This window comes from Bacillus cereus group sp. Bce019, assembly GCF_051781745.1.
In the GTDB taxonomy this organism is placed as follows: domain Bacteria; phylum Bacillota; class Bacilli; order Bacillales; family Bacillaceae_G; genus Bacillus_A; species Bacillus_A cereus.
On the sequence record NZ_JBPWJX010000002.1, the window covers coordinates 115,344 to 230,686 of the forward strand.

Consider the following 115,343-nt stretch of genomic DNA (forward strand, 5'->3'; position numbering starts at 1 on the left):
AAAGATGTAGCAACGTTATTTAATGCAATGATAGGTTATGACGAAAAAGATGTTATGACAGAAAAAATGAAAGATAAAGAAAGAATTGATTATACAAAGGATTTATCAATAGATGGATTAAAAGGGAAAAAGATAGGGCTTCTTTTTTCTGTAGACCAACAAGATGAAAATAGAAAAGTAGTAGTAGAAAAAATTAGAAAAGACCTTCAAGATGCAGGTGCGATATTAACTGATAATATCCAGTTAAGTGCTGAGGGTGTAGATAATTTGCAAACATTAGAATATGAGTTCAAGCATAATGTAAACGACTATCTTTCACAGCAAAAGAATGTACCGGTAAAATCGTTAGAAGAGATTATAGCGTTTAATAAAAAGGATAGTAAAAGACGAATAAAATACGGACAAACATTAATTGAAGGGTCTGAAAAATCTCCTATAACGAAAGAAGAGTTTGAAAACGTAGTGCAAACGAGTCAAGAAAATGCAAGAAAAGAGCTAGATAGGTATTTAGTAGAAAAAGGTTTGGATGCTCTAGTTATGATTAATAACGATGAAGTCCTTCTATCAGCTGTAGCTGGTTATCCGGAATTAGCGGTTCCTGCTGGATATGATAAAAATGGAGAACCAATCGGTGTAGTGTTTGTAGGGAAACAGTTTGGTGAAAAAGAGCTTTTCAATATTGGATATGCGTATGAACAGCAGTCTAAAAATAGAAAATCACCTAGTTTATAAAAGATTATATGAAAAATAACTGCCACCGAAATTATGTTGGTGGATTCCAGTTAAACGAATCTAACAATATGAAAAGAAAAAAAGGATTCTTCTCAATTAGTAAGAAAGATTGTCTATAGGAGTTCATAAAATGTAATATATTCAATTTCCATCCATTGAAGGGGGAGGTTAATTCTTAATGAATGAAGTAAAGAGTTTTTTTCGAAGTAGAGGGTTTCAACGGTTTCTCGTTTTAATAATAGTAGCGCTTGTATTATACGCATTAAAAAGTATGATTAATTTAATATTAATTACGTTTATACTGACGTTTTTAATGGATCGATTTCAACGTTTTATTTCAAGAAAATTGAAAGTAAACCGGAAAATTGTTATTGCATGTTTATATATAATACTAGTTTCCTTTATAGGCACAACATTATATAAATATTTACCTGTGCTGACGATACAAATTTCACAATTAATTTATCAATTTAAACTGTTTTTTCAAAATCCACCTGATAATGAAATCGTTAAATATGCACTTTCGACAATTAATGGGATGGAAGTATCAAAATATATAGAACAAGGTGTAGACGTCATATATCAATCAATAGCAAATATAGGGAAGGTAAGTTTACAAATATTATTATCTCTAATTTTAAGCTTATTTTTCTTATTAGAAAAAGAGCGTATTATTACATTTACATCAAAGTTTAAAGATAGTAAGTTAAAAATCTTTTATGAAGAAATTGCATATTTTGGTGAAAGATTTGCAAGATCGTTCGGCAAAGTAATTGAGGCTCAGTTTTTAATTGCCGTTGTAAATTGTATTCTTACTGTCATTGCATTAATCGTTTTAGGATTTCCACAGCTACTTGTATTAGCTGTTATGATTTTCTTACTAGGGTTGATTCCTGTTGCAGGTGTGATTATTTCTTTGTTTCCACTTTGTATCATTGCTTACAACGTAGGCGGAGTTATGTACGTAGTATACATACTCGTATTCATAACAGTAATCCATGCTCTTGAAAGTTATTTTTTAAATCCGAAGTTTATGTCTGCAAAAACAAATTTACCAATATTCTACACATTTATGATTCTTATCTTCTCAGAGCATTTCCTTGGAATATGGGGGCTTATTATCGGGATACCAATCTTTATCTTTTTATTAGATGTACTTGATATAAATAATGAGGATGCGACTAAAAAATAAGAAATGATAGAAAATCACTAAAAAGTCATAGGAGATAATGAAAATAAAAAGCAATCCAAAATAAATTGGATTGCTTTTTATCTTAATTAAAGAACCGGAGCCATTGTTTCTTTCAATACTTGAACAGAGTGGTCGAATTTTAATTCTTCATCTTCACTTAATTCAACCTCTAAAATTTCACGAACACCGCCGCGATTTAAAACAGCAGGAACCCCGATATAAACATCTTTTTGACCGTATTGACCTTCTAAGTAAGCTGATACAGTTAATACACTATTTTCGTCGTTTAAAATTGCTTTTGTAACACGTAGAAGTGACATACCGATACCATAATAAGTTGCGCCTTTACGCTCAATAATATGGTAAGCTGCATCACGGACGTTTATGAAAATTTTGTCTAAATCTTCTTGATTATACGTGTTGTCTTTTTCAAGCAGTGTTTGTAGTTTTTGGATACCAACGGAAACATGGCTCCAAACTGGAAGTTCAGTATCGCCGTGTTCTCCGATAATATAAGCGTGAATGTTGTGTGGACCAATATCGAAGTACTCACCTAACATATAGCGGAAACGAGCAGAATCAAGCGTTGTACCAGAACCGATTACACGTTCTTTCGGTAAACCAGATTCTTTCCAAGTTACGTAAGTTAAAATATCTACAGGGTTTGTTGCGATTAAGAAGATGCCATCAAATCCGCTATCCATAATACTGCGAACGATTTGTTTGAAGATTTTAGCGTTTTTCTCAACTAAATCTAAACGTGTTTCGCCTGGTTTTTGTGGTAATCCAGCTGTAATAACTACAAGGTCAGCATCTTTACAATCTTCGTAGCTGCCTTTCCATACTCTAGTTGGAGCTGGTGCGAATGGAACAGCATGACTTAAGTCCATTGCTTCCCCTTCAGCTTTTGCCTCATTTACATCGACTAAAACAAATTCTTCAGCTACAGCCTGGTTAATCATGCAGTAAGCATAACTACATCCAACTGCTCCTGTTCCTACTAATACAACACGGTTAATACCTTTTTTCATTCCAAAATTCCTCGCAATTTCATTGATTTTATTATGTAAGATAATACGTCTTACTTCTATAGAGTCATATCTAGTTTATTACATTTTATAAAAGATATTCAAGTATTTGAAAATGTATCCGTGCAAATCCGCGAACAAAACATAGGAATTCAGTGAACCGAATATAATTCAGTAAAATCCTTTGTAAAAGGGGAAATGGCATGGGGAATCCATTAGCAATGGAAGAAATGCTTCATATTATTCATGCAGGGCTTGTTAAAAAGAATAACCCAAAACGGATTACGATTGCAGGTGCAGGGATTTCTGGATTAGTTGCAGGTTCTTTATTAAAAGAGGCTGGGCACGAAGTAACGATTATAGAAGCAAATAACAGAATAGGTGGCAGAGTGTATACGATTAGGGAACCATTTAGTGTGGGTTTATATTTTAATGCGGGACCGATGAGAATCCCTGACACCCATAAGTTAACCTTAGCGTATATTCATAAATTTAAACTACCTTTAAACCTTTTTATAAATAAAACTTTTGCAGATATCATTTATACGAATAACATTCAAACGAGATTGAATGTGTTTGAAAATGATCCAAGTGTACTTGAATATCCGGTTTTGGATAAAGAAAGAGGAAAAACGGCAGAAGAGCTAATGATTGAAGTATTAGAACCAATACTAAATTACATTAAGAAGGATCCTGATAAAAACTGGCTTATCGTTGAAAAAAAGTATAAAACGTATTCGCTTGGTTCATTTTTAATGGAGTATTATTCAGATGGTGCGATAGATATGATTGGGGTACTTCTTGATATGGAAGCTTATATGGGAATGTCCTTAATTGAAGTATTACGTGAAATGATTTTCTTTACTTCAACAACGAAATATTATGAAATAACTGGTGGAATGGATAAGTTATCGAATGCATTCTTACCACAATTAAGGGAACATATTTTAATGCCGTATAAGGTTGATAAAATTATACAAGAAGATAATAAAGTAATGTTACAAGGAAATCATGAACAAACGTTAGAGCAATTTACAATAACAAGTGATTTTGCTATTATTACAATTCCATTTTCAGCGTTAAGATTTGTAGAAGTTCAGCCATACTATTTATTCTCTTATTTTAAAAAAAGAGCAATTCGTGAATTAAATTATATTGCTGCAACTAAAATTGCAATAGAGTTTAAAAGTAGATTTTGGGAGAAAGCGGGACAGTGTGGCGGTAAATCTATTACTGATTTACCGATACGGTTTACATACTATCCGAGTTATGGCATTCATACTCCAGGACCAGCTATCGTTATAGCAAGTTATACGTGGGCAGATGAGGCGTTAACATGGGATAGTCTCCCGCAAAGAGATCGTATTCGGTACGCATTAAAAAATTTAGCGGAAATATACGGTGGCATCGTCTATAGTGAGTTTGTCACTGGAACATCTTTTAGCTGGAGTAAAAATCCGTATTCTTGCGGTGCATTTACAGCTTTCGAACCAGGCCAAGAGCTCGAGTTATTTCCGTATATTACACCACCATCTGGAAAAGTACATTTTGCAGGAGAGCATACGACATTAACACATGGATGGATGCAAGGGGCAATTGAGTCTGGAGTTAGAGTTGCATATGAAGTAAATGAACAGTGAATCTCTTATATTTACAAATGGTCATTCTTTTAATAAAATGATAAATATAAATCGTAATTATTACGCTTTGAATACATTTGAAGTAAAGAAATGGATGGTCGGTTGAATGAATAAAGTGGAGATTCATATATTAGGTGGTTTTTTAGGTAGTGGAAAATCAACATTATTACAAAATTTATTGTTAGCAGAGAAAAAGAAGAATAGAAAAGTTGCAGTATTAATGAATGAAATTGGTGAATACTCAGTAGATACAGATATTATTGGAAAAGAGAATGTTTTAAGAGAACTTCTTAAAGGATGTATTTGTTGTACGTTAAAAGAAGAGCTTGAAATACAATTACATTCGTTATACCAACAAGAAAGACCAGATGTAATTTATATAGAAACGACAGGTGTTGCGCATCCAATTGAAGTGTTAGACGCGTGTGTCTCGCCAATTTTAGCTCCTTTTCTGGAAGTGAAATCAATTGTAGTCGTTTTAGATGCAGTAAGGTGGTTAAATCGAAGTATATTAAGTGCAAATGTACAACAGCTATTGCATGAGCAACTGAAATTTGGTAGTCACATTCTTGTTAATAAAGCAGATTTACTAACAGATGAAGATAAGAATACAGTATTTGAAGAAGTAAAGGCAATAAATGATCATGCGAAAATGTATGAGACAAAGTATTGTAATATATCTTTAAAAGATATAGAAGAAGCAGAATTTCCAAATGATGAGGAACACGAGACACTACATGTCAAACAGCATTTACATATACAAACAATGACATATCAATTTACGAAACCGATTGATCAAGACAAATTATATGAATGGCTTTCGAATTTACCAGATAGTATTTATCGAGTGAAAGGTTTTGTGAAATTCCATGGAGATAAATACCCTCACCTATTCCAATATTCGTTCGGAGTACCAACTTTATTAGAACAAGACTTCGGTTTCCCGACAAACTTAGTAGTAATAGGAGAAGGACTAGATAAGAAACAATTGGCTGAAGGGTTAGAGAAAGTAGAACTTAACTCTAATTAAGGGGAAAAGACTAACTTAAAAATAAGTTAGTCTTTTTGTATGGTCATTACTGAAATGAAACAGTATTTTCAATTGGATTGCAGAATATATATTGATTGTATGTCCGTTTCCATTACATAGGAAGGTGATTATATATTTGTGCCGAATGTAGAGGGTACTACAAGAGTTTTCCATTATCTATCGAATTAGTTATTCATGATTACGGACAGGGGATTTTGGCGTGTTTGATTCTATCAGAAAGTAAAGTATGGGGAGGATCACAATGTCGATGAAAAAACGTAAGTGGCTAAAAACAATGTTTACTGGTTGTGTTTTAGGTTCGTTATTAATAACGGCAGCTTGTTCAGGAAAGAAAACAAGTACAGAGGATGAAAAAACGATTAAGGTAGGAGTCCTTGCTTCTTTAACAGGACCGCTAGAATCGTATGGAAAACAAACAGTGAACGGATTTGAATTAGGGTTAGATTATGCAACTGGTGGAACTGGGAAAGTAGATGGGAAAAAGATTAAGTTTGTTGTAGAAGATACAGAAACGAAAGCGGATGTAGCAGTTAAAAAAGCTACGAAGTTATTAGAAGAAGAGAAAGTTGATTTTTTAGTTGGATCGTCTAGTTCAAGTGATACGTTAGCGGTTTTACCACTGGCTGAAGAATATGAAAAGATTATGGTTGTAGAACCGGCAGTTGCGGATAGTATTACCGGGAAGAACTGGAATAAATATATTTTTAGAACTGGAAGAAGTTCCTCACAAGATGCGATTGCAGGAGCAGCAGCAATTGCGAAAAAAGATGTAAAGATTGCAACATTTGCCCCAGATAACGCTTTTGGTCGTGAAGGGATTGCTGCATTTAAAGCGGGTGCGAAAAAATTAGGTGCGAACATTGTGAATGAGCAATACGCGGATACAAATTCAACAGATTTTACAGCGAATATTCAAAATATCATTAGTTCAAAACCAGATTATTTATTTATCGTTTGGGCAGGGGCAAATTCACCTTGGAAACAGTTGAAAGATATGAATGTGGAAGCGCAAGGTATTAAAATTTCTACAGGTGCGCCAGATATACCAGCATTAAAAACAATGGATGCATTAGTAGGTATGCAAGGTTTTTCTGTATATTATCACACACTTCCAAAAAATAAAGTGAATGATTGGCTAGTTGAAGAGCATAAAAAACGTTTTAATGGTGCAGTGCCAGATTTGTTTACAGCAGGAGGAATGTCAGCAGCAATTTCTATTGTAGAAGCCTTAAAGAAAACAAAAGGTGATACAGATGTAGATACCTTGATTAAGAAAATGGAAGGAATGGAATTTGATACACCGAAAGGAAAGATGAAGTTTAGAGAGAAGGACCACCAAGCGATGCAGACACTGTATTCTATCACATTGAAAAAGCAAGACGGTGTTGATTATCCGGTGCCAGTGTTAGAGCGAGAATTAACGATGAAAGAAACAGAACCACCAGTTCAAAATAAATAGACTGAATTTTCTGTTGTTTTTGTATAAAGAGGGGGGACCCTCTTTATACATATTTCTTTCATACTCACGGCTTTAAAGGGAGGGATTTCGTGACACATTTGCTAGAGACGAAAAATCTTAGTGTATCTTTTGGTGAACATCAAGTTATTAAAGATGTAAATTTAACTGTCCAAAAAGGAAAGCTCATTTCTATTATTGGGCCAAATGGTGCGGGGAAGACAACGTTATTTAATTTACTAAGTGGACAGATTTCACCCACAACAGGTGAAGTGTATTTTAAAGGGCAAGATATTACAAAACTATCGATTTCAGATCGAACACGCTTAGGAATCGGTCGCTCTTTTCAGCTTACAAACATATTCCCAGAATTAACGGTACTTGAAAATGTCCGTTTAAGTGTTCAATCATTCGTACAAGATTACTATAGTTTTTTCCCGAGTTCAGCAAAATTAAAGCAACAAGTTGGAGAGGCGAGACGTTTCTTAAAAACAGTATTACTTCATGAAAAAGAGAACGTATTAGCGAAAGATTTGGCACATGGAGAGAAAAGGAAGCTAGAACTTGCGATGTTATTAGCTTTAAAAACGGATGTGTTATTACTTGATGAGCCGACGGCAGGTATTTCGGTTGAGGAAGTCCCTGCTATATTACAAGTGATTGAAAATATTAAGAAACATCCAGAGAGCACAATTGTACTTATCGAACACAAAATGGATATGATACTAGGTTTGTCAGATCATCTTATCGTTTTATTTCATGGAGAGTTATTGGCTGAAGGATTGCCAGAAGAAATTATGAAAGATGAGCGTGTACAAAGTGCTTATTTAGGGGGATTATATAGTGGCACTATTACAAGTGAATAATATAGAAACGTATTTAGATCAGTTTCATATTTTGCAAGGAGTATCTCTTGCTGTTGAGAAAGGGACGATTACTGTACTGTTTGGTAGAAATGGGGCAGGGAAAACAACGACATTACGTTCAGTGATGGGGTTTCACCGCATTGCAGATGGTGAAATTTATTATGATAGTGCAAAAGTGAGTGGATTACCTACACATTTAATTTCAAGGAAAGGAATAGGGTATGTACCAGAAAATCAAGGTATTTTTCATGATTTGACAGTAGAAGAAACTTTCGCTCTTGCTAGGGGAAAAGGTGAGGAAGTAGAAGGGAAAATAGAGTGGATGCTGGAACTATTTCCGGATTTAAAGCAGTTTTGGAATAAGAAAAGTGGGCTCTTGAGCGGAGGGCAAAAGCAAATGTTGGCTATTTCAAGAGCGTTTATTAATAGTGATGGATTATTACTTATTGATGAACCGAGCAAAGGGCTATCCCCGATAATGGTGGAGAAATTAATGGTAGCTATTTTGAAGATGAAAGAGAAAACAACAGTTTTACTTGTTGAGCAAAATTTTATGATGGCCAGTCAAATTGGCGATTATTTTTACATTATGGATAACGGACGAATTGTTCATAACGGTTTTATGAATGAATTAAAAAAGGATAAGGAAATGTGTCATAAATATTTAGGAATCTCTTAACATGAATCCGAGGTGAAAAGGATGGATGTGTTAATCAATTTATTTGTAAATGGGATTTCAACAGGGATGCTCATTTTTTTGTTAGCATCAGGTCTTTCACTTATTTTCGGTTTAATGAGCGTTTTAAACTTTGCACACGGTGGTTTATTTGCATGGGGAGCATTTACAGGTGTTTGGTTATTTAATGTGACAGGAAGTTATATATTAGCTTTAGTTGGAGCAGTAGCCATGGGAATGTTCCTAGGATTTATTTTAGAAAGGTTTCTTATTAGGCCGGTATATGGAAATCATGTTCGACAGCTGCTCGTTACGCTTGGAGGAATGCTCGTTCTTAGTGAGTGTATTAAAATATTTTGGGGGCCAAACCCTATTAGTGCAAAATTACCGTTATGGTTACAAGGAAGTTTTACATTCGGAGGTATTATATTAATTAAATATCGTCTATTTGTTATTTTGATTGGGATAATTATTTACATTGCACTACTACTATTACTCAAAAAGACGAAGATAGGTCTTATGATCCGTGCAGGTGTAATGGATAAAGAAATGGTTCAAGCGCTTGGTATTAATGTAAAAGCGATATTTTCTTTCGTCTTTTTATTAGGGGCAGGGATGGCAGCTTTGGGAGGATTCTTATTAGCACCGTATTCGGGCGTTATTTTCGCCGAGATGGGCATGCAGTATGCAATTTTAGCTTTTATAGTAGTAATTATCGGTGGATTAGGAAGCGTTCAAGGTTCAGCTATTGCTTCTTTAATTGTCGGATTAGCTGGTGCTTTTACAGCGTATTTTATACCAGATTTATCACTTGCAATTAATATGTTAATGTTACTATTTTTCTTAATAGTGAAGCCAACTGGACTTGTTGGTGAAAAGGGGTGAAATGGTGAACAACACATCGGACCGAATTAAAGTATACTTCGGAGTATGTATGCTCATTTGTTTAAGTGTATTTCCGTTCGTAAATGATTCACGGAGCCTGTTAATTTTGTTCACTCAAATCTTCATCTTTGCTATTTTTGCAATGAGTTTTGATGTATTACTTGGGTATACAGGAATTGTATCGTTCGGTCATTGTATGTTCTTTGGGATAGGAGCATATGGGGTAGCGCTTTTATTTGATCGACAAGGCGTATCAATAACGAACTTTTTAATTGGAATAGTAGCTGCAATTATCGTTTCAGCAATCGTTAGTTATATAATTGGTTTGCTTTCTTTACGATTGAAAAGTCATTTTTATGCAATGTTAACACTTGCTATTTCACAGTTATTTTTTGTACTTGCTGAAAAATGGCGTGGGCTTACTCACGGAGGAGATGGTTTTACATTTGGTGTACCAGACGTATTCCGTGATCGTTTTACGTTTTATTATGTAACACTTATATGTTTACTTATCATTTTTGTTCTGTTACGTCTTTTCACCAAATCTTCTATTGGAAAAGTATTAAAGGCAATTTCCCAAAATGAGCAACGTGTTGAAGCACTAGGATATAAAGTGCTTCATTATAAAATTATTGCTAGCATTGTTGCAGGAGTAGTAGCTGCGATTAGCGGTGGTTTATTTGTTATCACATTGCGTTTTGTTAATACGACTGTATTTTCAATTGAAATGACATTAAATGCATTATTGATGACGATGATTGGTGGGGTTGGAACGTTAATTGGAGCAATTGCAGGAGCTGGAATTATTGAATCTCTAAAATATTATTTATCAGAACTAGCTACAGAGTATCCGATCTTTGAACGATGGACGATTATTCTTGGTTTATTGTACATTATCGTATTGCTAGTTTTCCCGAAAGGATTAGTTGGCACGGTTAAGGGACTGAAGAATATGAAGCGGAATAAGAAGGAGAAAAGTGCAGAAGTGGAGCAAAATGTGTGAAAAATCAATTGTATAGAATATGAAAATCCCTCTTTTAGATTCATAAAGGAGGGATTTTTTATTAACCGAATAGTTCATCAGGGATTTGTTTGAAAGAGTTTTGATTTGTAAAAAAATGAACAGCTAATTTCTCAACTGGAACATCTTCAATTGGTACCAATTTATCATTTTTAATCGGCAAAAAGGCTATCCCTTTTCCGTCCTGAATAAACTCTTCCATAAGCGAATAAGAATCTAATTGTTGAAGTTGACGCTGAGATAAATTATTTTCTTTTAGAAATTGTATCGTCTTATTTCTAAAAGGGCACTTTTTGTCATTGCTAACGAAGAAGAGTTCCTTTGAATAGTCAATGATACATTTTTCTTGATCTTTTAGTAAGCCTATAGAAATTGAAGTAGTAAATACTTTTTTAAAACCTGCACCAGAATCATCCTCATAAGTGATGACCATATCAACTTTTTGTTGCTGCAGTAATTTTGGCAAATGACTACTATTTTCTACATATATTTGATAATTCATGAAATTTTCTTTAATACGCTTACTTAAATAATTAGTCAAAATCGATTGTGACGTCGCGATTATATAAGAAGACCCACTTGTTTGAATTTTATCTTTCGCTTCTTCTAATAGAGTTAATATTTGATTCGTGTAATCTAATAAAATGTCACCAGAAGGTAATAAGGAAACGCCTTTGTTATCTCTATGTAGTAAGGGTGTTTCTAATTCTTGTTCTAATTTTTTGATTCTTTCAGTTACGTTCGGTTGAACATAACCTAACTCTTTAGCAGCTTTACTAATAGAACCCTCACTGGCTACAGTTTTGAATATAATAAGATCATTTATTTCCATATATCTCAGCCCCTTATGCACTATCATTATAAATGATACCAAACATAATTTATACCTATTTTACGTTAGCTACTTATCGATTTATCATAATGTATATAAGATTGAAAGCGAGTGATAAACATGATTGGAATGCAATATAAGGTCATTTTGCCAAAGGATTATGACATGGAAATTATTAAGAAAAGGGTAAAGGATAATGGTTATAAAACTGATGGTTTCCAAGCACTAAATTTTAAAGCTTATTTAATTACGGAAACGGAGAAAGACGGGAATTTTTATAACTGCTATGCACCTTTATATATTTGGAATGGGCATGAAGGGATGAATAAATTTATCTTTGAAGGGTATTACGATAATATTTTACAATCGTTTGGTTGGCAACAAATACATATAGGTGCTCCATTAGTTGTTAATCTAAGTGATGATTTTAAGAAATGTAAGTATGTTGTTGAATACGTGGGGAGTATTTCTCAAAAGAATTCATTGATTGAAACTCAATTTAACTTTTTTAATAAGAATGTCCAGAATACAGAAAATTGTAAAGGGAATGTAATAGTGTATAACCCAGATAAGTGGGGATATAGTCAGTTTGAATTTTATGAAGTAAAGCCTGAAATTGAAGAGATAGAGGATATTACATTATATGAGGTTTTACACATTTCACAGTAGATGCGGAATTGAAATAGAAATAAATTATTTATAAAAAATCCATTTTGATTCAAGTAATAATGTTCAAAATGGACTTTTCTTAATTATCTTATGTATATTCAAAACAAATTACTGCTTTTCTTAATTCTTTATTAAAGAATAAGTAAATACGATCGGCACCATAAGCTTGAAAATAATATCCTGTAACAAATCCAACATATGTAAAGGGATGTCCATATTCATCTTTTGGTACATATAGAAGATTCGTAAAGTCAAAAATTTCGTCTTCGTTATCGCAGTCTTCTAATAATTCTTCACCTTCTTCTGTCATAAAACGAACATCATCTAGGATACCATTTACCACAGGATAATTTAATCCCCAGCCATTTGTTTGTTTTTCAACAAACTCTTGTTCTAATACTTCTACAGATGTTATTTCTTTTCCTAAGCTAGAATAAGGATAAATTTTTTGATTACGTTGAAAATACTCTTTACGGATTTGATAATCTCTTTTATTACTCTCATAGGCTTGTTCTATTATGTCAGAATTATTTTGTTCGATTTCGAAATAATTCCAATCCGCTTCAAATTTATATTTTCCATTAATGACATCGAATCCTAATGTATCTGCTTTCGTAAAATTTGTGTGAAATGGTTTGGTGAAATCACCCACGCAACCATCATGGATTTCTTTTGCTGACACAATATGTACCCATTCGTCCAATTCCGGTTCAATACATTGTAAGTTTATAGAACAAATGGGTAAAAAGTGCTTTTTATGTTGTTCCAAATCATCATAAAATATGTCTTCATATTCAGGGAATGGTTTTATAAATTGTTTAGAAATATGCATGTTCTGCCCACCTTTACATTAGTGATTTGTTTAATTTTATCATTTTATTTTAATTTTTTCTTATTTAAAAATTTATGATACACATAGTTATGGGAATAAAGAGTTCGTAAGTAAGGTGGATGTCTTATTGTTAAAATTTTATCATATGTCGAACAGTTGAGAGATGAAGAAAAGTAAGACTTCATATTTATACATAGCCTTATTACATTCGACACATAACGACAATATGCTGTTCATTTATCTGTTAGTATAATATATAGTTTTTGGGGATTTTTATCATTTTTACATTGGGGGAAGGGAATTTATGTTTAAAAAAATCGCAACAGTCACTTTAGCAGGGACGTTAGCTTTCAGTTTATCGGCATGTGATGAGAAGAAAGAAGTAGCTAAAACTGTATCAAATAATAAGAAGGAAGAGCAAAGTAGTGCCAAAAAAGAAAATACGAAGAATGAAGATACAAGAGAATATAATGTTGAAAAAACTACTCAAATTAGAAATCAAAAATTAACAGTCCATAAAGTACAAATAGCACAAGTGGCAGAATATGATAAGCTGGAAAAAGGTAATGAGTTTGTTATTGTTCATGTTACAGTAGAGAATATTGGTAATCAAAAAGTTAGAATTAATCCATTAGATTTTTACCTTGAAAGAGGAGATGGAAGTATCGTGGACCATACATTTTCAACTAGTAATAAAAACGTTTTTAAAATTAAAGATGTAGATCCAAACGGTAAGATAACAGGAGCCATAACGTTTGAAGCGAAAAAAGGTGATTCTAATCTTGAATTAATTTATAGACCTGATGTTATGTCTAAAGAGGAAGTAAAGGTAGAACTTAAATGATATATCCTGTAAAAGCCCAATTGGTGTAAACAAGGGTTTTTTATGCAAACTTATACAGGTTTTACATGAAGACGGTATGCTTAAATGAATTTACGCTACGATAAAAGAAAATAATAGATTAGATGGTGTGAATTTCAAACATACTGTTTTGAAAACAAAAAATAAATGCATGATAAGGATTGGCGTTGGAGCTTAATCCTTTTTTTATGAAGATGTAGAGAATGGCAAGTAGACCTAATACTACACGAGTGATGCCTTTAGTTAAGTAAAAGTAAGTTGAGTTATATAAAAAATGTGATTTTCTCTTGCATTACTATCACTTGAGTGGTAAAGTGATAGTAAGATTCACGATAGGAAGTGATCAAACATGCGTGATAATACGATAGGATCATTAATATGGTTACGTTTAATACGATTTACGAACCAAAGTAATCAATTGTCAAATGAGTTTTTAAAACGTTTTGATTTAACGACAGCTCAATTTGATGTGCTTTTGCAAATACGTACGTATCAACCACTAACACAAATGGAGTTAGCTGAAAAGGTAACTGTTACACAAGGTGGCATTTCTCGAATGTTAACTCGTCTTGAAAAAGAAGGATATATTGTACGAAAACAAGATTGGAAAACGAAAACAATTAGTCTTACAGAGCAAGGAGAAGCGGCTTTAGAGAGAGCATTGCCAGAGCAACTTGCATTTCAATCTTCGTTTTTTGATGATGTATTAAATGAAGAAGAGCAGAAAATATTATATGAGCTGATGACGAAAGTTCATAAGCATAGTGAAAAAAAAGAATTACCGCAAGAGTAATTTTTTTTACACCATCAATTGACTAATCAAGTGATGGTGTAGGTAATACGGAGATAAACTTGACTTACCAACGTTTTTAGAAAAAAACTAATACTACTTTATTAAAGGGGAGAGTAACTATGGAAAAATACCGTATAGATACAAGAAAAGGAATTGAGTTTGGATTATATTCAATTGGTGATCATGTTTTAAATCCACATAATGGGGACAAAATTACGCCAGAGAAAAGAATTCACGAACTAATTGAAACAGCTAAGTTAGCAGATGAGGCAGGACTTGATGTGTTTGCTGTCGGTGAAAGTCATCAAACACATTTTACAACACAAGCTCATACAGTTATTTTAGGAGCTATTGCACAAGCTACGAAAAATATAAAAATTGCAAGTTCAGCAACGATAATAAGTACATCTGATCCGGTACGAGTATATGAGGATTTTGCTACAATTGACTTGATTTCTAATGGACGTGCAGAAATTGTGGCTGGTCGTGGATCTCGTATTGGAGGATATAGTTTACTTGGTTATGACGTGAATGATTATGAAGAATTATTCGAAGAGAAGATGGATCTTTTATTAAAAATTAATAACGAGGAACATGTAACATGGAATGGACAGTTTAGAGCACCACTCGCACATGCATCGGTGATTCCAAGAGCAAAAAATAATAACTTACCAATTTGGCGTGCAGTTGGAGGTCCACCAGCTAGTGCAATTAAAGCAGGACGTGCAGGTGTGCCAATGATGATAACAACACTTGGTGGTCCAGCAATTAACTTTAAAGTGTCAGTAGATGCTTACCGCGAGGCTGCTCAGCAAAGCGGATTTGATCCAGCTAGTTTACCAGTTGCGACAACGAGTTTATTTTATACGGCAAAAAATTCACAAGATGCACTTAGTGAATATTACCCTCACATTAATGCTGGTATGCTTACACTGCGCGGTGATGGGTATCCGAAACAGCAATTTACAAATGCAATAGATTACCGTGATGCTTTAATGGTTGGTAGCCCACAACAAATCATTGAGAAAATGCTTTACCAATATGAATTGTTTGGCCAACAACGCTTTATGGCACAAATTGATTTTGGCGGTGTACCATTTGATAAAATTGTGAAAAATATTGAATTAATTGCTACTGAAATTTTACCAGCCGTTAGAAAACATACAGCAAAATAAATAAAAAAACTGAGAGTTTAATCGACTCTCAGTTTTTTTATTTGTTCTGGAAAAATGACAAAAAAATGAACTTTTAGTCGAGGAAGAGGGAAGTTGTTTTCTATTTTTGAATAACATTATTTCGAGTTTGAATTTTGAAAATACATTTTTCTCTTGACAAAAAATAAGCATTTATCGTGGGTGCTTTCGAGGACATTTTTCCGAGTAAAAGTCAAGCGTATGAAGAAAAAACGATTGTTTTATAGATATAAAAGTAAGAAGTATATTGAAAAAACACATTTTGCTAATGAGAAAAATCTGATTCAAAAAAATGACAAAAGACATATTTCAGACAAAATGATGTCAATAATACGTCAAAAATAACCTGAATTTACTATGCAGGTATATTATACAATTCGATTAACGAATAAAACACTACAGAAATAGTGAAAAGGTAAAAAATAGCATTACAATAGTTTGAAAAACTGAAACTTCATATTTTTCGACAATACATACAAAATGTTTTTGTCTTTTCGTATTTCTTAATAATTGAGTTTGATAAGATTGCTCAATTAACTTTTATTATAAAAACTATGAAGGAAGTGATTTTAGTATGGAAACGCTCGAATTGGCACGAATACAGTTCGCATCAACAACGATTTTCCATTACTTTTTTGTTCCGCTGTCAATTGGTTTAGCTTTTATTATTGCAATCATGCAAACGTTGTATGTGGTAAAAGGGCAAGAGCTATATAAGAAGATGGCAAAGTTTTGGACGCAATTATTCCTTATTAACTTTGCAGTAGGTGTAGTAACAGGTATTTTACAAGAATTTCAGTTTGGTATGAACTGGTCAACGTATTCACGTTTTGTAGGTGATGTATTTGGTCCCTCGCTTGCAATTGAAGGATTACTGGCATTTTTCATTGAGTCTACATTCCTAGGTTTATGGGTATTCGGTGAGGACAAATTACCGAAGCGAATTCACTTAATGTGTATTTGGCTCCTTTCAATTGGAACGATGTTATCAGCATTCTGGATTTTAACTGCAAGTGCATTTATGCAGTCACCTGTCGGGTATGAAATGGCAGCTGATGGTCGTGCGCAAATGAATGATTTCTTAGCCATTATTCAAAACCCACAACTATGGGTACAATTCCCGCATACAATTACAGCGGCAATTGCAACAGGTGCATTCTTTATTGCTGGTGTAAGTGCATGGAAAATTACAAAAGGACAAGAAACTGTAGTATTTAAAAAATCTTTCCGAATTTCTATCATTGTTGGAACAATTACAACGGCGCTTGTATTATTCTTTGGTCATGCACAAGCGCAACAATTAATTAAGACACATCCAATGAAGATGGCGGCAGCTGAAGCGCTATGGAATACAAGTGAGGATCCAGCACCATTTACAGTATTTTCGAAAATTGATACAGAGAAGAAAGAAAATTCGTTTGAAATTCAAATCCCTTATATGCTAAGTCTATTATCGTATGATAAGTTTAGCGGTCAAGTTGAAGGGATGAATCAAATTCAAAAACAATATGAGGAAAAATATGGACCTGGAGATTATATTCCTCCAGTGCATACAATGTTTTGGAGTTTTAGAGCGATGGTAATGAGTGGAACATTCATGCTTCTTCTAGGAGCTTACGGATGGTTCTTATCAAGAAAAGATCGTTTAGCTGAAAAAACGTGGTATTTAAAATTAATGGTGTATGCAATTTCTCTTCCGTTCATCGGTAATACAGTAGGGTGGATTATGACTGAAATGGGTCGTCAACCTTGGGTAGTATTTGGTGTAATGAAAACAGAAGATGCTGTATCACCAAATGTAACATTCGGTGAAGTATTATTCTCACTTATTTCATTCACATCAATGTATTTAATTATGGGTGGAATTTGTGTGTACTTATTCGTTCGTACCATTAAGGGCCACACGAATAAGAAAACGAAAAAGGATTATCAAAGCCATGATCCATTTGATAAGGAGGAAGAGTATGTTATCTCTTAATGAGTTGTGGTTTTTAGTTATTGCAATCTTGTTTGTTGGATTCTTTGTACTGGAAGGTTTCGATTTTGGTGTAGGAATGGTTTCGAGGTTTTTAGGAAAGAATGATTTTGAAAAACGAGTTTACTTAAATACAATAGGACCGTTCTGGCACGCGAATGAAGTATGGCTTGTTTGTGCTGGTGGAGCCATGTTTGCGGCATTTCCGCACTGGTATGCAACTTTATTTAGTGGTTTTTATATTCCATTTGTATTTATGCTTCTTGCTTTAATTTTAAGAGGTGTTTCCTTTAAATTTCGTGCGAAAATAGATAATCATAAATGGAAGAGTGCATGGGATTGGGGGATGTTTATTGGAAGTATGTTACCTCCTATCCTTTGGGGAGTTGCGATTGCAAACTTTATGGTAGGTGTACCTATTGATGAGAGTAAAAATGTTGTAGGTGGATTCTTGCAATTACTTCATCCATTTGCGTTACTTGGAGGAGTAATGTTTCTCCTACTATGTATTGTTCACGGATTACAATTTCTTACGATACGTACAACTGGTAAATTGAGAGAACGTGCACGAATTGCTGCAATAAAAATTGCACCATTTTCATTAATTACACTTCTTGTTTTTGCTGGTGTGGGGTTATGGAAAACCGACATTTTCACTGCTCATGGAACAGAATGGATTATGGTACCAATCGGAGCTTTTGTAGCACTATTAGTGTCCACTTTATTAAATAAAAGAAGAAGAGATGGTTGGGCTTTCTTTATGACGAGTTTAACGATCATTTTACTAAGTGCGAGTGTATTTATCGGTATGTTCCCACGTGTTATGATTAGCTCTTTAGGAGCAATGAATGATTTGACAATTTACAACGCAGCATCAGGAGCTTATGCATTAAAACTTATGACTTACTTTGCGATTGCTATTTTGCCTTTCGTTATCGGAAGTCAAATATGGAGTTATTATGTATTTAGACAACCTGTTAAGTCAGACAACGATTTGGAGTACTAATGAAAAGAAAAAGAGGACTTCCGTCTTATCCCGGTAGCCGTATTTTATATGTAGCGTTAACGATTATTAGTATTTTAGAAGCTTTTAGTATTATTGCGCAAACAATCTTTTTAGCACGAGCTATTACGTTTTTATTTCATGGAGAGACAGTACAAACAATATTAAGTGAAGTTGTTTATTTTGGTATCGCGTTTGCAGCGCGTAACATAGTAGTTCGAACATCACAAATATTAGTGGAACGTTTTGCTGAAAAAACAGGGTCGTTACTAAGAAAACAATTGATAGAGGCATATTTCACATTAGGTCCAAGGTATGTTCAAACTGTTGGAACTGGTCATCTGGTTACCTTATCAATTGAGGGGATTGAGAAATTTAAAACATATATTGAATTAACGATTCCTAAAATGATTAGAAGTAGTATCGTTCCAGGTCTAATTGTACTATATGTTTTTACGCTAGATATTGAGTCTGGAATCATTTTAGTTGTAACGATTCCTATCGTGATCATATTTATGATTCTTCTCGGATTAGCAGCGCAAAAAATGGCAGATAGTCAGTATGAGATATATCGTGTACTTTCGAATCATTTTGTAGATACGTTAAAAGGTTTAGAAACATTAAAGTATTTAGGGAAAAGTGAACAGCACGAAGGAAAGATTGAAAAAGTAAGTAAAAGATATAGAAAAGCAACGATGCGTACTTTGCGAGTTGCTTTTCTTTCTTCTTTTGCATTAGATTTCTTTACGAGTTTATCAATTGCGTTTGTGGCAGTTGGATTAGGGATACGTTTAATAGATGGAACGATTATACTATTACCAGCCCTTACAATTTTGATTTTAGCTCCGGAATATTTTCTGCCGATTAAACAAGTGGGAGCAAATTATCATGCGACATTAGATGGACAAATTGCGATGGAGCAAATAGAAGAGATTTTGCAACAACAAAAAGGAATACAAAAGAAAGATTTAAATGAAGATATAGTATGGAATGCCTCTAGTAGCTTGAAATTACAAGATATCAAAGTTAATAATACTGAATCTGAAAAGGCTATATTAGAAGGAATTAATTTTACTTGGGAAGGTAACGGTGCTATTGGTGTTATTGGTGAAAGTGGTGCAGGGAAATCGACGTTAATCGACGTATTAGCAGGTTTTTTATCTCCTTCGAGTGGAAAGATGTTAGTAAATGGTGTAGAAGTTGATGGATCTACTCGTGAAGATTGGCAAAAAAATATTGCTTATATTCCGCAGCAACCTTATATTTTTCCGCTTTCATTAAAGGATAACATTCGTTTTTATGAAACAAATGCAACAGATGAAGAAGTTGAAAGAGTTATTAATGAAGTCGGCCTTCGTTCACTCGTTACATCACTTCCAAATGGGATACACGAAAGAATTGGAGAAGGTGGACGTATGCTAAGTGGCGGACAAGAACAGCGTGTTGCTATGGCGCGTGCGCTTTTAAGTAAAAAACCAATCATTTTATTAGATGAGCCTACGGCACATCTTGATATTGAAACCGAATTTGAAATAAAGCAAGCGATGTTACGTCTATTTAATGGAAAGTTAGTATTTTTAGCAACTCACCGTCTACATTGGATGAAACAAATGGACCATATTCTTATTCTAAATAAAGGGGAAATGAAAGAAAGTGGGACGTATGAAGAACTTTTAGAGAATGAGACATTACATTTTCATAGGGAAGAGAGGGGAGAGAAATGAGTAACTGGGTTAAACCTTATATAAAACAAAATAAAGGTAGAATGACTTTAACTATTTTCCTTGGTCTTCTTGGAGTTAGTTCAGGAGCGATGTTACTTTTTATTTCAGGTTATTTGATCTCAAAATCTGCTCTTAGACCAGAAAATGTAATGGCTGTATATGTTCCTATTGTTGCAACAAGAGCGTTTAGTATAGGGCAAGCTGTATTTCATTATATAGAGCGCCTAGTCGGACATGATGTCGTACTACGTATATTAGAAAAAATGAGAACGAGGCTATATAGAATAGTAGAACCACAGGCGTTATTTTTCCGTTCTCGATTTCAAACGGGTGATATGTTAGGAGTGTTATCCGAAGATATAGAGCATTTGCAAAACCTATATTTACGTACAATATTTCCTAGCATATTAGCGCTAGTTGTTTATAGTATCTTCGTACTTGTTATCGGTGCATTTGATTTTGTTTTTGCACTTATTGTAGGTTGTATGTTAGCTATTATCGTTTTTCTTCTTCCGTTTGTATCATTACTTTTGATGAAGAAACATCATGTTACTTTAAAGCAAGGAAGAAACCGTTTGTATCAACAACTGACAGATGCTGTTTTTGGATTATCTGATTGGCAAGCAAGTGGTCGTAAAGATGAATTTATTAATGAGTATGTAAAACAAAATGATCAGTTGTTAAAAATCGAAAAGAGAGTGAAACGCTGGTATCATATTCGGGACAGTATCATTCAATTAGTAGTAGGTATTGTAGTTATTTCGATGATCATATGGACTGGGAATGAAGCGGCAAGTGAACAAATTGCTCCTACAGTTATCGCAGCTTTCGTATTAATGACTTTATCTGTAACAAACGCGCTTATTCCTATTGCAGATGCCATCGATCGAATACCGTCGTACGTAGAATCTACCCATCGTCTTAATGGCGTAGAAAGTGATAGTGTTTTACATGATGAAACGGATTTGCATGGAGAGAAAGATTATATTGAACCAAAACATGTAGATATTGAACTGAATCACGTATCGTATAGTTATCCAGATAGTAATGAGATTGTATTAAAAGATGTATCATTACAAATAAAAGCAGGGAAGAAAATTGCTATTTTAGGGAGAAGTGGGACAGGGAAATCTACTTTACTAAAATTGTTAACAGGGGCGTTAAGCCCAGTAAATGGCCAAGTTGTATTGAATGGTGAACGAGCTCATACGAATCTTTTATCTAAATATATTTCTGTATTAAATCAAAAGCCGCATTTGTTTGATACGACAATTGGAAATAATGTACGAATTGGCAAACCGGAGGCGACGGATGAAGAGATATGGAAAGCTTTAGAGAAAGCACAATTAGCTTCACATGTTACTTCTCTTCCAGACGGATTACAAACAAAAATGCATGAAATGGGAAAGCGGTTTTCTGGTGGGGAAAGACAAAGGGTTGCTTTTGCTAGAACTCTTATGCAAGAAACACCAATTATTGTACTTGATGAACCGACTATCGGTTTAGATCCAAAAACAGAATTGTCTTTAATCGAAACAATGTTTTCTGCAACGGAAGAAAAGACGGTTATTTGGATTACGCACCATCTTGTAGGAATAGAACATGTAGACGAAGTTATATTCCTTGATCGTGGCCAAATTGTCATGCAAGGTAGTCATAAACAACTTCTGAAAGAAAATGAAAAGTATCGTAAACTTTATGAGTTAGATAAAGGAATATGATTTGAATAAGCAATAATTGTAAAAATAGCTACGCCTAATGGTGGAGCTATTTTTTTTGTTAGATTGCAGGTGTATATGATTGTTACGAATTAAAAATGAATTTCATATTATACATATAATGGAGGGGATGTACATGAAGGAGCAATATAAAATCATTGTTTTAAGTGATGAGTTATCAGGGGAGAGGATTCGAAATACGTTAGACAAAAATAAATGTAAAACAATAGTTCATGTTGTAGACGTTTCAGATGTTGTTCGTATAGAAAGTTCTTTTCAATATATAGTCATTTGGAGAGGGGACGCAGAAAAACTTACAAATGACTTGATAAATAGGGGCGTGCAAAGTTCAAAAATTATTAATTTAACAAAATACATGTATGAATGGAAGGATAAATTAATTTCTATCTATCAAATAAATCCAGATCTTATGTCTTTATACATTTCTATGAAAAAAACAAAGAGTGATCCGACGTATGAATTGTTTGCTACCGGTTTGTCTTATCCACATTGTGGCATAAGTACGGAGCTTCTCTCAAAAAAGTCAATAAAATTAACACTTCCATCGCAAGATCTATACTATGATTATTTAATAGCGTCACAACTTTTATCAAACAATCATTCATTTCAATATTGTTTAATAGGAATAGCCTATTTCTCGTTTTACTTTGATATGTCGTTATCATCTGAATCATATAGAATTCACAAAGTATATTATCCATTGTTTCAAGATGGTCATCATACTGTAGTTCATTCTCCTCTACCCACTGATGGATTCTCACATCTAAATACTCCGAAACCACTTCTTTCTATTTTTAATTTGCATTTTGAATATATTTTATTAGACGAACTAAAAGATGAATCATTGACGCTGCCTTGGATAAATGCTGAATGGAATACTACTTCTCTTCATATTCCTTTTGAAGAACACGGGAAAATAAGAGCAGCTTCACATGCTAAATTGGCGTATCCTCATACTTTAGTTGAAAATAAAATGATTTTTAAGAAATATTTAGAATTACTGTTAAAAAACGATATAAAGCCATTAATTGTTGTGTTCCCTGTTACTTCACATTATTTCAATTGTAGTAGTAAGAAATTAAAAGAAGATTTTTATAAAGTTATAAATGATTTTCAAACTCAATATTCTTTTCAAATTATAGATCTATTTGATTCGCCGTTATTTTGTGACGATGATTTTTATGATAGTGATCATATGAATAAAAAAGGTGCAAATAAAATGTCCGCATTATTAAATATGTTTATTCAGGAACGAAAAGTATGATATTTTGTTTCCTGTTTGCATAAAAGTATATAGGCTCCATACAGTTAAAGTAATGTGATTTTTGTGTCGCGTATATAAATAATATGCGAAGAGGTGAGAGAGTTAAAATGAGAACTCGTATTGAAAGAACTGAAGAAATGGTAGAGCAACTTCCGTTGGTAAGTGTATTAATTCCTACGTATAATCGTCCTAGTTACTTTGAAAAGGCGTTATGTAGTGTGTTAGAACAAACGTACCCTAATATAGAAATTATAGTTGGAGATGACAGCACGAATGATGAAACAGAAAAATTGTTACAAAAATACTTATGTGATCATTCAAATATTATTTATATAAAAAATAGGTCAACTCTCGGACAATTTGAAAATGCGTTAATGTTATTTAATGAAGCGAACGGTGAGTATATAAATTTTTTAATGGATGATGATGTATTTCATGTGAATAAAATTGAAAAAATGATGAAGTATTTTTTCAATGATTTAGATAATGAAATTAAGCTTGTAACATCTCATCGTCAAGTCATTGATGATAAAGGGAAAGAACTGCGACATATTTATTCGACTGTCCGTTTATTTGAAGAGGATACCATTATAGAGGGAACAGAATTAGGAAATAAGGTAATTGTGGATCAAAAAAATTATATTGGAGAACCGACAACAGTTTTATTTCGTAAAAATGATTTACAAGAACCATATGGGATTTTTGATAAGAGGCGGTATTTATGTAACGTAGATATAGCTTCATGGTTATTTTTATTAAGTAAAGGAAAAGCAGTATATATAGCAGAGACACTTAGTTACTTTCGATTACATCCAGATCAACAGTTAAATGAATCTAATAAAATGATGGATGGATTAGAAGATTTTTCACATAGTATTCTAGCAGGAGAACAATATGGTTTCTTATCCACCGAAAAAGAGTTAGACAAAGCGATAACTAATTTTCTAGATTACGCAAGAAGGATAGTTCCATCATCGATATTATATACATTAGACTATTATCAAAAAATTAAAGAAAAGAAAATAAACATAGAAAAGAAAAAACAACATATAAATAATAATTCTCCTTTACCGAAAGTAAGCATACTTATTCCTGCGTACAATAGACCTTATTACTTGGAATTGGCACTCAACAGCGCTCTAAATCAAACATATGAAAATATTGAAATTGTTATTTCTGACGACAGTACAAATAATGAAGTCAATGCTATGATTCAACCGTATTTACGTGAATATGAGTGTATTACATATGTTAAAAATGAAACGCCGTTAGTTGCCGAAAACTTTAATAAGTGTGTAGAACTTGCGAATGGGGACTATATAAACTTTTTATTAGATGATGATTTATTTCATCATGAAAAGATCGAGAGAATGATGAAATACTTTTTGACGTTAGAAAATATTTCATTTGTGACGTCATATCGTGAACTGATTGATGAGAATGGAGAGATATTACCACCTTCAATATTAAATATGAAAATCGCGAAAGAAACTACGCTTTTTGAAGGAAAAGAATTAGGGAATTATATGTTGAAAAATTTGAAAAATGTAGTTGGTGAGCCGACAACTGTTTTGTTTAATCGGGAATTGTTTGACGGGAAGTTTGGGTATTTTAAAGGAAAGGCGTATTCTGCTATTAACGATATTGCAACTTGGCTAGATATGATGAGGAAAGGAAAAGTAGTTTATATACATGAACCTCTTAGTTATTTTAGACAACATAGTGGACAAAATCAAAAACAAATGCATTTTATTTTAATGACAATTGAAGAGTGGATTGAATTAATTATAGATGCATATAATAGTGGATTTTTAAGCTCCGAAAGTGAGTATAAAGAGAGTTTATCTTATTGTTTAGAAAATGCGGGATTTATAGTTAAGGATGCAGTAAGAAATGGCGAACTAGATCAAATTTATAATGAAAAGATAAAAAAAGGGTTAAACAAGTTAGTTGCTCATATGTTTGAGAAAGAATCTTGTTATTGTCAATATTGCAATCAACAATTTGAAAAATTTTCACCTTGGCCAGCGCATTATGATTTTCCGAAATATAAATTTGAGATGTGGAATAAAGATACAGGGATATGTCCAGTTTGCAATTCGATGGATCGTGAAAGATTGTATCGTGCGTACATTGAAACGGAAACGGACTTGTTAAATAGAAACTATACAATGCTTCATATTGCACCTGAAGCGAAGTTAAGAGATTGGTTTAACGAGTATAAAAATATTACGTATGTATGTGGTGACTTAGAACCAAAGGATCCATTAATGAAGGAAATTGATGTTACAAGGATTACATATGATAGTAATACTTTTGATGTAATATTATGTAGCCATGTGTTAGAACACGTTCCTGATGATGACAAAGCAATGCGAGAGTTATATAGAGTGTTAAAGCCAAATGGATGGGGAATTATTCAAGTACCGATCGTAATGAATGTAGATTTTATTATAGAGAATGAATTAATTGTAACACCACAATTGAGGAAATTAGCTTTTGGTCAAGAAGATCATGTGAGAATTTACAATCAATCGGGATTTATTCAACGATTAATGAATGCAGGATTTAAGGTAGAATTATATAACATAGCGGAAAAACAAGGAATGAAAAGTGCTAGGAAATTTGGATTATCTGAAACAGATATGCTCTATATTGTCCGAAAATGATAGGAAGGAATAGATAGATATGGAGAATATTCCTTTTTTACGTGCTTCAACTGTACCTGTAAGTGAGTATTTGGACGAATTGAAGGAAATTGATACATCTCACATATATACGAATTATGGACCTATAAATCAACGTTTTGAGGAAACAATTATGTCGTCATTTTTTCAAAACAGGGGAGCTGTTACAACAGTAGCAAACGCAACGTTAGGGTTAATGGCGGCTATTCAACTAAAGAAAAGAAGAAAGGGAAAGTATGCTCTCATGCCTAGTTTTACATTCCCTGCGACTGCCTTAGCCGCTATTTGGTGTGGACTGGAACCTTACTTTATTGATATTTCAATAGATGATTGGTATATGGATAAAACCGTACTTTTGGATAAGATAGAAGAATTAAAAGAAGAGGTTGCGATTGTTGTCCCGTACGCCACTTTTGGATCATGGATGAACTTAGAAAAATATGAAGAATTAGAGAAGAAGGGGATTCCGGTTGTCGTAGATGCGGCGCCGGGATTTGGTTTAATGAATGGAGGGATGCATTACGGTCAAGATTTTAGTGGAATGATCGTATATAGCTTTCATGCAACAAAGCCGTTCGGAATTGGTGAAGGAGGGCTCATATATAGTAAAAACGAAGAAGATATACAACGTATTAAAAGAATGGGGAATTTCGGATTTGATAAAAATCGTGAATGTACGATGATGGGGTTTAATTGTAAAATGTCTGAATACGCAGCAGCTATTGGGATAGCGACTATAAAAAAGTGGGATCAAAAATTAAAAGAACGCAGCCGTATTTCTGAATGGTATAAACAGTTGTTACAAAATACTGGGTTAATGAAAAAAGGGTGGAAAGTCCAAAAGACAGAAGCGGTTATTCACCAATTTATGCCTATCATTTGTCCAGAAGAAGTTCGCAACATACAAGTAATAGAAGAACTGAAAAAACAGAAAATAGAAGCTAGATTATATTTTTCACCATCTTGCCACCAACAAGTTCTTTTTAAAAACTATAAGTCTACAGATTTAACAAAGACGAATAAAATAGCAAGACGAATCGTAAGTTTACCTTTATGGGAAGGAATGACGAAAGAACTAGTAGAGCAAATTGTAATTTGTTTAGAGCAGAAGGTGGTGTCGGTAGATGAATAGTTTTTATAGTCAAGAAGAACTAAAGAAAGTTGGATTTTTATCTGTTGGGAAAAATGTATTGGTTAGTAAAAAAGCAAGTATATATAATCCAAGTGCTATATCAGTTGGCAATCATGTAAGAATTGATGATTTTTGCATTTTAAGTGGTAAAATCACAATTGGAAGTTATTCGCACATATCAGCGTATACAGCGTTATATGGAGGGGAAGTTGGGATTGAAATGCATGATTTTGCAAACATCTCAGCTAAAACAATCGTATATGCAGTACTTGATGATTTCAGTGGAAATACATTAATGGGGCCAACCGTCCCGAATCAATATAGGAATGTGAAAGCAGAAAAAGTTATTTTAAAAAAACATGTGATTATTGGTGCCAATTCTATTATTTTTCCAAATGTAATTGTAGGAGAAGGTACGGCAGTCGGCGCGATGAGTATGGTAAAAGAGAGTTTAGATGATTGGTATATTTACGCTGGAATTCCCGTAAGGAAAGTAAAACCTCGTCAAAAAAAGATGCTAGAGTTAGAAATTGATTTTTTAAAAAGCATTCATTCTTAACAAAAAAGAATGAATGTTTTTTATTTTTATCTCGCTATTTGCCGGGCAGTAAGACCCTACCTCAAAATTCAGCGGAAGTAAAGAAGTTAGGTGGGAATCGGGCTGATAGCCAGTGGGGGATGAACAAAATCCTCACTGATTAAACTTTCACTTTATCCCGCTATTTGCCGATAAAGATTCGACTGGTGAGGGCTAATTAAAGTTTCACTTTATGATAGAGCAGAGAGTATCTTAACTTATTGTGTTTTAAATTTTGCTGACCAAGGCAATACTGAGCCATAGTGAATGTAAAGTTGGAGGGCGAGCGTATATGTTTGATGAGGATGGGATTGTTTTAATAATGGAACCAGCTGATGAAAGAAACTTGAGGAGATTTATTTTTTCAGTGCCAAAGTCAGTGTATGAAAAGAAGGGGCTTACATTACACTATGGAACAGCTATAGGACAAGGATATATGGATATAATTGAAGATATTATAAGCGTACATATAGAAATAGATGTTGTAACGATAATAGGGCATGTAAGAGGATAAATAGCTATTTGAAAAAGGTTATAAACAATTTAGCTAGAAGTTATGTATAGAGAAAATTACAGACAATGATAAAGACGAAGGGAGTCTAAAATGAAAATAAAATCAATTTTATTAGTATTTATAGTTTCAATTGGTTTAATGGGATGTTCAATAGTGGAGGAAGGAAAGAACTCCATAGATTATGCTCAAAAGGCGACAGATTATGTAAATGAAATAAGTGCATTTGCAAATGATGCACCAGCATTAGCAGAAAAGGCCGTTAATGATAGCGAGGCTCGAAAAGAATTAGAAACGAAGCTTAGTGAAATTAAACAAGATATACCCGCATTCAATGAATTAACGCCACCTGATGTAGCAAAGGATATTCATCAACAAATCGTCGGATATAACGAAAAGTTAAATACGTTAATTGATACGGCGATGACAAAGATAGAAGAAGGAAAAGTGGATGTAGAGCAATTTAAAAACTCTGAGCTTATGCAGACGGTAGATCAAGTTCGAGATTTGAAAGATAAAGTGCAAAATTTAGGTCAATAGTAAAAAGCTCCGTTTGTGATAAACGGAGCTTTTTACTATTGGATACAATAAACGATTACACCAACGATAATAATAATGTTGCCGATGAGTTTACGTTTCGTTATTTTTTCTCCTAGGAAATACCAACCGAAAATTAATATGATGATATAACTTAAGGATTCTAATGCTGATGCTTGTTTTAATGCCATACCCTTCATGGCGATAACATTTAATCCGGCGTTAATTACAAATAAAGAGTAGCCGATAATAACATAAGGATTCACATATTCTTTTATTCTAGAATCGTATTGTTGCAAAGTAGCTTTTTTTAATAATATTTGTGAGTAATTAGCTAAAATTATCCCGAAAATAAATAATAACATATAACTATTCATCTTTTGTCACCACCACAATTCCGACAATAATAATAGCTGCACCAAGTAAATGATTCCACTGAATCGTATCTCCAAATAGAAATACTGACCAAAGCATTGACCACAGTATAATAATCCCGCGATGTGAATATGCTTTTGAAATTTCGAAATGTTTAATTACTTGTTGCCATAAAATTGCATATCCGAATAAAAGTATAACTAATCCGAAATAAGCAACAAAAAATGAGATGGAAGCAATGGGGAATTTAGCTGCCCATTTCATGTAAACCATAATGATAGAATATATCAAAAAAGCTACATGTAAAAATACGTAATTTTTAATAGTTGGTTTCATTTATTCACTCTCTTTTGCATATAAATATATATTTATACCTAATTTTTCTAGTGTTAGATATTGGAACATATTTTGTTTAATCTTTCACATTCCAAATTATATAGTATCATGGCTTTTATTGTAAAACAATAGAAGCTATGCATTCATTTATTCCAAGGTTCTACAATATGTATCGTTTTATTTGTTGCATCCAACTCTACTTGAACACCGATAGGCATGGTAATCATTGGATGTGTATGACAACAATCGAAGTCAGCTAGAAAAGGAATTCTTTGATTTTGAAGTACTTCTAATAGTATTTCAAAAGGTTTTCGATTTGTACCACAATCATCAAATTGCTCATGTTTTCCAAGAATGATACCTGAAATTTTATCGAATACACCGTTAATTTTAAGTAATGAAAAGCTTCTTTCAATAGTAGCTGCATCTTTTGAACTGTCCTCAATGAAGAGAATGTCGCCTTCTTGAATATGTGGCATATAGGGGCTACCCCAAATTCCTTGTATCGTGTTTAAATTCCCGCCAATAATACGCCCAGTAGCTTTTCCATCAATTACTGAAATCCAATCGTTTGGTCGAAGTTCTTTCTCCTTCGTCTTTTCTTCCCAATTAATAAATTCATCTGACCAAAATAATGGTTGTTTTATATGATAAGGAAGAGAATGATCATGTAGTAAAGTTTCAGCAAAATATTTGTATGTGCAATCAACAAAAGGTTCAAATTCGCCAAAGGAAGGGACGAGAGCTGGTCCAAAAAATGTAGGGATTCCTGTTTTGGCGTAAATTGCTAGTAATAAAGCAGTTGCATCTGAATACCCAATCATTATTTTAGGGTTCTTTAGAAAAGCATCATAATCAATATAAGGTAATATTGAATTTGAATTCATCCCACCAATTGTTGACATAATACAAGAAATATTAGGATTTCTTATTAAGACATTTAGCTCCTCAGCACGCTCTTGTATACTACCAGAACGATAAAAATCATATCGACCTGTTAATGAACCTTCTAATATATGAAACCCTTTCTGTTGTAAGTAAGATTTTGCTCGTTCAAATCTTTTTGGAGAAGTGTAGGTTACTGGTGAAGAAGGGGAGTAGATCCCAACTGTGTCTCCGTATTTTAATGTTTTTGGAAGTAGCATTTGTATGAATCCCTTCTATTAAATAGTTTATCTCGCTATTTGACGGGTAGCCCGATTGGGAGGGCTGATTAAAGTTTCGCTTTATTTACGAGATTTTATTATTAAATATTCTTACGTTTTAATATTGTAAGTTTAACATAAATAAATTAAAATAATCATTGCTGTATATGAATAAATATACCTTTTACCTTGACTATATAAAGGAATTGTTGTTAAGGTTAAATGTGAGTGTATAAAAGGTTTGCTAAAGGAGTTTTGAAATGAATCGGTTAAAATGGGGAAGGATGACAGTCCTATTAGTTATTATTTTAGGGATATGTTGGTTCTTATTCCAAGGAAATCAAAAGAGCATAGCGAATGTAGAGGGACAACCTTTGCAAGTGGCAGAACTACCTAAAGCAGGATTTACTGAAAAAGTAGTCCCGCCAAAGTACATCCCACCAGAAATTAACGCAAAAGCAGCTATGATTATCGATGCGAGTGATGGAGATATTATTTATCAATATAATGAAAATGAAGCTTTTGCACCGGCTAGTATGTCTAAGATGATGACAGCGTATCTCTTACTAGAGAGTATACATAACGGGAAAGTTCGCTGGGAAGATCCAGTAAAAATGAGTGCGAAGGCGGCACAAACAGAAGGAGCGAGAATCCCAGTACAAGTTAATGACACATTAACTGTTAAAGATTTATATCATGCATTAATGATTGAGTCAGCTAATAATTCGGCTGTGGCTTTAGCAGAACATATGGCAAAATCGGAGAAAGATTTCGTTCAGCTTATGGATGCAAAAGCGAAACAGTTAAAAATGTCGGAACATGCTAAATTTGCAAATGCGTCTGGATTACAAGAGCCAGATGGAAGTGAAACAAAAATGACGGCTGGTGATGTAGCACAATTGGCGTATCATCTTATAAAAGATTATCCGGAAATATTAGAAGTGACTCACTTACGTCAAAGTCAGCTAGCATTTAATAATATTAATGTTATAAGCACAAACGACATGTTAAATAAAAATAATAAAAGTTTATATATAGAAGGAATGGACGGACTAAAGACTGGATTTACAGATAGTGCAGGATACTGTTTTACGGGGACTGCAAAGCAAGGTGATAATCGAATTATTACAGTGGTCATGGGGACATCAAGTAAAACAAAACGTTTTACAGAGACGAATAAGTTAATGTCGTATGCATTTGGATTAGTTAATTAAGTAAGTAAAATACGAATCTAGATCGCTACATAAGTAAGACTGTTCGTTGTTACTAATTTTAGATAACAACGAGCAGTCTTTTTATTTTCATTTTAAAAAGGAAAAAGAGTCTAAATACAAGTGTTAACATTTGAGTTTATTTGTTGCTGTGATATTATAAAGTTATAAGCTTATTAATAATAAGTTTGAGGGGCGTAATATGATATATACATATGAAATAGCCTCAATTGAAAATTGGAGGGAATTATGATGGCAAAAGATTTTTACTCAGCAATTGAAGACAGAAGATCTATTTATGCAATTAGTAAAGAGCAAGTAGTTTCTGATGAGAAAATTCAAGAAGTGATTTATCATGCTGTAAAACATACACCTTCAGCTTTTAATTCTCAAAGTGCTCGCGTTGTTGTTTTATTAGGAGAACAACATGATAAATTATGGGATATTACGAAAGAAACGTTACGAAAAATTGTACCTGAAAATAACTTTGCACCTACTGAAGAAAAAATGAATGCATTTAAAAGTGGTTATGGAACGGTTTTATATTTTGAAGACAGTGAAGTAGTGGAAAGCCTTCAAGCTAACTTTGCATTATATAAAGATAATTTCCCAACTTGGTCTCAGCAATCATCAGGAATGTTACAATTTGCAATTTGGACAGCTTTAGAAATTGAAGGGTTTGGTGCTACGTTACAGCATTACAATCCGCTAATTGATGAAGAAGTGAGAAAAGAGTGGGATGTTCCAGAGAATTGGAAACTTATTGCGCAAATGCCATTTGGTAAACCGGTAGTACATGCTGGTGAAAAAGAATTCCAACCGCTAGAGGACCGTGTGAAAATTTATAAATAATTTAAAAAGGTGAACAGGAATATAACCTGTTCACCTTTTTTTATACGTAATAAGGGTTTTTTTGTCCGGCATTTTTCATCTGATTTTTTAATTCGTTTTTACGTGTTTCAATAGCTGATACTTTTTGTAATGTTATCATTGAAACGAATTGAATAAAAGCATAGTATAGCTCTATGTTTTTTTGTATTGGATCATCTATTATATTTCTCACAAATATGCCTCCTCTTTTTATTCCAATAAAACTCCGCATTAATGGGCAGCCCGAGTGGTGAGGGTTAATAATTAGCGGAGGATGTATAAAACCCTTCCTGATTAAAGTTTCATTTTATAAGGGAATGAAACTTTAATCAATTCGCTAAAATTCTTGTTTATTAAGATATGTATATAATACTATAAATATCCTATAAATTCCATTATAAGAAAAAGAGAACAGTTGATATAGTGTGTGTTTTCTTTAAAGGAGAAATGGCTTTTGTGAAATAAATCTTACAATTCGTCAAATTATTTCAAAATTGTAGATAGTATAGAAATTTAGTTTTCTAAAAATATTATACTATTGATAAATAGAGTGATTTTTGTCATGATGAAAGTATACTTTATGTAAGGAGCTTTATAAGGAAATACATACTTGAGTTTGTATTAGGTTAATAGAATTTTTTATAATAGATAGAAAAGGGATATTTTATATTAAAATATTAAATGGAATGTCGAATTTTTATGCGATATATAAGAAATTTGAAAAAACCATTGCAAAAACACTGTGTTTAATGATAAAGTTCACATGAAGTTCACACGGATTTCACTTTGTTCATTTAAAATGAACTACGTGTGAAAAATAAAACTCTTGCTAAAAAATGGAACTGGATGAATATTTTACTTTGATAATATTGTAAAGTATTAAAGTTTTAGTTTTTTTTAAGAGGATAGTAGGGAAAGGAAGTAAAGACAACTTATGAAAAAAGTAATTGCAGGTTTAGCAGCAGCTTCTGTAGCTGGCGTTGCAGTTCCAGGAATGGATTCTGCTCATGCACAAGTTTCAAATGAAGCGCTAAAAGAAATTAATGGACAAACTCAAACTCAAACTCAAACGACTGTAACTGAAACAAAAACTGTAGAAACAACTTCTGAATTAAAATACACAGTAACTGCTGATGTATTAAATGTTCGTTCAGGTGCTGGTACAGGACATAACGTTATTTCTAAAGTAAAATCAGGCCAAGTGCTACAAGTAGTTGGACAAGAAAATGGTTGGTTCAAAGTAAACGTAAATGGTCAAACAGGTTATGTAAGTGGTGACTTCGTAACAACTGGTGGCAAAACAGGAACGACTGTTCAACAAGGAACAGGTACTTACACAGTAAACGTTTCTTCACTTAACGTACGTACAGGCCCAAGTACATCTCATACAGTATTAGGTTCTGTAAACAAAGGTAAAACAGTACAAGTTGTAGGTGAAGTACAAGATTGGTTTAAAATCAACTTCAATGGTGGAACTGGATACGTAAGCAAAGACTTCGTAACAAAAGGTGGTTCTGCTGTATCTAACGAAACACAACAACCAACTACAAACAACAATACTACAACAGTTCAAACTGGTGGTTCTTATGTTGTTAACACTGGTGCTTTAAAAGTACGTACAGGCCCAGCTACATACAACGCTGTAATCGGTGGAGTAACAAATGGTAAAGTATTAAACGTTACTGGTGCTGAAAATGGTTGGTACAAAATTAACCATAACGGCCGCACAGGTTACGTAAGTGCAGACTTCGTTAAGTTTGTAAAAGGCGGAGTAAACAACGTTACAAATAACAATAATGTTACAAATAACGTTCAACAACCAGGTAAAGACGTACAAAAACCAACAACAGGTGGAGATACATCTTCAATCGCTGGATTCGCTAGATCTTTAAATGGTTCACCATACAGAACTGCTGGTACAACACCTGCTGGTTTTGACTGCAGTGGATTCATTCACTACGTATTAAATCAAACTGGTCATAAAGGAGCTCGTCAAACAGTTGCTGGATACTGGAGCTCTAAAACAAAAACTAGCAATCCACAACCAGGTGATTTAGTATACTTCCAAAATACTTATAAATCAGGTCCTTCTCACATGGGTGTTTACTTAGGAAACGGTCAGTTCATTAGTGCAGAAACAGATGCAACTGGTGTACGTATTAGTTCTGTAAGTAACTCTTACTGGAGCAAGCACCTATTAGGTTACACAAAAGCATACTAAGAAAAAGTAGTTTTATATACTTTTCGTATAGAGAAAAGGCTTTCCAAGGAAACTTGGGAAGCCTTTTTATAGTTAAATAAATTGGAAGTTTAATAGTTTTTATTTTAACTTTCCATTTAAAAATCGATCATATAAGTCATGGAAATAGTTAGGGCGAAATAAGTTCGCTGCATGTCCCGCTAACGGTATTTCCTTATATAGAACGTTAGGCAAAATAGATTTCAAATCAAATAGACAAGATTTATAGAGATGATCATGCTCTCCCATTACCCATAGTATAGGGTGAGGAAGTGATTTTAATTTAGATTTTAAATCGAATTCTAACCTATGTCGTAATGACTGGGCAATTATGGATGAATGTAATTGTAATCCGAAACGGTAGTAAATATTTCTTGAAATGACTGCGAACGGATTTGCTTTTAGTATACCGCTTGGAAAAATAGTATTTGCGTATTGAGAGAGCCATTTAGAGTATTCATCTCCTCGCTTCTCCCAAAAATTTTGAAATACATTATATAAACGAGAAGGGTTATTGTAATGTCCTCCAATATGACAAATACTTAATACTTTTTCTGGATGCATTTGTGCAAAAATTGTAGAGATGTAACAGCCGTAACTTAGCGCACAAATATGTGCTTTTTTAATATCTTCTTGCTCATATAAGTTTAATAATTGATCTACGAGGCGCTGTAATGAAAAGTCGATTGCTTTTCCTTTATCATCACCGTGACCTAATAAGTCATAAGTTATAATGTTGTAGGAGGAAGAAAAACGTTTTTGCTCCTTTTTGAAGGCGCGACGATTGCCAACTAATCCATGAATAAAAATAATTGTTTCCTTTTCAGAATGTATATTTGTTTGCAAAAAGGATACTCCTTTCACTAACTGGAGATTTATATCGTGTTGTAAATTATTTATCTATAATTTACATAGAATAATATTAAGTACCAGGTAATAATATCAGATATTTATATCTGTTGTAAAGATGAGTTTTTATGTATATTTTGTAAAAATAGAAAAAGTGTGTTTACATTCAGTTTACATTTGTATCGTATTCTAATTTTAGAAAGAACAGTTTGGTTTACCACGAGGAGATGAACAGGAATGGAAGTTAGAAATGAAATGAAGAAAAAAGGGAGTTGGAGGCAGTTTTTACGCCTTATTCAAGATACAAATCCTCCGAAAGGAATTTTAGTTTTTGCGTTATTAATGAGTTTGCTTTCTACGGGAGCGAGTTTATTTATTCCTATGCTTACAAAAGGATTAGTAGATAATTTTTCGCTTTCTTCAATTAGTGCAGGACAAATTGTTGGATTAGTTGCTTTCTTTGTAATGCAAACTATTGCGGCAGGGTTGTCTATATATTTACTAAATTATATTGGGCAGAAGATTGTAGCGGGACTAAGAGAACGTTTGTGGAAAAAGGTACTTATCTTGCCGGTATCTTATTACGATCAAAATAGAACAGGTGATACAATTAGCCGTATGACGAATGATACAGGTGTAGTGAAAACGTTAATTTCTGAGCATTTGTCAAACTTATTAACAGGCGGTATTTCAATTGTTGGATCGTTAATTGTATTATTTGTTTTAGATTGGAAAATGACTGCGTTACTTTTAACGGTTATTCCGTTGTCTGTGTTAATTTTAGTTCCACTTGGACGAAAAATGTATAAGATTTCAAAAGCGCTTCAAGATGAAACGGCATCTTTTACAAGTGTGTTAACGCAAGTGTTATCAGAAATTCGTTTAGTGAAATCTTCAAATACAGAAAAAAGAGAATATGAAACGGGTAATACAGGTATACAAAAGTTATTACAATTTGGTTTGAAAGAAGGAAAAGTGCAAGCATTAATTTCGCCAGTTATGTCGTTTGTTTTAATGGCACTACTTGTTATTATCGTAGGATATGGCGGGATGCGAGTTTCTAGCGGTGCATTAACAACTGGTGAACTTGTAGCGTTTATTTTGTATTTAGTTCAAATTGTAATGCCGATGAGTCAATTATCTATGTTCTTTACACAATTCCAAAAGGCAATTGGTGCGACGGAAAGAATTAGTACGATTTTAGAATATGAAGTAGAAGATCATGAAACTGGTGTGAAAGTGACAAATGCTAAGCAACCGATTGTTCTTGAAAATGTACATTTTGAGTATAACGAAGAAGAGCAAGTTTTGAAAAATATTGATTTCACAATTGAATCTGGAAAAGTGACAGCAATTGTAGGACCAAGTGGTAGTGGGAAAACAACGTTATTCTCATTATTGGAACGTTTTTATGAGCCAACTAGTGGCGCCATTAAATTAGGGGAAGAATCAATTACGAGTTATTCATTAGAGTCATGGCGACGTCAAATCGGTTACGTATCACAAGATAGTCCGTTAATTGATGGAACGATTCGTGATAATATTTGTTATGGTGTCGAGGGCGAAGTAACGGATGAAGAAATTGAAAAAGTAGCTGCAATGGCATATGTTGATGCGTTTATTCATGACTTACCAAACGGTTATGCAACAGAAGTTGGAGAACGCGGTGTGAAGCTTTCTGGGGGACAAAGACAGCGAATTGCTATTGCCCGAGCGTTACTTCGAAATCCGCAAATTCTTATGCTCGATGAGGCAACTTCAAGCTTAGATAGTAAATCTGAGTCTGTCGTTCAAAAAGCATTAAATAACTTAATGAAAGGCAGAACAACATTAGTGATTGCACATAGACTTTCTACTGTTGTAGATGCAGATAAAATTATCTTTATTGAAAAAGGGAATCTTACAGGTAGTGGTACGCATGATGAATTATTACAGACGCATGATATGTATCGTGAGTTTGCAACGCAGCAATTGAAAATTAAAGAGGGTGCATTATAAAATGAATCATCAGTGGGATTTTACTCCACTGATGATTCATTTTTAAAAAATATATTAGATGCTAAGTAGAAAGGAAATGGTTCCTTTGATACCTAAAATTTTAATAGTAGACGACGATCCACACATTAGAGAACTCGTTTCTGTATTTTTAGAACGAGAAGGTTTTCAAACATATGAGGCAATTGATGGAGTAGATGCACTTCAGAAAATGGATGACGTAAAAGTCGATATGGTTATTCTTGATATCATGATGCCAAATATGGATGGATTTGATGTATGTTTTGAATTAAGAAAATACTATGATATCCCGGTTCTGATGCTAACTGCCAAAGGGGAAACATCACAAAAAGTAAAAGGATTTCACCTTGGGACAGATGATTATCTTGTAAAACCATTTGATCCTATAGAACTAGTAGTGAGAGTAAAGGCATTATTGAAACGTTACCAAATTACTGTTTCGCAATCGATTCAAGTTGGAGATGTATTATTAAATCGTAAAACATTCGAAGTTACATCTGGAGAACAAACGGTTACGTTACCGTTAAAAGAATTTGAGCTGCTCTTTACTTTAGGGTCTAAATCGGGAAGAACTTGTTCGAGAGAGCAATTAATTGAAGAAATATGGGGATATGATTTTGAAGGAAATGAACGTACACTAGACGTTCATATTAATCGGTTACGTGAGAAGTTTCAAGAAGAGCAGTCGAAATTTAGTATTAAAACAATAAGAGGATTAGGGTATCGCTTAGAGGTAAGTAAATGAGAAAAAGAAAACGAATGAGTAAGTTGAAGATGCTGAAAGTATTTGGGGCGGTATTAGCGCTCTTTTCTTTTCTTACTATCATTTGGTCTATCGCATTTTATGTAGCAACTAGTATATTGAATGCTTTTGACGTAAACGTATCGCCGTTTGTTGCCTTTCTAATTAGTGATATGGTCGGTTTTGTCTTTATTATTCTTATTTGGACATTGATTGGAATATTAATGAGACCAAAACGAGAGGCGATGATTTGGACTATTATTGAACCGATACAAAAAATTGCAAAAGGAGACTTCTCCGTAAAAATACGAAATGAAGAAAAGTATGATGGTGAAATTGGCGTGCTCGTAAAAAGTATAAATGATATGACAGATGAACTGAATACGATGGAGAAAATGAGACAAGAGTTTGTATCGAATGTTTCTCATGAAATACAGTCACCGTTAACTTCTATAAAAGGATTTGCTAGAGCACTACAAGACGATAATCTTTCTAAGGAAAAAAGAAAGCATTATCTTACCATTATTGAAACTGAAACAACGAGATTATCTAAACTAAGTCAAAATTTACTAAAGCTAACTCTTTTAGAATCAGAAGAGTATACACCAGAAAGAGTGAGCTATCGATTAGATCAACAATTAAAGCAAATTGTGTTAAATAGTGAACCACTCTGGGCTGAAAAAGAAATTGAGTTAGAACTAGATTTAGAAAAAGTATATGTTATTGCTGACCAAGAAAGTATGAGTCAAGTGTGGATTAATTTAATTCATAATAGTATTAAATTTACTCCAAGCGGTGGTACGATTACTATTCAGTTAAAGGAACATGAGACAGTAGTGGAAGTGCGTATCCGTGATTCAGGAATTGGTATATCAGAAGAACAGAAACAACATATTTTTGAGCGTTTTTATAAAGCGGATTCTTCACGAAATCGTGCCTATGGGGGAAGTGGCTTAGGTTTAGCTATTGTAAAGAAAGTACTCGACCTTCATCATGGGGAAATAAAAGTTGAGAGTGAAGAAGGGAATGGAACAGAATTTATTGTGCGTATTCCTAATTATGAAGAAAAATAGTGTAGTGATAAAGAACCATTTTTTATTTCATACGCAGATACTCTCTTATGAGGAGGGGGTCTTTATTTTGCATGAATAATGATAAATACGTGTAATGAATGCATAGTAATTTTCTATAGTTACCTACAAGTAACCTACGCACATGAAAGTGCATCATTGCCTTTTTACATAAACATAGATACAATTTTAATATAATACATAACTGAGATGATTAAGGAGTGTTATACTTGGCAGAATTATTACAAGGTAAAAATGCTTTAATTACAGGAGCAGGTAGAGGGATTGGTCGCGCTGTAGCAATCGCATTAGCGAAAGAAGGCGTAAATGTAGGCTTATTAGCTCGTTCAGAAGAAAACTTAAAAGCTGTAGCGAAAGAAGTAGAAGCAGAAGGTGTAAAAGCTGTTATTGCAACTGCTGATGTTTCTTCATACGAAGAAGTAACAACTGCGATTGAAACGTTAAAAAATGGTTTAGGATCTATCGATATTTTAATTAATAACGCTGGTATTTCTAAATTCGGTAAGTTTTTAGAACTAGACGTTGCTGATTGGGAAAAAATCATTCAAGTAAACTTAATGGGTGTATACTATGCAACTCGTGCAGCTTTACCGAGCATGATTGAACAACAATCTGGTGATATCATTAACATTTCATCTACAGCAGGACAAAAAGGCGCACCTGTAACAAGTGCATATAGTGCTTCTAAATTTGGTGTCCTTGGCTTAACAGAATCGTTAGCGATGGAAGTTCGCAAACATAACATTCGTGTAACAGCTTTAACTCCAAGTACAGTAGCAACTGATATGGCTGTAGATTTAGGATTAACTGATGGAAACCCTGATAAAGTAATGCAAGCAGAAGATATTGCAGAATTCATCGTAGCGCAGCTGAAATTAAATAAACGTACATTTATTAAATCTGCTGGGCTTTGGTCTACTAATCCATAGGAATTAAATTTAACTTTAAAAGAAGGGATATCTATTCTATAAGGGGTAGATGTCCCTTCTTTATTTTTTGTATTCAAGACAGAATTTTCGGTATAATTAAAAGTGAATGGTAGAAAGCATTGGTAAATTGAAAGGAATGGCAGTTGTAAAAGAGTGATGTAAGGAGGGAAAAGGAATGAAAAAGAAGTTTCAAAAATTATAACGTGTATCGTGTATAACGAGACTAGCTCGTGGACCTCCAATATACATAACACTATATTGTATATTAAAAAATTGGAGGCTATAAGTAGATGAGAACTGAAAAAGAAATGTTAGATTTAATTATAAATACAGCAATAGAGGATGAAAGAATTCGAGCTGTCATCATGAATGGATCGCGTGTAAATCCAAATGTGAAAAGAGATTGTTTTCAAGACTATGATATTAAGTATGTTGTAAATGATATACAATCTTTTACGTCTAATCATAATTGGATTCATAGATTTGGAGAAATAATGATTGTACAAATGCCAGAAGAAATGTCGTTAGTTCCACCAGATGAAGACGGGAAGTTTCCATATTTAATGCAGTTCATGGATGGGAATCGGATTGATTTAACGCTAGTTCCAGTTGAGTTAATAAAAAAGTTCGTTGGACAAGATAGTTTAAGTAAACTGCTTCTTGATAAAGATAATTGTCTGGAAGAATTCCCGCCAGCAAGCGATAAGGATTACTTAATAAAAAAGCCTACAGAAAAAGAGTTTTTGGATTGTTGTAATGAATTTTGGTGGTGTAGTACGAATATCGCAAAAGGGTTATGGCGAGAGGAACTTTCTTATGCAAAAGGAATGCTTGAAGGACCAGTGCGAGATATGTTCATCGTAATGCTAGAATGGCATATTGGTATGAAAACAGACTTTACAGTTAATACAGGGAAGTTTGGAAAGCATTTCGAGCAATATATTGAAAAAGATATGTGGGTGCAATTTAAAAGAACATTTTCTAATGCAGAATATGAAAACATATGGGAGTCATTCTTTGTTATGGGTAATTTATTTAGGGAAGTGGCGAACGAAATCGCTAACAAATATGAATATCAATATCCGCAAGATGATGATGATAAAGTGACGAACTATTTAAAACATGTGAAAGCTTTGCCAAAAGATAGTACATCGATTTATTAATAATAGTAAGCAGTAAGACTGTCCTAATTAAGGACAGTCTTATTTTTGTTTATGAATAACAATTTCTCTAACAAAGTGCAGATGAATCACATATGAAAATTTAGGGAGGTTTTTTATCATGTATTATTTTTATTCGCCAGAAATGTTTGCTCCATATCAATGGGGACTAGAACGAGCTGTTTCGTATGCTTATATGCCATATAACTCATTTTATTATGGAGATTATATAAGCGCATTGCCATACGCATATATCCCTCAAAGCTATGAAGTACAAATGAAAGCAGATGATCGTGGATCGTGGACACCATTTACATGGGTTGAAAAATATGCGTACGCATTTTCAGGACCGTATAATAAAGCGGAAGTAGCTCTTACATTTGATGATGGACCAGATTCAGAATTCACGCCAAAAATATTAGATAAGTTAAAACAACATAATGTAAAAGCTACTTTTTTCTTACTTGGTGAAAACGCAGAAAAATTTCCGAATGTAGTAAAGCGTATTGCAAATGAAGGGCATGTAATTGGTAATCATACGTACAGTCATCCGAATTTAGCGAAAGTAAATGACGCTGAGTACCGTAATCAAATTATAAAAACGGAAGAAATATTAAAACGTTTAGCCGGCTATGCGCCTAAATTTATACGTCCACCGTATGGTGAAATACTTGAAAATCAATTGAATTGGGCAACTGAGCAAAATTTTATGATTGTACAGTGGAGTGTTGATACAGTTGATTGGAAAGGTGTAAGTGCCGATACGATTACAAATAATGTGTTAGGGAATTCATTTCCAGGTAGTGTCATACTGCAGCATTCTACTCCAGGTGGGCATTTACAAGGATCTGTTGATGCACTAGACAAAATCATTCCGCAGTTAAAAACGAAAGGGGCACGTTTTGTAACACTTCCAAGTATGTTCCAGACATCAAAAGAAAGAAAGTGAATGTGTTATAAATTAGGAAAATAAGGGTTATGTCGTATAATGAAAGTGTAAGTTAGGGGGGATATAATTGATTGATGCACTAGTAAACATAGGAATAAGCATATTGATTGGTATTATTTTTATACTTGCGGCAATTATTCTTCAAAAAAATCCACCGACCGATATTAATGCGGCATATGGTTATCGTACGAAACGATCTATGAAAAATAAGGAATTATGGGATGCGGGTAACAGGTATAGTGCAGAAGTGATGAAGCAAAACGGATTTATCATGATGTTAATTGGAAGTGTTATTAGTATACTGTTTAGATATCCACATACAATAATAGCGATTATAGTGGTTATGCTGTTATTAATCATTCGTTTATTTATACAAGTAGAGAGTAGATTAAAAATCCTTGAACAATAATAAAAAATAGGACTCTACGCAATATTATGCTAGGAGTCCTATTTTATTTATAAACTATTATTTTTTAATAATTCTTTTCCTTGCTCTATAACAAATTCATAGTATGCAAGATCATACGGATAAATATCTTCAAATGTTATCGTAATCGGTGTATTGTTTAAGACTGAAATAGTCGTTAAAGATGAAATCTCTCCTTTTAATAGTTGTAGAAAAGAAGTTGCATGTACTTTCATCACATCGTCTACTTCTTCACCTGGTGCGAATGGAAGTGGATTGATGACGTTGTGAAAATACATATGACAAAACTCGCGATCAGTAAGATTTGAAATTTCATAATCTATTTTAAAGATTCCCTTGTATGTTAAATCATTAGTTTGAAAGGAAAGCCCTAATTCTTCCTCAATTTCACGAAGACCACCAATTTGTACATCTTCATCATGCATAATATGTCCAGCTGAAGTAATATCCCATATACATGGAGCTTCTTTTTTATTTTTAGAGCGTAATTGGAAATATAAAAACATATCTTCAGTATCTTTTTCTACAAACCAGCAATGAAATGTTTCGTGCCAATCGCCGTCACGATGCACTTCATCACGTAATTTCTTCCCAAGTGTATTTCTTTCAGGATCAAATATTGTTAACCACTCTGTCATTTTAATTCCCCTTTCCTCAAATTTTATTATACAATATTTGTATTGAATTTTGGAAAAATAAAGAAAAAGGAGTGGTTATAAGTGGGGATAGAGCGTACGGAAATAAAATCAATTATTTCAACAGAGGAAGAGTTACGGAAAATATTGGGGCAACCAAGTGAGCGAGCGTTGAAAAAAGTCATTTCATCATTAGACCACCATTGCATAGATTTTCTTTCTAAATCTCCTTTTCTAGTATTATCCACTGGAAATCAGTTGGGGGAGTGTGACGCCTCGCCGCGAGGAGATGCACCTGGATTTGTATACGTACTCAATAATAATATTATTATCATTCCAGAAAGACCAGGAAATCGTCGTATAGACTCCATTTTGAATATTATTTCAAATCCACGTGTAGGACTAATCTTTTTTATTCCAGGTCTTGGGGAGACACTCAGAATAAATGGCCGAGCGTATATTACAAACGACGAAGAAATTTTGAAAGAAATGCAGGCGAATGGACGCAATCCGTTGCTTGGAATTGTTGTTGAAATAGAAGAGTGTTATATTCATTGTGCAAAAGCGTTTATTCGTTCTAAGATGTGGGATCCAGAATCTTGGTTAAATAAAAAAGAGTTACCATCAGCAGCAAAAATGTTGCTGGAGCATGCGAAAGTGAATACTTCAGAAGAAGATGTTGCACGTTCTTTAGAAGAAAGTTATACAAAAAGATTGTATTAAAAATTTTATTGATATAGCTTTGTAGAGCGGATGTGTACGGGTTTTAGAATGGGGGATTTATCCCGCATTAACGGGCGGTAAGACCCCTACCTCAAAATTCAGCGAAAACAAAGAAGTCAGGTGGGGATCAACTGCCCGTAAAAGCCCGATTGGTGAAGGCTAATAATCAGTGGGGATGAACAAAATCCCCACTGATTAAAGTTTCACTTTATATATGAACCGTTGATTTATAAACTGGAGAAATGACAAAATAGGTAAATTGAGTGGCAGTTGCATAATGCTATTGTGAAATATAATAAAAAAAATTCTTGAAAATAGTTAGTAAAAATAGGCTTGCTTTTTAAAAAGTTGATAACTATAATAAGTTAACAAATAGACATGAACGAAAAAGTAATGATAAGGACACGAAATCATTTTTACGGTTTACAGAGAGGGAAGTCAAGGGTGTGAGCTTCCTAACACGAGAAATGATTTTACCACCTTTGAACTTCAATAGTGAACGAGTAATCTAGTAATTATTGACGGTATCAGCCGTTATCTGAACTTGAGCAATCTAGGGAGAAATACGTCTAGATTGGAACAAGGGTGGAACCACGAAAACACATTCGTCCCTTTCCTAGGGATGAGTGTGTTTTTTTACGGATTTAGAGATTGAAAATTTAAAATAATTAAAAAATAGTATTGATTTTGTTTTTTATGCGAGTATAATGAGTTAACAAATAAACATGAACGAAAAAGTAATGATAAGGACACGAAATCATTTTTACGGTTTACAGAGAGGGAAGTCAAGGGTGTGAGCTTCCTAACACGAGAAATGATTTTACCACCTTTGAACTTCAATAGTGAACGAGTAATCTAGTAATTATTGACGGTATCAGCCGTTATCTGAACTTGAGCAATCTAGGGAGAAATACGTCTAGATTGGAACAAGGGTGGAACCACGAAAACACATTCGTCCCTTTCCTAGGGATGGGTGTGTTTTTTTACTTTGAAAGGAGGTGCAGTAACATGGAACGATTTGTACGTACGGAAATAACCACCACCTGCATGATTAAAAAGCAGAGCAAGGTGATTGATAGAGATAAATAATAAAATTGTAGGAGGAGATTAGAAGATGAATAACGTTATAAATGTTGGGGTATTAGGTTTAGGTACGGTCGGAAGTGGTGTTGTTCATATTTTGAAAGAACATTATAAAAAAATCGCTCTTGATACAGGATACGAAGTGAAAGTGAAAACAGTCGTTGTACGTGATTTGGAAAAAGAACGCGATGTTTGTATTGACGGGATTGCAGTAACAAGTCATGCAGATGAAGTTCTAAATGATTCGAATATTGATATTGTAGTAGAGGTAATGGGCGGAATTGAAGAAGCGAAGCAGCATATTGTTAAGGCTTTACGAAATAAGAAACATGTCGTGACAGCAAATAAAGATTTAATGGCTGTATACGGTGCAGAGCTTCTTCAACTGGCGAACAATAATGATTGTGATTTATGTTATGAAGCGAGCGTAGCAGGCGGTATTCCAGTGTTAAGAGGACTAACTGACGGGCTAGCATCAGATCAAATTGAAAAAATAATGGGAATTGTAAATGGTACAACAAATTATATGTTAACAAAAATGAGTCAAAATGGATGGTCTTATGAAGAGGCTTTACAGGAAGCGCAAAAATTAGGTTTTGCAGAATCGGATCCGACAGCAGATGTAGATGGACTAGATGCGGCGAGAAAGGTAGCAATTCTTGCAAACTTAGGTTTTTCGATGAATGTTTCATTAGATGATGTGCAAGTAAGAGGGATTCGAAATGTCGAAAAAGAAGATTTACAAATGGCTGAAAAGTTAGGATTTACTATGAAGTTAATTGGGAAAGCAGAAAAACAAGGATCAGCCATTCATTTAAGTGTAGAACCGACGCTTTTACCGAGCCAGCATCCATTATCAAATGTGAATAATGAATTTAATGCAGTATATGTTCACGGTCAAGCGGTAGGAGAAGTAATGTTTTACGGACCTGGAGCTGGAAAGTTGCCAACTGGTTCTGCTGTAGTAAGTGATATTATTTCCATCGTTAAAAATATGAATCAAGTGCCGAAAAATAAAAGTGCGTTAAAAGAACCAGTTCCTTATGAATTACAAGGTGATGAAGAAGTAGTTTCGAAATATTTCTTGCGTATTTCATTACGAGATGAGCCTGGGATGTTGCAAAAAATAACAGAATGTTTCGTTAATTACTCTGTAAGTTTAAAAGAAGTTATTCAATTACCTTTAAACCGTGAACTGGCAGAAGTTGTTGTTGTGACACATCGAACTTCCAAGTATCAATTCGAACGAGTTTTAGGAGCGATAGAAGCTGTCGCAAGTGAAATAAACAGTTACTACATTATTGAGGAGGAAAAACAATATGTATAAAGGACTATTGAAACAATATGCTTCTTATTTACCGGTGAATGAAAACACACCTGATGTCAGTTTAATGGAAGGAAATACACCTCTTATTCCGTTATTAAATATATCAAAGCAATTAGGGATTCAGCTATATGGTAAGTACGAAGGAGCGAATCCGACAGGTTCTTTTAAAGATCGTGGTATGGTGATGGCAGTTGCTAAGGCGAAAGAAGAAGGTTCAGAAGCAATCATTTGTGCATCAACAGGTAATACATCAGCATCAGCTGCAGCATATGCGGCACGTCTTGGGATGAAATGTATAATCGTAATCCCTGAAGGAAAGATTGCGCATGGAAAATTAGCGCAAGCGGTCGCTTATGGAGCTGAAATTATTTCAATAGAAGGGAATTTCGATGATGCACTTAAGGCTGTAAGAAATATTGCTGCAGAAGAGCCGATTACATTAGTAAATTCAGTGAATCCTTATCGAATTGAAGGACAAAAAACGGCAGCATTTGAAATTTGTGACCAATTGCAAAATGCACCAGATGTTCTAGCTATCCCTGTTGGGAACGCAGGGAATATTACAGCATATTGGAAAGGCTTCTGTGAATATGAGAAAGAAAAAGGTTATAAGAAGCCAAGAATTCATGGCTTTGAAGCAGAAGGAGCAGCGGCAATTGTAAAAGGGCATGTAATTGAAGAGCCTGAAACAATTGCAACAGCAATTCGCATTGGTAACCCAGCAAGTTGGTCGTATGCAGTAGAGGCTGCCGAGCAGTCTTGTGGTGAAATAGATATGGTATCAGATGAAGAAATTTTACATGCGTATAGGTTATTGGCAAAAACTGAAGGAGTTTTCGCTGAACCGGGATCAAATGCTTCATTAGCTGGCGTAATTAAACATGTTAAATCTGGAAAAATCAAAAAGGGAGAAACAGTTGTTGCAGTATTAACTGGAAATGGTTTGAAGGATCCTGATATCGCTATTTCTTCAAATCAACTAGACATCGCAAGTTTGTCAAATGATATAGAACAGATTAAAGATCATATTAAAGGGGTGATTATGTCGTGATACCATTAAGTGTTCGTGTCCCTGCTAGTACGGCAAATGTTGGTCCTGGATTTGATTCAGTTGGAATAGCTTTGTCATTGTATTTAGATGTGGTGGTTAAAGAAAAAGCTGATAAATGGCAAGTAATCCATTCCTTTGAAGAATCAATTCCGACAGACGATAAAAATTTAATCGTTAGCACGGCATGTAAAGTCTGTCCTTCTATATCACCCCATATAATAGAAGTTACTAGTAATATCCCATTAACAAGAGGGCTAGGAAGTAGTGCATCAGCGATTGTAGCTGGGATAGAACTTGCGAATCAACTAGGCAATTTGAACTTAACTGCTGATCAAAAAGTTCAAATTGCTACAAATTTTGAAGGACATCCTGATAATGTTGCTGCTTCTATATTAGGTGGAACTGTAATCGGAGCACTTGATGGAAAGGATATTTCCGTCGTAAGAATTGAGAGCAAGGAGTTAGGGGTAATTTCTCTTATTCCGAATGAAGAATTAAATACAGATGAAAGTCGATCTGTATTACCAAAGATGTTTCCGTTTCATGAGGCAGTTAAAGCTAGTGCGATAAGTAACGTATTAGTAGCTGCATTATGTCAAAAGCGGTGGGAAGTTGTAGGTGAAATGATGGAGAGAGACCATTTTCACGAGCCATATCGTTTAGAACTCGTACCGTTATTACCATCTATTCGTAAATGCGCAAAAGAATTTGGTGCGTACGGTACAGCACTTAGCGGTGCGGGACCATCTATTTTTATATTAACGCCATATGAGAAACGTCAAGAAATCGCTGAGCAATTAGCGAGAGTATTTACAGATATGAAAGTATGTGAGCTTGAAATCGACCATAAAGGTATTATTGTAAATAAGGAAGAGCATATTGGATCGTAAAGAAAGCTGGCATGGCTAGCTTTCTTTACGTTGCAAACCTATTTTAAATTAGGTTTTTTCGGAAAAAAATATAAAACAAATGTTGATTTTGAATAATGTAAGTAAAGAGTGCATTCATTTTGGAGGTGATTAAATGAATAAAGAGTCACCAGAAGAAAAAAGAGAGCGTATGAGACAAAGTGAATTAAAAAGTAATCCTATGGGTTCTTTACGTGACGGACTCAATAGAGCGGAAACGGGTAGTCCAGTTGATATAACAGGCGGTATGAATTGGAAAGGTACAGGAATAATCATTTTAGTACTACTTTTAGGATACATTGTATACACTTATTTTTTCAGTTGAAGAATGCTTGTTAAAATTTTAATTTGTTTAGTTTCATAATTGTTGAGAAAAAATGCAGTTACTGTATTACATATCTTCTAAGCGAATTATAGTTGTTCATATCAACTTTTAATACTCTAAATAGAGCTAGCAAAATGCTAGCTCTATTATTTTTTGCCACATTCCTGTAACAAACCACCTGTATATTCATTGGTGGAGGTGCAGAGGATGAAAAAAATGATAGCGATATGTCTTCTAACAACTATGCCATTTTCGACTTTAGTCGGTTGTGACGTAAAAGGTAGTAATGCTGTACAAGAGTCTAAAATAAAGAAATCGACGTATAAAGATTTTACTTATGATGTAAATCCAGAAACATTCACATTAACTGTAGAACATGAGGGGGTAAAGGAACAGGCATCACAACCCCTACCGAAAATGAAGGTATCGAATGTAAAAAAAGAAAAGGATCGTACATCGTGGGAATATCCAGATCAAAAAGTGAAAATAAAAGTAGAAAAGAAAAAAGACCACTTAAACATTGAAGTGGAATCGACTGGTGCAGAAAGCTTTACATGGCCGAAAGTAGAAGCTGAAAATTATACACTTCCGTTATGGGAGGGTAAGCAAATTCCGAGCAATGATGAGAATTGGAAGAAGTTTTTAAAGGATGATGCATATTCATTTGCTGAATCATTTTCTATGAAGTTTTTCGCATTAAATGGTTCGAAATATTCAATTGTATATATTGCAAACAATATGTTTAATAATGAATTGAAGTTTCATTCGGATCCGAAAATAGGATTTGATTTTACACATGAATTTCCGAGCATAAATAAAAATAAAACATATGGATTTCAATTATATGTGACAAATAATGATGCGGTAAGCATTGCTAAACTGTATAAGGATGATATTGTTCGAAAAGGTGAATTTAAAACATTACAAGAAAAGGCTAGAAAAAATAAAGAAATCGAAAAGTTATATGGAGCGGCGCATTTTTATTTTTGGAATCAAAATGGTCTATCAGAAAATAATATAAATTGGCCAAAACTAAGGGAGCAAATAAATAGCCCGCTGTTTAGTCATATAAAAGAACTTATTCAAAAGAATAGTTCAGAGCCTGGGGAACTGAATGTATTAGATCAAGTAAGTAAACAAGATTTCATTGATAAGTATCAAAAAAATGTTATTTTACGTTATATAAACGAAGTATTATCCATGAAGGAATTTTATAAAGAGGATATTTTTCAAAACGTTGATCAGGAAGCTAGTGTGCTATTAAAGAAAGGTGTAGGTCACTTAACGAACACAGAATTGTATAGCTTAAATAAGCATTTATTAAAGTCGCTACTTGGTGATGCGGTTGAAGAGGTAAGTAAATGGGGTAATGCAGATGGAACGGACATACTAAAGGAAATGAAAGAGGTAGGAATAGAAAAAGCGTGGATTGGTCTGCCGAACTGGGAACAAGGATTTATGCAACCTAATTTCGTGACAAAAGCGAAGGAAATGGGGTATTTAGTTGGTCCGTATGATTCATATCATTCCATTCACGAAAAAAGTGATAAAAATTGGAACACAGCATCCTTTAATGACCCATCATTATATGAAGAGGCTACTGTAACGAAGAAAAACGGAGAAAAGGTGCAAGGCTTTTTAGGCAGAGGTCGCAAGTTAAACCCGACTTTATCGCTGCCTAGTGTAAAGGAACGCATGAATGATATATTACAAAATGGTCCTAAATATAATTCATGGTTTATTGATTGTGATGCGACAGGTGAAATTTACGATGACTATTCAGCGAAACATATAACGACACAAGAGCAAGATTTAAAAGCACGTTTAAAACGAATGGACTACATTGCGCAAGAAAAGGGTATGGTCGTTGGTTCTGAAGGTGGAAATGATTTTGCTAGTAGTACGATTGCATTTGCACACGGAATTGAAACACCTGTTATTAAATGGGACGATGAAGATATGCGGAAAAATAAAACAAGTCCGTATTATGTCGGTGGATATTGGTCACCAAATCAAAATGTTCCCGAAAAATATGCAAAACAAGTACCATTGAAAGAAGAATATAAACAAGTGTATTTAAACCCAGTATATTCGATACCATTATATAAATTAGTATACAATGATTCCGTTATTACAACGCACCATTGGGAATGGGGAAGTTTAAAGGTAAAAGATGAAGTTGGAAATCGAATGCTGTCTGAATTATTGTATAATGTTCCTCCGTTGTACCATTTAGATGAAGTAGAGTGGAATAAGCATAAAAAAGAAATTACAGAGCATCTAAAAGTTTGGAATGAAGTTCATGAAAAAGCAGTAAAAGAAGAGATGACGAATTTTGCGTATTTGTCAGAAGATAAGCTAGTACAATCTGTTTCTTATGGAAAAAATATTAAAATCATTGTGAACTTCTCAAATGAAGACATGGAAGTAGAAAAAACGAAAATAAAAGCAAAGTCGGCTTTTATTGATAATCAGGGGAAGAAAAGCATGTATACGCCGTTTGAGAAATAATAACGTGAAATATACTGTATTCATAGAGGTTTTATCATTAGCTGGACTCTTTATTCATATCGTTTATCTGGAAAAAGATATCCTAATTTAAAATGAAAGAGTTAATGAATTTATAAATTTGCATGTTGCGAAGTGCTAAATTTTTGAAATTGGTAAATAGTGACTTGCCAAAAATAAGTACGAGAGTATAATGTGAAATGGAATACATATTGGGTTTTAGTAGTAACCTTACAAAATTGTAAGGTTAATGAAAGGAAATTCAATATGAAGATAAATAGACTTACATTATACTTGGTAAAGAGAAAGAGAGGCGAATGGGTATGAGCTCTGAATTAGAACAAAATACGAGAAGTAATAAAAAGCGTTCTAAAAGAAAGTCAATAAAATGGTTCATATTAATTCCATTTTTCCTACTTATTTTTGGAGGAGTAGGATATGGTTCGTTTATATATAATAAAGCAAAAGCTGTTGTAAATGATGCGTATGCGAAAATTGAAAAGTCATCAAAGCGTGATAAAGAAGTTGAACCTTTAAAGGATAATATTTCAATATTAATCATGGGTGTAGATGGAAGTGAAATGAGAAAAAGCCAATATGGCGAAGCAGTTCGAACAGATGCACTTTTATTAGCAACAATTAATAAAGATGATAAGTCTGTTAAGCTAGTAAGTATTCCACGTGATTCACGTGTTTATATTCCAACTAGAAAAAAATTAGATAAAATTACTCATGCTCACGTATTTGGTGGCGTAGAAAGCACACGCGATACGGTGGAAAGATTCTTAAATGTCCCTGTTGATTATTATGTGAAGTTTAACTTTGAATCATTCGTACAAATTGTCGATTCAATTGGTGGTATTGATATTGATGTACCAGTTACTTTCACTGAACAAGATAGTAAAGACCAAGCTGGTATGATCCATTTAGAAAAAGGTTACCAACATTTAAATGGAGAACAAGCACTTGCACTTGCAAGAACGCGTAAAATTGATAGTGACGCAATGCGTGGACAGAGACAGCAACTTGTAATAGAAGCAATTGCCAAAAAAGCGATGTCTGTTCAATCAATTAGCAAAATGGGCTCTTTACTAGATGCGGTTGATAAAAATATGAAAACGAACTTAACATTTGACGATATGCTTGCCATTACAAAAAATATGGCAGGATCTAATTTGGAAATGGAAAAATTGCAAATAGAAGGCACAGATAAACGTATCGGTGGTATTTATTATTACATTCCAAATGAAAAAAATGTAAAAGATATTTCAAAAAAATTAAATGATCATTTAGGTGTAACGCCAAAATCAGTCCGAAATGAATAATAAAAAAAGATTGGCTTTTGCCAATCTTTTTTTTTGGAATGTATTTGTAACTTTTCTGTAACGATTTTTTAGTTTAGAAAAATTATACTCATATGTATGAGTATAATGGATAGGTAAAAAAGTAAAAGGACATATTCAAAATTTGTGGTAAGGAAAGATATCATATGCAGAAATGGTTAAGCATGATGGGAATTATCTTTATATTGACTGGATGTAAAATGTCTGAAGCTCCAACAAGTCTAATGGAAGCTCCTACAAATGAAAAATGGATTAATGAATTAAAGGAACAAATTGATAAAGATTTACCTGTTAATTATCGCTTACTTACTCCAATGTCTAATAGAGATAAACAGACGACATGGTCAATGAATTTCGAGCGAGATAATAAAAAAGAAGCTGTCATCGTATATAAAATACCTAATGAAGATTATCATATATATTTAGCCGTATATGAGAAGAAAAATAATGGATGGAATATGAAGTCAACCTATACATTTGATGGGGAAGAAGTAGATATTGTTGAGGTAGGAGATTTCACAGGGAGTGGGGAAAGGGAACTATTGATAGGAATAACTACCAATCGTGATTTATTAGAAAACACAATGTATGTTTTTTCCGATGAGAGTGACGATATAAAGGAATTTTATAGACAGAAGTATACAAAGTTATTTATAGATGATTTAAACAAAAATGGTTTTAAAGACATAAGCCTTGTTTCGCATATGAAAGATGAACAGTTGAAGGTTCAGTTCATGGAAAAGTTTAAGGTATTGTCAGAGGTTACATTTGATCCGTATATAAATAGTATTCAAAGAATACAAATGGGTCGTATTTCTAAATCATTAAAGGCAGTTGTAATCGATGCGGGAACAGGGGCTCATTCAGGTATAACTTATGTAGCAAAATTTGATCAGGATCATTATGAAGTATTACCTATAGATGGGAAAGAAGATTTATTTAATGAATATGTTGTAGAAAGTAAAGATGTTAATGAAGACGGCATTATTGAATTTGTTCGTACTGTACGCCCAAAAGGTTGGGAAGATAAATCACATGGTGATAGTCCGCTTTTCGAACGTTACATACAGTGGAGTGAATCTGGAATTAAACCAATTGAAGAACGATATATAGATATAGAAAAAGGGTATTATGTGAAAATCCCTAAAGAGTTAATAGGGAAAATTACAATACCAGATCAGCAAAAAGAATCAAATTCTCAAAAGTTTTTGGATACAAGAACAAATGAAATATGGCTTGAAGTTCATATTTTTAAGCGGAAAGAATGGTTCAATATAAAAGGCTACAGCGCAGCAATTAAAACGGCTTCTCACGTATATGCAGTACCGAAGCAATCAAAATTTGAAAAAGTGAAAGCATATATAAAACCGCTAGCGGATTATCAACAAGAGTAGGAGGTGAGAATTATGTCAAAAATTTTAGTTTTAGAAGATGAATTAACAATCCGTAGCTTTATTGTTTTGAATTTAAAACGTGCTGGATTTTATGTAATAGAAGCTACTACTGGAGAAGAAGCGTTACAAATTTTGAGTGAACAAACTGTTGATATAGCACTGCTGGATGTAATGTTACCGGGGATTAATGGTTTAGAAGTTTGTAAGGCTATCAGGAAAGAAAATAAAAAAATGGGTATTATTATGTTAACCGCACGTGTACAAGATGAAGATAAGGTGCAAGGACTAGGAATAGGTGCAGATGATTATATTGCAAAACCGTTTAGTCCAGTAGTATTAACTGCACGTATACAGTCTTTATTAAGAAGAATAGAAGTACATGAAGAAAAAACGAATATTGTTACGTCAGGTCCATTTTCGTTAAATATTATAGAAGAAAGATTGTATAAAGATGGACAATTAGTCGATTTAACACCTACAGAGTATATGATATTACAGTATTTAATGAATCAGGCTTCAAAGCCAGTTTCGCGTGATGAAATTTTAAATATGATTTGGGGAACCAATTATGTAGGTGAGACGAAAGTGGTAGATGTAAATATGAGACGGTTACGTCAAAAGATAGAATGTAATCCATCAGAACCTGAATTTATTCTTACGGTGTGGGGAAAAGGATATGTGTGGAAGGAAAGTATAAGATGAAACGGAAAGTGACTTTATATTTTATGACGGTCATTACACTTATGCTTGTATTATTTGAAGTTGTATTTTCAGTCTCAATTTATCGATACTATTATAATGGTATTGTGCAATATATAGAGTCTCATGCGAAAACGAGTACACGTTTTTTTTCAGAATACAATTCACTATACTTTATTCGGTTACAAGAATATAGTGGTGACATAATTAGTAGCTTTCAATTAGAAGGAACAGAATTACAGTTAATTGATCGTCACGGCTCGGTTATACAATCTTCAAGTGGTGAAAAGATAGAAGGTAAAGTCAATATTCCACAATCATTATTAGAAGGTGAAATGTATAATCAAGTTACTAAGAAAGGTAATAAAAAACAACTAGAGGTGCTAAGCCCACTTATACATCAAGGACAAACTATTGGTGTTTTAAAATATACGACTGTTTTAACAAATGTAAATAAAAAGATTATTGAAATTATTACGTTTACTATTTCTGTAGGTATTGTTATTTCGGGAGTCGTCTTCTTAATTAGTAGACGTTTGGCAAATTCATTTGTTGAGCCAATTGAATCCATTATTCAAGCCTCTTCACAAATTGCAGAAGGCACATTAAAGCAAAAAATTAAAGAAGATTATCCTGGAGAATTAGGTGACTTGGCACATAGTTTAAATTATATGGCCTATAAAATAGATAAGGCTGAGCAGATGAAAAATGAATTCATTGCTTCTATTTCGCACGAAATACGAACGCCTTTAACAGGAATTAAAGGTTGGAGTGAGACGTTAAAAACAGTAGATCATTTAACAGAAGAAGAAATAAAGCAAGGTATGGGCATTATTTCAGGTGAGACAGATAGGTTGATTCATTTAGTAGAAGAATTGTTAGATTTTTCAAGATTACAATCAAATCATTTTAATTTATATAAACAAAAGGTGCAATTGTACGATATACTAGAGGAGACGATTTGGCAATTAACTCCTAAATCGGAAGAGAAGGAAATTCAATTTATTACTACTATAGACCGAATTGAATTGATGGGAGATCGAAATAGGCTAAAGCAAGTTTTCTTGAATATTGTTCAAAATGCAATTAAGTATTCACATAAAAAAAGTACAATACACATTGAAGCGACTAAAATAGAAGAACAAGCAGTGATTAAGGTAAGAGACGAAGGGATTGGAATTGCTAAAGAACATTTACCATATATTGAGCAATCATTTTACCAAATTAATAATCATGCTGCAGGTGCAGGTATTGGTTTAGCTATCGTTAAAAAAATGGTGGAGCTTCATGGCGGTGCGCTTAGTGTTACAAGCAAAGAAGGAATAGGAACAACAATTTTGATAAAACTCCCATTATAATACAAATAAAATCTATTTATATGGTGAAATAAAAATAAATAGATGTATAATTATATTGGGCGATTTATATATAAGATTAATAGGGAGAGGAATTCGATAGAATGGAAAAAGCTTTAAAAATTAAACAAATAGTAGTCGTTTTAATAGCGATTGCCGCAGTAGCTATTGGGTATTACATGTTTCAATCAATTACTTCACCAGCAAAAGCTGTTGCGAAACAAGAAAATGTAGTGCAGCTTGCAAGTGAACAGCCGAAAGTTGAAATGAATAAAACGGCACCAAGTCGTTTTAATGGAAAAGAAAGAAAAGTTGCTTATCTTACATTTGACGATGGACCAGGGAAATATACGGCTGAATTATTAAATACGCTAAAACAACATGATGCGAAGGCGACGTTCTTTTTAATTGGAGCGAATGTAAAAGAATTTCCTGATTTAGTGAAACGTGAAAATGCTGAGGGTCATTATGTAGGCATGCATAGTATGACACATAATTTCGCAAAGTTATATAAAAATGGCGAGTATGTAAATGAGATGAAAGAAGATCAAGGTTTAATCGCTAATATTATTGGGAAATCACCTAAATTAACACGTCCTCCATATGGTTCGATGCCTGGATTGAATGAAGGTCTTCGAAATAAAGTGGTAGAAGGCGGATTTAAAGTATGGGATTGGACAATTGATTCATTAGATTGGAGATACAATAAAATGCCAGTTGATGCAGCTGCAGCACAAATTGCTCAAAACGTATTAACAAACGCAACAAAACCACAAGAAGTAATTTTAATGCATGATATTCACCCGCAATCAGTTGCTGCTGTGCCAGCAATTTTAAAGGGACTAAAAGAAAAAGGTTATGAGTTTGAAGCTTATCATGAAGAGAGTCACTTCCCAGTGAACTTCTGGCATGATAACCGTATGTAATGGAGGAATGAACGTTGAAGTATGGAAAAGTAGCAGTAGTTGGAGCATTATCAGTAGGACTTTTAACAGGTTGTTTCGGTGAAAAGCCAGAAGAAAATCTATATACAGCTTTTGAAACAGCAGCAACACAAGAAAAATCTTTAGTGGATGAAGCAAAAAAATTAGAGCAATTAGAGAAACAAGGGCAAGAATTATATGCTCAAATTTTGCAAGAAGGTAAAGAACATAATGAAGCAGTTGTGAAGAAAATAGAGCAAGCTACTGCAAATGTAGACGATCGTGAAAAAGTATTGAAAAGTGAGAAAGAAATGCTAGAAAAAGCACAGAAGGAAACGAAGTCTGTTCAAAGTAATATAGAGAAGATTGAAGATAAGAAGTTACAAAAACAAGCAAAAGCAGTAGAAGAGTCGTATAAGAATCGTTATGATGCATTCCAAAAGATGAATGAAAATTACACGAAAGTGTTAGCGACTGAAAAAGAACTGTATGAAAAATTAAAAGTAAAAGAAACGAAATTAAAAGAAATCGGTGAAAAAGTTAAAACTGTTAATGAATTAAATGTGGAAGCACAAAAGTCGAAAGAGCAGTTTAACAAATTTACAAAAGAGTATAATGACAGTAAATTAGCATTCTACAAAGATGCAGAAATTAAGATTAAAGATCAGAAATAAAGAGGAATCTAAAGTGTAATAAAAAGCCGGAGAAACATCGTTATAAATGTTTTTTCGGTTTTTTACGTTAAATGAATAGAAAAGACTGGAATTGATATCATAAAAGAGTTATAGTGAGTTATTCTAAGGGAAACATTGTAAAGTAAGGAGAATGGGAATATGTCATATGAATTTTTACTCAAATTAGGTTTAGCACTCTTTTTAGGATTATTCATCGGGATAGATAGGCAGCTAAAGAATAAACCACTTGGTGTGAAAACAAGTATGGTTATTTCTGTAGCAAGTTGTTTAATTACGATGGTTTCAATTGAATCTGTACATGTATATTCTGTTCCAGGACATACAAATATGGATCCGATGCGACTGGCCGCTCAAATTGTTAGTGGAATTGGTTTTCTTGGCGCGGGTGTCATTTTACGAAGAAGTAATGACGTTATTTCTGGATTAACAACAGCTTCTATGGTGTGGGCTGCTTCAGCTTTAGGGATCGCAATTGGTGCGGGATTTTATTTACAAGCGACAGTTGCGATGGTTTTAATTATTTTAGCGATTAATGTACTTCCGCAACTTGTGAAAATTGCAGGACCGTATTCATTAAGACAAAAGGATTTATCTATAAAAATTACTGTTAAAGAGCATCATGAGTTAGATGGTATATTTAAGCAAATTAAAAATTTAGGCATGCATGTGAAACGCGTGAAAATTAAAGATATAGATAGTGGAGCATTTCAGCAACTAGAGATGGTTATTTTAGCTCCAGAAGATTTATATACAACAGAGTTATATAGTTCCCTGAAAGAGATAGATCGAGTAGTTTCAGTTGAAGTGGAAAGTAGATAATTGTGATAAAAAAGAGTGAATGAATTCACTCTTTTTTATTTGGATTCTTAAGGAATGAAATTGATATAATGATGAGTAACAAGGAGGGAGAAATGATGGGAATACATATTAGAAGAGCAATAAAGGATGATATACAAGGTATAGCAAAGGTGCATGTTGATAGTTGGAAAACAACGTATAAAGGGATATTTGCTGACGAAATTCTAGATAATATAGCATATGAGAAACGAGAAAAACAATGGGAAGATATTTTTCAAAAAGAAGGTAATCATCAATTTAGATTTGTAGCAGAGAATTTAAATGGAGAAATAGTTGGATTCATCGATGGGGGGATAGAAAGAACTGATACATATAATTGTGATGGAGAATTATATGCAATCTACCTTTTACAAGAGTATCAAGGAATGAAAATAGGACAAAAGTTATTTCAAGCGTTACTATCAGAATGTGTAAAGAATGATATGCAATCACTTTTAGTTTGGGTTGTTACGAATAATCCTTCTAAAAAGTTTTATGAAAAATTTAACCCAGAAAAAATTGATACAAAATTTTTAGAGAGAGTAAGGGTAGAAGAAACAGCGTATTGTTGGAGAGATTTGAATTTGTTATACAAACAGTTATATAGATTTGCTTAAATAATATTATTATGTAAACTTTATGTTTGAAAGAGGTATACCAATTAAGGTATACCTCTTTTGTTTAACCATTTTGGATAGATTACTAATGAAAAATAGTAAGTATGTAGTTTGAAAATGAGTATTTTTTTCGTGTATTTTTAACTAGATTAAAGAAAAGAGAGAAAACAAGAAAAATTAAATCAGATAAAAAAATTCTGAAATATACTCTTGAATTGAATATCATTATCAATTAGAATCATAATTGATAACGACATTCAATTATCGTTTATTATATAAAATTTCGATAGCTTTAATATAAAGAGGAGGACCAGTATGCAGCATGCGAAACAAATCGCAGAACATGCAACATTACAAAGCTTTTTAAACTGTTATTTAAGAGAAACAGGGAGTGGAGAATGGATTACAGAGGATGAAAGAATGAAGAGTATCTTCAGTAATACGTTGAATAGAGATACAGTCCCCACATATTTATGTTGTCGGCTATCGGCACAGAACGTTACTTTGTATGGAGAAGTTATATATAAATCATCAACAGATCGCCATTTGTTTGGAGAACAATTTTATTATCAAATTGGAGATAGTAATTCTGTTATTACAGCAGATTATGTTACAGTTATTACATTTTTAATAAAAGAGATGTCTATCAACTACGGAGAAGGAACGAATCCTGCGGAACTTATGCTTCGAGTCATTCGTAGTTGTCAAAATATTGAGGAATTTACAAAGGAGAGAATAGAAGATACATCCGCATTATACGGTTTCCATACAACTTTTATAGAAGCGGAGCAGTCTTTATTATTTGGGCATTTAACTCATCCTACACCAAAGAGTAGACAGGGGATATTGGATTGGAAAAGTGCAATGTATTCTCCAGAATTAAAAGGAGAATGTCAGCTTCATTATTTTCGGGCACATAAAAGTATAGTAAATGAAAAATCATTATTATCAGATTCTACAACAATGATTATAAAAGAAGAATTAAGTAATGATGAGATGGTTAGTAAAGAATTTATAACGAAGTACTGTAAGGAAGATCAATATGCATTAATTCCAATTCATCCGCTTCAGGCAGAATGGCTCTTGCATCAAGCTTACGTACAAGATTGGATAGTTCAAGAATTGCTTGAGTATATTGGTCCTGTAGGTAAGTATTATATGGCAACATCATCACTAAGGACGCTATATCATCCCAATTCGAAGTATATGCTTAAGTTTTCATTTCCGGTGAAAGTAACGAATTCAATGCGTATTAATAAACTGAAAGAACTTGAGAGTGGTCTTGAAGGGAAGGAAATGTTAAATACGGCTATTGGTGAAGTACGAGAAAGATTTCCAGGATTTGATTTTATTTGTGATCCAGCCTTTATTACATTAAATTATGGAACACAAGAATCTGGATTTGAAGTGATTATTCGTGAGAATCCTTTTTATAGTGAACATGCAAACGACGCAACATTAATTGCTGGGCTAGTTCAAGACGCTATACCTGGGGAGCATACGCGGTTATCGAATATTATTCATCGCCTAGCAGATTTAGAAAGTAAAAGCTGTGAAGAAGTAAGCTTAGAGTGGTTTAGACGATATATGAATATTTCTTTAAAGCCAATGGTATGGATGTATTTACAGTATGGTGTTGCATTAGAAGCTCATCAGCAAAATAGCGTTGTTCAGCTAAAAGATGGTTATCCGGTCAAATATTATTTCCGTGATAATCAAGGATTTTATTTCTGTAATTCAATGAAAGAAAAGCTTAATAATGAATTAGCTGGTATTGGAGAACGTACTGGAAATTTATATGACGACTATATTGTGGATGAGAGATTTCGTTACTACTTAATTTTCAATCATATGTTTGGCCTCATTAATGGTTTTGGCACAGCAGGATTAATTAAGGAGGAAATTCTTCTCTCGGAATTAAGGTCTGTACTTGAATCATTCCTTCCGTATAACCGGGAACCTTCAACATTTTTAAGAGAATTATTGGACGAAGATAAGTTAGCGTGTAAAGCAAATTTACTAACGAGATTTTTCGATGTCGATGAGTTAAGTAATCCATTAGAGCAAGCAATTTATGTGCAAGTACATAATCCGCTCGTTAGAGAAGTGGCTGTTCGTTCATAAATAGCGTTAAAATTTCACGTAATACAAATAATGGTATTTTGTCATAAGGTGGAGGGTTTTATGAGAGTGGACATGTATCATACGAAAGTATTGAAGGCGCTCGAATCAGAAGATTACATTTCAGTACGAAGAAGAGTGCTACGTCAATTAGTAGAATCGTTAATTTATGAGGGGATTATTACACCGGTTCGCATAGAAAAAGAAGAACAAATTCTTTTTATAATACAAGGACTTGATGAAGAAGACAAAAGTGTCACGTACAAATGCTATGGCAGGGAACGGATGACATTTGGACGTATTTCATTAGACTCATTAATAGTAAGAGTCCAAGATGAACAGCAAGAAATACAGTCTGTCTCGCAATTTCTAGAAGAAGTTTTTCGGGTTACTAGTGTAGAACAAGCTAAATTAGATTCTTTTATGCACGAATTAGAACAAACAATATTTAAAGACACGATTGCACAATATGAAAGAAATAATAAGAGAGAATATACTCAAAAATCTTACGATGAGTTTGAAAGCCAATTAATAGATGGCCATCCATATCATCCTAGTTATAAAGCACGTGTTGGATTTCAATATCGTGACAATTTTCAATATGGTTATGAATTTATGCAGCCAATAAAACTCATATGGATTGCAGCACATAAGAATTATGCGACTGTAGGTTATGAGAATGAAGTGATGTATAACAACATTTTAAAAGAGGAGATTGGCGATCGTAAATTAGAAGAGTTTATGGAACGAATTCGTAATAAGGGATGTAATCCAAAACAGTACGTGTTTATACCTGTTCACCCATGGCAGTGGGAGAATTTCATCATTTCAAATTATGCGGATCATATACAGGGTAAATTTATTATTTATTTAGGAACATCAGAGGACGATTATTGCGCGCAACAGTCAATGAGAACGTTAAGAAATATTACGAGTCCAAAGAAACCGTACGTTAAATTATCGATGAATTTACTCAACACTTCAACACTTCGTACGCTGAAACCATACTCTGTTGTAAGTGCACCAGTAATATCAAATTGGTTAAATGATGTTGTAAGTAATGACGCCTATTTAATCGATGAAGCACGTTTAATCTTGTTAAGTGAGTTTTCAAGTGTAACGTATGACACGAATAAGAAAGCTATATATGGTTCATTAGGATGTATTTGGCGCGAAAGCGTTCACAAGTATTTAGATGCACAAGAGGATGCAATTCCTTTTAATGGTTTATACGCTAAAGAGAAAGATGGTACACCAATTATTGATGCGTGGTTGAATAAATATGGAATGAAGGATTGGCTACAATTACTTATTCAAAAAGCGATAATACCAGTTATACATCTTGTTGTAGAGCATGGCATCGCACTGGAATCACATGGACAAAATATGATTCTAGTCCATAAAGAAGGGGTGCCTGTTCGTATTGCGTTAAAGGATTTTCATGAAGGGCTTGAGTTTTATCGTCCATATTTGAAAGAAGTTGACAAATGTCCCGACTTTACTAAAATGCATAAAACATATGCGAATGGAAAAATGAATGATTTCTTTGAAATGGATCGCATTGAATGTTTGCAAGAGATGGTGTTAGATGCACTATTTCTGTTTAATTTAGGAGAATTAGCATTCGTACTTGCGGATGAGTATGGATTGAAAGAAGAACATTTTTGGATGATGGTTGTTGAAGAAATTGAAAATCATTTAAGAATATATCCACATTTGAAAGGTAGATTTGAAAATATTCAATTATATGCACCTACATTCTATGCTGAACAATTAACGAAACGTCGATTATATATGGATGTGGAATCGCTTGTTCATGAAGTTCCAAATCCATTGTATAGAGTAAGACAACTTATGAAACAAAAATCAGCTGTTACAGGGGGAAATTATGCTAATCGTTAATAAACAAGAGTATAGCAAAAGTGATTTTGAATTGAGATTACAAGTTTATGAGGAAATGGAACAATTTCAAAAAGCAGAAGGAAATAGATTTGCACTTTGTCTGAAAGATCCATTCGATATTATTACGCTTGTGTTTTTCTTAAAAGAAAAGAAATCATCAGTATTACTTATACATGAAGATACGCCAAAAGAAACGGCTATTGAAATGGCAAAGCGTGCCAATTGTGTAGGGATTTTATATGGAGAATATGGCGATTTTACAAAATTAGAAGTAGGGAACTTTTTACTAGAAGAGCCTTCTTTATTGCAATATAGTTCGGGAACTACGGGAGAACCGAAACTGATTCGTAGAGCATGGACGGAAGTTGATACAGAAATTACTGCCTATAATGAAGCTTTAAACTGTGAAGTAGATGAAGTGCCAATCGTTATGGCTCCTGTTTCACATTCATACGGACTAATATGTGGTACGTTATCAGCAATTACGAGGGGGAGCAAGCCTGTAATCATTACGAACAAAAATCCTAAATTCGCATTAAATATAGTTCGCAATACAGAAAAACATATTATATATGCAGTACCACTTATGTTACACATTATGGGGAGTTTTCCATTAGGAACGTTCCAGTTTCATAAAATTATGACATCAGGATCGCCTTTGCCAGAAGCACTATTTTATAAACTAAAAAAAATGACAACATATATGATGCAGCAATACGGTTGTTCTGAAGCAGGTTGTATTAGTATATGTCATGATATGAAAAGCCATTTAGATTTAGGAAACCCTCTACCTCATGCAAGTATAAGCATAGGTTCAGATGAAAATGCACCGGAAGAAATCGTCGTGAAAATGAATGATAAGGAAATTTTCACGAAGGATTTAGGGTATAAATCTGAGCGTGGCATTCATTTTATGGGGCGTATGGACGATGTAATTAATGTCTCAGGATTAAAAGTCTTTCCTATAGAGGTAGAAGAAACGATGCTTCGATTGGAAGGTGTGCAAGAGGCAATTGTATATCGGGGGAAACATCCTGTGATGGGCGAAATAGTTAAAGCGAAAGTGATCTCTCATGTTGATCCAGTGAAAATAAGAGAATGGTGTATTCAGCACTTACCTTCTTATAAAGTTCCGCATGAAATTGAAAGTGTAAATGAAATTCCTAAAAATAAAACTGGAAAAGTAAGTAGAAAGTTACTAGAGATGGGAGAGGTTACAACATGAGACGGGAAGCGTTAAAGACTGCCGTGTTAAAAATTATGATAGAAAAAATGGAACTGAAAAATGTAACGCATTTAGAAGAAACGATGCGCTTAAATCAAGATTTATATATAGATTCGGTCATGATGTTACAGCTTATTGTATACATAGAAATGGATGTAAAGCTATGCGTTCCAGAGGATGAGGTAGACCCAAAGGCATTTCTTACTGTAGGATCTTTGCTTGATTTTATGGAAGAGTTAGAGCCGTTACAGGAAGTAAATGTGAATAACTAACCTTTAGGAAAGTGGATGAGAGTATGACTTCAATTAAAGTGCACTGTTTAGTGAGTTGTTTTTGTGAAATTATAAAAAGGCGTAGCGACATTGATTTTCGTCCATTTTATTTTGGACTATGGGATGGAGATTTTGATATAACACAAGGAGGAATTATTTCATATCACTCTGAAAACATTAACCATGATCATTATTTACTTTGGTTTGAAAAATTGTACGGTATTAAAGTAAACGAATGGTATGATCATGCAAAAGATAAAGATAGCAATGTAGAAACGTTTTTAGAATTAGTAGAAAACAAGCCGGAAAATCGTTATGTCATTGTAATGGTTGATATGTCTCTATTACCAGAGAGGGAAAATAAATTTCATCAAAAACCGTTTCCACATTATTTAATGATATCAAAAACAGAGAAAGAAGAAGAGTGGTTCATGCTAGATCCTGATTTTCGTTGGGAAGGAAATATGGAAAGAGAAAAAGTACTTCACTCTATTCAAGATAACCCATTTGGTGGAGGTTATTTCATTGATATAGAAGGAATTGGGGAGCCAACGCAAGAAACAGTAGCTAGTTATTTCACAGAAACATTCAAAAAGAACGACAATGAACTGACTATGGAACTGAAAAATTTAATTGTAAAAATGGCAAATGAGGAAGAAGGATATGCGCTTTCTGGACTTGTAGCAGCAGTAAAACAAATACCAGTACTTGCAATTCGTAAATATAGTTATGAGCATGCCTTTGCATACTTCCGTGAAACGTTGCAATATTCGGAGCAAGAATTTGATTATTGGTGTGATCGGGTAGAGGATATTGTACAAGGATTTACAAATGTACAGTATCGTGCAATTAAAATGGCAATGACGAATAATAAAGGTATGCTAGTATCGATTATTGAAAAACTGGATGAAATGAATGCGATTGAACTGCAAATTAAGAAGGAATTAGAGAGACAGTTTCTATCATGGAAAGGTATGAAAACAAATCAATCTGTCGCAACTCTTTAATAAGCTAACTGAATTTAAGATAGGGGAGTTTAATACTATGAAATATTCGCTATGTACCATTTCATTTCGTCATCAATTAATTTCATTTACTGATATTGTTCAATTTGCATATGAAAACGGTTTTGAAGGAATTGAATTATGGGGGACGCATGCACAAAATTTGTACATGCAAGAACGTGAAACGACAGAACGAGAATTGAATTTTCTAAAGGATAAAAACTTAGAAATTACGATGATAAGTGATTACTTAGATATATCATTATCAGCAGATTTTGAAAAAACGATAGAGAAAAGTGAACAACTTGTAGTACTAGCTAATTGGTTTAATACGAATAAAATTCGCACGTTTGCTGGGCAAAAAGGGAGCAAGGACTTCTCGGAACAAGAGAGAAAAGAGTATGTGAAGCGAATACGTAAGATTTGTGATGTGTTTGCTCAGAACAATATGTATGTGCTGTTAGAAACACATCCCAATACACTAACGGACACATTGCCTTCTACTATAGAGTTATTAGAAGAAGTAAACCATCCGAATTTAAAAATAAATCTTGATTTTCTTCATATATGGGAGTCTGGCGCAGATCCAATAGACAGTTTCCATCGATTAAAGCCGTGGACACTACATTACCATTTTAAGAATATATCTTCAGCGGATTATTTGCATGTGTTTGAACCTAATAATGTATATGCTGCAGCAGGAAGTCGTATAGGTATGGTTCCGTTATTTGAAGGTATTGTAAATTATGATGAGATTATTCAGGAAGTGAGAAATACGGATCTTTTTGCTTCCTTAGAATGGTTTGGACATAATTCAAAAGAGATATTAAAAGAAGAAATGAAAGTATTAATAAATAGAAAATTAGAAGTAGTAACTTCGTAATGTGAAATGATGTGAGAGTCTCGTTTAGAGGCTCTTTTTTTATGGTAAAAAATAACCAAAAATTTCCATGTATTTTAATTTGAATTTAACACAATTTATATATAAATAAGGAGGTGATTGGTAATGGCTAGAAATCGTAATTCTAATCAATTAGCATCACATGGAGCACAAGCAGCTTTAGATCAAATGAAGTATGAAATTGCACAAGAGTTCGGTGTACAACTTGGAGCTGATACTTCTTCACGTGCAAACGGTTCTGTAGGCGGTGAAATCACAAAACGCCTAGTAGCGATGGCAGAACAACAGCTTGGTGGCGGATATACTCGCTAAATGCATAAGGTTATAGGAGAAAGGAAGGATTCTTCCTTTCTTTTTTTTTCAATTAATTGGTATGGATATATAGTGAACAGAATTCAAAGAATAGAAGTAATACTATATTTTACCCAATTTCTTTTGTTGTGAATGGGAAGTATTAAAGATGTAATAGCCCTGGTGGAATGAAAATTATGTTCCAGCAGGGCTATTATATGGTAAGAAATATATGATGAAAGGTTCCGAAATCAACATGTTAAAAAAAGAAAACTGTTGTTTAATTGCGCTTGCATCAGTTCCACTTGTCATGACATTAGGGAATTCAATGCTCATTCCAATCTTGCCGACAATTGAAAAGAAATTACATATTTCATCGTTTCAAGTATCCATGATTATTACAATTTACTCTATCGTAGCCATTTTACTTATACCGATTGCTGGTTATTTATCAGATAGATGGGGACGAAAGATGGTAATGGTTCCGAGTTTGCTGATTGCGGCTATAGGAGGAGCGATAACTGGTTGGGTATCATGGAAAGTTGATAATCCCTACATTTGGATACTAATCGGTAGAGCGATTCAAGGTATTGGTGCTGCTGGTGCAATGCCGGTTGTTATACCGTGTGTTGGTGATTTATACAAAGATGAAAAACAAGTTAGTACAGGTTTGGGAATCATTGAGACATCCAATACATTTGGAAAAGTGCTGAGCCCTATTTTAGGATCTGCTCTTGCTGCCATTGTATGGTTCTTACCATTTTGGGCGATTCCAGTTTTATGTGTCGTATCAATTGTTTTGTTACTTGTTCTAGTAAAGGCAAAGAAACAAGAAGGAGAAGTACCACCACTTAAAGAGTTTATAAAATCTATTCTGTCTACGTTTCGAGAAAAAGGAAGATGGTTAATTGCCATTTTTGTATTAGGTGCAATTATTATGCTTATTTTATTCGGAATTCTCTTTTATTTGTCGACTATACTGGAATCAAAGTATGACATTCATGGTATATGGAAAGGGTGTGTGCTTGCTATCCCGTTACTTGTACTGTCACTTAGTTCCTATATGGCCGGTAAAAAAATTGGAGATAATCAAAATGTTATGAAGAAGTGTATTTATATTGGTTTTTTAATGGCAGCTGCATCAGTCATCATTCCTTTATTTATAAAAGGGATTTATTTACTACTTCTTTGTCTCGTTATTATGGGGATAGGGATTGGTATGGCACTCCCATGTTTAGATGCCCTCATTACACAAGGAATTGAAAAGGAGCAAAGGGGAACGGTTACGTCATTTTATAGTTCAATGCGATTTATCGGTGTAGCAGCTGGACCACCTTTATATTCTTTTTTTATGAAAGGGGCGGACCATGAAGTGTTTTATTTGACAAGTATTTTCGCTGCCATTGGTGCTGTCATAGCAATCATTTGGATTAAACCACCAAAGGATGCAAAGACGGTAAAACAGAAACCAGAGCCTACTTCATAATTTGTAAGAGAATTGCATGATGTTTTGAGTAACATGCAATTCTCTTTCGTTCATTAAGAATAAATAACTTGTTTTAACATATAAAGCGCGACACCCCATATGATGAGACCAGAAAATTTATTTAATAATAAAATTGTCTTTCCGGTTGAGTCTAGTCTTTTTAGAAATTTCCCCGCTAACGCTAAGCTTATAAACCAAATCCAAGAAACGATAATAGTTGCAAGTGTGAAAGCCCATTTTTCACTTCCTATGTATTGAATAGAATTTGTTCCAATTACACCGATTGTGTCTAAAATAGCATGTGGATTTAATAACGAAACGGATGCTGCGAAAAGGATTTGCTTTTTTAAGGGCATACTTTTTTCTTGTTTTACATCGTTGGAAGGGTTACTTCTCCAAATAACAAAGCCCATGTATAGGAGAAAGAAAAATCCAACTATATATAACGAGTTAGTTAGCCAAGAAAAAGTAAGGAGTACAAGGGAGACACCTTGCACTGCAATCAATATGAGTAACGTATCACATATAGAGGCAGTTAATATTACGGGGGCTGCCCTCCAAATGTTTGGTTGGCTCGCACCTTGGTTAAAGACAAAAACATTTTGTACACCTAATGGAATGATAAGTCCAAATGCAAGAATGATACCATGAATAATTGCTTCACTCATCATATTACCTCCTATTTTAATTCATTATGATAGTGTATATTGTATAGAAGAAATGAAAATTTGTATCCATCCATATGGTTGGGGAGGTTACCAACCAAAAAGAATATAAGGTGATATAATGGAAAGATTCGTTTGGAAACCGAATATGTCTCTAGCGACTCCTCTGTATAAACAAATAGAAACGTATATAAAAGAAAGGATCGTTAATGGAGAATGGACCGTTGGAACGAAATTACCTTCACAAAGAGATTTGGCCCATACATTTGGTGTGAATCGAAGCACAATTGTAATGGCTTTCGATGAACTAGTTGCAAAGGGATACATTGAAGGGAATGGCAGGAAAGGAACAATTGTTGTAAATAATAATGAGAATGCTTCAACTTACGCACCCCCGCCTAATTGGCAGTCTTATGTAGAAACAGGACTTCATTATCCGAATCTCCCAGCTATTCAGGAGATTAATCAAGCTGAATTTTATCCACATGTAATTCGATTAGGAACAGGTGAGCTCGCGCTGAGTCTCTTACCTGAGAAAAAGATGAAAGAAATTATGAATAAGCTTTTAAAGTCAAATGTGAAGCTTGGGTATGAAGAGCCGAAAGGAAATTTTTATTTAAGGGAAAAGATTTCCGAATACTTAAAGGGGCATGGTATATGTGTATCTCCTGACTCTATATTAATTGTTTCAGGAGCAATTCAAGCGCTGCAACTTATCTCTATGGGGCTTCTTCCAAAAGGGGCATCCATCTTATTAGAGAAACCATCCTATTTATACTCGCTTAATGTTTTTCAATCCGCAGGAATGCGTTTCATTGGAATACCAATGGATGAGAACGGTTTAAATACATCATATATTACAAAATATAAGAAGCAATTTAATGCATCTATTTTATATACAATCCCGTCTTTTCATAATCCAACGAACTTTAGTATGAATGCGAAGAAACGAATAGAAGTGATGGAAATATGTAATGAAATTGGATTACCTATTATAGAGGACGCAGTGTATCAAGACTTATGGTTTGATGCACCTTGTTCGAAACCTTTAAAAGCCTATGATAAAAATGGAATCGTACTACATATTGGAAGCATGTCCAAAGCAATTAGTCCAGGGTTAAGAATTGGATGGATTGTTGGACCTGAGCCAGTAATTCAAAGATTGTCAGACATAAAAATGCAAACAGATTATGGTTCAAGCACTATATCCCAGCAAATTGCAGCAGAGTGGTTTACAAATGGTCTATATGATGAGCATTTGCGCTTTGTAAGAAGTGAATTGAAAAAACGAAGAGATTTTATGTTACTAATGTTAGATAAATATCTTCGTGAAATAGCAACTTGGCATGAACCAACAGGGGGATTTTATATATGGGTACATATAAAAGTACCCATTTCAGATCGCAGTTTATTTGATAAAGCTCTGCAAGAAAAGGTTTTATTAAACCCAGGTACTTTATATGATAGAAGTGCAAATCAATTTTTGCGCCTATCGTATTCATACGCAACGTTAGAAGAAATTGAAATAGGTATAAAAAAACTTGCACAACTAATGAAAAAGTAAGAGGAGAAAGTAATGAAACAATATGTAATTTGCCAAATGATCAATGGAGAAAAATATTTAGCTGCTTATGCAGAGACGAAGCAAGAAGCGATTGAAAAAGCAGAACTGTTAGGATTAAGAACGGGAAATCGTTACATAGTTATTACTGCAGAGGAAGCCGAAGGGTTAACGTATCCTTAAACAATGTACGAGATTATATAATAATAAATAAGTCTAGTAATATAAGAAATTACTAGGCTTATTTATTATTAAGTTGTTAAACGTTCTCGTATTTATACGCAAAGTAATAATATTATGAGTCAAGTTGACGAAAAAATCGATTTGTCTTTCGGGCTTGATTTCCTTTTCTATATTCATCGATATATTGCCTAAAGTTCCAAGCTTGTAAAAATTTATTAGCAGAGTTATAACCAGAATTGTAAAGCCATTCTTTTTCTTCCTTTGTCAGTTCAAAATTAGTACTTGTAATCGTTCCTGTTGGAATTGTAATCGTTCTTGCTTTTGATTCCTTATCTAAATGACGTAAATCATGAGCTTGCATCATTGTTTTAAATAGTCCTTTGAACATGGAAATAGGCTCGTTATAGTGAGCAGGATCAGCTTGAATCTCATCTTTTATAAAATGAAATCCGAAAGTCGGCCAGCGAGGAGCGGTAGGTGAATCGAAGATCCAAATTGGATAATTACTTAGAATTCCTCCATCAACCATATAACAAGGCTGCTTCCATTTTGGAGTTCTCCATTTTACCGGTTCAAAGAAGAAGGGGATTGTACTACTCATTCTTACCGCTTTAGCGATAGAGAAGCGATAATTTAAAAATCCGTAGTTTGGTAAGTCGTCAGGAAAGACAACCATTTTACCATTACTAATATCAGAGGCGATGATTTTGAGTTTGTTTAGATCCGGTAAATCAGTAAATAAATGAACACCTTTTTTTCGAAGTAATTCTTCAATCCATTCTTCTATAAATACATTAGAGTATATACCTAGAGTAGTCCATGCACTGAGTCCCTTGCCGATAAAAGGAATTCTATCAATAAAAGTTCTTTTCGTAAATTTATTATAATCAATATCAGTTATAATCGTTTTTAACTCTGAACAAGAATATCCTGCCGCTAGGAGCGCTGCAATAATCGAACCAGCCGATGTACCAGCTACACGTTCCCATTCATAACCTTTTTCGGCTAACGCGCAAATTGCCCCGACATGCGCAATACCGCGCACACCGCCTCCTTCAAAAACACCATCAATCTTCATTAAACATACTTCCTTTCGAATGAAAGATTTAGAAATGGCAAAAAAGCACGTATTGTACGTGCTTTTTTACAATAGTTTTTAGTTTACTAGCAGCCTACAAAGCCGCCCCAACAGCTAGCTCCGATGATGATTAGAAGGATAAATAAAACGATTAATAAAGCGAAACCTCCGTAACCACAACCGCCGCCACCGTATCCGTAACCACAGCAACTATATCCGTAACCCATGTGGAATGCCTCCTTATATTTAAAAATGAACGAGGGGAAAATGTACTGGAAGAACTAAAGAATTATCGTGTTTGTAGGAACAATGTATAGTATGCTTTTTTAAACTTGTTCGCGTACGAAGGATAAGCCCGTTTTTGGGAGGCTTGTTGATTTTGTAAAGAATGAAGTATAATCTTTGTACTATGATATAAATAAGTATGTAAATGTAAGGAGAATTTATGAATAAAAAAATTGAAGTATTAATTGATAAATATGAACTAACACACTTGAAAGAAGAACTTATTAATACTGTATTTCCTTGTATAAAAGTTGTGCCAAAGCAGCAGGGAACTGTTGCGATAGGTAGTTCGAAAATGGGAGGAGTTCCTGATCTACCAGCTTTATTTGAATATCCAAAGCATAAAGGAAATCCACTACAATTTATCGCGCAATTTAACTTAAGTGATTTACAAAACGTTGGTATGGATCACAATCTTCCTAAGACGGGCATGCTGTATTTCTTTTGCATTGAAAATTATTTTGAAGAAAATGTGAATCTAACAGAAGCTGGGCGTGTACTTTATTATGATGTTCCTGTAGAGCAATTACGAAGAGAAAATGAAATACAAGCGAAATATAACCAGTGTGCAATTACTTTTGAACTGACATACAAATTACCAGAACTTTTCATTGAAGATGAGGCTGATTCAGATCGTTTCTTGCAATTACTTGAAGAGCTAATTCCAGATAACTACGATAACCATCAAATGTTTGGTGAGCCATTCTCTGTACAAGAAGAAGTGTTATATGAGACAGGAGAATATATGGGAGTAGACCCGCAGCAAATGACTCTTTTATTCCAAATTGATTCAGATCATAAAAATTGTAATATGGTTTGGGGAGAATTAGGGATGCTATATTTCTGTATTAGTAATGAAGATTTGAAAAATCAACGTTTTGAAAATACATGCTGTGTATTACAAACATGCTAATGAAAAAAGGTTGTTCTTTTAAAAAGAACAACCTTTTTATGTGAATTAGTTAATATGCATAATCTCATATGACCTATACGAAAAAGTATTGTATACTCTGAAACTATACGATACCTTTTCGTATAGTTATAGAATATAAGGAGTGACAAGATGGGAAAGACAAGTAAGTATGTGACAGCTGCCGCACTTTGTTCAACTATAGTAATGGGAGGCTTACAAGCATCATCTGTATCTTATGCAGCTACAAATCCGACTACAGTGACAGCGCAATCAGATGTAAAGTTATTAGATGATTTCAGAAAAGAATTAAAAAAACAGATTGATAATCGAGAAGAAAATATTACAATCACATATAAAACAAAAGATAGAAATGCTAGAAATATTATGGATCAATTGTATGGTGAGTTTAATAAAATTGTAGATGCTGATGAGTATGTAAAATATAATGTAGCGTCTACTAGATATTCTATTAAAGGAATGCCAGGGGACTATACGTTTACACTGCAAGTAAAATACCGTGAATCAAAAGAACAAACTCAATATGTAAAAGCTCAGGCGAAATCAATTGTTGGATCAATTGTAAAACCAGGGATGGATGAGCATGAGAAAGTAAAAGCTATTCACGATTACGTTGTTAAGCATGTGTCTTATGATACGTCTTATCAAGCGTATACAGCATATGAAGCATTAGCGAATCGTTCTGCCGTTTGCCAAGGATATACATTATTAACGTATGAGTTGTTAAAAGAGGCAGGTATTCAAAATCATATTGTAACAGGCACAGGAAATGGACAAGCTCACGCGTGGAATTTAGTGAACATTGAAAACAAATGGTATCACCTAGATACTACATTTGATGATCCAGTACCAGATAAAGCAGGGCGTGTAACTTACTCATATTTTAATATGTCTGACGAACAGTTAAGTAAAGATCATGAATGGGATCGTAGCAAATATCCAGCGGCAACTACAAGTTATTTTGGTGAATTAACAAATAAAATAAAAGCTGGTAGCTCAAAGACTGTCGTATATGAGCAGATGTTAAAAGAAACAAATTTACAATACTTATCTGCAGAATACGGAGCAGAAAATTATAATGAATTTAAGCAAAAGTTGCAGCAACAGTTTGCAGCCAAACCAGAAAAAGTAGAAGTACGATATAAGCAGTCCATGGATGGGACGATGCAAGATATAAAGAAAGTATTAAATGAAATAAATTGGCCAAAAGGTGCAAAGCGTGTGTCTTATCAAGTAGCGCCTTATAGTGCATTGGCTGGTTATTCATTGGCGACAATTACATTTACGTATTAAGCAATGAGAAAGAGCATCTGTAAAAGATGCTCTTTTTATATTTGTTGATCACTTTAAAATATTGGGAATTATGTGATAAAATAAAAAGGAGAGGATGTGAATGCTGAATGAACTTGTTCGAAAGTAATATTTTCACATTGATATATACTTGTTTAGTAATCGGACTTATCGTTTTGTTTTTCATATCATTTACTTTGTTTATTAGAAGAGTATTACAAAGCAGCGTTGCAAAGAAACACCACGTGATTAATATGAACCAGAAGCTAGATCGAATCATTGAATTGCTTGAAAAAGATAAAAAATAGCGATAGAAGAAGTATGAAAAGGGGAAAGAGAATGGCGAATTATATAAAAGAATTACGTGAAAAAGTAGGACATGATTATGTTTTCTTAAACTTTGCCGGTGGTTGTGTATTTAATAAAGATGGAGAAGTATTACTGCAAAAAAGAGGAGACTTTAACGCTTGGGGATTTCCAGGTGGTGCAATGGAGATAGGAGAATCAGCTGCGGAAACTGCAATCCGGGAAATAAAAGAAGAAACCGGGTATGATGTAGAAATAAATGAGCTTATTGGAGTGTATACAAAATATTTTCAATCATATCCAAATGGAGACAAGGCCCAGTCAATTGTGATGTTCTTTTCATTCTCAATAGTTGGAGGTGACAAAAAAGTAGATGGTGATGAAACGTTGGATTTGAAGTTTTTCCCGTTAGACGACATGCCACCGTTATTTTGTAAACAACATGAAGATTGCTTGCAAGATTTATTGGAGAAAAGAGTAGGGGTATATCGTTAACATATAAAAAAGAAGCTAAATGAAGATTAGCTTCTTTTTTATGTTTTATTTATTTCCACCAATCATCAAACATTGACGCTGGTACTTGTCTTTTATGCTCACTCACTGTGTAACGTTTTTCAATTTTCTCTGCAACGTCAGCTGGAACTGCTTTACCTTCTAAATAATCATCTAATTGATCATAAGTAATACCTAACTCTGTTTCGTCAGCTTGACCTGGTTTTTCATCTAATAAATCAGCTGTTGGCATTTTTAAGTAAAGTCGCTCGTCTGCACCTAACTCTTGTAATAATGCACGTCCTTGGCGCTTCGTTAATCCCGTTAATGGTAATAAATCTGCACCACCATCTCCGAATTTTGTAAAGAACCCTGTTACAGCTTCTGCAGCGTGATCTGTTCCGATAACAAGTAACCCTTTTTGTCCACCAATTGCATATTGAGTAACCATACGGATACGTGCTTTCACGTTACCTTTATTGAAATCTGTTAATGACTCACCCAATAAGTTTTCATATTGATTTGAAAAAGCATCAACAGTTGAAGCAATATCAAATGCAACAGATTGATCTGCTTGAATGAATTGTAATGCTAATTGTGCATCATCTTCATCTTTTTGTACTTTATAAGGAAGACGCACGGCGATAAACGTTACTTTACCACCTTCGTTACGAATTTCTTCAACTGCAAGTTGTGCTAAGCGTCCTGCTAATGTAGAGTCTTGGCCGCCGCTAATACCAAGTACAAATCCTTTTGCGCCTGTTTTCTTTACATAATCCTTTAAGAAATCAACTCGTTTACGAATTTCAACTTTTGGATCAATTACAGGCTGAACATGTAATGCTTTCATAATCTGTTCTTGTAATGTCATTATGTTTTCCTCCTATTCATATTAAAGCGGTAAATAAGTTTATATGTATAATGGTACATACTTCTATCCTTTATTATTTCGCAAAACTAACGAATATACAATAGGATGTGTGTATGAATATGAATGTAGTCATTATAAATAAAGTACTACGTATAAGCAATTTTTTTAAACCTTTCAAAACTGTAAGGTTTTTGTCATTTGAATCGATGGAAGGTATTTCCGTACTTTACTAATATAAAAACATAGTTAGTAGAAAGAAGGGCGGAGAAGTAATATGAACATTAGAGAACTCGCATATCGGAATGTAACGCGAAATAGACGGACATACTCAGCCTATTTTTTGAGTAGTGCATTTGCTATTATGGCCTTTTTTGTGTATTCATTTTTTGCGTTTCATCCGGCATTAAGTGCAGGAGAATTGGGTCAGTACGTATTCGTAAGTATGTCTTTTGCACAGTCTATTATTTACTTATTTACATTCTTCTTTATTTTATATTCGATGGGAATGTTTTTAAAAACGAGAAAGCGTGAACTAGGAATTTTAATGATGCTAGGTATGACGAAATATCAATTAAAGCGTCTTATCTTTTTTGAAAATATTATGATTGGAATAGGGGCAATTATTTTTGGTATTCTTTCAGGTATGTTATTTTCAGGGGTATTACTATTTGTCGCTCCGATGATATTGAAACTAGATATCTCCTTATCCTATTACATACCGATGAAAGCAATTGTTGTAACGGGTATTATGTTTTTTATTTTATTTATGATCATATCATTGTTTAGTGCAGGAATGATTCGTAAAAATAAGATTATGAAGTTGTTTAGAGGATCAGCAGAGGCGAAACCGGAACCGAAAGCATCAATCATTTCTTCAATATTAGCAGTAGTATTGCTTAGTGCTGGCTATGTAGGAGCTCTTCTATCGCATGGCGCAATGGTATTTATTATGATGATTCCTGTTACAACGGTAGTTATTATTGGGACGTATTTGTTGTACAAGCAGCTGAGTGTCTTTATTATTCGATTATGTAAAAAAAGTAAACGTTTCTATTGGACACAGACTAATATTATTACGTTATCAGATTTAGCGTATCGCATGAGAGATAACGCAAGAATGTTCTTTATTGTAACCATTATTTCTACTGTAGCATTTTCCGCAATAGGGACATTAGTCGGCTTCGCATCCATGACGAAAGGGATAATGGAGAGACCAATTGCGTTTCATTACCATTCTAAGCAAGGGGATAGTAACGAATCACAACATATACAAATGATTGACAAAGGATTAAAGAAACATAATATAGCAGCTTCAAAAACTAATATTTCGACAAAGAAAACGGAGGAACAGTCGTTAAGAAGCGCCACTTTTATAAAAGAATCAGATTATAAGGAATATGCAAAGTTAACAGGAGAACCATTTAATACTGTAGCAAATAAAGAGGTTGTATTTTTGTCAGCTGATATACCAGGGCCAGCGATGAAAGAAAGAAAAGAAATTACTTTACCCAATATGAATGAAAGTTTAAAGGTGAAAAAAGTTACTTCATCTTCATTGGGGAAAATATTAAGAGGAAATGTTTATGTAATCTCTAATAATCAATATGATTCATTACAAGATGGATTTATAGAGACAAAAGATTATATGTATAAAACTGAAAGAACGAAAGATGAGATTGAAATTGGTAAAGAGCTTACTCATCAAATTAAACCGTATCAAGAACAGTCAACGTTTAGTGCGGAAGAGTACGAACGAAACCAAAGTTTACAAATTGCAGGACCGATTTTATTTGTAGGTTTCTTTATTGGTATAGTATTTTTCGTTTGCGCAGGAAGTTTCCTTTACTTCCGTTTATTCTCCGATTTGGAGGATGATGTTCGCTTGTTCGAAATGATTCGAAAAGTTGGATTGACGAGTAGGGAATTATCGAAGGTAGTTACAATTCGATTGGCGCTTTTATTCTTCGTTCCAATTGGTGTTGCAACATTACATGGGGCAGTAGCCTTAACGGCGTTAGGGCAAATGTTTGAGTACTCATTGTTTAAAGAAAATACAGTTGTATTAAGTATTTTCATAGGTATTCAAGTTGTATACTTCTTACTTATAAGATCCCGTTATGTAAAACAATTGAAAGAGAGATTACGTATGCATTAAATGTGTTTTTTTAACTCGAGTACAAAATTTTCTAAAAAGAGGCAAGTATTGCCAAAAAGTGATAAAATGGAAAAAGCGAGGTGAAAAAAATTAATAGAGAGAAAGGGGGGAGAAATATGAAAGCAACAGGAGTTATTCGAAAAGTAGACGAATTAGGACGAATTGTTATCCCTAAAGAATTACGCGATGTATTGGGAATACAAATCAAATCACCGCTTGAAATTTTTGTAGAAGCAGATAAAATCATTTTACAAAAATATCAACCTTACAATGCTTGCCAAATCACAGGTGATGTTTCAGAGCAGAACATATCATTAGCAAATGGAAATATTACTGTTGGGATAGAGGGAGCGGAATATTTAGTAAAAGAAATAGAAAAGTTTTTAAACAAGAGTGAGGTTTAGTCTTAATTTATATTATTTTTCAAATTACATATCATTCTTTTAAAAGACTGTAAGAGGACCATTAATTGGTCCTTTTATTTTGGTTATTAGTTGAATGACCCAGGCTGTTATTTCCTATAAATCATAGGGGAAATACAAAAGTAGTATAGAGTTAGTAAATGATGTTGAGAAATATTTGAAAAGAAGGAAAACAAAAAGAATAAAACGAATGTTACATTTACACGTATTCAAAAGTGGTCTGAAATGAAAATAATACATTTTCAGGAGGGATTACGATGAGTAGTACAGTGAATAAACAAAAAGGTATACAATTGATTCCATTTACCGTAAATAAGGTTGTAGAACAAGTAAATGAAATTCCACCAGGTGTACAACTGATTCACGCTCCGCAAGTATGGGGAAAGAGTGTGAAGGGGCAAGATGTAGTCGTTGCCGTATTAGATACAGGGTGTGATACTAATCATATAGATTTAAAAGATCGTATTATCGGCGGAAGAAATTTCACAAAAGATTATGAAGCTGATCCAAATGTGTATCTTGATAATAACGGACATGGTACTCATGTCGCGGGGACGATTGCAGCAACTGAAAATGGTGTCGGTGTATTAGGAGTTGCACCACTTGCTAAAATGTTAGTATTAAAAGTTTTAGCGGGAGATGGTTCTGGAAGTTACGAGCAAATTATTGAGGCAATTCATTATGCTGTAAATTGGAGAGGGCCGAATCAAGAGAAAGTGAGAATTATTTCAATGTCACTTGGTGGTCCGCAAGATGTTCCAGAATTACATGAAGCAATTCAAAATGCGGTAAAGCAGGATGTTCTCGTCGTATGTGCTGCTGGGAATAATGGAGATTGTAATGATAATACAGAGGAACTAGATTACCCAGGTGCTTACTCGGAAGTAATTGAAGTCGGCGCTGTCAATTTAGAATGGAAAATCACATGTTTTAGTAATTCAAATCAAGAAATTGATTTAGTAGCGCCAGGTGATGAAATATTATCTACGTATCCAGATGGGAAATATGCAGTGTTAAGTGGAACTTCCATGGCGACGCCGCATGTTGCTGGAGCGCTTGCCTTGCTCATTAAACAGTGTGAGAAAGAATACGGTCGAAAGTTATCAGAGCCGGAAATATATGCACAACTTATTAAAAGAACTGTACCTTTAGGGTATGAACGTACATCCGAAGGGAATGGATTATTAGATTTATTAAAAGAATAGCCATATTAAAAAAACATCTCATATGAATATGAGATGTTTTTTTAATATGGCTCTGTCGCATGTAATACAACTTGTAATAAACCTGGGAATCTAGCATTTAAATCTTCTTCACGAATTGAAATGAAACGTTGTGTTCCTTCAAGGCGCGTGTACATAACACCTGACTCACGTAAAACTTTGAAATGGTGAGATAAAGTTGATTTCGCAATAGGGATGTTTAAAGCACCACAAGATTGTTCACTTTTCTCTAGTAACATATTTACAATTTGTAAACGAATTTGATCGCTAAGTGCATATAAGACAGAAGAAAATTGAATTTCTTCTCGATTTGGATGATAGAGTGTACGCATATTTCACCTACTTGTATAAGTTAAGATATTTGCACTATAACATATAAAGTGGTATATTTCTATTGTTCGAATATATTCGAACAATAGAAATATAGGGGGAGAAAAAATGAAGTATACAAAATTGCAAAAGGCAGGATTAAATATTTCAAAGTTGGGTTTAGGTACAAATGCAGTAGGGGGACATAATTTATATGCTGATGTGAATGAAGAAGAAGGAAAGCGATTAGTAGAAGAAGCTATTCAGCAAGGGATTACATTTTTTGATACAGCAGATTCATATGGTTTCGGTAGATCAGAGGAATTAGTAGGAGAAGTATTAAAGGGAAAACGTCATGAGTTTATACTTGCTACAAAAGGTGGAATTCAACCGTTGTTAAATGGAGAAACTTATATTAACAATGAACCAAGTTATTTAAGGAATGCTGTGGAAAATAGCTTAAGAAGATTACAGACTGAATATATTGATTTATATTATTTACACTTTACAAATCCTGAAACAAGTTACATAGATTCAATCGGAGAGCTTACTCATTTAAAAGAAGAAGGGAAAATTCGTTCAATTGGAATATCGAACGTAAACATAGAACAATTAAAAGAGGCGAATCAACATGGTCATATAGATGTTGTACAATCTCCATACAATATGTTAGAACGTACAGCTGAGGAAGAACTGTTGCCGTATTGTATAGAAGCGGGTATTTCATTTATTCCATATGGGCCTCTTGCTTTTGGAATATTAGGTGGAAAATATACAGAAGATTTCAAATTAAATGAAGTCGATTGGCGTCAAAATGTAAATCTATTTGAAGAAAATACATATAAGAGTAATTTTAAGAAAGTGAATAAGTTAAAAGGGCTAGCTAAAGAAAATGATATTGAAGTGTCTCATTTAGCGTTAGCATGGTTATTAAATAAAGAAGGAATTGATACTGTTATACCTGGTGGAAAGCGGGCAGAGCAGGTAAGAGAAAGTGTGAAAGCGGTAGACGTTGCATTGAATGAAAGAGTCATGAAAGAAATCCAATCTATTTTAGAAGATTAGTTAAACAGAGGGAGAGTACCCTCTGTTTATATAAGGAGAAGGTCTAAATGAACAGAGTACTAGCTGTATTTTTTATGATAATGTTTATGATCGGTACAGATACTTTCTTAATTTCACCACTGTTGCCGACATTGCAACAGGTGTATCATGTTTCAACTGAGTTGTCAGGATGGATGGTGAGTTCGTATGCTTTAGGGTATGCTGGATTTGCGCTTATTGCTGGTCCTATATCAGATGGATTAAACAGAAAAAAAGTGATGGTACTAGGTATGAGTTTTTTTGCAGTAAGTACGTTTTTGTGTGGAATTGCACCGAGTTTTTTATAGATGCTAAGATTTAGATTTTTAGCAGGTGTAAGTGCAGCTTTTGTATCTCCACAAGTGTGGGCATCTATTCCGCTCCTTATAGAGAAGAAGCAAATTGTGAAAGCAATTGGGGTTGCAACAGCAGGGTTATCAATCTCTCAAATTTTAGGGCTGCCACTGGGAGCTTATTTAGCAACGATACATTATACAATCCCATTCTATTTCATTGGTATATTATCAGCACTACTTGTCATTCTTATTTATGTTGTATTACCAGAAATCCAGTCGGTTCATATAGGTGGAAATAAAAAAGCGATTTTACAGCGTTATAAACAATTACTTACAGATTCAAAGGTTTCACTTTCTTATTTTGCATACTTTGTTTTTCAAACCGGAAATTTTGCTGCATTTTCATTTTTTGGTGTATGGCTTTCCATTCAATTTGGCTTACAAGTTCATGAAGTAGGTACAGCTATGCTCGTATTAGGGTTAGGAAATTTAACTGGTAATATTTTTGGTCCTAGAATCGTAAATAAAATTGGTTATAACCTTTCTTTCTATGGTGGAATTATATTTACAGCAGTGCTATATGTATTACTTCCACATGTAAAGAACATTGTATTGGTGGAGTTATCGTTCTTTGCTTTGTTTTTTTGGACAGGAATTTTGTTTGTATTAATGATGAGGCACTTACAAAACATATCTAGTGCAGCAAGAGGAACAGGAGCCGCGCTTGCAAATGCTTCTATGTATATTGGTCAAATGATTGGTGCGGCAATAGCAGGAATGTTATTTGCAGTATCTCACAATTTTATACTTATAGGTAGTTTTACTGCTTTACTATATATAGGAGCTTTATTTTTGTTTAGAAAAAGTGAAAAACTTACTGAAAGTAGTGAAACAGGAATTGCATCATAAAGCTTGTATAAATATTTCGCAAATCAGAATTAATAAGAGTGTGAATACATGAATGTGCTTTTAATTAAAGTAGTTACTAAAAGTATAGAAATAGTAGAAGAAATGGATTGTAACAAAGTTATGAGGAATCAAAAAATAAAAATCCCTATAAAGATAGGGATTTATATATCGGCATATAGTTCCTTGGAAAAGGATATACTTAGTTTAGCATATCGGACTACTTATATTTGTGAAATAGATGTGAAAGTAATGTGAAAAATGCCGAAGGAAAAAACTATTTAAATAGAGGGCAATTTAGATGGGGATATGGATTTTACATAAATGTTGTGTTATATTTCTACTTATCTGTTAATAATTACATATTTTAATTTTATTGGGGATAAAAGGGAGAGGTTTAAATGCAATGGTATTTGAAAGCTCTAAAGAATTATGGGAATTTTAGTGGTAGAGCTACGCGAAAAGAGTACTGGATTTTTAGTTTATCCAATATCGTAATTTTTTGGCTACTGTTATTTGTATCATCATTTTCAGAGGTGTTAGTTGCTATTATTGCGTTGCTATTTATGTTAGTAATGATTATACCAAGTTTTTCGGTTGGTGCACGACGATTACATGATATTGGGAAAACGGGATGGTGGCAACTATTAAATTTTGTACCGTTTGGTAGCGTTGTTTTACTTGTATTTTTTATCATTGAAAGTGAAGAAAATGACAATCAATACGGACCAAATCCGCATTCAGATTTAAAAGAAGCGATTTAATAAACTTATTTAGTTTGTAGCATTACTAGTTCAATTATTTTATCTATTATTAAAATGGTTTGCGTGGGCTAATATTATTAGGTTGATCTTTAGGTCTAGATGACTTTTGAAACTGTAAAAATGGAAAGATAAAGGCAGAGAGAATATAGCATGGAAAGAAAAAAATTCTAAATAAAAAGCACTGTTTTAGCTAATGTAGCTAAAACAGTGCTTTTCTCTTTGATTGAACAGTTGCAGCATTTTCATCATGTATACCTGCATCTTTAATAATTCGTTGTTTTGCTTTATTTAATAGATGGTTTACTGCTTCACCAAAATAGTTAGCTTCGCTTTTTGTGCGGGCTTCTCGTAAACATTTATAGTTTTCTAGCAGTTCCTCTTTTTCGGAGTTTGTTAAGAAATCTTCTATTTTCTTTTTTGTCATACGAAACACCCTTTCTCCTGACAAACGACGCAATAGAAAATATTTATTTCTCATTATAACAATAATTTTAAAAGAAAGTATACACTAACGTCGCAATAATTTGTCAATTTCTTGAATCTTCTCATCAGCTTTCCCAATTTGCGTATTTTTAGCCTGTTCGCCACCAAGAGCTTGATGTAGTAAGAAAGTTTGACCGGAAATAGCAGTTACAATGGATACTTTTATAATTTCTTTTATTGCGGTGACATCGAATAAAACGAGCCCAAGAAGTGCGGCTAGGCTACCAGTAAAAATGTCAGTTAAAAATCCAAAATGAAAAAATGTTTTCAAACGGCGTGGAAGCAATAACTTACCTTGGTTATTGATTAGATGGGAAACGAAGCCGGTAATGCCACCAACGAGTATAGCAGTTAGCCATTGATACATTTCCATCGAATCCACTCCTTTTAGTGAATAAGATTCGATTATTTTATATTGATTCCTTTTAATATTTCATATAAGCATATTGAGAAAGTTTGTTTGGGTATATTTTGTATTCAATTTAATTATAACAGAAAATTTCGAAAGGTTTCAGTCTATTATATGAATCATTTTTACAATAATATGAATGCAGAAAGGGGTGCGTGATATGAAGATAGATTATCGAATAAGAAGTGTAGATGGTTATACAAAAAATATAGGGGAATTAGTAAGCATGCTTGAGCATACGAGAGCTGTAACATTAGGCGAAGTAAAAAATTTATCAGTTGAGCAATTAGACTTAATTATGCAGAGCAGCGGAAATTCAATTGGTGCCTTATTAAAGCATATAGCAGCTATTGAAAAAGTTCATCAGCTTATTTCATTTCAAAATCGTGACTTTACAAAAGAAGAATTAGAAATATGGGAAGATGCACTGTATTTAGGGGAAGCGGGTAGAGCGATCCGTGGTCATGAAGTACAGTATTATGTACAACTTCTACAAAGTGTTCGAGAAGAATCTCTGAAGTATTTAAGTGAACAAAGTGATGAGTGGCTCATGTCAGAAAGAAAGTGGCCTAACGGTGTAATATATAACCAGCACTATCTTTGGTATCATGTGCTAGAAGATGAAATTAGTCACCGAGGACAAATTAGAATGTTCAAAAGAAAGTTGTTTGAAAATTATGTTAAATAATGTAGCTTTTTATAGGAGAATTCCATATAATGAGAGTAATTAAAAGAAGAACGGGGTGATGTATTATGGCGAAAATAACTTATATGAATAATAAACCAAATACAAAGGTGGATGGAAAGGGCGAGACTATATAAGTGAGCGCACGATCCTTCCGCTTAGCTTACACTAGGGAGGATATCAATTTGAATCAAAATATTTTAGAATCGTTCGGCTGGGATTCTTTTTTTGAGGAACAAGCTGTTGAGAACTTTGAAGTAGGACGAATTTTACTCGAGCATAAGCATATATATCGAATTATTTGTAATGATGGTGAGTATATGGCAGAACTGTCTGGGAAGTTTCGGCATGAAGCAGTTACGAAAGGCGATTATCCAGCAGTTGGTGATTGGGTGTATATAAAGAAAATAGAAGATGAAAAGAAAGCGATTATTCATCGTATTTTCCAGCGAAGAAGCTCTTTCTCAAGACAAGAGGCTGGAACAAGAACAGAAGAACAGATTATAGCAGCAAATGTAGATTATTTATTTTTAGTGAATGCACTTAATCATGATTTTAATGTTAGAAGGATGGAACGTTATTTATTATTAGCGTATGAAAGTGGCGCTATGCCAGTTATTGTTTTAACAAAGAGTAGTATATGTAATGATGTGGAAGAGAAAATTGTAGAAACGGAAGCTATAGCAATTGGTGTTCCTATTTTCGTTGTTGATAGTTTAGAGCATACAGGTATAGATTCGTTGAAACAATTCGTTTCTTCAGGGAAAACAATTGCTTTAGTTGGATCATCAGGGGTAGGAAAGTCAACTTTGTTAAATGCTCTAATAGGAATTGATGTAGCAAAAACGGGAGATATACGTGAAGAGGATAGTAGGGGGAGGCATACGACAACGCATCGAGAATTATTCCAATTGCCTAGTGGCGCTCTCGTGATTGATACGCCTGGCATGAGGGAATTGCAACTTTGGGAAGGAAGCGAAGCGATTCAAACAGCATTCTCTGATATTGAAGAACTTACGACAACATGTCGTTTCCGTGATTGTAAGCATGAGAATGAACCAGGATGCGCGGTGTATAGTGCAATTGAAAACGGACTTATTACGATAGATCGTTTGAAAAGCTATAAAAAATTACAAAGAGAACTGGCGTATTTTATGAGGAAACAAGATGCAATCCTTGCCAGAGCAGAGCGTGATAAATGGAAGAAAATTTCTAAACAACATAAAAAAATGTAAAAACCAAAGGGGCCCCTTTGGTTTTTTCTATTTGTAAATTTTATAATAATATTATTCGTATATATAGACAAAGAGAAATTAATTGTTTAAACTTTACAAAGTATTCACCATAATAGGTTATGAAAATAATAATTAAGGAATGGGAAATATTCATAATTAACTCAATTTAACTTTTGAATTTTAAAATTAGGAGGTTCATAATGGGTAAACTATTAAATTTGTTTCGTGATATGAAAGTAGCAAAAAAGCTATTAATTTCATTCTTTGTAATTTTAATTGCAGCCGTTTCTATAATCGGGGGCATGTCTTATCAAACTGCTAAAAAGAATTTTGAATCACAAATTACGAGTAGTGCTAACGATAATATAAAAATATTAGATAATTTAATCAATCAAATGATTGAAGCAAAATTTAACGATGTGAATAACTTTGCACGAGTAATTCAAGCGAATATGTATCAAGGGGATAATCAGGATGAGCTAAGAAAGACATTATCTCAGTATATCAATTTGAATATAGATGTTGAACAAGTGTATGTTGCCGGTAATGATAAGAAATTTGTACAGGAACCAAATATACAAATGGCAGCAGATTATGATCCAACAACACGACCTTGGTATAAAGATGCAGTGGCAAAACAAGGTGGTATTGTTGTTAGCGAGCCATATAAGGCAAAAGGAAATGGACATATTGTCGTAACGATTGCGAAACAAACAGAAGATAAAAATGGGGTTGTTGCGCTAGATTTAAGTTTAGACAATTTATTAAAAACAACAAAGTTAATCAATATTGGTAAAAAAGGATATGCCTTCATTTTAGATGGAAAGCAAAAAATCATTGCTCATCCACAAGAAAAATCAGGGGATAAAGCAGCTGATTCTTGGGCAAAGAAAATTTATGAAGATAATCATGGTGCTTTTACATATTCTTATGGTGGTAGTGAAAAGAATATGGTATTTGCTACAAACGTAAAAACAGGTTGGAAAATTGGTGGGACGATGTACGCAACTGAAGTAATTGAAGCTGCTCAACCTGTATTTTATAATATGTTAATTGTTATGCTTATCTCATTAGTAGTAGGCGGGGCACTTATTTATTTTGTGACACTTTCAATTACGAAGCCTTTAAAGAGATTAGTTGTTACCTCTAAAGAAATAAGCGAAGGGGATTTAACGCAAACAATTGAAATTCATTCTAATGATGAAATCGGCCAACTTGCTAAAGGCTTTAATGAGATGACGAATTCGTTACGGACGTTAATTGGAAGAATTAACGATTCAGTTGGGCATGTTGCAGCGGCATCAGAAGAGCTAACTGCAAGTGTAAGGCAAGCAAGTGAAGCGACTGAGCAAATCACAATCGCAATGGATGAAATATCAAGTGGGGCAACGATGCAAACAACAAGCGTAGAAAATGGCGCTATGTTACTGTTTGATGTAACGGAAGGAATTCAACATGTAGCAAATAGTTCATCATCTATTAATACGGCTTCTGCACATACTCGTGAAAAAGCAGAAGATGGTGGGAAACTAGTAGGAAGAACAGTAAACCAGATGCAGTCTATTGCAGAATCGGTTTCACAATCAGATGCAGTTATACAATTACTAAATAATAAATCAAAACAAATTGGTGATATTTTAGAAGTAATTCAAAATATTGCAGATCAAACAAACCTTCTAGCTCTAAATGCGGCGATTGAAGCCGCAAGAGCCGGTGAGCATGGAAGAGGTTTCGCAATTGTTGCAGATGAAGTGCGTAAATTGGCAGAGCAGTCTAGCGTATCTTCTAGTGAAATTAGTAAATTAATATGTGAAATACAAGATGATATGGGTAAGACAGTCAAATCTATGAATCATGTAAATGAGGAAGTTCAATCTGGACTTGTTATCGCAAATGAAACGAAGCAAAACTTTGCTGAAATCTTACAATCTACAAATGAAATAGCTAATCAAATTAAGACGATGGTTGAAACGGCTAATGGAATGTCAAAAGGGGCAAATGAAGTATCTATTTCGGTAGGACAAATTGCAATGACAGCACAAAATAATGCGACAAGCACACAAAATGTTGCGGCTTCAGCTGAAGAACAGCTAGCTTCGATGGAGGAAATTGGATCTGCAGCAGGCACGTTATCTCAAATGGCTGAAGAGTTGCAAGGACTAATTGACAGATTTAAAGTCTAATAGAGAACAGACTACCTCTAGTAGCATTATGCCAATAGAGGGGAGTCTGTTTTATTATGTAAAATCAAATGGAGATGTAAACTTCCTTTATGACGTTTAAAATGGTATTTCGTATAATATTTGTCGAAAAATAGAGGTATTTGTTAGCTTTGTGTATAATTATTAACGTATAGAATACAAATAAAAGGAGTGTATTATGGGAGTATACTGGGGGACAAAAAGACATTCTTGGCTTAGTTACGTCTCATTTTGGCTAAGTATTTCATTTTTTATTGTTTTTCTAATTGAAGTGTTTATATTAAAAACACTTTCGAATAGCTCGGTGCAAATTGTTAAATATTTTTATTTTATACTTGTACCAGTAAATATTTTTCTTAGTTTAAAGTTACTATTTAAGAAGAATGAAAAGAAAGCGTTACCTATTTTTAGTTTCATTGTCTCATTATTATTTGCAATTTTAATAATCGTATTAGTTTTAGCAGCTATAGGGAAGTTCTTTTAAGGGGAGTGGTATAAGTCACTCTCCTTTTTTATTTGTGGTAGTCTTACTATATATAAAAGTGTGAATGCTGTGAGCTAATAAAAGCAGAGAGTAGACAATATTTGCATGGATTAAAGTCTGACGTTATTTGAACTTGTAAGAGTGTATGGAGTAATGAGGTAATATACATAATAATGGAGATAGAATTAGTTATTTTATAAGTATGTATAAAGCAAATGAATACGGTAAGAACGGTGATATATGGTACAATAGCTATGGATAGTGATAGAGATAAAGGGTATATAAAATACTCATCGTTTTTTAGTAAGAGAGGGGTTATCTTATGCTATACGAGGATTTGGAGACATTATTTCAAACAGCTCCGAAAGAAGATAGAGGCGGATGGAAATATATAATCCAAGAACAAAATAATACATTTAAAATTGTTGATGAAATACTGAAAAATCAAATGAGTGTCGAATTATATTTTAATGAATACGATGAGGTGAAAATCACTTTATATAAAGATGGAATTCCCATTACGACTATGCAAAGAATTGCGATTTCAAAAGTTGAATTAGACGAAGATGAAGAAGGTATTCAATTTGTTTTAGAGCGCATGCCTAGTCGAATGATTCGGTTGCAGTTAAAGCCATATTTAGCATTAGAAATGGGGCCGTACTGGGAAGTATGTGATGATTGTGAATGAACATAAAAAAGCATCCAATAACATGGATGCTTTTTTATGTTTTTTGAAGTTGTTTAAACGCAATGATTGGAAGTATAACAATACTTACCCATCCAATGATAGGATATAGAATGTGAAGTAAGTCACTGTAACCGATGTAACTAAAGCAATAACTAATTAGTAAAATGAAGAAAATAATATTGTGATTTTTCCACCCAGTAATAGATTGCATCTGTTTTGTCATACCGAACACATTACCAACTAAAGTTGTGAAAACTTCACCGAAAATAATGAGAACAAAGAAGAAGTGAAAAGTTGCATTAAATCTTCTTATGACTTCAGCCATTGGGATGTTATATTGATAAAATTGATCGACTGATAAGATTGCTAAATGGCTGCATAATAAAATTAAAGAAAGTCCAGCACCACCTAAAATCCCACCCCAAAAAATGGCTTTTCGATCCTTTACTTCACTGGCTAATGGGACGAGAACACTTTGGGCGAGAGAAAGATTTAAGGCGACATATGTAATAGGGCTAGTAATCCATTGCATATTCCAGCTCTCTGCAGGAATAGTGTTATTAATGGAAGGTGTACCGTGAAAAAAGGTTGTAATAGCAAGTCCGATAATAAAAATCATCATAATAGGTACGACAAGTGTATTTACTTCAAAAACACCTTGTAATCCGCGGCTACTTATAATGAGACAAGCGATAACTGTAATAAGAATACCGAGTTGTCTTGGTAAGCGAAGTTGCTCTTCAAATACTGCACCAGCCCCTGATAACATAACGCTCGTTACGCCGAATAAAACGAGTAATAATAATGTGTTTACAACATTCCCAAATACATCCCCAAATAAATATTTGTTAAATTCTTGCGCTGAAAATGCCCCGATTTGTGATGAAAGTAACATCATCTTTGTGCCAAGCCAAATAAAAAAAAATCCACTTACACATATGCCAATTGTCCCGTATAATCCATTCACTGTGAAAAATTCAACAATTTCTCGTCCAGTAGCAAATCCAGCTCCAACGACAGTTCCGATATAAGTAGCGGCTACTTTCTTTGCTACTTGCCATTGTTGATTGTCCATGTTATCCCTCTTTCTACTATGATGAGCTTGATGTACTATTATGCATATGTATGAGCTTGGACAATTAGACGTATGAAGTGTTTGAAAAAATACATGAATTTAATGATATTAGGGAAGCATTAAAGGTGTTAAAACTTTGTTACATATAAGCCAATTGTTCGAAAGGAAAGGGAATGTATGGTAAAATGTAATTAGGTTATTAAAAGATAAACATTACAAAATGATAAGAGGAGTGATTGTATGAGTACGAAAACAAATGTTGTTGAAGTATTAAACAAGCAGGTAGCAAACTGGAATGTGTTATATGTTAAACTACATAATTATCACTGGTATGTGACAGGGCCACACTTCTTTACATTACATGAGAAATTTGAAGAGTTTTATAATGAGGCTGGAACGTATATTGATGAGTTAGCAGAACGTATTTTAGCTTTAGAAGGTAAACCATTAGCGACAATGAAAGAATATCTCGCAACATCTAGTGTCAGCGAAGGGACAAGCAAAGAATCTGCAGAAGAAATGGTGCAAACATTAGTGAATGATTATTCTGCACTTATTCAAGAATTAAAAGAAGGTATGGAAGTTGCAGGTGAAGCTGGTGATGAAACATCAGCTGACATGCTGTTAGCAATTCATACAACATTAGAACAGCATGTATGGATGCTAAGTGCATTCTTAAAATAACGATAAATATAATAGAAACCCATTGAAAAATTATTTCAATGGGTTTTTTTATGATTTTTCAGTTTTCTTTTATGCTATAATATAGTAAAAAGGAGGCGATGCGATGTTTCGCTTTTTCAGAACTGGAAAAGAAGAGCGGGAAATTACGAAAGATGAATTAGAACAAGCGATGGCTCAGTTTTTAGAAACGAATGCTAATATCGTTTATACAGTATTAGTAAATGAAGATTATACAGTAAATTATGATTTGTTAAAACCGTATTTACCTGCATTTCCAACAAATGATTTTCTCATAACGAAGGAAACGCTTGAGGTATTTGAACATACAGCAGAAAATTTAAGCCTAGTGAAAGAAATTGATGTCGTACAAAAAGCAGTAGATCAATACGTAACAGAAAAAGAAATGTTCCCAATTGTTGAAGGTAGCGAAGATCGCCTCATATGCGGAATGAAGCTAGGACCTTACTTAAATCGTAGCTTAAAAAGAGACTTATATATTTCAGAAAAACATTATTTAGTTTCAAGTAAACCAGATAGAAAAAAACAAAAGAGCGGGTAGATGTAATGAAAACAACAATACATATATTGTTGTCTTTTTTTGTTTTTTAAAATATTGATTTTTCAGTCTATTATTATTTATACTAAATGTATTGGACAGGGAAGAGTAACTATTAAGCATCTTTTTGAGAATAAGGTATTGTTAGCGTGGGTTATACAAAGTGGTATAAAGATTCGCAAAAAATATTATAAAAGGTTTCGGGGGAATTGGTACATGAAAAATAGCATGACTTACATTCAATTATTAAATGAAACGTTACGTTGTTATGCAAATAAAGGAAGTTTTGAAGCGTACAATTATATAATGGAAAACGCTACAGGTGTAATAGGGAATGAGGCGCAAATATATAATTTTAAGTATGCACTCGCAAGTGCATCGGGACTTGAAAAAGAAGCATTACATTTAATGAGAGAGGCCATTATAGAAAAGGGATTCTGGTATGGAAATGAGTATTTAATTTCCGACGAAGATTTAAAATCACTACATAAATTTGAAGAATTTCATACAATGGTGCAATTATGTAAAGAAAGAGAAGAATTAGCACATAAAAAGGAAAGACCAGATGTGAAATATATATACAGCAAGAAAGAAGGAAATCTACTACTTACATTGCACGGTGACCAAGAAAATATTCAAATAGTAGAGCCATATTGGAAATCAGTTTTGACACAAGATTACACGTTAGCTTTACCACAGTCTTCACAAATTCAGTTTTTAGATGGATTTGTTTGGGATGATATAGAGAGAGGGAAAGAAGAATTAAAAGGGCATTACAATAAGTTTATAGAAAACCATACAGTAGAAAATGTAATCATTGGTGGTTTTTCTGCAGGGGCAAGAGTAGCTTTATATACGATTTTGCAAAAAGATATAGAGGTTGATGGTTTTGTTTTTATGGCACCATGGCTTCCCGAGATTGAAGAATGGGATGAGTTGCTAAGAGTGCTGCAGGATAAACATATAAAAGGATATATAGTATGCGGGGATCAAGATGAAGATTGTTTCGAATCCACGCAGCAATTTGTACAACTATTAAGAGAGAAGAATATAGAACATAAGTATAAAGTTGTGCCTGACTTAGATCATGATTATCCTATTAACTTTGAAGAGCTATTAAAAGAAGCTATTGAATATATAGGAAATGAAAACAATAAGTAGTAAGAAAAAGAGATGCATCATATGTGATGCATCTCTTTTTAGAATTATAAATTAAAAGCATTTGCTAATAAGCGATAAGACTTTAATTTATGTTCAAATTGATGAGTAATCGTGACAATCATAAATTCGTCAGTATTGTATGCTTTGCTTAAGTTTATTATTTTTTCTTTTACAGAAGACGGATCACCAACAATCATACGTTGACGATTTTCTTTTATACGGAATAAATCATAAGCGCTGTATGAATAATTTTGAGCAGTTTCAATAGAAGGTGTACCAGTAGTTCGTTTTCCTTGCTCTAATAATAAGATTGATAAATCTAAACTAGAAGCAATTTTTTCCGCTTCTTCATTTGTTTCTCCGCATATAACAAAAATGGCAACGATTGAATTAGGCTTATCTCCTAAAAATGAAGGCTGATATTGTTCTTGGTAAGCCCTCATAACTTCAGGGCCTCCGAAGCCATTAATAAATTGCGCAAATGCGAAAGAAGCTCCGTTGTTTGCAGCAATTTTAGCGCTCTCTCCGCTAGAACCGAGCATCCACATTTCAGGAGACGTTGGGATAACTGGAGTGGCTTTTAAGTTTGCATAGTGATGGTTTTCTGGTACTTGATCATGTAAGTACATTGCAACATCTGCAATTTGTTCTGGATATTGATCAAGTGAGACCATTTTCCCTTCTTGAAGTGCGCGAGTTGCTATTGGCATACCACCAGGAGCTCTACCAACACCGAGATCGATGCGGTTCGGATACAGTGCTTCTAGAACACGGAAATTCTCAGCGACTTTATATGGGCTATAATGCGGTAACATAACACCACCTGAACCGACTCTAATACGGTCCGTTTTCGCGGCAATATGAGAAATAAGTATTTCTGGACTTGAACCAGCTAAGCTTACGGAATTATGATGTTCGGATACCCAAAAACGTGTGAATCCGAGTTTTTCAACTTCTTGTGCAAGCGTAACTGTATGTGAAAAAGCTTGGGCTGCTGTGCTACCATCTGAAATAGGTGATTGGTCTAATACACTTAACTTGATCATAGAATATACCTCTCAATCTTAATGTACATCCTATTATATATTTACTTATGAAAAATGCGTAGTGAAATGCTCAAAATGAAAAGCGGATAATCTTATTTCCGCTTTTAACGAGAAAATCCGCGTTCATAATGATTCATTTCGACTAGATTTAAAATATATTCATAGTTGTCAATTTCACGTTTTAGTTGTTCACGTTCTTTTTCAGATAGTGTCATATTGTTAAGTTTTTTACATAAGTTTTGTTTCTTTAATTCTAAATGTTTTTTTGTAGCATGGTAGTCATAAGTATGTTTCATTTTTAACCACTCCTTCTTTGCAGTTGCTATATTATACGAAGTATAAAGAAATGTGAGATCTGTCTCTTATGTACTTTTAGTGAATATTCAAATTGCAATGATGTTATGTTTATGGGGATGTATGAATAAAATGCATTAAACCACTAACGTCCATTTGATGAAGTAAGGGGTGGAATTGTGCAGAAAGATATAATGTATAACACTGAAATGGATGAAGCGTTAAAAGTTATAGATAAAGGATTGAAGAAGACGATAAGCCCAAAACAAATTATTGTAGTGGGAGCTGGTATGGCTGGGTTAGTTTCAGCTTCTTTATTAAAGGCTGCAGGACATGATGTGAAAATTTTTGAAGCAAATAACCGGGTAGGTGGCCGTATAGAAACGGTTAGAATGGAAGATACCGGATTATATTTAGATGTTGGAGCAATGAGGATTCCATATTCGCATACATTAACGATGACATATATAAGAAAATTTGGGCTACAGGTGAGACCTTTTATTAATAGGAATGAGACGGATATTATATACGTAAATGGACGGAAAACGACGTTAAAACAATATGAAAAAGATCCAAGTATTCTAAGATATCCTGTGGAAATGAATGAAGTTGGAAAAACGTCAGAGGAATTATTATTGTTAGCGGTACAGCCCATTATAAATTTTATAAAAAAGAACCCAGAAAAAAATTGGGACGTTGTAGTAAAGGATTTTGGGAGATATTCCACAGGACAATTTTTGAAGTATCATCCTTATCAGTATAATACTTACTTTTCGCCAGTAACAATTGAGATGATCGGTGTTCTATTAGATCTAGAAGGTTTTTTAGAACGGTCGTTTGTAGAGACTTTACGCTTTCTATACATTATGCAAGAGGAGAGCGGATTTTGTGAAATTGTGGGCGGGAATGATAGATTACCAAAGTCATTTTTACCGCAATTAGAAGAAAATATTATATATAATCAAAAATTAATGAAGTTACATCAACACGATAATGGTGTGACAGCTTTCTATCGGAACGAGGAAACTTTTGAATATAGCAGTATTACAGGAGATTTAGTTATTGTTACCATTCCGTTTTCGACAATGCGTTTTGTAGAAGTAGATCCGTTTGATTCTATATCTCATGAAAAATGGAAAGCAATTCGTGAATTACATTATATGCCTGCGACGAAAATAGGAATTCAATTTAAAAGCCGATTTTGGGAAGAACAAGGACAATTAGGTGGCAGAATTATAACAGATTTGCCAATTCGTTATGCCTATTATCCAAGTTATGGAATTGGTGAGAAAGGACCGGCTATGATGTTAGGTAGCTATACATGGTCTTATGACGCATTGTTATGGGATGGTTTATCGAAAGGTGATCGTATTTATTACGCATTACACAACTTAGCAACAATATTAGGTGGTCAAGTGTATGATGAGTTTATATCTGGAATATCAAAAAGCTGGACATTGGATCCGTATGCGCTTGGAGGATTTGCACTTTTTCAAGCAGGTCAAGAATCTGAGCTGCAACCAGCGATTGTCAAACCAGAGGGGAGAATATTCTTCGCTGGAGATCATACAACGCTATATCACGGATGGATTCAAGGTGCGATTGAATCTGGAATTCGTGTAGCGGCGGAAGTGAATGAGTAAAAGGTTTTTAATTCAGAAAATTCTTTACTATATAACTTGAGATGGATATTATTATATATAAAAGAATTATGGGGAGTGTTTACAGTGAATCCGTTATTATTCGATTTTCCTTCTGAATTTTATACTGACAGGCTTTTTATTCGAATGCCGAAACCAGGAGATGGTAAAGTTGTATATGATGCAATTCAGGCTTCAATACAAGAACTGAAACCTTGGATGGTGTTTGCACAAAAAGAGCAAACAGAGCAAGAAATAGAAGAAAGTATTAGAAAATCACATATTCAATTTTTGCAACGTGAGGATTTAAGATTACTAGTATTTTCGAAAGAAACAGGTGAATTTATTGCTTCAGCCGGATTACATCGTATTAATTGGGATATACCTCAATTTGAAATCGGATATTGGATTGATACAAGGTTTAGCGGAAAAGGCTATATGGTAGAGGCTGCGAAAGGTATAACGGATTACGCTTTTTCTGAATTGAAAGCAAACCGTGTAGAAATTCGTTGTGATTCTTTAAATAAGAAGAGTAGAGCGATACCTGAGAAATTAGGCTTTAAGTTAGAAGGTACGTTAGAAAGTGCGAGTGTTGCGGTAGATGGAAACGGATTAAGGGATATGTGTGTATTTGCCATGACTAGAAATACATATGAAAAAGAAGAGCTGTAAGAAAACAGCTCTTCTTTTTATGCATTATGGTACAGGATGCCCATTAGAGCTTTCGAAAATTGTAAACCATTGTTGACGATCTAAGTTAACGTTTGTAGCAAGAGCAGCTGTTTTTACGCGATCTAATTTACCTGAGCCAACGATTGGCATCATATTAGCTGGATGAGCAAGTAACCAAGCATACATAACCGTATCGATATTAGAAACACCTAGCTCAGTAGCAACTTTTTGCACAGTTTCGCGTACACGTACAGCACGTTCTGATTGACCAGTAAAGATCTCACCACCAGCAAGAGGTGACCAAATCATTGGATTGATTCGTTTTTCTTGGCATAAGTCAATTGTTCCTTTTTCAAAATGCTCAAGCTGCAATGCAGAAACTTCAATTTGGTTCGTAATAAGTGGAAAATCTAAGTACGAACTTAACATATTAAATTGTGAAGGTAAGAAGTTAGATACACCGAAGTGACGAACTTTTCCTTCTTGTTTTAATTGTGAAAAGGCTTTTGCCACTTCATTTGGATCCATAAAAGGGTCGGGACGATGAATAAGTAATACGTCAATATAATCTGTATGTAAGTTGTTAAGTGATGCTTCTACACTTTGCATAATATGCTCTGTACTAGTATTGTAGTGAGCAACATATCGTTCTGGAAATTTCGGTGATGGGGGAGCGATTCCACACTTTGTAATAATTTGCATGTTTTCTCGTAAGGAAGGCTTTAACTGTAAAGCTTCGCCAAATAACCCTTCACACGTATATCCGCCGTAAATATCAGCGTGATCAAAAGTAGTAATTCCCATATCCATACAATCTTCAATGAAAGAAAGTAATTCTTGTTTTGTCATATTCCATTCTGCTAAACGCCAAAATCCTTGAATAATACGAGAAAATTCTAGCGTTTCAGCCATTTGAACTCGCTCCATTATAAGTACCCCCTTGATGAATGATTATTATTTTGAAAAGGCTTTCTTACTACATATTATTATATAGTTAGAGGGGCGTACAAACAATAAATATGTTTTGCTACAAAAACGATTTTCTCTATATGTTATAATGTAGAAACATATAGCTAGAAGGAGATGTACGAAATGATTCCAGTAACAATATTAACTGGTTTTCTTGGATCTGGGAAAACGACATTATTAAATCGTATTTTATCAGAAAATCACGGTAAGAAATTAGCGGTGATTGTAAATGAAATAGGGCAAATTGGCATTGATAATCAGTTGATTATGAATGTGGAAGAAGAAATTATGGAAATGACAAATGGCTGTTTATGCTGTACTGTACGTGAAGATTTACTCGTTGCTTTAAAACAGTTACTGGACGTAAAAGCGGAAGGGAAAATGGATTTTGATGGTTTAGTAATTGAAACGACTGGCCTTGCAAATCCAGGCCCGATTATTCAAACATTCTTTTTAGATCCAGTCATTCAATCTGCTTACCAAATTAACGGTGTTGTAACGGTAGTAGATAGTTATCATATACATAAACATTTTGAAAAAGGATTAGAAGCAAAAGAGCAAATTGCGTTTGCTGATGTCGTTTTAGTAAATAAATTAGATTTAATTGAAGAGAATGAGAAAGAAAATCTCTTGCATGAAATTCAAGGAATTAACCCGACTGCAAAGTTAATTGAGGCGACTAACTGTGAGGTAGATATACCATCTTTATTACAAATCCAAACGTTTAAAACGAAAGATAAGTTGCAAATTTACCCTCATAAAGAACATAACCACTTAGAAGGTGTGAAATCATTTGTATTACGTGAAGAACGTCCGCTGGATTTACAAAAGCTTAATGAGTGGATGTCAGCTGTCGTTCAAGAGCTAGGGGAATATTTATATCGTTACAAAGGAATTTTATCGATAGATGGAGTAGATAAACGTATCGTTTTCCAAGGTGTACATACGTTATTTGCTGCTTCGTACGATAGAGAGTGGCAAGAGGGAGAAGAGCGAGTAAGTGAAGTAGTTTTTATCGGAAGAGATATTAATAAAGAGTGGTTCCAAGAACATTTCGAGGAGTGTGTGAAATAAGTCTGCGTAAATTGTAGGCTTATTTTTTATGAGCACTCTATTAGATTGTAAAACAGAATTAAATAAGGGAAAGAAACTAAAAATTGATAACTGTATAATAAAAAGCCTGTTTTCACAGGCTTGTATTTTCGTCTATTAGTAACTCCATTACAACACCTACAACTGGACCTTCATCATCAATATCCCCATTTAAGCGGAAACCAAATGATTCATACAGTCCCATTGCAAGTTTGTTGTCTGGATGTAAACTTAAGTAAATTATTTTACATTCAAATTTTTCTTGTAAGAATTGAATGAGTAAGCGAAGGAAACGTTTTGCGTATCCTTTTCCTTGATATTGTTGGTCAATCATAAAGCGATCGAGCCATACACTTTTATGTTTTACTGAATACCATCCATACATTGCGTATCCTACAAGTGTTTCGCCATCATATAAACCTACTGACGTTCCGTTTCCTTCATATAATGATTCTGCTAAAGAAAACGCGTTACTTTCAATAAATTGTTGCTGATCTTTTGCGACGTCTAAAGCAACTACTGAACGCCAATTTTTTGCTGTTACTTCACAAATGTGAAGATTCATAATTCCAACTCACCTTCTAAATTAATATAGCTTTCAAGCTAATATGGATAATTTTACTTGTTATTTTGGTCAAGTCAAGGATAAATACATAAAAAGGCAGCTGAATAACAGATTCAGCTGCTTAGAAAATATAATGGATTAGTTTGTTGCTTCTTTCAATGTATTTACGTTTTCTTCCATTAAAGTGAAGTAATCTTTATTATTTTTTGCATCATCTTCAGAAATAGTAGCTAAGTGATTTAAGCGTAAAACTTTTGTACCTGTTTCTTTTTGAATTACAGAAGCTACTTTTGGAGTCGAGAATGTTTCAAATAAAATATATTTTAGATTATGTTCTTTTACTGTTTTTGTAATGTCAGCAAGCTGCTTTTGAGATGGTTCATCAGAAGCTGAAATTCCAGCGATAGGAATTTGTTTTAGGCCGTATCGTTGTTCCCAGTAACCATAGGCAGCATGAGAAACTAAAATTTCTTTCGTTTTTGCGTTCGCTACAGCTGCCTTAAATCCATCGTCTAAATCAGTAAATTTAGTTTGAAGTGCTGCAAAGTTTTTTTCGAATTCTTGTTTATGTTCAGGTTGTAATTCTACAAGTGCATTTTTAATTTTTTCTGCCTGTTTCATTGCTAGAGTAGGATCTAACCAAACATGCGGGTCTTTATCATGATGATGTTCATCTTCTTTATGGCCATCTCCATGATCATGATGCTCTTCTTCAGTAGAAGCACGCAGCTCAATACCTTTAGATGCATTTACAATTTTAACATTTTCTTTTTGTAATGTTTTTTCCATTTTTTCAGCAAATGGTTCTAATTCAGCGCCGTTATAAACAAATAAATCGGCTTTTGCAACTTGTACTGTTTGTTTTTGACTTGGTTCAAATGTATGTGAATCTGCACCAGGTGGGTAAATTGCTTCAACATTTACATAGTCGCCACCAATTTTCTTTGCGAAATCAGCAAGTGGGAAAATCGTTGTATAAACTGTTAGCTTTCCATCTTTCTTGGCATTACTTTCTTTTTTATTTGAGCAGCCAGCGAAAATTAAGGTAAAAATAAGTAAGAATGAAAATATAGTCAATCTTTTAGGCATGAAGTTCTCCTCTTTTCTTTTTTACGGATATATTTTCCCCAATTATAGAAGAAAAATATCATTTTAATACAAAACGGAATAATTACGTTTTAGTTTGCGAACTTAGTATAATACATCTTTAATAAAGTTGCAATAAATAATAATCATTACGATTTGTTTTTGTTATAAAGTTGTCAAATATAGGTGTATTATTTTTGCAAATGCATGCATATGTGACAACGCTGTTTTCATATATTGAAAAGGAGGTAAAGAGGGGGATGAGCGCTTGGGTTACTTAATGGAAGCTATTTTATTAATATTAGCGGTAGTATTGCCATTATCTTTCGTATTAATTTTTTTAAGAAGATTAATAAGTAATTTAGGGGACGCTACAACAATAACGAAATTACAAGAGAGAGATGAGAAAAAAGAGTGAGTAAAGCACTATGCGTACGCATAGTGTTTTACTTGTGGTAAAATAAGAGCAGGAAACTCCTAAAGGTTGTATTTTACTGAAGGAGAGAAAAGTAAAATAAGAGGTATATGCATATATGAATAAGCGAACAGCGTTAATACTTGGTGCAAGTGGTTTAGTTGGACAAGAGATAACGCGTCTATTACTTGAATCAGATTACTACGATTCGGTTACTATTTTTGTAAGAGAGCCAATGCAATTGCAACATGAGAAGTTACAGCAGAAACAAGTTGATTTTTCGGTATTAGAGGAATATAAAGAGTTCTTTGCTGTGGATGATGTTTTTAGTTGCTTAGGAACAACAATAAAAAAAGCAAAAACAAAAGCAAATTTTAAAAAAGTAGATTATGAATATACGTTACGAGCTGCGTGTTTAGCTGAAAAACAAGGGGTACAAAATTTCCTTGTCGTGTCCTCAATGGGAGCGAATCCTAAATCATTTTTCTTTTATTCACAAGTGAAAGGAAAAATGGAAGAAGAATTGCAAAAGTTAGTGATCGGTGGTATTCACATTTTTAGACCATCATTATTAGTAGGAAATCGACAAGAATTTCGTTTCGGCGAACGAATGGCTGAAAAATTATCTCGTATTATTCCGTTTATCTTTAAAGGGGCTTTCAAAAAATATAAACCAATTTCAGCTAAAGATGTGGCGAAAGGGATGTATATAACCGCGCTGCGAGAAGAATCGGGTATCCATACTTATAATTCAAATGAAATTACAACGATAGAATAAATAAAACCGAGAAGAATGACTTCTCGGTTTTATTTATTCGTATGAATTTTTCCTGGTGCTCGCTTATATTGGTGAGGTTCTTGCAATTCAAAGCCAAGTTCATTTGCCGCTATTCTCGGGAAGTACGGATTGCGAAGTAACTCACGTCCGATAAAAATTAAATCTGCTTCGTTATTGTTTAAAATTTGCTCTGCTTGTACTCCAGTCGTAATCAATCCAACTGCACCAGTTGCAATGTTAGCATGCTCTTTAATATGTTTGGCGTATTGTACTTGGTAACCAGGATACACATCAATATGTGCTGGTACAACTGCACCAGAACTACAATCGATTAAATCTATTCCCTGTTCTTTCATCCATTTTGTATACTGAACATAATCTTGAACTGTTAACCCTTCAGGATGATAATCATTTGCTGAAATACGGACAAATAACGGTCCGTTCCAAACTTCATTTATCGAGTCAATGATTTCGCGTAAGAAACGATAGCGGTTTTCAGGTGAGCCGCCGTATTCATCCGTCCGTTTATTAGTAAGTGGTGATAGGAATTCATTGATAAGGTAACCGTGAGCGCCATGTATTTCAATAACATCAAATCCAGCTTGTTTTGATCGTACTGCAGCTTGCTGAAAAGCTAATACAGTATTTTTAATTTGGTGTTTGCTCATTTCTATTGGCATTTTCATTGTTTCATTAAATGGAATGGCTGAAGGAGCTAACGCATCTGTTTCTAATTCTGCTTTTCTTCCGGCGTGAGCGAGTTGAATGGCAGCTTTTGCGCCGTTATCATGTATAAAAGTAGTCGTTTTATGTAAGCCTTCAATTAGGTTGTCATCCCAAATACCTAAGTCTTTGTTAGAAATTCGTCCTTCAGCTAACACCGCAGTTGCTTCAACCATAACTAAACCTACTTGGCCAGCAGCGCGAGTTCCATAATGAATGAGATGAAAATTCGTAACGCGGCCATCCTCATTCCCCGATGAATACATACACATAGGCGACATAACGATACGATTTTTTAGTGTAACGTTCTTAATTGTATAAGGTGAAAAAAGCTTGGAATTCATCAAATAGCCTCCTTGATTGAATTTTCTTATATTTTACCATTCTCTTTTTTGTTTCTCTAATAAAACGCTTATACGAAAAATTTTGTATATTCGTGTTACAATGACTAATATGAACTGAATTGGAGGATGGCATATGTACCAGGCTTATTATGAAAGCGAAGTAGGTTTGCTTGAAATTACAGCGAATCAAGAAGGAATTACGTCTGTTATATTTGTTGATGAACGACAAGAAGAAAATAAAAATGAAATGATAGAACAATGTATAAATGAGTTAGATGAATATTTTAAAGGGAAAAGAAAAGAGTTTACGGTCCCGCTGTCTGCGGAGGGAACAGCATTTCAAAAAAATGTATGGGATGCACTTTATACTATTCCATACGGCGTAAGTGCTTCATATTTAGATATTGCAGAGAAAGTTGGAAATATAAAAGCTGTACGGGCAATAGGAGGGGCAAATAGTCGGAATCCAATTTCAATAATTGTTCCATGTCACCGTGTAATAGGAAAGAGTGGAAAGCTTGTTGGATATGCTGGTGGTTTATGGAGGAAAGAGTGGTTATTAAAACACGAAGGTATTTTGAAATGACGTATGGATGGGAAGAGGGATTGTTTTGAAATGTATAAATTGTGGGCAACCTTGCGAGGAGGAACAGTTAAATTGTGCAAGTTGTCAGCGAAACTTGGATAATGAACAAGAGGAAGGTAGCTCGTTAATAGATAAAGAACTGGAAGTATATGTAGGGAGACAATATCCGTATTACAAAAGGAAATGGGATCTTGAGAATAAGCGGATTGCTAGGTGGAGCTGGAATGGTTGGGCTGCTGTCTTCAATATAGGCTGGCTAGGATATCGTAAGTATTATGTACCAGCTGCTTTATTTATGTTGTTATTAGTAGCGTGTGATGCGTTTTCGTATTATATGGGATTTAATGTAGCGTTGCCAATCATTAATATGGTGCCTCTTACGTTTTTATTACTCATTTTTATTCTGTTTGGAATGGGGATTTTTGCAAATGGATTATACTATCAATTTGCGGAAAGACGTATATACCGAATAAAAGCAAGAGAAATAAAAGATAAATCAGTTGAAAACTATCTAATCAATGATAGCGGCGGAACGAGCAAAATGGGAGCGACAATTGTTACTATTTTAGCAGTTGCTAGCATATTTTTTAGCCATTTCTTTTTTCCGACTGATCGAGACGTTATTCAAAAGGTTCGTACAAGCTCGCTTTATGAATATCCTTTCTTTTCAATAGGTGAATCTTTCGAAAATTATTTTCAAAATTCAGGTTGGATATATTATCGTGGAACGGAAGGATTAGAATTAGTAGAATTCCAAGGATATAACACCGGAATGCCAAGACAAAAGGTGAAGATTCAATTTGTTGTCGATTATAAATTAGGTGAAGTGGAACCATACTCACTTATGATTAATGGTGAATCTAAAACTGAAGAAGAGTTTTTGAAGCTGATGGAAGAAATATTTAAAGTTCAAAATCCATTTGATATAGAGGATGGATTACAAGTAAATGCTATTCAAGAAAGCGGCTGGAAAGAAATTTCCGATCGCTTTTTTCTATGTTTGTTAAAATAAATATTTAAAATAATCAGAATCTTTTGTATAATGAAATATATTATATAGGATTTAACTTATACATATAGATTGGGGGAAGGAAGAATGAAGAGAAAGACAACAACAATTGCTGCACTTGCGTTAACGACGAGTGTATTGGTTGCAGGATGTGGGAATGGTGAGAAGGCTTCGACAACGAAGAAAGAATCGAATAAGGGAATGGCCGATAAACAAGTTTTAAATTTGCTAGAAACAGCTGAAATTCCTTCAATGGATACATCTAAATCAACAGATTCTGTATCTTTCCGTGTATTTGTAAATGCAATGGAAGGTTTATATCGTCTAGATAAAGATAATAAACCAACACCAGGTATGGCAAAAGATGTGAAGATTAGTGAAGATAAAAAGACATATACATTTGAATTACGTGATGCGAAATGGTCAAATGGTGATCCAGTTCGAGCACAAGATTTTGTATATGCATGGCAACGTACATTAGATAAAGCATTAGCGGCAGAATATGCATTCATTTTATTTGATGTGAAAAATGCACAGAAAGTAAATAAAGGTGAATTACCAGCAGATCAATTGGGTGTTAAAGCGAAGGATGATAAAACGTTGGTAGTAGAATTAGAGCAACCAGCACCTTATTTTCTTGAGCTTACGTCGTTCCCTACATTTTTCCCATTAAATGAAAAATATGTGAAAGAGCAAGGAGATAAATACGGATTAGAAGCAGATAAATTATTATATAATGGACCATTTACAATGAGTCAATGGAAACATGAACAAAATTATCAGTTGAAGAAAAATCCTAATTATTGGGATAAAGATACTGTAAAATTAGACGAAATTAATGTAAGTATTGTGAAGGAAACAAGCACGGGAGTAAATTTATATGATAGTGATCAAGCAGATCGAGTTATTTTAACTTCTGAATTTGTTGATAAATATAAAAAGAATAAGCCAGATGAATTTAAAACGAAGTTAGATCCACGCATATATTTCTTGCGTTTTAACCAAAAAAATGCAACATTTAAAAACCAAAAAGTACGTGAAGCGATTGATTTAGCATACGATAAAAAAGGAATTGCTGATGTCATTTTAAATGACGGTTCATTGCCAGCATATTTCTTAGTACCTGAAAAATTCACGACAGGTCCGGATGGAAAAGATTTCCGCTCTGTAAATAAAAACTTCCGTGATAGTAAAGATAATGCAGAGAAAGCAAAAAAATTATGGGAAGAAGCGAAGAAAGAGCTTGGTCAAGATACAATTACGGTTGAATTACTAAACGATGATAACGGTAGCCGTAAAAAAGTAGGCGACTTTATTAAGGAAGAACTAGAGAAAAACTTGCCTGGTATTAAAGTAAATTTGAAACAGCAACCATACAAGCAGAAGCTAGATTTAGAAAAGAAATTCCAATACGAATTCTCATTATCTGCATGGAGCCCTGATTATCCGGATCCAATGACTTATATTGATATGTTTGTTACTGGAAGCTCATTTAATGAAATGGATTATTCTAATCCGAAGTATGATGATTTAGTAGCGAAATCAAAAGGAGAGCTATTAAAAGATGATAAAGCACGCTGGAATGCACTTGCGGAAGCTGAAAAAATCTTAATTGGTCAAGACGCAGCAATTTCTCCTACTTACCAACAAAGTACAGCTTATTTAGAGAAGCCGTTTGTAAAAGGTATTGCTAACCATACGTTTGGCGGGGACTTCAGTTATAAATGGGCATATATTACAAAAAAATAGTATAATAAAAGATGAGTGAATTTTCGCTCATCTTTTATTTGTATAAGGAGGAATTATAGTTGTTAAGGGGAATCAATCATATTTGTTTTTCGGTATCTAATTTAGAAAACTCTATTATGTTTTATGAAAAGGTATTAGAAGGAGAATTATTAGTTAAAGGAAGAAAATTGGCTTATTTTAACATATGTGGAGTATGGATAGCGCTTAATGAAGAGACGCATATTTCGAGAAATGAGATTCATCAATCTTATACGCACATTGCATTTTCTGTTGAACAAGAAGACTTTAAATGTCTAATACAGCGATTAGAAGAAAATGATGTTCATATTTTAAAAGGAAGAGAACGTGATGTCAGAGATTGCGAATCTATATACTTTGTTGATCCTGACGGTCATAAATTTGAGTTTCACTCAGGGACACTGCAAGACCGTTTAAATTATTATAGAGATGAGAAACCTCATATGACATTTTATTAGGGAGGGATAGCATTTGCATGCACTTGTAATTGGTGGAACAGGAATGCTAAAGAAAGTTTCTATGTGGTTTTGTGAGAAAGGATTTTATGTTTCTATTATCGGGCGAGATGAAGTGAAATTAGAAAATGTTAAGCGGATGAGTTCTGCACCAGAAAATATTACATGCCTTTCGTTAGATTATCATAATGATGAAGATGTAAAGCTAGCTATTAAAAGTACAATTAAGAAAAATGGTCCGATCACATTAGTTGTTGCATGGGTACACACAAGTGTAAAGCATACACTATCAAATATTTGTAAAGAACTAGATTTGTCGTCTAAAACATATAGTTTATTTCATATTTTAGGTAGTAAAGCATCACGTATGCCTGCACAAAAAATAGGGAGTACGCGATGTATGTATCATAGAATTATTTTAGGTTTTATTTTAGAAGATACATATGGAAGATGGCTTACGCATGAAGAGATAGCTGATGGAGTTATAAAAGGGATTGAAAGTAAACGAGCGGAGTGGATTGTAGGGAGAGTTGAACCGTGGGAAATACGACCAACATGGTGAGGGGGAGTAAGAAATGAAAACAACTATATATGTAACAAGGCATGGTGAAACAGAGTGGAATGTAGCGAAGCGAATGCAGGGACGGAAAAATTCTGCTTTAACTGAAAATGGTATAGTTCAGGCGAAACAATTAGGGAATCGAATGAAAGATTTACCAATCCATGCGATCTATAGTAGTCCGAGCGAAAGAACACTTCATACGGCAGAGTTAATAAAGGGGGAACGTGATATACCTATTATAGCGGATGAGCATTTCTATGAAATCAACATGGGTATATGGGAAGGACAAACAATTGCGGATATAGAAAAGCAATTTCCAGAAGAAGTACATCTATTTTGGAATGAGCCACATCTTTTTCAGTCAACATCAGGCGAAAATTTTGAGGCCGTTTATGAAAGAGTAATTGAAGGGATGCAGCTTCTTTTAGAAAAGCATAAAGGACAAAACATATTGATTGTTTCTCATGCAGCAGCAGCAAAATTACTTGTGGGGCATTTCGCGGGAATTGAAATAGAAAATGTGTGGGATGATCCATTTATGCATGGTGCCAGTTTGAGCATAATAGAATTTGAAGAGGGTAATGGTAAAGTGAAGCAATTTGCAGATATAAGTCACTTTCAATAAATGTAAAAAAGGCCGCAAAACGGCCTTTTTTTGGTGGTATAAAAACTAGCAGTTACGTTTTTTATACCAGAAATGATCGAATTTCTTATTTTTGCAAGATGGGAATTTATGTCCGCCGCCTTTGCAATTATTCCATTTGTGTCCGCTATCGTGACAGTCTTTACCATGATCACATGAATCATCGCAAGAGCCACCGTGTCCGTGAGGGAAGAACTCGCATTTTTTACAGTAACATCGTTTAGTCCAGTAAAATTTCTTTTCAAAGCGCACACATTTTGTAACGAATGTACAATGTTTTCTACGCGTACGTTTTGTAACTAAAACGCATTCTTTTCTACGTGTTACTTTCGTAACAAACGTCCATTTTTGAACGCGTACGCGAGTACATTTCGTAACAAATGTCCATTTTTTTACATGAGTACATTTTGTAACAAATGTACAATGTTTCACACGAGTACATCTTGTTCTTGGGCAATTACAATCATCGCTACATTCAACTTTTGAAGAGCAATCATCATCGCATTCAAAAGTACTTGGATCTTGGTGTAAGAAATCCTCCATCCCAGCACTTTTGATTTCTTCAACAGCTTTTCTAATATCACGTTTCATAGAAATCCTCCTTATCATGTATTAAAGTGAAAAGGTATTCTTTTTCCTTAACATGATATGTATGTAGGCATCTTTCTGAACAGGACAAGAGTGTAATTTTATATAAATAGATGATTGCGGATGTATGGACAAGACAAGGCGCATACATTGAATGAAGAGAACTGAGAAGGGATGAGAAAACATGCTGCCTTCATATGATTTTTTTGTTCATCCAATGTACTTAGTGGAATTGAAAAAGGACATTTGGTCAGATAGTCCAGTGCCAGCAAAATTAACTTATGGAAAAAAGAAGTATGATATTGATATCGTATACCGAGGAGCTCATATTCGCGAATTTGAGAAAAAGTCTTATCATGTTATGTTTTATAAGCCTAAAAAATTTCAAGGTGCGAAAGAGTTTCATTTGAATTCGGAGTTTATGGATCCGTCTCTCATACGAAATAAATTATCTTTAGATTTTTTTCATGATATTGGTGTACTTTCGCCAAAATCACAACATGTATTTATAAAAATTAATGGTCAAATTCAAGGTGTGTATTTACAGTTAGAATCGGTTGATGAAAATTTTTTGAAAAATAGAGGATTACCGAGTGGTTCTATTTATTATGCGATAGATGATGATGCGAATTTTTCATTGATGAGTGAACGGGATAAAGATGTTAAGACAGAGCTCTTTGCGGGTTATGAATTTAAATATTCGAATAAAAATAGTGAAGAACAACTGAGTGAATTTGTATTTCAAGCGAATACTTTGACGAGGGAAGCCTATGAAAAAGAGATTGGGAAGTTTCTACATGTAGATAAATATTTACGATGGTTAGCAGGAGTTATTTTTACGCAAAACTTTGATGGTTTCGTTCATAACTATGCACTATATCATAACGATGAAACAAATTTATTTGAAGTTATACCGTGGGATTATGATGCGACTTGGGGGCGAGATGTACAAGGGAGACCACTTAATCATGAATATATTCGCATTCAAGGGTATAATACGTTAAGTGCAAGATTGCTAGACATACCTGCATTTAGAAAGCAGTATCGAAGTATTTTAGAAGAAATATTAGAAAATCAATTCACAGTTTCGTTTATGAGGCCGAAAGTAGAAGGGTTGTGTGAATTGATTCGCCCATATTTACTACAAGATCCATACATGAAAGAAAAATTAGAAACATTTGATCAAGAGGCTGATATGATTTATGAATATATAAATAAAAGAAGAAAGTATATACAAGACCACTTACATGAATTAGATTAATTTTGAAAGAGATTGAAACGTTATCAATCTCTTTTTTTTGTATAATAAAGATGTATCAATAAAAATGAAGTAATATATTTGATAGAGAATGGGGATGCGGATATATGACGATTAAATGGATTGATTGGGTAAAACAAATACAATCTATAGCTCAAGCGGGTTTAACGTATTCTAAGGATGTGTATGATATTGAGCGTTTCCAGCAATTACGAGATATTTCTATTTCAATGATGTCACATTACACGAAAACAGATTGGGAAGTCGTAGAGAAATTATTTGCAAGTGAGACAGGCTATCAAACACCTAAAGTTGATATAAGAGCGGTTGTTTTTCAAAATGAAAAGTTATTATTTGTGAAAGAAAAAAGCGATGGGAAATGGGCATTGCCAGGTGGATGGGCTGATGTCGGTTATACGCCAACCGAAGTTGTAGCAAAAGAGGTTTTCGAAGAGACTGGTTATGAGGTAGATCATTTTAAGTTACTAGCTATATTTGATAAAGAAAAACATCAACCCTCTCCATCGGCGACGCATGTATATAAGATTTTCATTGGATGCGAGATTATTGGTGGAGAAAAGAAAACTAGCATTGAAACAGAAGAGGTGGAGTTTTTTGATGAAAATGAATTGCCTAATTTATCAATTGCTAGAAATACAGAAGGCCAAATTAAAGAGATGTTTGCCTACATGAAAGACCCGCAGAAAGAGAAATTAATAGATTAATCCTGCTTGAATTGTACATATTGTTAAAATGAAGATATTGGCAGATTGCAGCCTTTATGTAATAATGGGATGGTATGTGAAGAAAAAAGGAGATAAAAAAGAACATGTTAGCAAACATAATAGATCAGTTATTGCAATTTTTTGCAAGCTTAGGTTACTTTGGAGTAGCTCTTGCTTTAATGATTGAAGTAATCCCGAGTGAAATTGTACTTTCGTATGCTGGCTTTTTAGTAGCGAATGGTAAAATTAGTTTTGTGGGTGCAGTTATCGCCGGAACGATTGGTGGTACTTTAGCGCAAATCTTTTTATACTGGCTTGGATACTACGGAGGGCGTCCGGTTGTAGAGAAATATGGGAAATATCTACTTATTAATAAACATCATTTAGACATAGCGGAAGGTTGGTTTAAGCGTTATGGAGCAGGCGTAATATTTTCTGCGCGCTTTATCCCAGTAGTACGTCATGCGATCTCTATTCCAGCAGGACTAGCTAAGATGCCATTAAAACTATTTACACTTTATACGGTTGTAGCGATCATTCCATGGTCAATTCTATTTATATACTTAGGTGAAAAACTTGGTGGGAATTGGCGACAAATTAAAGAGTATGCATCTGATTACACACATTACATAATTATAGGAGCTGTTCTTTTTATTGCTCTATACTTTGGTTTAAAATATTTCAAAAAGAAAAAAGCAGCGCGTTAAAGTCAATGATTTTTCATTGGCTTTTTTTGTTTGTTTCGGTTCTAAAGAAAAGGAGTTGTCCATAATGTGTAATAATAAAGCGTAGCGGAGGAATGTGATGAAAGGGTCACCGTTTATACGTGGAACGATATTTTTAACGATGGCAACGATGATATCAAAAATGTTAGGGTTTATATATGTTATACCATTTACAGCGATGGTCGGTACGAGTGGTTACGTTCTATACACATATGCATATCGTCCTTATACCATCATGCTCAGTATAGCAACAATGGGATTACCGCTAGCTGTTTCAAAGATGGTATCAAAATATGATCAACTGAATGATTATCATACGGTTAAGAGAGTGTTGAAAAGTGGAATCGTGTTTATGTTTATAATGGGAGTCATTTCGTGTTTTACGTTATATATGCTAGCTCCGCATTTAGCTAAACTTGTCATCGATGGGAATGATCAAACGGGGAATAGTGTAGGAGCGGTTACTACTAATATTCGAATTGTAAGTTTTGCGTTAATACTTGTGCCAGTAATGAGTTTATTAAGGGGCTTCTTTCAAGGATTCCAATCGATGGGGCCTTCTGCATTAAGTGTAGTTGTAGAGCAATTTTTTCGGGTTTTAACCATTTTAATAGGAAGCTTTGTTGTTTTATATGTTTTAAAAGCTTCTGTTTCGCTAGCGGTTGGTATTTCAACGTTCGGTGCATTTATGGGAGCTGTAGGTGGATTAACTGTTTTAAGTGCGTATTATATAAGAAGGAGAAGGCACTTAAAGAAAAAAGAGATGGAAAGTATACCACAAACAACGAAATCTTTTTTCTCATTGTATAAGGAGCTCTTTACATATTCTATTCCTTTTGTTGTGGTGGGCTTAGCAATTCCGTTGTATCAGACGATTGATACATTTACAATTAATAAACTACTTATACAAATAGGATATATGCAAGGAGAAGCGGAAAAAATTAATGCGATAATTGGTCTTGTTCAAATGGTTGTGCTTATCCCGGTATCCGTTGCGACAGCTTTTAGTATGTCTCTCGTACCAGAGATGACGAAAGCTTACACAGCAGGAAATACGAAGCTATTGTACAAACATTTTACGAGAACAAATGTATTAGTAGTAGCGATTACGGTACCGGCGGCAATTGGAATGATGGTGTTAGCCAAACCTGTATATACTCTTTTATTCGGTGCTGGAAATGATCCAGAGATGGGGAGAATCATTTTACAGTATTATGCTCCTGCTTGCATACTATTTTCTCTTTTTACAGTAACGGCTGCTATGCTACAAGGAATCAATCAACAGCAGAAGACGGTGCTAGGACTAGTGATTGGAATTATTGTAAAGATAGTTTTAAATATTGTATTGCTTCCGTATTTCGATTATGTAAGTTTTATCATTTCAACATACGCGGGCTATACGATTTCAGTCGGGTTTAACTTGTGGATGCTTTCTAAATATGTTATAAAGGCAACATAAGCTTTTAAGGCAGAGAGCACTCTGTCTTTTTCTATGTTTAGCCCGCTTTAACGGGCATTGAGACCCTCACCTCAAAATACAGCGAAAGAAAAGAAGTTTGGTTGGGGGGCGGGCTACCCGTAAAAGCCCGATTTGTGAGGGCTAATAATCAGCGGGGGATAAAGCCACCTACTGATTAAAGTTTCACTTTATAATATTTTTCCTATAAAAACGTTTTCAAAATAATTTTTCTATTGAAATTTAAACGTATGTTTCATATGCTGAGAATGGCGGTTTAAAAACTGTGATTTAAGAGAGGTAGATTCCTACATGTAAAAAGAATCGGGGTGATAGTATGTTAAATATATATTTAACAGACCGAAACGGAAAACTACAAGAGATTGAGGAAATGCAAAAGGGGTGCTGGATTAATGTACTTCATCCAACAGAAGAAGAAATTCAATATCTAGTACAAACTTTAAATGTAGACTTAGATTTCATTAAAGACCCTTTGGATGATGAAGAACGCTCTCGTATTGAAAAGGAAGACAATAATACTTTAATTATCGTGGATATTCCGACAGTTAGACATGACGAAGAAGGAAATTCGATTTATGACACGATTCCAATAGGTATGATTGTGATGCCGGATTGTTTTGTTACAATCTGCTTAGAAGAGAATCCAATTTTTGAACGTTTTATTAATCAACGTATTAAAGAATTTTATACGTTTAAGAAGACGCGCTTTGCACTTCAGCTCTTATATACGATTTCTACTTATTATTTAAGATACTTAAAGCAAATAAATCGAAAAACAATTGATTTAGAGCATCAATTAAATCAGTCAATGAAAAATAAAGAGATTTTCACATTGTTAGGCCTTGAGAAAAGTTTAGTATACTTTACAACGTCATTAAAGGCTAATAAAATTGTAATTCAAAAGTTAATGCGTAATAGTACATTTTTAAAAATGTATGAAGACGATCAAGATTTATTAGAAGATGTATTAATTGAAAATAAACAGGCTATTGAAATGGCGGAAATATATAGTCACATTTTAAGTGGAATGATGAATACTTTTAGCTCCGTTATATCAAATAATTTAAATAGTGTTATGAAACTGTTAACGTCAATTACCATCATTTTATCTTTACCGACTATGGTTTCTAGTTTCTTTGGAATGAACGTAAAGGTTCCGTTTGAAGGGGAAGCACACGGTTTTGTAATTGTACTCATCATATGTGTAACACTATCTTTCACGTTAGCTTTTGTTTTTTGGAAGAAACGTTACTTTTAACGATAAGAAAGCTGCTCTAGCATAGTTATATAACTACGCTAGAGCAGCTTTTTTGCTATGAAATCTCAAATTTTGAATAGAATATAACTTGTACAATGTAATGTATATAAAGGGTATGTATGCCATATAAACCTTGTTCAATTAATGAAATGGGGTTAAAATTACATATTGTTAATGAAAAGTTGGAGGAAATACATCATGGAATTGTTTCAATTACCGAAAGCATTCCTGCAAATGAATACAATTTTTATCTCCATATTGATCGAAGCACTTCCTTTCGTGCTCATTGGTGTATTTATTTCAGGATTCATTCAAATGTTCGTGACAGAAGATATGGTGGCAAAATGGATGCCGAAGAACCGATTTCTGTCTGTTTTATTAGCTACTTTTTTAGGCATGTTGTTTCCAGGTTGTGAATGTGGAATTGTTCCGATTGTAAGACGATTAATTGGAAAAGGCGTTCCACCATACGCAGGGATTGCATTTATGTTAACTGGACCTATTATTAATCCAGTTGTATTATTTGCTACTTATGTTGCCTTTGGGAGTAGTATGCACATGGTATGGTATCGTTCTATTGTAGCGATTATCGTAGCCATTATCGTTGGAATTATATTATCCTTTATGTTTAAAGAACATCAATTAAGAGATGATCACTTCCCAGAAGTGAATAATAAGCGTCCACTGCGTAAAAAAATGTGGGATGTATGTACACACGCTGTTGAGGAATTCTTCTCAATGGGAAAATATTTAGTACTAGGTGCGTTAATTGCAGCAGCGGTACAAACGTTTGTACAAACTTCAACACTTCTTGCTATTGGACAAGGTCCGTTTTCTTCATCAGCTGTTATGATGGGACTTGCTTATATATTATCACTTTGTTCAGAGGCAGATGCATTTATCGCTTCTTCGTTCCAAAGTACGTTTTCAACAGCTTCACTTGTCGCGTTCCTCGTTTACGGACCGATGGTGGATATTAAAAATATGTTTATGATGCTTGCAACATTTAAAACTAAATTTGTAATTGTTGTTATAGTTACAGTTACTCTTGTTGTTTATGCAAGCTCACTACTCATTTATGCGATGGGGTGGTAGGTTATGTTTCGAGCATATATATTATTAGGTTTTACAATATTAATTGCGCAGCTTCATATTTCCGGTAACATTACGAAGTATATCAATATGAAGTATGCCTATTTATCAACAACAGCGGCAATTATTTTAGGTTTCTTAACGATTGTACAAATTATCGTCGTTTTCCAAAAAGAGCACCAAAAGGAAAAAGAGAAAAATGATTGTAGTTGTGACCATAGCCATTGCGGGCATGATCATTCAAAAGATGAG

At 33.9% G+C, this 115,343-nt stretch carries 117 protein-coding genes, 2 pseudogenes and 2 other annotated features (2 of these 121 cut by a window edge); of the genes and pseudogenes, 95 read left to right on the forward strand and 24 right to left on the reverse strand.

Annotated elements, in window-relative coordinates; all coding sequences use genetic code 11:
- Both ACS2QP_RS03980 and ACS2QP_RS03985 read left to right on the forward strand, forming a co-directional pair.
- Positions 1-732: the final stretch of an amidase family protein gene (locus tag ACS2QP_RS03980; RefSeq protein ID WP_438882143.1), read on the forward strand. It extends 879 nt beyond the left edge of the window; 732 of the gene's 1,611 nt are visible here — the last part of the coding sequence; its start codon lies beyond the left edge, outside the window; the stop codon is at positions 730-732.
- A 178-nt stretch (positions 733-910) separates the two neighbouring features.
- The gene (locus tag ACS2QP_RS03985; RefSeq protein ID WP_001006597.1) at positions 911-1,924 is read left to right on the forward strand and encodes an AI-2E family transporter; all 1,014 of its coding nucleotides are present in this window, start codon (positions 911-913) and stop codon (positions 1,922-1,924) included.
- 86 nt (positions 1,925-2,010) lie between these two features.
- On the opposite strand, the gene ACS2QP_RS03990 is transcribed toward ACS2QP_RS03985, so the two are convergent.
- Positions 2,011-2,955 carry an L-lactate dehydrogenase gene (locus ACS2QP_RS03990; protein WP_000715321.1) on the reverse strand — a complete coding sequence of 315 codons (945 nt, stop codon included), beginning with the start codon at positions 2,953-2,955 and terminating at the stop codon, positions 2,011-2,013.
- Between the two features lie 200 nt (positions 2,956-3,155).
- On the opposite strand from ACS2QP_RS03990, the gene ACS2QP_RS03995 reads away from it, so the two are divergent.
- The 7 genes from ACS2QP_RS03995 to ACS2QP_RS04025 all read left to right on the forward strand — a co-directional run bounded on the left by ACS2QP_RS03995 (position 3,156) and on the right by ACS2QP_RS04025 (position 10,529).
- Positions 3,156-4,592 carry a flavin monoamine oxidase family protein gene (locus ACS2QP_RS03995; protein WP_438882144.1) on the forward strand — a complete coding sequence of 479 codons (1,437 nt, stop codon included), beginning with the start codon at positions 3,156-3,158 and terminating at the stop codon, positions 4,590-4,592.
- 106 nt (positions 4,593-4,698) lie between these two features.
- On the forward strand, positions 4,699-5,622 hold the full coding sequence (locus ACS2QP_RS04000; protein ID WP_001044939.1) for a CobW family GTP-binding protein: 924 nt from the start codon (positions 4,699-4,701) through the stop codon (positions 5,620-5,622).
- A gap of 262 nt (positions 5,623-5,884) precedes the next feature.
- Entirely contained in the window at positions 5,885-7,102 is a 1,218-nt protein-coding gene (locus ACS2QP_RS04005) for a substrate-binding domain-containing protein (protein WP_000061996.1), read from the forward strand.
- A gap of 89 nt (positions 7,103-7,191) precedes the next feature.
- Positions 7,192-7,965 carry an ABC transporter ATP-binding protein gene (locus ACS2QP_RS04010; protein ID WP_000149338.1) on the forward strand — a complete coding sequence of 258 codons (774 nt, stop codon included), beginning with the start codon at positions 7,192-7,194 and terminating at the stop codon, positions 7,963-7,965.
- A complete protein-coding gene (locus ACS2QP_RS04015; RefSeq protein WP_001196696.1) occupies positions 7,943-8,644 on the forward strand; it encodes an ABC transporter ATP-binding protein in 702 nt (233 codons plus the stop codon). The genes ACS2QP_RS04010 and ACS2QP_RS04015 overlap by 23 nt, the downstream gene beginning before the upstream one ends.
- Before the next feature lie 21 nt (positions 8,645-8,665).
- The gene (locus ACS2QP_RS04020) at positions 8,666-9,526 is read left to right on the forward strand and encodes a branched-chain amino acid ABC transporter permease (protein ID WP_000382805.1); all 861 of its coding nucleotides are present in this window, start codon (positions 8,666-8,668) and stop codon (positions 9,524-9,526) included.
- Between the two features lie 49 nt (positions 9,527-9,575).
- Entirely contained in the window at positions 9,576-10,529 is a 954-nt protein-coding gene (locus tag ACS2QP_RS04025) for a branched-chain amino acid ABC transporter permease (RefSeq protein ID WP_002040965.1), read from the forward strand.
- A 61-nt stretch (positions 10,530-10,590) separates the two neighbouring features.
- Here the strand turns inward: ACS2QP_RS04025 and ACS2QP_RS04030 are convergent, their stop codons facing one another.
- Complete coding sequence (locus ACS2QP_RS04030; protein WP_242259558.1) at positions 10,591-11,379, reverse strand: LysR family transcriptional regulator; 789 nt, start codon at positions 11,377-11,379, stop codon at positions 10,591-10,593.
- 120 nt (positions 11,380-11,499) lie between these two features.
- On the opposite strand from ACS2QP_RS04030, the gene ACS2QP_RS04035 reads away from it, so the two are divergent.
- Positions 11,500-12,048, forward strand: coding sequence for a DUF4865 family protein (locus ACS2QP_RS04035; RefSeq protein WP_017673431.1), 549 nt, complete (start codon positions 11,500-11,502; stop codon positions 12,046-12,048).
- Between the two features lie 88 nt (positions 12,049-12,136).
- Here ACS2QP_RS04035 and ACS2QP_RS04040 read toward each other — a convergent pair whose 3' ends face one another.
- Positions 12,137-12,880 carry a hypothetical protein gene (locus tag ACS2QP_RS04040; protein WP_000548215.1) on the reverse strand — a complete coding sequence of 248 codons (744 nt, stop codon included), beginning with the start codon at positions 12,878-12,880 and terminating at the stop codon, positions 12,137-12,139.
- Between the two features lie 304 nt (positions 12,881-13,184).
- Between ACS2QP_RS04040 and ACS2QP_RS04045 the strand changes: the two genes are divergently transcribed.
- From ACS2QP_RS04045 to ACS2QP_RS04105, 13 genes are all read left to right on the forward strand, one after another.
- Positions 13,185-13,724 carry a DUF4352 domain-containing protein gene (locus tag ACS2QP_RS04045; RefSeq protein WP_000473156.1) on the forward strand — a complete coding sequence of 180 codons (540 nt, stop codon included), beginning with the start codon at positions 13,185-13,187 and terminating at the stop codon, positions 13,722-13,724.
- 367 nt (positions 13,725-14,091) lie between these two features.
- A complete protein-coding gene (locus ACS2QP_RS04050) occupies positions 14,092-14,535 on the forward strand; it encodes a MarR family winged helix-turn-helix transcriptional regulator (protein WP_001205510.1) in 444 nt (147 codons plus the stop codon).
- A 119-nt stretch (positions 14,536-14,654) separates the two neighbouring features.
- Positions 14,655-15,710, forward strand: a complete 1,056-nt coding sequence (locus tag ACS2QP_RS04055; RefSeq protein WP_017673429.1) for an LLM class flavin-dependent oxidoreductase — start codon at positions 14,655-14,657, stop codon at positions 15,708-15,710.
- Between the two features lie 592 nt (positions 15,711-16,302).
- Positions 16,303-17,706 carry a cytochrome ubiquinol oxidase subunit I gene (gene cydA, locus ACS2QP_RS04060; protein ID WP_438882145.1) on the forward strand — a complete coding sequence of 468 codons (1,404 nt, stop codon included), beginning with the start codon at positions 16,303-16,305 and terminating at the stop codon, positions 17,704-17,706.
- Positions 17,693-18,709: a cytochrome d ubiquinol oxidase subunit II gene (gene cydB / locus ACS2QP_RS04065; protein ID WP_000950083.1), complete on the forward strand. Its 1,017-nt coding sequence runs from the start codon at positions 17,693-17,695 to the stop codon at positions 18,707-18,709. The genes cydA and cydB overlap by 14 nt, the downstream gene beginning before the upstream one ends.
- The gene (cydD, locus tag ACS2QP_RS04070) at positions 18,709-20,430 is read left to right on the forward strand and encodes a thiol reductant ABC exporter subunit CydD (protein ID WP_000824039.1); all 1,722 of its coding nucleotides are present in this window, start codon (positions 18,709-18,711) and stop codon (positions 20,428-20,430) included. Before cydB ends, cydD begins: the two co-directional genes overlap by 1 nt.
- A complete protein-coding gene (gene cydC, locus ACS2QP_RS04075; protein WP_000073645.1) occupies positions 20,427-22,151 on the forward strand; it encodes a thiol reductant ABC exporter subunit CydC in 1,725 nt (574 codons plus the stop codon). Before cydD ends, cydC begins: the two co-directional genes overlap by 4 nt.
- Positions 22,152-22,284: 133 nt before the next feature.
- Positions 22,285-23,433, forward strand: a complete 1,149-nt coding sequence (locus ACS2QP_RS04080; protein WP_000664267.1) for a hypothetical protein — start codon at positions 22,285-22,287, stop codon at positions 23,431-23,433.
- A 107-nt stretch (positions 23,434-23,540) separates the two neighbouring features.
- A complete protein-coding gene (locus ACS2QP_RS04085) occupies positions 23,541-26,102 on the forward strand; it encodes a glycosyltransferase (RefSeq protein WP_001260410.1) in 2,562 nt (853 codons plus the stop codon).
- A 19-nt stretch (positions 26,103-26,121) separates the two neighbouring features.
- Positions 26,122-27,252, forward strand: a complete 1,131-nt coding sequence (locus ACS2QP_RS04090) for a DegT/DnrJ/EryC1/StrS aminotransferase family protein (RefSeq protein WP_078421618.1) — start codon at positions 26,122-26,124, stop codon at positions 27,250-27,252.
- Positions 27,245-27,811, forward strand: coding sequence for an acyltransferase (locus ACS2QP_RS04095; protein WP_078421617.1), 567 nt, complete (start codon positions 27,245-27,247; stop codon positions 27,809-27,811). The genes ACS2QP_RS04090 and ACS2QP_RS04095 overlap by 8 nt, the downstream gene beginning before the upstream one ends.
- Positions 27,812-28,121: 310 nt before the next feature.
- Entirely contained in the window at positions 28,122-28,343 is a 222-nt protein-coding gene (locus ACS2QP_RS04100) for a hypothetical protein (RefSeq protein ID WP_000459099.1), read from the forward strand.
- Between the two features lie 90 nt (positions 28,344-28,433).
- The gene (locus ACS2QP_RS04105) at positions 28,434-28,880 is read left to right on the forward strand and encodes a DUF6376 family protein (protein ID WP_000695202.1); all 447 of its coding nucleotides are present in this window, start codon (positions 28,434-28,436) and stop codon (positions 28,878-28,880) included.
- A gap of 35 nt (positions 28,881-28,915) precedes the next feature.
- On the opposite strand, the gene ACS2QP_RS04110 is transcribed toward ACS2QP_RS04105, so the two are convergent.
- The 3 genes from ACS2QP_RS04110 to ACS2QP_RS04120 form a co-directional block, all read right to left on the reverse strand.
- Entirely contained in the window at positions 28,916-29,254 is a 339-nt protein-coding gene (locus ACS2QP_RS04110; RefSeq protein WP_001089867.1) for an EamA family transporter, read from the reverse strand.
- Positions 29,247-29,588: an EamA family transporter gene (locus tag ACS2QP_RS04115; RefSeq protein ID WP_000805125.1), complete on the reverse strand. Its 342-nt coding sequence runs from the start codon at positions 29,586-29,588 to the stop codon at positions 29,247-29,249. Before ACS2QP_RS04115 ends, ACS2QP_RS04110 begins: the two co-directional genes overlap by 8 nt.
- A 143-nt stretch (positions 29,589-29,731) precedes the next feature.
- The gene (locus ACS2QP_RS04120; RefSeq protein ID WP_438882146.1) at positions 29,732-30,733 is read right to left on the reverse strand and encodes a S66 family peptidase; all 1,002 of its coding nucleotides are present in this window, start codon (positions 30,731-30,733) and stop codon (positions 29,732-29,734) included.
- Positions 30,734-30,993: 260 nt separating this feature from the next.
- Between ACS2QP_RS04120 and ACS2QP_RS04125 the strand changes: the two genes are divergently transcribed.
- Both ACS2QP_RS04125 and ACS2QP_RS04130 read left to right on the forward strand, forming a co-directional pair.
- Positions 30,994-31,947: a D-alanyl-D-alanine carboxypeptidase family protein gene (locus ACS2QP_RS04125; RefSeq protein WP_001080871.1), complete on the forward strand. Its 954-nt coding sequence runs from the start codon at positions 30,994-30,996 to the stop codon at positions 31,945-31,947.
- 246 nt (positions 31,948-32,193) lie between these two features.
- The gene (locus tag ACS2QP_RS04130; protein WP_001987122.1) at positions 32,194-32,796 is read left to right on the forward strand and encodes a nitroreductase family protein; all 603 of its coding nucleotides are present in this window, start codon (positions 32,194-32,196) and stop codon (positions 32,794-32,796) included.
- A gap of 40 nt (positions 32,797-32,836) precedes the next feature.
- On the opposite strand, the gene ACS2QP_RS04135 is transcribed toward ACS2QP_RS04130, so the two are convergent.
- Positions 32,837-33,007, reverse strand: a complete 171-nt coding sequence (locus tag ACS2QP_RS04135; RefSeq protein ID WP_001244279.1) for a hypothetical protein — start codon at positions 33,005-33,007, stop codon at positions 32,837-32,839.
- A gap of 741 nt (positions 33,008-33,748) precedes the next feature.
- Here ACS2QP_RS04135 and entFM point away from each other — a divergent pair.
- The gene (gene entFM, locus ACS2QP_RS04140; protein WP_000755513.1) at positions 33,749-35,035 is read left to right on the forward strand and encodes an enterotoxin EntFM; all 1,287 of its coding nucleotides are present in this window, start codon (positions 33,749-33,751) and stop codon (positions 35,033-35,035) included.
- Positions 35,036-35,134: 99 nt separating this feature from the next.
- Here entFM and ACS2QP_RS04145 read toward each other — a convergent pair whose 3' ends face one another.
- Positions 35,135-35,899, reverse strand: a complete 765-nt coding sequence (locus ACS2QP_RS04145; RefSeq protein WP_078421567.1) for an alpha/beta fold hydrolase — start codon at positions 35,897-35,899, stop codon at positions 35,135-35,137.
- A gap of 240 nt (positions 35,900-36,139) precedes the next feature.
- On the opposite strand from ACS2QP_RS04145, the gene ACS2QP_RS04150 reads away from it, so the two are divergent.
- The 7 genes from ACS2QP_RS04150 to ACS2QP_RS04180 all read left to right on the forward strand — a co-directional run bounded on the left by ACS2QP_RS04150 (position 36,140) and on the right by ACS2QP_RS04180 (position 43,198).
- On the forward strand, positions 36,140-37,900 hold the full coding sequence (locus ACS2QP_RS04150) for an ABC transporter ATP-binding protein (RefSeq protein WP_000453882.1): 1,761 nt from the start codon (positions 36,140-36,142) through the stop codon (positions 37,898-37,900).
- An 85-nt stretch (positions 37,901-37,985) separates the two neighbouring features.
- Positions 37,986-38,663, forward strand: a complete 678-nt coding sequence (hitR, locus tag ACS2QP_RS04155) for an envelope stress response regulator transcription factor HitR (protein ID WP_000612411.1) — start codon at positions 37,986-37,988, stop codon at positions 38,661-38,663.
- Entirely contained in the window at positions 38,660-39,733 is a 1,074-nt protein-coding gene (hitS, locus tag ACS2QP_RS04160; protein ID WP_438882147.1) for an envelope stress sensor histidine kinase HitS, read from the forward strand. The genes hitR and hitS overlap by 4 nt, the downstream gene beginning before the upstream one ends.
- 227 nt (positions 39,734-39,960) lie before the next feature.
- Positions 39,961-40,680 carry a 3-ketoacyl-ACP reductase gene (locus ACS2QP_RS04165; RefSeq protein ID WP_000818985.1) on the forward strand — a complete coding sequence of 240 codons (720 nt, stop codon included), beginning with the start codon at positions 39,961-39,963 and terminating at the stop codon, positions 40,678-40,680.
- A gap of 290 nt (positions 40,681-40,970) precedes the next feature.
- Positions 40,971-41,843, forward strand: coding sequence for an aminoglycoside 6-adenylyltransferase (locus ACS2QP_RS04170; RefSeq protein WP_438882148.1), 873 nt, complete (start codon positions 40,971-40,973; stop codon positions 41,841-41,843).
- A gap of 118 nt (positions 41,844-41,961) precedes the next feature.
- Entirely contained in the window at positions 41,962-42,789 is an 828-nt protein-coding gene (locus tag ACS2QP_RS04175; RefSeq protein WP_438882149.1) for a peptidoglycan-N-acetylglucosamine deacetylase, read from the forward strand.
- A gap of 70 nt (positions 42,790-42,859) precedes the next feature.
- The gene (locus ACS2QP_RS04180) at positions 42,860-43,198 is read left to right on the forward strand and encodes an SdpI family protein (protein ID WP_025118474.1); all 339 of its coding nucleotides are present in this window, start codon (positions 42,860-42,862) and stop codon (positions 43,196-43,198) included.
- 47 nt (positions 43,199-43,245) lie between these two features.
- Here ACS2QP_RS04180 and ACS2QP_RS04185 read toward each other — a convergent pair whose 3' ends face one another.
- Complete coding sequence (locus ACS2QP_RS04185) at positions 43,246-43,854, reverse strand: NUDIX hydrolase (protein WP_000141357.1); 609 nt, start codon at positions 43,852-43,854, stop codon at positions 43,246-43,248.
- Positions 43,855-43,935: 81 nt separating this feature from the next.
- Here ACS2QP_RS04185 and ACS2QP_RS04190 point away from each other — a divergent pair, with 81 nt between their 5' ends.
- The 22 genes from ACS2QP_RS04190 (at position 43,936) to ACS2QP_RS04295 (ending at position 68,841) form a co-directional block, all read left to right on the forward strand.
- The gene (locus tag ACS2QP_RS04190; protein WP_438882150.1) at positions 43,936-44,574 is read left to right on the forward strand and encodes a pyridoxamine 5'-phosphate oxidase family protein; all 639 of its coding nucleotides are present in this window, start codon (positions 43,936-43,938) and stop codon (positions 44,572-44,574) included.
- 384 nt (positions 44,575-44,958) lie between these two features.
- Positions 44,959-45,190 (forward strand) — a binding site (T-box leader).
- A 115-nt stretch (positions 45,191-45,305) separates the two neighbouring features.
- Positions 45,306-45,537 (forward strand) — a binding site (T-box leader).
- Positions 45,538-45,688: 151 nt separating this feature from the next.
- On the forward strand, positions 45,689-46,984 hold the full coding sequence (locus ACS2QP_RS04195) for a homoserine dehydrogenase (RefSeq protein ID WP_001066905.1): 1,296 nt from the start codon (positions 45,689-45,691) through the stop codon (positions 46,982-46,984).
- Complete coding sequence (gene thrC / locus ACS2QP_RS04200; RefSeq protein ID WP_000276434.1) at positions 46,977-48,035, forward strand: threonine synthase; 1,059 nt, start codon at positions 46,977-46,979, stop codon at positions 48,033-48,035. Before ACS2QP_RS04195 ends, thrC begins: the two co-directional genes overlap by 8 nt.
- Entirely contained in the window at positions 48,032-48,925 is an 894-nt protein-coding gene (gene thrB, locus ACS2QP_RS04205) for a homoserine kinase (RefSeq protein ID WP_000612682.1), read from the forward strand. Before thrC ends, thrB begins: the two co-directional genes overlap by 4 nt.
- 133 nt (positions 48,926-49,058) lie before the next feature.
- Positions 49,059-49,268: a DUF6366 family protein gene (locus ACS2QP_RS04210; protein ID WP_001031476.1), complete on the forward strand. Its 210-nt coding sequence runs from the start codon at positions 49,059-49,061 to the stop codon at positions 49,266-49,268.
- A 207-nt stretch (positions 49,269-49,475) separates the two neighbouring features.
- Positions 49,476-51,779, forward strand: coding sequence for a glycoside hydrolase (locus tag ACS2QP_RS04215; RefSeq protein WP_438882151.1), 2,304 nt, complete (start codon positions 49,476-49,478; stop codon positions 51,777-51,779).
- Between the two features lie 320 nt (positions 51,780-52,099).
- Positions 52,100-53,101, forward strand: coding sequence for an LCP family protein (locus tag ACS2QP_RS04220; protein ID WP_002182662.1), 1,002 nt, complete (start codon positions 52,100-52,102; stop codon positions 53,099-53,101).
- A gap of 164 nt (positions 53,102-53,265) precedes the next feature.
- Complete coding sequence (locus tag ACS2QP_RS04225) at positions 53,266-54,513, forward strand: hypothetical protein (RefSeq protein ID WP_001174870.1); 1,248 nt, start codon at positions 53,266-53,268, stop codon at positions 54,511-54,513.
- Between the two features lie 12 nt (positions 54,514-54,525).
- Entirely contained in the window at positions 54,526-55,215 is a 690-nt protein-coding gene (locus tag ACS2QP_RS04230) for a response regulator transcription factor (RefSeq protein ID WP_000036074.1), read from the forward strand.
- The gene (locus tag ACS2QP_RS04235) at positions 55,212-56,570 is read left to right on the forward strand and encodes a sensor histidine kinase (RefSeq protein WP_002183481.1); all 1,359 of its coding nucleotides are present in this window, start codon (positions 55,212-55,214) and stop codon (positions 56,568-56,570) included. The genes ACS2QP_RS04230 and ACS2QP_RS04235 overlap by 4 nt, the downstream gene beginning before the upstream one ends.
- Before the next feature lie 101 nt (positions 56,571-56,671).
- Positions 56,672-57,493, forward strand: coding sequence for a peptidoglycan-N-acetylglucosamine deacetylase (locus ACS2QP_RS04240; RefSeq protein ID WP_000409484.1), 822 nt, complete (start codon positions 56,672-56,674; stop codon positions 57,491-57,493).
- A gap of 14 nt (positions 57,494-57,507) precedes the next feature.
- Positions 57,508-58,164 (forward strand): YkyA family protein, encoded by a 657-nt coding sequence (locus ACS2QP_RS04245; RefSeq protein ID WP_000873570.1) that lies wholly within the window; start codon positions 57,508-57,510, stop codon positions 58,162-58,164.
- Positions 58,165-58,323: 159 nt separating this feature from the next.
- Complete coding sequence (locus ACS2QP_RS04250) at positions 58,324-59,004, forward strand: MgtC/SapB family protein (RefSeq protein WP_000119510.1); 681 nt, start codon at positions 58,324-58,326, stop codon at positions 59,002-59,004.
- A gap of 68 nt (positions 59,005-59,072) precedes the next feature.
- Entirely contained in the window at positions 59,073-59,639 is a 567-nt protein-coding gene (locus tag ACS2QP_RS04255; RefSeq protein WP_170879453.1) for a GNAT family N-acetyltransferase, read from the forward strand.
- A 315-nt stretch (positions 59,640-59,954) separates the two neighbouring features.
- Positions 59,955-61,763, forward strand: a complete 1,809-nt coding sequence (locus ACS2QP_RS04260) for an IucA/IucC family protein (protein ID WP_001163353.1) — start codon at positions 59,955-59,957, stop codon at positions 61,761-61,763.
- Positions 61,764-61,823: 60 nt separating this feature from the next.
- Positions 61,824-63,662: an IucA/IucC family protein gene (locus ACS2QP_RS04265; RefSeq protein WP_139365892.1), complete on the forward strand. Its 1,839-nt coding sequence runs from the start codon at positions 61,824-61,826 to the stop codon at positions 63,660-63,662.
- The gene (locus ACS2QP_RS04270; protein WP_000909573.1) at positions 63,649-64,887 is read left to right on the forward strand and encodes an AMP-binding protein; all 1,239 of its coding nucleotides are present in this window, start codon (positions 63,649-63,651) and stop codon (positions 64,885-64,887) included. The genes ACS2QP_RS04265 and ACS2QP_RS04270 overlap by 14 nt, the downstream gene beginning before the upstream one ends.
- Positions 64,884-65,159 carry a petrobactin biosynthesis protein AsbD gene (gene asbD / locus ACS2QP_RS04275; RefSeq protein WP_001250566.1) on the forward strand — a complete coding sequence of 92 codons (276 nt, stop codon included), beginning with the start codon at positions 64,884-64,886 and terminating at the stop codon, positions 65,157-65,159. Before ACS2QP_RS04270 ends, asbD begins: the two co-directional genes overlap by 4 nt.
- Positions 65,160-65,182: 23 nt before the next feature.
- The gene (locus ACS2QP_RS04280; protein ID WP_000200729.1) at positions 65,183-66,166 is read left to right on the forward strand and encodes a DUF6005 family protein; all 984 of its coding nucleotides are present in this window, start codon (positions 65,183-65,185) and stop codon (positions 66,164-66,166) included.
- Between the two features lie 37 nt (positions 66,167-66,203).
- Entirely contained in the window at positions 66,204-67,046 is an 843-nt protein-coding gene (locus ACS2QP_RS04285) for a sugar phosphate isomerase/epimerase family protein (protein WP_000877687.1), read from the forward strand.
- A 123-nt stretch (positions 67,047-67,169) separates the two neighbouring features.
- Positions 67,170-67,376 carry an alpha/beta-type small acid-soluble spore protein gene (locus tag ACS2QP_RS04290; RefSeq protein WP_000113545.1) on the forward strand — a complete coding sequence of 69 codons (207 nt, stop codon included), beginning with the start codon at positions 67,170-67,172 and terminating at the stop codon, positions 67,374-67,376.
- A 235-nt stretch (positions 67,377-67,611) separates the two neighbouring features.
- On the forward strand, positions 67,612-68,841 hold the full coding sequence (locus ACS2QP_RS04295) for an MFS transporter (RefSeq protein WP_438882152.1): 1,230 nt from the start codon (positions 67,612-67,614) through the stop codon (positions 68,839-68,841).
- 53 nt (positions 68,842-68,894) lie between these two features.
- Here ACS2QP_RS04295 and ACS2QP_RS04300 read toward each other — a convergent pair whose 3' ends face one another.
- A complete protein-coding gene (locus ACS2QP_RS04300; protein WP_001287291.1) occupies positions 68,895-69,509 on the reverse strand; it encodes a LysE/ArgO family amino acid transporter in 615 nt (204 codons plus the stop codon).
- A 118-nt stretch (positions 69,510-69,627) separates the two neighbouring features.
- Between ACS2QP_RS04300 and ACS2QP_RS04305 the strand changes: the two genes are divergently transcribed.
- Positions 69,628-71,070 carry a PLP-dependent aminotransferase family protein gene (locus tag ACS2QP_RS04305; protein WP_438882153.1) on the forward strand — a complete coding sequence of 481 codons (1,443 nt, stop codon included), beginning with the start codon at positions 69,628-69,630 and terminating at the stop codon, positions 71,068-71,070.
- Between the two features lie 12 nt (positions 71,071-71,082).
- On the forward strand, positions 71,083-71,250 hold the full coding sequence (locus tag ACS2QP_RS04310) for a DUF3933 family protein (RefSeq protein WP_000816389.1): 168 nt from the start codon (positions 71,083-71,085) through the stop codon (positions 71,248-71,250).
- A 112-nt stretch (positions 71,251-71,362) separates the two neighbouring features.
- Here ACS2QP_RS04310 and ACS2QP_RS04315 read toward each other — a convergent pair whose 3' ends face one another.
- The gene (locus ACS2QP_RS04315) at positions 71,363-72,328 is read right to left on the reverse strand and encodes a patatin-like phospholipase family protein (protein ID WP_078421537.1); all 966 of its coding nucleotides are present in this window, start codon (positions 72,326-72,328) and stop codon (positions 71,363-71,365) included.
- Positions 72,329-72,414: 86 nt separating this feature from the next.
- Positions 72,415-72,555 (reverse strand): YjcZ family sporulation protein, encoded by a 141-nt coding sequence (locus tag ACS2QP_RS04320; protein WP_000540419.1) that lies wholly within the window; start codon positions 72,553-72,555, stop codon positions 72,415-72,417.
- A 218-nt stretch (positions 72,556-72,773) separates the two neighbouring features.
- On the opposite strand from ACS2QP_RS04320, the gene ACS2QP_RS04325 reads away from it, so the two are divergent.
- From ACS2QP_RS04325 to ACS2QP_RS04340, 4 genes are all read left to right on the forward strand, one after another.
- Complete coding sequence (locus ACS2QP_RS04325; protein ID WP_001034844.1) at positions 72,774-73,526, forward strand: YwqG family protein; 753 nt, start codon at positions 72,774-72,776, stop codon at positions 73,524-73,526.
- Positions 73,527-73,676: 150 nt separating this feature from the next.
- On the forward strand, positions 73,677-74,837 hold the full coding sequence (locus ACS2QP_RS04330; protein ID WP_000520865.1) for a transglutaminase domain-containing protein: 1,161 nt from the start codon (positions 73,677-73,679) through the stop codon (positions 74,835-74,837).
- Between the two features lie 107 nt (positions 74,838-74,944).
- Positions 74,945-75,142, forward strand: coding sequence for a DUF4083 domain-containing protein (locus tag ACS2QP_RS04335; RefSeq protein WP_001048104.1), 198 nt, complete (start codon positions 74,945-74,947; stop codon positions 75,140-75,142).
- 31 nt (positions 75,143-75,173) lie between these two features.
- On the forward strand, positions 75,174-75,635 hold the full coding sequence (locus ACS2QP_RS04340) for an NUDIX hydrolase (RefSeq protein WP_000024992.1): 462 nt from the start codon (positions 75,174-75,176) through the stop codon (positions 75,633-75,635).
- Between the two features lie 49 nt (positions 75,636-75,684).
- Here ACS2QP_RS04340 and nadE read toward each other — a convergent pair whose 3' ends face one another.
- Entirely contained in the window at positions 75,685-76,503 is an 819-nt protein-coding gene (gene nadE / locus ACS2QP_RS04345; protein WP_000174896.1) for an ammonia-dependent NAD(+) synthetase, read from the reverse strand.
- Positions 76,504-76,777: 274 nt separating this feature from the next.
- Between nadE and ACS2QP_RS04350 the strand changes: the two genes are divergently transcribed.
- The 3 genes from ACS2QP_RS04350 to ACS2QP_RS04360 all read left to right on the forward strand — a co-directional run bounded on the left by ACS2QP_RS04350 (position 76,778) and on the right by ACS2QP_RS04360 (position 80,285).
- Entirely contained in the window at positions 76,778-78,658 is a 1,881-nt protein-coding gene (locus tag ACS2QP_RS04350) for an FtsX-like permease family protein (protein ID WP_438882154.1), read from the forward strand.
- 116 nt (positions 78,659-78,774) lie between these two features.
- Positions 78,775-79,062 carry an AbrB/MazE/SpoVT family DNA-binding domain-containing protein gene (locus ACS2QP_RS04355; protein WP_000648324.1) on the forward strand — a complete coding sequence of 96 codons (288 nt, stop codon included), beginning with the start codon at positions 78,775-78,777 and terminating at the stop codon, positions 79,060-79,062.
- Positions 79,063-79,337: 275 nt separating this feature from the next.
- On the forward strand, positions 79,338-80,285 hold the full coding sequence (locus ACS2QP_RS04360) for a serine protease (RefSeq protein WP_438882155.1): 948 nt from the start codon (positions 79,338-79,340) through the stop codon (positions 80,283-80,285).
- 41 nt (positions 80,286-80,326) lie between these two features.
- Here ACS2QP_RS04360 and ACS2QP_RS04365 read toward each other — a convergent pair whose 3' ends face one another.
- Positions 80,327-80,635: an ArsR/SmtB family transcription factor gene (locus ACS2QP_RS04365; protein WP_001259909.1), complete on the reverse strand. Its 309-nt coding sequence runs from the start codon at positions 80,633-80,635 to the stop codon at positions 80,327-80,329.
- Between the two features lie 106 nt (positions 80,636-80,741).
- On the opposite strand from ACS2QP_RS04365, the gene ACS2QP_RS04370 reads away from it, so the two are divergent.
- The 4 genes and pseudogenes from ACS2QP_RS04370 (at position 80,742) to ACS2QP_RS04385 (ending at position 83,661) form a co-directional block, all read left to right on the forward strand.
- Positions 80,742-81,677 (forward strand): aldo/keto reductase, encoded by a 936-nt coding sequence (locus ACS2QP_RS04370; protein ID WP_000877965.1) that lies wholly within the window; start codon positions 80,742-80,744, stop codon positions 81,675-81,677.
- A gap of 47 nt (positions 81,678-81,724) precedes the next feature.
- Positions 81,725-82,900 (forward strand): annotated as a pseudogene (locus tag ACS2QP_RS04375) (MFS transporter).
- A gap of 48 nt (positions 82,901-82,948) precedes the next feature.
- The gene (locus ACS2QP_RS04380) at positions 82,949-83,155 is read left to right on the forward strand and encodes a hypothetical protein (RefSeq protein ID WP_001101738.1); all 207 of its coding nucleotides are present in this window, start codon (positions 82,949-82,951) and stop codon (positions 83,153-83,155) included.
- 143 nt (positions 83,156-83,298) lie between these two features.
- Positions 83,299-83,661 carry a DUF805 domain-containing protein gene (locus tag ACS2QP_RS04385; RefSeq protein WP_438882156.1) on the forward strand — a complete coding sequence of 121 codons (363 nt, stop codon included), beginning with the start codon at positions 83,299-83,301 and terminating at the stop codon, positions 83,659-83,661.
- 199 nt (positions 83,662-83,860) lie between these two features.
- On the opposite strand, the gene ACS2QP_RS04390 is transcribed toward ACS2QP_RS04385, so the two are convergent.
- Both ACS2QP_RS04390 and ACS2QP_RS04395 read right to left on the reverse strand, forming a co-directional pair.
- Positions 83,861-84,085 (reverse strand): hypothetical protein, encoded by a 225-nt coding sequence (locus ACS2QP_RS04390; protein WP_000162602.1) that lies wholly within the window; start codon positions 84,083-84,085, stop codon positions 83,861-83,863.
- Positions 84,086-84,169: 84 nt separating this feature from the next.
- A complete protein-coding gene (locus tag ACS2QP_RS04395; protein WP_000426310.1) occupies positions 84,170-84,517 on the reverse strand; it encodes a DUF4257 domain-containing protein in 348 nt (115 codons plus the stop codon).
- A 196-nt stretch (positions 84,518-84,713) separates the two neighbouring features.
- Between ACS2QP_RS04395 and ACS2QP_RS04400 the strand changes: the two genes are divergently transcribed.
- From ACS2QP_RS04400 to ACS2QP_RS04425, 6 genes and pseudogenes are all read left to right on the forward strand, one after another.
- The gene (locus ACS2QP_RS04400; RefSeq protein ID WP_000687339.1) at positions 84,714-85,241 is read left to right on the forward strand and encodes a DinB family protein; all 528 of its coding nucleotides are present in this window, start codon (positions 84,714-84,716) and stop codon (positions 85,239-85,241) included.
- A 182-nt stretch (positions 85,242-85,423) separates the two neighbouring features.
- A complete protein-coding gene (gene rsgA / locus ACS2QP_RS04405; protein WP_001073052.1) occupies positions 85,424-86,473 on the forward strand; it encodes a ribosome small subunit-dependent GTPase A in 1,050 nt (349 codons plus the stop codon).
- A gap of 302 nt (positions 86,474-86,775) precedes the next feature.
- A pseudogene (locus ACS2QP_RS04410) lies at positions 86,776-87,714 on the forward strand (HAMP domain-containing protein); the annotation flags it as partial.
- Between the two features lie 150 nt (positions 87,715-87,864).
- Positions 87,865-88,656 carry a methyl-accepting chemotaxis protein gene (locus ACS2QP_RS04415; protein ID WP_438882228.1) on the forward strand — a complete coding sequence of 264 codons (792 nt, stop codon included), beginning with the start codon at positions 87,865-87,867 and terminating at the stop codon, positions 88,654-88,656.
- Between the two features lie 196 nt (positions 88,657-88,852).
- Positions 88,853-89,158 carry a hypothetical protein gene (locus ACS2QP_RS04420; protein ID WP_000539571.1) on the forward strand — a complete coding sequence of 102 codons (306 nt, stop codon included), beginning with the start codon at positions 88,853-88,855 and terminating at the stop codon, positions 89,156-89,158.
- 322 nt (positions 89,159-89,480) lie between these two features.
- On the forward strand, positions 89,481-89,846 hold the full coding sequence (locus ACS2QP_RS04425) for a DUF3979 family protein (RefSeq protein WP_000965068.1): 366 nt from the start codon (positions 89,481-89,483) through the stop codon (positions 89,844-89,846).
- A gap of 34 nt (positions 89,847-89,880) precedes the next feature.
- Here ACS2QP_RS04425 and ACS2QP_RS04430 read toward each other — a convergent pair whose 3' ends face one another.
- Positions 89,881-90,921 carry a YkvI family membrane protein gene (locus ACS2QP_RS04430; protein ID WP_438882157.1) on the reverse strand — a complete coding sequence of 347 codons (1,041 nt, stop codon included), beginning with the start codon at positions 90,919-90,921 and terminating at the stop codon, positions 89,881-89,883.
- Positions 90,922-91,161: 240 nt separating this feature from the next.
- On the opposite strand from ACS2QP_RS04430, the gene ACS2QP_RS04435 reads away from it, so the two are divergent.
- From ACS2QP_RS04435 to ACS2QP_RS04445, 3 genes are all read left to right on the forward strand, one after another.
- Positions 91,162-91,605, forward strand: a complete 444-nt coding sequence (locus tag ACS2QP_RS04435; protein ID WP_000105199.1) for a Dps family protein — start codon at positions 91,162-91,164, stop codon at positions 91,603-91,605.
- A 103-nt stretch (positions 91,606-91,708) separates the two neighbouring features.
- Complete coding sequence (locus ACS2QP_RS04440) at positions 91,709-92,164, forward strand: DUF3939 domain-containing protein (RefSeq protein WP_000488210.1); 456 nt, start codon at positions 91,709-91,711, stop codon at positions 92,162-92,164.
- Between the two features lie 213 nt (positions 92,165-92,377).
- On the forward strand, positions 92,378-93,322 hold the full coding sequence (locus ACS2QP_RS04445) for an alpha/beta hydrolase (RefSeq protein ID WP_000798315.1): 945 nt from the start codon (positions 92,378-92,380) through the stop codon (positions 93,320-93,322).
- Positions 93,323-93,366: 44 nt separating this feature from the next.
- Here ACS2QP_RS04445 and ACS2QP_RS04450 read toward each other — a convergent pair whose 3' ends face one another.
- Both ACS2QP_RS04450 and ACS2QP_RS04455 read right to left on the reverse strand, forming a co-directional pair.
- Positions 93,367-94,368, reverse strand: a complete 1,002-nt coding sequence (locus ACS2QP_RS04450) for an LLM class flavin-dependent oxidoreductase (RefSeq protein ID WP_000594045.1) — start codon at positions 94,366-94,368, stop codon at positions 93,367-93,369.
- A 104-nt stretch (positions 94,369-94,472) separates the two neighbouring features.
- Complete coding sequence (locus ACS2QP_RS04455; protein WP_000683361.1) at positions 94,473-94,664, reverse strand: DUF3896 family protein; 192 nt, start codon at positions 94,662-94,664, stop codon at positions 94,473-94,475.
- 177 nt (positions 94,665-94,841) lie between these two features.
- Between ACS2QP_RS04455 and ACS2QP_RS04460 the strand changes: the two genes are divergently transcribed.
- Together ACS2QP_RS04460 and ACS2QP_RS04465 are read left to right on the forward strand one after the other, a co-directional pair.
- Positions 94,842-96,305 (forward strand): flavin monoamine oxidase family protein, encoded by a 1,464-nt coding sequence (locus ACS2QP_RS04460; protein WP_001168120.1) that lies wholly within the window; start codon positions 94,842-94,844, stop codon positions 96,303-96,305.
- Positions 96,306-96,389: 84 nt separating this feature from the next.
- On the forward strand, positions 96,390-96,974 hold the full coding sequence (locus tag ACS2QP_RS04465; protein ID WP_016124471.1) for a GNAT family N-acetyltransferase: 585 nt from the start codon (positions 96,390-96,392) through the stop codon (positions 96,972-96,974).
- 24 nt (positions 96,975-96,998) lie between these two features.
- On the opposite strand, the gene ACS2QP_RS04470 is transcribed toward ACS2QP_RS04465, so the two are convergent.
- Positions 96,999-97,901, reverse strand: coding sequence for an aldo/keto reductase (locus tag ACS2QP_RS04470; RefSeq protein ID WP_000442799.1), 903 nt, complete (start codon positions 97,899-97,901; stop codon positions 96,999-97,001).
- Positions 97,902-98,066: 165 nt separating this feature from the next.
- Here ACS2QP_RS04470 and ACS2QP_RS04475 point away from each other — a divergent pair, with 165 nt between their 5' ends.
- Positions 98,067-99,017, forward strand: a complete 951-nt coding sequence (locus ACS2QP_RS04475) for a CobW family GTP-binding protein (protein ID WP_000613421.1) — start codon at positions 98,067-98,069, stop codon at positions 99,015-99,017.
- A gap of 112 nt (positions 99,018-99,129) precedes the next feature.
- On the opposite strand, the gene ACS2QP_RS04480 is transcribed toward ACS2QP_RS04475, so the two are convergent.
- Both ACS2QP_RS04480 and ACS2QP_RS04485 read right to left on the reverse strand, forming a co-directional pair.
- Positions 99,130-99,600, reverse strand: a complete 471-nt coding sequence (locus ACS2QP_RS04480; protein ID WP_001048677.1) for a GNAT family N-acetyltransferase — start codon at positions 99,598-99,600, stop codon at positions 99,130-99,132.
- 138 nt (positions 99,601-99,738) lie between these two features.
- On the reverse strand, positions 99,739-100,689 hold the full coding sequence (locus tag ACS2QP_RS04485) for a metal ABC transporter substrate-binding protein (protein WP_001126151.1): 951 nt from the start codon (positions 100,687-100,689) through the stop codon (positions 99,739-99,741).
- A 265-nt stretch (positions 100,690-100,954) separates the two neighbouring features.
- Here ACS2QP_RS04485 and ACS2QP_RS04490 point away from each other — a divergent pair, with 265 nt between their 5' ends.
- Positions 100,955-101,104, forward strand: a complete 150-nt coding sequence (locus ACS2QP_RS04490) for a hypothetical protein (RefSeq protein WP_000540932.1) — start codon at positions 100,955-100,957, stop codon at positions 101,102-101,104.
- Positions 101,105-101,219: 115 nt separating this feature from the next.
- Positions 101,220-101,879, forward strand: a complete 660-nt coding sequence (locus ACS2QP_RS04495; RefSeq protein ID WP_001042736.1) for an oxidoreductase — start codon at positions 101,220-101,222, stop codon at positions 101,877-101,879.
- Between the two features lie 29 nt (positions 101,880-101,908).
- Here ACS2QP_RS04495 and namA read toward each other — a convergent pair whose 3' ends face one another.
- Positions 101,909-102,946 carry an NADPH dehydrogenase NamA gene (gene namA, locus ACS2QP_RS04500; protein WP_017673200.1) on the reverse strand — a complete coding sequence of 346 codons (1,038 nt, stop codon included), beginning with the start codon at positions 102,944-102,946 and terminating at the stop codon, positions 101,909-101,911.
- Between the two features lie 133 nt (positions 102,947-103,079).
- On the opposite strand from namA, the gene ACS2QP_RS04505 reads away from it, so the two are divergent.
- From ACS2QP_RS04505 to ACS2QP_RS04530, 6 genes are all read left to right on the forward strand, one after another.
- A complete protein-coding gene (locus tag ACS2QP_RS04505; RefSeq protein ID WP_000283912.1) occupies positions 103,080-103,532 on the forward strand; it encodes a methylated-DNA--[protein]-cysteine S-methyltransferase in 453 nt (150 codons plus the stop codon).
- 7 nt (positions 103,533-103,539) lie between these two features.
- Positions 103,540-104,544 (forward strand): DUF2628 domain-containing protein, encoded by a 1,005-nt coding sequence (locus ACS2QP_RS04510; RefSeq protein ID WP_078421001.1) that lies wholly within the window; start codon positions 103,540-103,542, stop codon positions 104,542-104,544.
- An 84-nt stretch (positions 104,545-104,628) separates the two neighbouring features.
- Positions 104,629-106,290 carry a peptide ABC transporter substrate-binding protein gene (locus ACS2QP_RS04515; RefSeq protein WP_000824276.1) on the forward strand — a complete coding sequence of 554 codons (1,662 nt, stop codon included), beginning with the start codon at positions 104,629-104,631 and terminating at the stop codon, positions 106,288-106,290.
- A 59-nt stretch (positions 106,291-106,349) separates the two neighbouring features.
- Complete coding sequence (gene fosB, locus ACS2QP_RS04520; RefSeq protein WP_000943773.1) at positions 106,350-106,766, forward strand: FosBx1 family fosfomycin resistance bacillithiol transferase; 417 nt, start codon at positions 106,350-106,352, stop codon at positions 106,764-106,766.
- A 13-nt stretch (positions 106,767-106,779) separates the two neighbouring features.
- Positions 106,780-107,325, forward strand: a complete 546-nt coding sequence (locus ACS2QP_RS04525; RefSeq protein WP_017673198.1) for a short-chain dehydrogenase — start codon at positions 106,780-106,782, stop codon at positions 107,323-107,325.
- A 13-nt stretch (positions 107,326-107,338) separates the two neighbouring features.
- A complete protein-coding gene (locus ACS2QP_RS04530; RefSeq protein ID WP_017673197.1) occupies positions 107,339-107,950 on the forward strand; it encodes a phosphoserine phosphatase 1 in 612 nt (203 codons plus the stop codon).
- A gap of 45 nt (positions 107,951-107,995) precedes the next feature.
- Here the strand turns inward: ACS2QP_RS04530 and exsB are convergent, their stop codons facing one another.
- Positions 107,996-108,559: an exosporium protein ExsB gene (gene exsB, locus ACS2QP_RS04535; protein ID WP_438882158.1), complete on the reverse strand. Its 564-nt coding sequence runs from the start codon at positions 108,557-108,559 to the stop codon at positions 107,996-107,998.
- Between the two features lie 181 nt (positions 108,560-108,740).
- On the opposite strand from exsB, the gene cotH reads away from it, so the two are divergent.
- The 7 genes from cotH to ACS2QP_RS04570 all read left to right on the forward strand — a co-directional run.
- Positions 108,741-109,817 carry a spore coat protein CotH gene (cotH, locus tag ACS2QP_RS04540; protein WP_098584069.1) on the forward strand — a complete coding sequence of 359 codons (1,077 nt, stop codon included), beginning with the start codon at positions 108,741-108,743 and terminating at the stop codon, positions 109,815-109,817.
- Between the two features lie 104 nt (positions 109,818-109,921).
- Positions 109,922-110,539 (forward strand): NUDIX hydrolase N-terminal domain-containing protein, encoded by a 618-nt coding sequence (locus tag ACS2QP_RS04545; RefSeq protein ID WP_017673195.1) that lies wholly within the window; start codon positions 109,922-109,924, stop codon positions 110,537-110,539.
- Between the two features lie 104 nt (positions 110,540-110,643).
- Positions 110,644-111,246, forward strand: coding sequence for a DedA family protein (locus ACS2QP_RS04550; protein WP_000880691.1), 603 nt, complete (start codon positions 110,644-110,646; stop codon positions 111,244-111,246).
- Positions 111,247-111,343: 97 nt separating this feature from the next.
- Entirely contained in the window at positions 111,344-112,723 is a 1,380-nt protein-coding gene (locus tag ACS2QP_RS04555) for a putative polysaccharide biosynthesis protein (protein WP_000678845.1), read from the forward strand.
- Between the two features lie 334 nt (positions 112,724-113,057).
- Positions 113,058-113,999 (forward strand): magnesium transporter CorA family protein, encoded by a 942-nt coding sequence (locus tag ACS2QP_RS04560; protein ID WP_000932389.1) that lies wholly within the window; start codon positions 113,058-113,060, stop codon positions 113,997-113,999.
- Positions 114,000-114,197: 198 nt separating this feature from the next.
- Positions 114,198-115,094, forward strand: coding sequence for a permease (locus tag ACS2QP_RS04565; RefSeq protein WP_000418716.1), 897 nt, complete (start codon positions 114,198-114,200; stop codon positions 115,092-115,094).
- A gap of 3 nt (positions 115,095-115,097) precedes the next feature.
- Positions 115,098-115,343 carry the 5' end (the start) of a TIGR03943 family putative permease subunit gene (locus ACS2QP_RS04570; RefSeq protein ID WP_000488059.1) on the forward strand. 624 nt of this gene lie beyond the right edge of the window, so only the first 246 of its 870 coding nucleotides appear in the window; the start codon lies at positions 115,098-115,100; its stop codon lies off the right edge, out of view.

What these genes read in the sequence shown, in the direction of transcription:
- ACS2QP_RS04450 (WP_000594045.1), bottom strand. Translation starts at nt 94,368, where the DNA reads ATGATCAAGTTAAGTGTATTAGACCAATCACCTATTTCAGATGGTAGC.
- ACS2QP_RS04510 (WP_078421001.1), top strand. Translation starts at nt 103,540, where the DNA reads ATGGGAAGAGGGATTGTTTTGAAATGTATAAATTGTGGGCAACCTTGC.
- ACS2QP_RS04260 (WP_001163353.1), top strand. Translation starts at nt 59,955, where the DNA reads ATGCAGCATGCGAAACAAATCGCAGAACATGCAACATTACAAAGCTTT.
- ACS2QP_RS04225 (WP_001174870.1), top strand. Translation starts at nt 53,266, where the DNA reads ATGCAGAAATGGTTAAGCATGATGGGAATTATCTTTATATTGACTGGA.
- ACS2QP_RS04415 (WP_438882228.1), top strand. Translation starts at nt 87,865, where the DNA reads ATGCAAACAACAAGCGTAGAAAATGGCGCTATGTTACTGTTTGATGTA.
- ACS2QP_RS04090 (WP_078421618.1), top strand. Translation starts at nt 26,122, where the DNA reads ATGGAGAATATTCCTTTTTTACGTGCTTCAACTGTACCTGTAAGTGAG.
- exsB (WP_438882158.1), bottom strand. Translation starts at nt 108,559, where the DNA reads ATGAAACGTGATATTAGAAAAGCTGTTGAAGAAATCAAAAGTGCTGGG.
- ACS2QP_RS04220 (WP_002182662.1), top strand. Translation starts at nt 52,100, where the DNA reads ATGAGCTCTGAATTAGAACAAAATACGAGAAGTAATAAAAAGCGTTCT.
- entFM (WP_000755513.1), top strand. Translation starts at nt 33,749, where the DNA reads ATGAAAAAAGTAATTGCAGGTTTAGCAGCAGCTTCTGTAGCTGGCGTT.
- ACS2QP_RS04175 (WP_438882149.1), top strand. Translation starts at nt 41,962, where the DNA reads ATGTATTATTTTTATTCGCCAGAAATGTTTGCTCCATATCAATGGGGA.
- ACS2QP_RS04530 (WP_017673197.1), top strand. Translation starts at nt 107,339, where the DNA reads ATGAAAACAACTATATATGTAACAAGGCATGGTGAAACAGAGTGGAAT.
- ACS2QP_RS04495 (WP_001042736.1), top strand. Translation starts at nt 101,220, where the DNA reads ATGAATAAGCGAACAGCGTTAATACTTGGTGCAAGTGGTTTAGTTGGA.
- ACS2QP_RS04250 (WP_000119510.1), top strand. Translation starts at nt 58,324, where the DNA reads ATGTCATATGAATTTTTACTCAAATTAGGTTTAGCACTCTTTTTAGGA.
- ACS2QP_RS04455 (WP_000683361.1), bottom strand. Translation starts at nt 94,664, where the DNA reads ATGAAACATACTTATGACTACCATGCTACAAAAAAACATTTAGAATTA.
- ACS2QP_RS04235 (WP_002183481.1), top strand. Translation starts at nt 55,212, where the DNA reads ATGAAACGGAAAGTGACTTTATATTTTATGACGGTCATTACACTTATG.
- ACS2QP_RS04185 (WP_000141357.1), bottom strand. Translation starts at nt 43,854, where the DNA reads ATGACAGAGTGGTTAACAATATTTGATCCTGAAAGAAATACACTTGGG.
- ACS2QP_RS04280 (WP_000200729.1), top strand. Translation starts at nt 65,183, where the DNA reads ATGACTTCAATTAAAGTGCACTGTTTAGTGAGTTGTTTTTGTGAAATT.
- ACS2QP_RS04020 (WP_000382805.1), top strand. Translation starts at nt 8,666, where the DNA reads ATGGATGTGTTAATCAATTTATTTGTAAATGGGATTTCAACAGGGATG.
- ACS2QP_RS04440 (WP_000488210.1), top strand. Translation starts at nt 91,709, where the DNA reads ATGTTTCGCTTTTTCAGAACTGGAAAAGAAGAGCGGGAAATTACGAAA.
- ACS2QP_RS04095 (WP_078421617.1), top strand. Translation starts at nt 27,245, where the DNA reads ATGAATAGTTTTTATAGTCAAGAAGAACTAAAGAAAGTTGGATTTTTA.
- nadE (WP_000174896.1), bottom strand. Translation starts at nt 76,503, where the DNA reads ATGACATTACAAGAACAGATTATGAAAGCATTACATGTTCAGCCTGTA.
- ACS2QP_RS04080 (WP_000664267.1), top strand. Translation starts at nt 22,285, where the DNA reads ATGAAGGAGCAATATAAAATCATTGTTTTAAGTGATGAGTTATCAGGG.
- ACS2QP_RS04265 (WP_139365892.1), top strand. Translation starts at nt 61,824, where the DNA reads ATGAGAGTGGACATGTATCATACGAAAGTATTGAAGGCGCTCGAATCA.
- ACS2QP_RS04285 (WP_000877687.1), top strand. Translation starts at nt 66,204, where the DNA reads ATGAAATATTCGCTATGTACCATTTCATTTCGTCATCAATTAATTTCA.
- ACS2QP_RS04435 (WP_000105199.1), top strand. Translation starts at nt 91,162, where the DNA reads ATGAGTACGAAAACAAATGTTGTTGAAGTATTAAACAAGCAGGTAGCA.
- ACS2QP_RS04240 (WP_000409484.1), top strand. Translation starts at nt 56,672, where the DNA reads ATGGAAAAAGCTTTAAAAATTAAACAAATAGTAGTCGTTTTAATAGCG.
- ACS2QP_RS04210 (WP_001031476.1), top strand. Translation starts at nt 49,059, where the DNA reads ATGAATAAAGAGTCACCAGAAGAAAAAAGAGAGCGTATGAGACAAAGT.
- ACS2QP_RS04425 (WP_000965068.1), top strand. Translation starts at nt 89,481, where the DNA reads ATGCTATACGAGGATTTGGAGACATTATTTCAAACAGCTCCGAAAGAA.
- ACS2QP_RS04120 (WP_438882146.1), bottom strand. Translation starts at nt 30,733, where the DNA reads ATGCTACTTCCAAAAACATTAAAATACGGAGACACAGTTGGGATCTAC.
- ACS2QP_RS04310 (WP_000816389.1), top strand. Translation starts at nt 71,083, where the DNA reads ATGAAACAATATGTAATTTGCCAAATGATCAATGGAGAAAAATATTTA.
- ACS2QP_RS04365 (WP_001259909.1), bottom strand. Translation starts at nt 80,635, where the DNA reads ATGCGTACACTCTATCATCCAAATCGAGAAGAAATTCAATTTTCTTCT.
- ACS2QP_RS04325 (WP_001034844.1), top strand. Translation starts at nt 72,774, where the DNA reads ATGAATAAAAAAATTGAAGTATTAATTGATAAATATGAACTAACACAC.
- ACS2QP_RS04130 (WP_001987122.1), top strand. Translation starts at nt 32,194, where the DNA reads ATGATGGCAAAAGATTTTTACTCAGCAATTGAAGACAGAAGATCTATT.
- namA (WP_017673200.1), bottom strand. Translation starts at nt 102,946, where the DNA reads ATGAATTCCAAGCTTTTTTCACCTTATACAATTAAGAACGTTACACTA.
- ACS2QP_RS04390 (WP_000162602.1), bottom strand. Translation starts at nt 84,085, where the DNA reads ATGACAAAAAAGAAAATAGAAGATTTCTTAACAAACTCCGAAAAAGAG.
- ACS2QP_RS04195 (WP_001066905.1), top strand. Translation starts at nt 45,689, where the DNA reads ATGAATAACGTTATAAATGTTGGGGTATTAGGTTTAGGTACGGTCGGA.
- ACS2QP_RS04105 (WP_000695202.1), top strand. Translation starts at nt 28,434, where the DNA reads ATGAAAATAAAATCAATTTTATTAGTATTTATAGTTTCAATTGGTTTA.
- ACS2QP_RS04430 (WP_438882157.1), bottom strand. Translation starts at nt 90,921, where the DNA reads ATGGACAATCAACAATGGCAAGTAGCAAAGAAAGTAGCCGCTACTTAT.
- ACS2QP_RS04300 (WP_001287291.1), bottom strand. Translation starts at nt 69,509, where the DNA reads ATGAGTGAAGCAATTATTCATGGTATCATTCTTGCATTTGGACTTATC.
- ACS2QP_RS04170 (WP_438882148.1), top strand. Translation starts at nt 40,971, where the DNA reads ATGAGAACTGAAAAAGAAATGTTAGATTTAATTATAAATACAGCAATA.
- ACS2QP_RS04445 (WP_000798315.1), top strand. Translation starts at nt 92,378, where the DNA reads ATGAAAAATAGCATGACTTACATTCAATTATTAAATGAAACGTTACGT.
- ACS2QP_RS04040 (WP_000548215.1), bottom strand. Translation starts at nt 12,880, where the DNA reads ATGCATATTTCTAAACAATTTATAAAACCATTCCCTGAATATGAAGAC.
- ACS2QP_RS04315 (WP_078421537.1), bottom strand. Translation starts at nt 72,328, where the DNA reads ATGAAGATTGATGGTGTTTTTGAAGGAGGCGGTGTGCGCGGTATTGCG.
- ACS2QP_RS04385 (WP_438882156.1), top strand. Translation starts at nt 83,299, where the DNA reads ATGCAATGGTATTTGAAAGCTCTAAAGAATTATGGGAATTTTAGTGGT.
- ACS2QP_RS04350 (WP_438882154.1), top strand. Translation starts at nt 76,778, where the DNA reads ATGAACATTAGAGAACTCGCATATCGGAATGTAACGCGAAATAGACGG.
- ACS2QP_RS04125 (WP_001080871.1), top strand. Translation starts at nt 30,994, where the DNA reads ATGAATCGGTTAAAATGGGGAAGGATGACAGTCCTATTAGTTATTATT.
- ACS2QP_RS04255 (WP_170879453.1), top strand. Translation starts at nt 59,073, where the DNA reads ATGATGAGTAACAAGGAGGGAGAAATGATGGGAATACATATTAGAAGA.
- ACS2QP_RS04045 (WP_000473156.1), top strand. Translation starts at nt 13,185, where the DNA reads ATGTTTAAAAAAATCGCAACAGTCACTTTAGCAGGGACGTTAGCTTTC.
- ACS2QP_RS04330 (WP_000520865.1), top strand. Translation starts at nt 73,677, where the DNA reads ATGGGAAAGACAAGTAAGTATGTGACAGCTGCCGCACTTTGTTCAACT.
- ACS2QP_RS04050 (WP_001205510.1), top strand. Translation starts at nt 14,092, where the DNA reads ATGCGTGATAATACGATAGGATCATTAATATGGTTACGTTTAATACGA.
- ACS2QP_RS04485 (WP_001126151.1), bottom strand. Translation starts at nt 100,689, where the DNA reads ATGCCTAAAAGATTGACTATATTTTCATTCTTACTTATTTTTACCTTA.
- cydC (WP_000073645.1), top strand. Translation starts at nt 20,427, where the DNA reads ATGAGTAACTGGGTTAAACCTTATATAAAACAAAATAAAGGTAGAATG.
- ACS2QP_RS04230 (WP_000036074.1), top strand. Translation starts at nt 54,526, where the DNA reads ATGTCAAAAATTTTAGTTTTAGAAGATGAATTAACAATCCGTAGCTTT.
- ACS2QP_RS04420 (WP_000539571.1), top strand. Translation starts at nt 88,853, where the DNA reads ATGGGAGTATACTGGGGGACAAAAAGACATTCTTGGCTTAGTTACGTC.
- ACS2QP_RS04400 (WP_000687339.1), top strand. Translation starts at nt 84,714, where the DNA reads ATGAAGATAGATTATCGAATAAGAAGTGTAGATGGTTATACAAAAAAT.
- ACS2QP_RS04320 (WP_000540419.1), bottom strand. Translation starts at nt 72,555, where the DNA reads ATGGGTTACGGATATAGTTGCTGTGGTTACGGATACGGTGGCGGCGGT.
- ACS2QP_RS04100 (WP_000459099.1), top strand. Translation starts at nt 28,122, where the DNA reads ATGTTTGATGAGGATGGGATTGTTTTAATAATGGAACCAGCTGATGAA.
- ACS2QP_RS04505 (WP_000283912.1), top strand. Translation starts at nt 103,080, where the DNA reads ATGTACCAGGCTTATTATGAAAGCGAAGTAGGTTTGCTTGAAATTACA.
- ACS2QP_RS04150 (WP_000453882.1), top strand. Translation starts at nt 36,140, where the DNA reads ATGGAAGTTAGAAATGAAATGAAGAAAAAAGGGAGTTGGAGGCAGTTT.
- ACS2QP_RS04480 (WP_001048677.1), bottom strand. Translation starts at nt 99,600, where the DNA reads ATGAATCTTCACATTTGTGAAGTAACAGCAAAAAATTGGCGTTCAGTA.
- ACS2QP_RS04370 (WP_000877965.1), top strand. Translation starts at nt 80,742, where the DNA reads ATGAAGTATACAAAATTGCAAAAGGCAGGATTAAATATTTCAAAGTTG.
- ACS2QP_RS03985 (WP_001006597.1), top strand. Translation starts at nt 911, where the DNA reads ATGAATGAAGTAAAGAGTTTTTTTCGAAGTAGAGGGTTTCAACGGTTT.
- ACS2QP_RS04085 (WP_001260410.1), top strand. Translation starts at nt 23,541, where the DNA reads ATGAGAACTCGTATTGAAAGAACTGAAGAAATGGTAGAGCAACTTCCG.
- ACS2QP_RS04035 (WP_017673431.1), top strand. Translation starts at nt 11,500, where the DNA reads ATGATTGGAATGCAATATAAGGTCATTTTGCCAAAGGATTATGACATG.
- ACS2QP_RS04025 (WP_002040965.1), top strand. Translation starts at nt 9,576, where the DNA reads ATGCTCATTTGTTTAAGTGTATTTCCGTTCGTAAATGATTCACGGAGC.
- thrC (WP_000276434.1), top strand. Translation starts at nt 46,977, where the DNA reads ATGTATAAAGGACTATTGAAACAATATGCTTCTTATTTACCGGTGAAT.
- ACS2QP_RS04550 (WP_000880691.1), top strand. Translation starts at nt 110,644, where the DNA reads ATGTTAGCAAACATAATAGATCAGTTATTGCAATTTTTTGCAAGCTTA.
- ACS2QP_RS04515 (WP_000824276.1), top strand. Translation starts at nt 104,629, where the DNA reads ATGAAGAGAAAGACAACAACAATTGCTGCACTTGCGTTAACGACGAGT.
- ACS2QP_RS04355 (WP_000648324.1), top strand. Translation starts at nt 78,775, where the DNA reads ATGAAAGCAACAGGAGTTATTCGAAAAGTAGACGAATTAGGACGAATT.
- ACS2QP_RS04395 (WP_000426310.1), bottom strand. Translation starts at nt 84,517, where the DNA reads ATGGAAATGTATCAATGGCTAACTGCTATACTCGTTGGTGGCATTACC.
- hitS (WP_438882147.1), top strand. Translation starts at nt 38,660, where the DNA reads ATGAGAAAAAGAAAACGAATGAGTAAGTTGAAGATGCTGAAAGTATTT.
- ACS2QP_RS04340 (WP_000024992.1), top strand. Translation starts at nt 75,174, where the DNA reads ATGGCGAATTATATAAAAGAATTACGTGAAAAAGTAGGACATGATTAT.
- cydA (WP_438882145.1), top strand. Translation starts at nt 16,303, where the DNA reads ATGGAAACGCTCGAATTGGCACGAATACAGTTCGCATCAACAACGATT.
- ACS2QP_RS04115 (WP_000805125.1), bottom strand. Translation starts at nt 29,588, where the DNA reads ATGAAACCAACTATTAAAAATTACGTATTTTTACATGTAGCTTTTTTG.
- ACS2QP_RS04000 (WP_001044939.1), top strand. Translation starts at nt 4,699, where the DNA reads ATGAATAAAGTGGAGATTCATATATTAGGTGGTTTTTTAGGTAGTGGA.
- ACS2QP_RS04470 (WP_000442799.1), bottom strand. Translation starts at nt 97,901, where the DNA reads ATGGAGCGAGTTCAAATGGCTGAAACGCTAGAATTTTCTCGTATTATT.
- ACS2QP_RS03995 (WP_438882144.1), top strand. Translation starts at nt 3,156, where the DNA reads ATGGGGAATCCATTAGCAATGGAAGAAATGCTTCATATTATTCATGCA.
- ACS2QP_RS04360 (WP_438882155.1), top strand. Translation starts at nt 79,338, where the DNA reads ATGAGTAGTACAGTGAATAAACAAAAAGGTATACAATTGATTCCATTT.
- ACS2QP_RS04335 (WP_001048104.1), top strand. Translation starts at nt 74,945, where the DNA reads ATGAACTTGTTCGAAAGTAATATTTTCACATTGATATATACTTGTTTA.
- ACS2QP_RS04055 (WP_017673429.1), top strand. Translation starts at nt 14,655, where the DNA reads ATGGAAAAATACCGTATAGATACAAGAAAAGGAATTGAGTTTGGATTA.
- cydD (WP_000824039.1), top strand. Translation starts at nt 18,709, where the DNA reads ATGAAAAGAAAAAGAGGACTTCCGTCTTATCCCGGTAGCCGTATTTTA.
- ACS2QP_RS04005 (WP_000061996.1), top strand. Translation starts at nt 5,885, where the DNA reads ATGTCGATGAAAAAACGTAAGTGGCTAAAAACAATGTTTACTGGTTGT.
- ACS2QP_RS04560 (WP_000932389.1), top strand. Translation starts at nt 113,058, where the DNA reads ATGTTAAATATATATTTAACAGACCGAAACGGAAAACTACAAGAGATT.
- ACS2QP_RS04295 (WP_438882152.1), top strand. Translation starts at nt 67,612, where the DNA reads ATGTTAAAAAAAGAAAACTGTTGTTTAATTGCGCTTGCATCAGTTCCA.
- ACS2QP_RS04475 (WP_000613421.1), top strand. Translation starts at nt 98,067, where the DNA reads ATGATTCCAGTAACAATATTAACTGGTTTTCTTGGATCTGGGAAAACG.
- cydB (WP_000950083.1), top strand. Translation starts at nt 17,693, where the DNA reads ATGTTATCTCTTAATGAGTTGTGGTTTTTAGTTATTGCAATCTTGTTT.
- asbD (WP_001250566.1), top strand. Translation starts at nt 64,884, where the DNA reads ATGAGACGGGAAGCGTTAAAGACTGCCGTGTTAAAAATTATGATAGAA.
- ACS2QP_RS04270 (WP_000909573.1), top strand. Translation starts at nt 63,649, where the DNA reads ATGCTAATCGTTAATAAACAAGAGTATAGCAAAAGTGATTTTGAATTG.
- ACS2QP_RS04110 (WP_001089867.1), bottom strand. Translation starts at nt 29,254, where the DNA reads ATGAATAGTTATATGTTATTATTTATTTTCGGGATAATTTTAGCTAAT.
- ACS2QP_RS04380 (WP_001101738.1), top strand. Translation starts at nt 82,949, where the DNA reads ATGAATGTGCTTTTAATTAAAGTAGTTACTAAAAGTATAGAAATAGTA.
- ACS2QP_RS04545 (WP_017673195.1), top strand. Translation starts at nt 109,922, where the DNA reads ATGACGATTAAATGGATTGATTGGGTAAAACAAATACAATCTATAGCT.
- ACS2QP_RS04555 (WP_000678845.1), top strand. Translation starts at nt 111,344, where the DNA reads ATGAAAGGGTCACCGTTTATACGTGGAACGATATTTTTAACGATGGCA.
- ACS2QP_RS04290 (WP_000113545.1), top strand. Translation starts at nt 67,170, where the DNA reads ATGGCTAGAAATCGTAATTCTAATCAATTAGCATCACATGGAGCACAA.
- ACS2QP_RS04030 (WP_242259558.1), bottom strand. Translation starts at nt 11,379, where the DNA reads ATGGAAATAAATGATCTTATTATATTCAAAACTGTAGCCAGTGAGGGT.
- ACS2QP_RS04565 (WP_000418716.1), top strand. Translation starts at nt 114,198, where the DNA reads ATGGAATTGTTTCAATTACCGAAAGCATTCCTGCAAATGAATACAATT.
- ACS2QP_RS04305 (WP_438882153.1), top strand. Translation starts at nt 69,628, where the DNA reads ATGGAAAGATTCGTTTGGAAACCGAATATGTCTCTAGCGACTCCTCTG.
- ACS2QP_RS03990 (WP_000715321.1), bottom strand. Translation starts at nt 2,955, where the DNA reads ATGAAAAAAGGTATTAACCGTGTTGTATTAGTAGGAACAGGAGCAGTT.
- cotH (WP_098584069.1), top strand. Translation starts at nt 108,741, where the DNA reads ATGCTGCCTTCATATGATTTTTTTGTTCATCCAATGTACTTAGTGGAA.
- ACS2QP_RS04215 (WP_438882151.1), top strand. Translation starts at nt 49,476, where the DNA reads ATGAAAAAAATGATAGCGATATGTCTTCTAACAACTATGCCATTTTCG.